Origin of the sequence: Bradyrhizobium sp. CCBAU 45384, from assembly GCF_028128665.1 — a bacterium.
In the GTDB taxonomy this organism is placed as follows: Bacteria; Pseudomonadota; Alphaproteobacteria; order Rhizobiales; family Xanthobacteraceae; genus Bradyrhizobium; species Bradyrhizobium manausense.
This window is the reverse complement of record NZ_LBIZ01000115.1, coordinates 56,685-168,424: the sequence shown is the minus strand read 5'-3', so window position 1 is coordinate 168,424 and position 111,740 is coordinate 56,685. Positions and strand designations below refer to the sequence as shown.

At 63.2% G+C, this 111,740-nt stretch carries 110 protein-coding genes and 1 pseudogene (2 of these 111 cut by a window edge); 52 read left to right on the top strand and 59 right to left on the bottom strand.

Annotated features, from left to right (window positions below; all coding sequences use genetic code 11):
- Both XH80_RS28650 and XH80_RS28645 read left to right on the top strand, forming a co-directional pair.
- Positions 1–501: the 3' portion of a hypothetical protein gene (locus tag XH80_RS28650; protein ID WP_333968857.1), read on the top strand. The gene continues 405 nt to the left of window position 1, outside the view; the window shows 501 of its 906 coding nt (coding positions 406–906); the start codon falls outside the window, past its left edge; its stop codon occupies positions 499–501.
- A 104-nt stretch (positions 502–605) separates the two neighbouring features.
- Complete coding sequence (locus tag XH80_RS28645; protein WP_220001069.1) at positions 606–815, top strand: hypothetical protein; 210 nt, start codon at positions 606–608, stop codon at positions 813–815.
- A gap of 10 nt (positions 816–825) precedes the next feature.
- Here XH80_RS28645 and XH80_RS28640 read toward each other — a convergent pair whose 3' ends face one another.
- The 4 genes from XH80_RS28640 to XH80_RS28625 are packed head-to-tail and all read right to left on the bottom strand — an operon-like array spanning position 826 to position 3,607.
- On the bottom strand, positions 826–1,179 hold the full coding sequence (locus XH80_RS28640; protein ID WP_271601460.1) for a hypothetical protein: 354 nt from the start codon (positions 1,177–1,179) through the stop codon (positions 826–828).
- Between the two features lie 47 nt (positions 1,180–1,226).
- Positions 1,227–1,937 (bottom strand): ABC transporter ATP-binding protein, encoded by a 711-nt coding sequence (locus XH80_RS28635; protein WP_271601459.1) that lies wholly within the window; start codon positions 1,935–1,937, stop codon positions 1,227–1,229.
- A complete protein-coding gene (locus tag XH80_RS28630; RefSeq protein ID WP_271601458.1) occupies positions 1,927–2,664 on the bottom strand; it encodes an ABC transporter permease in 738 nt (245 codons plus the stop codon). The genes XH80_RS28635 and XH80_RS28630 overlap by 11 nt, the downstream gene beginning before the upstream one ends.
- A gap of 1 nt (position 2,665) precedes the next feature.
- Positions 2,666–3,607 (bottom strand): ABC transporter substrate-binding protein, encoded by a 942-nt coding sequence (locus tag XH80_RS28625; protein ID WP_271601618.1) that lies wholly within the window; start codon positions 3,605–3,607, stop codon positions 2,666–2,668.
- Positions 3,608–3,728: 121 nt separating this feature from the next.
- On the opposite strand from XH80_RS28625, the gene XH80_RS28620 reads away from it, so the two are divergent.
- Positions 3,729–4,088, top strand: coding sequence for a hypothetical protein (locus XH80_RS28620; protein ID WP_271601457.1), 360 nt, complete (start codon positions 3,729–3,731; stop codon positions 4,086–4,088).
- A 144-nt stretch (positions 4,089–4,232) separates the two neighbouring features.
- Here the strand turns inward: XH80_RS28620 and XH80_RS28615 are convergent, their stop codons facing one another.
- Together XH80_RS28615 and XH80_RS28610 are read right to left on the bottom strand one after the other, a co-directional pair.
- The gene (locus XH80_RS28615) at positions 4,233–5,051 is read right to left on the bottom strand and encodes a quinoprotein dehydrogenase-associated SoxYZ-like carrier (RefSeq protein ID WP_271601456.1); all 819 of its coding nucleotides are present in this window, start codon (positions 5,049–5,051) and stop codon (positions 4,233–4,235) included.
- A 53-nt stretch (positions 5,052–5,104) separates the two neighbouring features.
- Entirely contained in the window at positions 5,105–6,031 is a 927-nt protein-coding gene (locus XH80_RS28610) for a quinoprotein relay system zinc metallohydrolase 2 (protein WP_271601455.1), read from the bottom strand.
- A gap of 108 nt (positions 6,032–6,139) precedes the next feature.
- Between XH80_RS28610 and XH80_RS28605 the strand changes: the two genes are divergently transcribed.
- Together XH80_RS28605 and XH80_RS28600 are read left to right on the top strand one after the other, a co-directional pair.
- Positions 6,140–7,018, top strand: coding sequence for a substrate-binding domain-containing protein (locus tag XH80_RS28605; RefSeq protein ID WP_442868530.1), 879 nt, complete (start codon positions 6,140–6,142; stop codon positions 7,016–7,018).
- Positions 7,015–7,602 (top strand): PQQ-dependent catabolism-associated CXXCW motif protein, encoded by a 588-nt coding sequence (locus XH80_RS28600; protein ID WP_271601454.1) that lies wholly within the window; start codon positions 7,015–7,017, stop codon positions 7,600–7,602. Before XH80_RS28605 ends, XH80_RS28600 begins: the two co-directional genes overlap by 4 nt.
- A gap of 113 nt (positions 7,603–7,715) precedes the next feature.
- On the opposite strand, the gene XH80_RS28595 is transcribed toward XH80_RS28600, so the two are convergent.
- The 6 genes from XH80_RS28595 to XH80_RS28570 form a co-directional block, all read right to left on the bottom strand.
- Positions 7,716–8,015 (bottom strand): copper-binding protein, encoded by a 300-nt coding sequence (locus XH80_RS28595; RefSeq protein WP_271601453.1) that lies wholly within the window; start codon positions 8,013–8,015, stop codon positions 7,716–7,718.
- A gap of 146 nt (positions 8,016–8,161) precedes the next feature.
- On the bottom strand, positions 8,162–8,770 hold the full coding sequence (locus tag XH80_RS28590; protein ID WP_271601452.1) for a hypothetical protein: 609 nt from the start codon (positions 8,768–8,770) through the stop codon (positions 8,162–8,164).
- A complete protein-coding gene (locus XH80_RS28585) occupies positions 8,767–9,615 on the bottom strand; it encodes an ABC transporter permease (RefSeq protein ID WP_271601451.1) in 849 nt (282 codons plus the stop codon). The genes XH80_RS28590 and XH80_RS28585 overlap by 4 nt, the downstream gene beginning before the upstream one ends.
- Complete coding sequence (locus tag XH80_RS28580) at positions 9,612–10,418, bottom strand: ABC transporter ATP-binding protein (protein ID WP_271601450.1); 807 nt, start codon at positions 10,416–10,418, stop codon at positions 9,612–9,614. The genes XH80_RS28585 and XH80_RS28580 overlap by 4 nt, the downstream gene beginning before the upstream one ends.
- Positions 10,415–11,416 (bottom strand): YVTN family beta-propeller repeat protein, encoded by a 1,002-nt coding sequence (locus XH80_RS28575; protein ID WP_442869182.1) that lies wholly within the window; start codon positions 11,414–11,416, stop codon positions 10,415–10,417. Before XH80_RS28575 ends, XH80_RS28580 begins: the two co-directional genes overlap by 4 nt.
- A gap of 173 nt (positions 11,417–11,589) precedes the next feature.
- Positions 11,590–12,771 carry an ABC transporter substrate-binding protein gene (locus tag XH80_RS28570; protein ID WP_271601449.1) on the bottom strand — a complete coding sequence of 394 codons (1,182 nt, stop codon included), beginning with the start codon at positions 12,769–12,771 and terminating at the stop codon, positions 11,590–11,592.
- Positions 12,772–12,899: 128 nt separating this feature from the next.
- Between XH80_RS28570 and XH80_RS28565 the strand changes: the two genes are divergently transcribed.
- A complete protein-coding gene (locus XH80_RS28565) occupies positions 12,900–13,400 on the top strand; it encodes a DUF3280 domain-containing protein (RefSeq protein ID WP_271601448.1) in 501 nt (166 codons plus the stop codon).
- A gap of 157 nt (positions 13,401–13,557) precedes the next feature.
- Here XH80_RS28565 and fghA read toward each other — a convergent pair whose 3' ends face one another.
- Together fghA and XH80_RS28555 are read right to left on the bottom strand one after the other, a co-directional pair.
- The gene (gene fghA, locus XH80_RS28560; RefSeq protein ID WP_271601447.1) at positions 13,558–14,403 is read right to left on the bottom strand and encodes an S-formylglutathione hydrolase; all 846 of its coding nucleotides are present in this window, start codon (positions 14,401–14,403) and stop codon (positions 13,558–13,560) included.
- Positions 14,404–14,475: 72 nt separating this feature from the next.
- Positions 14,476–15,096, bottom strand: a complete 621-nt coding sequence (locus tag XH80_RS28555; protein WP_271601446.1) for a response regulator — start codon at positions 15,094–15,096, stop codon at positions 14,476–14,478.
- 209 nt (positions 15,097–15,305) lie between these two features.
- On the opposite strand from XH80_RS28555, the gene XH80_RS28550 reads away from it, so the two are divergent.
- Both XH80_RS28550 and XH80_RS28545 read left to right on the top strand, forming a co-directional pair.
- Positions 15,306–16,664 (top strand): histidine kinase, encoded by a 1,359-nt coding sequence (locus XH80_RS28550; RefSeq protein ID WP_271601445.1) that lies wholly within the window; start codon positions 15,306–15,308, stop codon positions 16,662–16,664.
- Positions 16,665–16,844: 180 nt separating this feature from the next.
- Positions 16,845–19,313, top strand: coding sequence for a TonB-dependent receptor (locus XH80_RS28545; protein WP_442868528.1), 2,469 nt, complete (start codon positions 16,845–16,847; stop codon positions 19,311–19,313).
- Between the two features lie 937 nt (positions 19,314–20,250).
- Here the strand turns inward: XH80_RS28545 and XH80_RS28540 are convergent.
- The 3 genes from XH80_RS28540 to XH80_RS28530 are packed head-to-tail and all read right to left on the bottom strand — an operon-like array spanning position 20,251 to position 23,763.
- Positions 20,251–21,264, bottom strand: coding sequence for an ABC transporter permease (locus tag XH80_RS28540; RefSeq protein ID WP_271601443.1), 1,014 nt, complete (start codon positions 21,262–21,264; stop codon positions 20,251–20,253).
- Positions 21,265–21,276: 12 nt separating this feature from the next.
- Positions 21,277–22,779, bottom strand: a complete 1,503-nt coding sequence (locus XH80_RS28535; RefSeq protein ID WP_271601442.1) for a sugar ABC transporter ATP-binding protein — start codon at positions 22,777–22,779, stop codon at positions 21,277–21,279.
- A 30-nt stretch (positions 22,780–22,809) separates the two neighbouring features.
- Positions 22,810–23,763, bottom strand: a complete 954-nt coding sequence (locus XH80_RS28530; protein WP_057750794.1) for a sugar-binding protein — start codon at positions 23,761–23,763, stop codon at positions 22,810–22,812.
- A gap of 383 nt (positions 23,764–24,146) precedes the next feature.
- Here XH80_RS28530 and XH80_RS28525 point away from each other — a divergent pair, with 383 nt between their 5' ends.
- The 4 genes from XH80_RS28525 (at position 24,147) to XH80_RS28510 (ending at position 28,260) form a co-directional block, all read left to right on the top strand.
- The gene (locus tag XH80_RS28525; protein ID WP_271601441.1) at positions 24,147–24,551 is read left to right on the top strand and encodes a hypothetical protein; all 405 of its coding nucleotides are present in this window, start codon (positions 24,147–24,149) and stop codon (positions 24,549–24,551) included.
- A 140-nt stretch (positions 24,552–24,691) separates the two neighbouring features.
- Positions 24,692–26,155, top strand: a complete 1,464-nt coding sequence (locus tag XH80_RS28520) for a GH1 family beta-glucosidase (RefSeq protein WP_271601440.1) — start codon at positions 24,692–24,694, stop codon at positions 26,153–26,155.
- Positions 26,156–26,390: 235 nt separating this feature from the next.
- Positions 26,391–27,623: an acetyl-CoA C-acetyltransferase gene (locus tag XH80_RS28515; RefSeq protein WP_271601439.1), complete on the top strand. Its 1,233-nt coding sequence runs from the start codon at positions 26,391–26,393 to the stop codon at positions 27,621–27,623.
- Positions 27,624–27,957: 334 nt separating this feature from the next.
- Positions 27,958–28,260 carry an HU family DNA-binding protein gene (locus XH80_RS28510; protein WP_008139488.1) on the top strand — a complete coding sequence of 101 codons (303 nt, stop codon included), beginning with the start codon at positions 27,958–27,960 and terminating at the stop codon, positions 28,258–28,260.
- A 70-nt stretch (positions 28,261–28,330) separates the two neighbouring features.
- Here XH80_RS28510 and XH80_RS28505 read toward each other — a convergent pair whose 3' ends face one another.
- From XH80_RS28505 to XH80_RS28490, 4 genes are all read right to left on the bottom strand, one after another.
- Positions 28,331–28,486, bottom strand: a complete 156-nt coding sequence (locus XH80_RS28505; RefSeq protein ID WP_271601438.1) for a hypothetical protein — start codon at positions 28,484–28,486, stop codon at positions 28,331–28,333.
- A gap of 5 nt (positions 28,487–28,491) precedes the next feature.
- Positions 28,492–30,879 carry an endopeptidase La gene (gene lon, locus XH80_RS28500; protein ID WP_271601437.1) on the bottom strand — a complete coding sequence of 796 codons (2,388 nt, stop codon included), beginning with the start codon at positions 30,877–30,879 and terminating at the stop codon, positions 28,492–28,494.
- Between the two features lie 8 nt (positions 30,880–30,887).
- On the bottom strand, positions 30,888–31,271 hold the full coding sequence (locus XH80_RS28495) for an Hsp20/alpha crystallin family protein (protein ID WP_057751381.1): 384 nt from the start codon (positions 31,269–31,271) through the stop codon (positions 30,888–30,890).
- Positions 31,272–31,472: 201 nt separating this feature from the next.
- Positions 31,473–32,042, bottom strand: coding sequence for a YciE/YciF ferroxidase family protein (locus tag XH80_RS28490; protein ID WP_271601436.1), 570 nt, complete (start codon positions 32,040–32,042; stop codon positions 31,473–31,475).
- Positions 32,043–32,523: 481 nt separating this feature from the next.
- Between XH80_RS28490 and XH80_RS28485 the strand changes: the two genes are divergently transcribed.
- The 4 genes from XH80_RS28485 to XH80_RS28470 all read left to right on the top strand — a co-directional run bounded on the left by XH80_RS28485 (position 32,524) and on the right by XH80_RS28470 (position 36,925).
- Positions 32,524–33,171, top strand: a complete 648-nt coding sequence (locus XH80_RS28485) for an L-fuculose-phosphate aldolase (protein ID WP_057751379.1) — start codon at positions 32,524–32,526, stop codon at positions 33,169–33,171.
- A 12-nt stretch (positions 33,172–33,183) separates the two neighbouring features.
- Positions 33,184–34,971 (top strand): chloride channel protein, encoded by a 1,788-nt coding sequence (locus XH80_RS28480; protein ID WP_271601435.1) that lies wholly within the window; start codon positions 33,184–33,186, stop codon positions 34,969–34,971.
- Positions 34,972–35,092: 121 nt separating this feature from the next.
- Positions 35,093–36,412 (top strand): alpha/beta hydrolase, encoded by a 1,320-nt coding sequence (locus tag XH80_RS28475; protein ID WP_271601434.1) that lies wholly within the window; start codon positions 35,093–35,095, stop codon positions 36,410–36,412.
- Between the two features lie 117 nt (positions 36,413–36,529).
- Positions 36,530–36,925, top strand: coding sequence for a hypothetical protein (locus XH80_RS28470; RefSeq protein ID WP_271601433.1), 396 nt, complete (start codon positions 36,530–36,532; stop codon positions 36,923–36,925).
- A gap of 612 nt (positions 36,926–37,537) precedes the next feature.
- Here XH80_RS28470 and XH80_RS28465 read toward each other — a convergent pair.
- The 4 genes from XH80_RS28465 to XH80_RS28450 all read right to left on the bottom strand — a co-directional run bounded on the left by XH80_RS28465 (position 37,538) and on the right by XH80_RS28450 (position 42,037).
- Entirely contained in the window at positions 37,538–38,485 is a 948-nt protein-coding gene (locus tag XH80_RS28465; protein ID WP_271601432.1) for a glycosyltransferase family 2 protein, read from the bottom strand.
- Positions 38,486–39,670 (bottom strand): hypothetical protein, encoded by a 1,185-nt coding sequence (locus tag XH80_RS28460; protein WP_271601431.1) that lies wholly within the window; start codon positions 39,668–39,670, stop codon positions 38,486–38,488. It lies immediately after the preceding gene.
- A 257-nt stretch (positions 39,671–39,927) separates the two neighbouring features.
- A complete protein-coding gene (locus XH80_RS28455; protein WP_271601430.1) occupies positions 39,928–40,956 on the bottom strand; it encodes a metallophosphoesterase in 1,029 nt (342 codons plus the stop codon).
- Positions 40,957–41,818: 862 nt separating this feature from the next.
- Positions 41,819–42,037 (bottom strand): hypothetical protein, encoded by a 219-nt coding sequence (locus XH80_RS28450; protein ID WP_271601429.1) that lies wholly within the window; start codon positions 42,035–42,037, stop codon positions 41,819–41,821.
- Positions 42,038–42,261: 224 nt separating this feature from the next.
- Between XH80_RS28450 and XH80_RS28445 the strand changes: the two genes are divergently transcribed.
- The 4 genes from XH80_RS28445 (at position 42,262) to uraD (ending at position 44,890) form a co-directional block, all read left to right on the top strand.
- Positions 42,262–42,549: a hypothetical protein gene (locus tag XH80_RS28445; RefSeq protein ID WP_205668255.1), complete on the top strand. Its 288-nt coding sequence runs from the start codon at positions 42,262–42,264 to the stop codon at positions 42,547–42,549.
- Between the two features lie 96 nt (positions 42,550–42,645).
- On the top strand, positions 42,646–43,059 hold the full coding sequence (locus XH80_RS28440) for a DUF3830 family protein (RefSeq protein ID WP_057750758.1): 414 nt from the start codon (positions 42,646–42,648) through the stop codon (positions 43,057–43,059).
- Positions 43,060–43,995, top strand: coding sequence for an allantoinase PuuE (puuE, locus tag XH80_RS28435; RefSeq protein ID WP_271601428.1), 936 nt, complete (start codon positions 43,060–43,062; stop codon positions 43,993–43,995).
- A 7-nt stretch (positions 43,996–44,002) separates the two neighbouring features.
- The gene (gene uraD, locus XH80_RS28430; RefSeq protein ID WP_271601427.1) at positions 44,003–44,890 is read left to right on the top strand and encodes a 2-oxo-4-hydroxy-4-carboxy-5-ureidoimidazoline decarboxylase; all 888 of its coding nucleotides are present in this window, start codon (positions 44,003–44,005) and stop codon (positions 44,888–44,890) included.
- Here the strand turns inward: uraD and XH80_RS28425 are convergent.
- Both XH80_RS28425 and XH80_RS28420 read right to left on the bottom strand, forming a co-directional pair.
- Positions 44,887–47,613 (bottom strand): molybdopterin-dependent oxidoreductase, encoded by a 2,727-nt coding sequence (locus XH80_RS28425; protein WP_271601426.1) that lies wholly within the window; start codon positions 47,611–47,613, stop codon positions 44,887–44,889. The two genes, uraD and XH80_RS28425, sit on opposite strands and share 4 nt — an antisense overlap.
- Positions 47,610–48,437, bottom strand: a complete 828-nt coding sequence (locus tag XH80_RS28420; RefSeq protein ID WP_271601425.1) for an FAD binding domain-containing protein — start codon at positions 48,435–48,437, stop codon at positions 47,610–47,612. Before XH80_RS28420 ends, XH80_RS28425 begins: the two co-directional genes overlap by 4 nt.
- A 154-nt stretch (positions 48,438–48,591) precedes the next feature.
- Between XH80_RS28420 and XH80_RS28415 the strand changes: the two genes are divergently transcribed.
- Positions 48,592–49,941 (top strand): 8-oxoguanine deaminase, encoded by a 1,350-nt coding sequence (locus XH80_RS28415; RefSeq protein ID WP_271601424.1) that lies wholly within the window; start codon positions 48,592–48,594, stop codon positions 49,939–49,941.
- A 100-nt stretch (positions 49,942–50,041) separates the two neighbouring features.
- On the opposite strand, the gene XH80_RS28410 is transcribed toward XH80_RS28415, so the two are convergent.
- From XH80_RS28410 to XH80_RS28395, 4 genes are all read right to left on the bottom strand, one after another.
- Entirely contained in the window at positions 50,042–51,118 is a 1,077-nt protein-coding gene (locus XH80_RS28410; protein ID WP_271601423.1) for a BMP family ABC transporter substrate-binding protein, read from the bottom strand.
- 79 nt (positions 51,119–51,197) lie between these two features.
- Positions 51,198–52,115: an ABC transporter permease gene (locus XH80_RS28405; protein WP_271601422.1), complete on the bottom strand. Its 918-nt coding sequence runs from the start codon at positions 52,113–52,115 to the stop codon at positions 51,198–51,200.
- Positions 52,102–53,193, bottom strand: coding sequence for an ABC transporter permease (locus XH80_RS28400; RefSeq protein ID WP_271601421.1), 1,092 nt, complete (start codon positions 53,191–53,193; stop codon positions 52,102–52,104). Before XH80_RS28400 ends, XH80_RS28405 begins: the two co-directional genes overlap by 14 nt.
- Positions 53,177–54,748 (bottom strand): ABC transporter ATP-binding protein, encoded by a 1,572-nt coding sequence (locus XH80_RS28395; RefSeq protein WP_271601420.1) that lies wholly within the window; start codon positions 54,746–54,748, stop codon positions 53,177–53,179. Before XH80_RS28395 ends, XH80_RS28400 begins: the two co-directional genes overlap by 17 nt.
- Positions 54,749–55,304: 556 nt before the next feature.
- On the opposite strand from XH80_RS28395, the gene XH80_RS28390 reads away from it, so the two are divergent.
- Positions 55,305–56,411 (top strand): hypothetical protein, encoded by a 1,107-nt coding sequence (locus tag XH80_RS28390; protein WP_057750732.1) that lies wholly within the window; start codon positions 55,305–55,307, stop codon positions 56,409–56,411.
- A gap of 194 nt (positions 56,412–56,605) precedes the next feature.
- Here XH80_RS28390 and XH80_RS28385 read toward each other — a convergent pair whose 3' ends face one another.
- Genes XH80_RS28385 through XH80_RS28360 form a run of 6 tightly spaced genes read right to left on the bottom strand, consistent with a single transcriptional unit; the run spans position 56,606 to position 62,476 of the window.
- Positions 56,606–57,091, bottom strand: coding sequence for a nucleoside deaminase (locus tag XH80_RS28385; RefSeq protein WP_271601419.1), 486 nt, complete (start codon positions 57,089–57,091; stop codon positions 56,606–56,608).
- 13 nt (positions 57,092–57,104) lie between these two features.
- Positions 57,105–58,637, bottom strand: coding sequence for an ABC transporter ATP-binding protein (locus tag XH80_RS28380; protein WP_271601418.1), 1,533 nt, complete (start codon positions 58,635–58,637; stop codon positions 57,105–57,107).
- Positions 58,634–59,317, bottom strand: coding sequence for a biuret amidohydrolase (gene biuH / locus XH80_RS28375; protein ID WP_057749745.1), 684 nt, complete (start codon positions 59,315–59,317; stop codon positions 58,634–58,636). The genes XH80_RS28380 and biuH overlap by 4 nt, the downstream gene beginning before the upstream one ends.
- Positions 59,318–59,328: 11 nt before the next feature.
- Positions 59,329–60,255 (bottom strand): ABC transporter permease, encoded by a 927-nt coding sequence (locus tag XH80_RS28370; RefSeq protein ID WP_271601417.1) that lies wholly within the window; start codon positions 60,253–60,255, stop codon positions 59,329–59,331.
- On the bottom strand, positions 60,255–61,367 hold the full coding sequence (locus XH80_RS28365) for an ABC transporter permease (protein WP_271601416.1): 1,113 nt from the start codon (positions 61,365–61,367) through the stop codon (positions 60,255–60,257). The genes XH80_RS28370 and XH80_RS28365 overlap by 1 nt, the downstream gene beginning before the upstream one ends.
- Positions 61,364–62,476, bottom strand: a complete 1,113-nt coding sequence (locus tag XH80_RS28360) for a BMP family ABC transporter substrate-binding protein (protein ID WP_057749736.1) — start codon at positions 62,474–62,476, stop codon at positions 61,364–61,366. The genes XH80_RS28365 and XH80_RS28360 overlap by 4 nt, the downstream gene beginning before the upstream one ends.
- 403 nt (positions 62,477–62,879) lie before the next feature.
- Here XH80_RS28360 and XH80_RS28355 point away from each other — a divergent pair, with 403 nt between their 5' ends.
- Positions 62,880–64,139, top strand: coding sequence for an allantoate amidohydrolase (locus XH80_RS28355; protein WP_271601615.1), 1,260 nt, complete (start codon positions 62,880–62,882; stop codon positions 64,137–64,139).
- Positions 64,140–64,221: 82 nt separating this feature from the next.
- On the top strand, positions 64,222–65,595 hold the full coding sequence (locus XH80_RS28350; RefSeq protein ID WP_271601415.1) for a hypothetical protein: 1,374 nt from the start codon (positions 64,222–64,224) through the stop codon (positions 65,593–65,595).
- Between the two features lie 9 nt (positions 65,596–65,604).
- On the opposite strand, the gene XH80_RS28345 is transcribed toward XH80_RS28350, so the two are convergent.
- Together XH80_RS28345 and XH80_RS28340 are read right to left on the bottom strand one after the other, a co-directional pair.
- Positions 65,605–66,924, bottom strand: coding sequence for a dicarboxylate/amino acid:cation symporter (locus tag XH80_RS28345; protein WP_271601414.1), 1,320 nt, complete (start codon positions 66,922–66,924; stop codon positions 65,605–65,607).
- Between the two features lie 86 nt (positions 66,925–67,010).
- Positions 67,011–68,024 carry a formamidase gene (locus XH80_RS28340; protein WP_271601413.1) on the bottom strand — a complete coding sequence of 338 codons (1,014 nt, stop codon included), beginning with the start codon at positions 68,022–68,024 and terminating at the stop codon, positions 67,011–67,013.
- A gap of 209 nt (positions 68,025–68,233) precedes the next feature.
- Here XH80_RS28340 and XH80_RS28335 point away from each other — a divergent pair, with 209 nt between their 5' ends.
- The 3 genes from XH80_RS28335 to XH80_RS28325 are packed head-to-tail and all read left to right on the top strand — an operon-like array spanning position 68,234 to position 72,177.
- Positions 68,234–68,896 carry a TetR/AcrR family transcriptional regulator gene (locus XH80_RS28335; RefSeq protein ID WP_271601412.1) on the top strand — a complete coding sequence of 221 codons (663 nt, stop codon included), beginning with the start codon at positions 68,234–68,236 and terminating at the stop codon, positions 68,894–68,896.
- 13 nt (positions 68,897–68,909) lie between these two features.
- Complete coding sequence (locus XH80_RS28330; protein ID WP_271601411.1) at positions 68,910–70,775, top strand: adenine deaminase; 1,866 nt, start codon at positions 68,910–68,912, stop codon at positions 70,773–70,775.
- A gap of 10 nt (positions 70,776–70,785) precedes the next feature.
- The gene (locus XH80_RS28325; RefSeq protein ID WP_271601410.1) at positions 70,786–72,177 is read left to right on the top strand and encodes an NCS2 family permease; all 1,392 of its coding nucleotides are present in this window, start codon (positions 70,786–70,788) and stop codon (positions 72,175–72,177) included.
- An 8-nt stretch (positions 72,178–72,185) separates the two neighbouring features.
- On the opposite strand, the gene XH80_RS28320 is transcribed toward XH80_RS28325, so the two are convergent.
- Positions 72,186–72,407, bottom strand: a complete 222-nt coding sequence (locus XH80_RS28320; protein ID WP_057749720.1) for a hypothetical protein — start codon at positions 72,405–72,407, stop codon at positions 72,186–72,188.
- Positions 72,408–72,758: 351 nt separating this feature from the next.
- On the opposite strand from XH80_RS28320, the gene XH80_RS28315 reads away from it, so the two are divergent.
- Entirely contained in the window at positions 72,759–72,941 is a 183-nt protein-coding gene (locus XH80_RS28315) for a hypothetical protein (RefSeq protein ID WP_271601409.1), read from the top strand.
- Between the two features lie 48 nt (positions 72,942–72,989).
- On the opposite strand, the gene XH80_RS28310 is transcribed toward XH80_RS28315, so the two are convergent.
- From XH80_RS28310 to XH80_RS28300, 3 genes are all read right to left on the bottom strand, one after another.
- Positions 72,990–74,345: a vWA domain-containing protein gene (locus XH80_RS28310; protein ID WP_271601408.1), complete on the bottom strand. Its 1,356-nt coding sequence runs from the start codon at positions 74,343–74,345 to the stop codon at positions 72,990–72,992.
- Between the two features lie 5 nt (positions 74,346–74,350).
- Positions 74,351–75,298 carry an AAA family ATPase gene (locus XH80_RS28305; RefSeq protein WP_271601407.1) on the bottom strand — a complete coding sequence of 316 codons (948 nt, stop codon included), beginning with the start codon at positions 75,296–75,298 and terminating at the stop codon, positions 74,351–74,353.
- A gap of 145 nt (positions 75,299–75,443) precedes the next feature.
- A complete protein-coding gene (locus tag XH80_RS28300) occupies positions 75,444–75,644 on the bottom strand; it encodes a hypothetical protein (protein WP_271601406.1) in 201 nt (66 codons plus the stop codon).
- A 228-nt stretch (positions 75,645–75,872) separates the two neighbouring features.
- On the opposite strand from XH80_RS28300, the gene XH80_RS28295 reads away from it, so the two are divergent.
- Positions 75,873–76,847 (top strand): quinone oxidoreductase family protein, encoded by a 975-nt coding sequence (locus XH80_RS28295; RefSeq protein WP_057749707.1) that lies wholly within the window; start codon positions 75,873–75,875, stop codon positions 76,845–76,847.
- A 39-nt stretch (positions 76,848–76,886) separates the two neighbouring features.
- Here XH80_RS28295 and XH80_RS28290 read toward each other — a convergent pair.
- Positions 76,887–77,159 (bottom strand): annotated as a pseudogene (locus XH80_RS28290) (hypothetical protein).
- 102 nt (positions 77,160–77,261) lie between these two features.
- Positions 77,262–77,870: a S24 family peptidase gene (locus XH80_RS28285; protein ID WP_271601405.1), complete on the bottom strand. Its 609-nt coding sequence runs from the start codon at positions 77,868–77,870 to the stop codon at positions 77,262–77,264.
- 164 nt (positions 77,871–78,034) lie between these two features.
- On the opposite strand from XH80_RS28285, the gene XH80_RS28280 reads away from it, so the two are divergent.
- Both XH80_RS28280 and XH80_RS28275 read left to right on the top strand, forming a co-directional pair.
- Positions 78,035–78,568, top strand: coding sequence for a GcrA family cell cycle regulator (locus XH80_RS28280; protein ID WP_271601404.1), 534 nt, complete (start codon positions 78,035–78,037; stop codon positions 78,566–78,568).
- A 48-nt stretch (positions 78,569–78,616) separates the two neighbouring features.
- Positions 78,617–79,180: a hypothetical protein gene (locus tag XH80_RS28275; protein WP_271601403.1), complete on the top strand. Its 564-nt coding sequence runs from the start codon at positions 78,617–78,619 to the stop codon at positions 79,178–79,180.
- A gap of 43 nt (positions 79,181–79,223) precedes the next feature.
- Here the strand turns inward: XH80_RS28275 and XH80_RS28270 are convergent, their stop codons facing one another.
- Positions 79,224–79,580 carry a hypothetical protein gene (locus XH80_RS28270; protein WP_271601402.1) on the bottom strand — a complete coding sequence of 119 codons (357 nt, stop codon included), beginning with the start codon at positions 79,578–79,580 and terminating at the stop codon, positions 79,224–79,226.
- 296 nt (positions 79,581–79,876) lie between these two features.
- Between XH80_RS28270 and XH80_RS28265 the strand changes: the two genes are divergently transcribed.
- The 3 genes from XH80_RS28265 to XH80_RS28255 all read left to right on the top strand — a co-directional run bounded on the left by XH80_RS28265 (position 79,877) and on the right by XH80_RS28255 (position 81,276).
- A complete protein-coding gene (locus XH80_RS28265; protein ID WP_271601401.1) occupies positions 79,877–80,236 on the top strand; it encodes a hypothetical protein in 360 nt (119 codons plus the stop codon).
- Between the two features lie 367 nt (positions 80,237–80,603).
- A complete protein-coding gene (locus XH80_RS28260; RefSeq protein WP_057749689.1) occupies positions 80,604–80,789 on the top strand; it encodes a hypothetical protein in 186 nt (61 codons plus the stop codon).
- A 145-nt stretch (positions 80,790–80,934) separates the two neighbouring features.
- On the top strand, positions 80,935–81,276 hold the full coding sequence (locus XH80_RS28255; RefSeq protein ID WP_057749686.1) for a phasin: 342 nt from the start codon (positions 80,935–80,937) through the stop codon (positions 81,274–81,276).
- A 194-nt stretch (positions 81,277–81,470) separates the two neighbouring features.
- Here XH80_RS28255 and XH80_RS28250 read toward each other — a convergent pair whose 3' ends face one another.
- The 3 genes from XH80_RS28250 to XH80_RS28240 all read right to left on the bottom strand — a co-directional run bounded on the left by XH80_RS28250 (position 81,471) and on the right by XH80_RS28240 (position 84,850).
- Positions 81,471–81,791, bottom strand: coding sequence for a c-type cytochrome (locus tag XH80_RS28250; protein WP_271601400.1), 321 nt, complete (start codon positions 81,789–81,791; stop codon positions 81,471–81,473).
- 289 nt (positions 81,792–82,080) lie between these two features.
- On the bottom strand, positions 82,081–82,911 hold the full coding sequence (locus XH80_RS28245; protein ID WP_271601399.1) for an alpha/beta fold hydrolase: 831 nt from the start codon (positions 82,909–82,911) through the stop codon (positions 82,081–82,083).
- Between the two features lie 142 nt (positions 82,912–83,053).
- Positions 83,054–84,850, bottom strand: coding sequence for a ShlB/FhaC/HecB family hemolysin secretion/activation protein (locus XH80_RS28240; protein ID WP_271601398.1), 1,797 nt, complete (start codon positions 84,848–84,850; stop codon positions 83,054–83,056).
- Positions 84,851–84,980: 130 nt separating this feature from the next.
- Between XH80_RS28240 and XH80_RS28235 the strand changes: the two genes are divergently transcribed.
- Positions 84,981–86,225 (top strand): FecR family protein, encoded by a 1,245-nt coding sequence (locus XH80_RS28235; protein WP_271601397.1) that lies wholly within the window; start codon positions 84,981–84,983, stop codon positions 86,223–86,225.
- A 63-nt stretch (positions 86,226–86,288) separates the two neighbouring features.
- On the top strand, positions 86,289–89,033 hold the full coding sequence (locus XH80_RS28230; protein WP_271601396.1) for an EAL domain-containing protein: 2,745 nt from the start codon (positions 86,289–86,291) through the stop codon (positions 89,031–89,033).
- A gap of 8 nt (positions 89,034–89,041) precedes the next feature.
- Here the strand turns inward: XH80_RS28230 and XH80_RS28225 are convergent, their stop codons facing one another.
- On the bottom strand, positions 89,042–89,302 hold the full coding sequence (locus XH80_RS28225; protein WP_057749668.1) for a hypothetical protein: 261 nt from the start codon (positions 89,300–89,302) through the stop codon (positions 89,042–89,044).
- A 245-nt stretch (positions 89,303–89,547) separates the two neighbouring features.
- Here XH80_RS28225 and rocF point away from each other — a divergent pair, with 245 nt between their 5' ends.
- The 4 genes from rocF (at position 89,548) to XH80_RS28205 (ending at position 92,878) form a co-directional block, all read left to right on the top strand.
- On the top strand, positions 89,548–90,525 hold the full coding sequence (rocF, locus tag XH80_RS28220; RefSeq protein WP_271601395.1) for an arginase: 978 nt from the start codon (positions 89,548–89,550) through the stop codon (positions 90,523–90,525).
- Positions 90,526–90,685: 160 nt separating this feature from the next.
- Positions 90,686–91,957 carry a sulfite dehydrogenase gene (gene soxC / locus XH80_RS28215; protein ID WP_271601394.1) on the top strand — a complete coding sequence of 424 codons (1,272 nt, stop codon included), beginning with the start codon at positions 90,686–90,688 and terminating at the stop codon, positions 91,955–91,957.
- Entirely contained in the window at positions 91,944–92,480 is a 537-nt protein-coding gene (locus tag XH80_RS28210) for a c-type cytochrome (protein WP_271601393.1), read from the top strand. Before soxC ends, XH80_RS28210 begins: the two co-directional genes overlap by 14 nt.
- 113 nt (positions 92,481–92,593) lie before the next feature.
- Complete coding sequence (locus XH80_RS28205) at positions 92,594–92,878, top strand: hypothetical protein (protein ID WP_271601392.1); 285 nt, start codon at positions 92,594–92,596, stop codon at positions 92,876–92,878.
- Between the two features lie 104 nt (positions 92,879–92,982).
- On the opposite strand, the gene XH80_RS28200 is transcribed toward XH80_RS28205, so the two are convergent.
- The 3 genes from XH80_RS28200 to XH80_RS28190 all read right to left on the bottom strand — a co-directional run bounded on the left by XH80_RS28200 (position 92,983) and on the right by XH80_RS28190 (position 96,747).
- Complete coding sequence (locus XH80_RS28200) at positions 92,983–94,197, bottom strand: mandelate racemase/muconate lactonizing enzyme family protein (RefSeq protein ID WP_271601391.1); 1,215 nt, start codon at positions 94,195–94,197, stop codon at positions 92,983–92,985.
- Between the two features lie 348 nt (positions 94,198–94,545).
- Positions 94,546–95,793 (bottom strand): NRAMP family divalent metal transporter, encoded by a 1,248-nt coding sequence (locus XH80_RS28195; RefSeq protein WP_271601614.1) that lies wholly within the window; start codon positions 95,791–95,793, stop codon positions 94,546–94,548.
- Positions 95,794–96,015: 222 nt separating this feature from the next.
- Positions 96,016–96,747, bottom strand: a complete 732-nt coding sequence (locus XH80_RS28190) for a Crp/Fnr family transcriptional regulator (protein WP_271601390.1) — start codon at positions 96,745–96,747, stop codon at positions 96,016–96,018.
- Positions 96,748–97,093: 346 nt separating this feature from the next.
- Between XH80_RS28190 and XH80_RS28185 the strand changes: the two genes are divergently transcribed.
- The gene (locus tag XH80_RS28185; RefSeq protein WP_271601389.1) at positions 97,094–97,285 is read left to right on the top strand and encodes a DUF3606 domain-containing protein; all 192 of its coding nucleotides are present in this window, start codon (positions 97,094–97,096) and stop codon (positions 97,283–97,285) included.
- Here the strand turns inward: XH80_RS28185 and XH80_RS28180 are convergent.
- Positions 97,278–97,463, bottom strand: coding sequence for a hypothetical protein (locus tag XH80_RS28180; RefSeq protein WP_271601388.1), 186 nt, complete (start codon positions 97,461–97,463; stop codon positions 97,278–97,280). The genes XH80_RS28185 and XH80_RS28180 overlap by 8 nt on opposite strands.
- Positions 97,464–97,624: 161 nt before the next feature.
- Positions 97,625–97,876: a hypothetical protein gene (locus XH80_RS28175; RefSeq protein WP_271601387.1), complete on the bottom strand. Its 252-nt coding sequence runs from the start codon at positions 97,874–97,876 to the stop codon at positions 97,625–97,627.
- 173 nt (positions 97,877–98,049) lie between these two features.
- Here XH80_RS28175 and XH80_RS28170 point away from each other — a divergent pair, with 173 nt between their 5' ends.
- The 4 genes from XH80_RS28170 to XH80_RS28155 all read left to right on the top strand — a co-directional run bounded on the left by XH80_RS28170 (position 98,050) and on the right by XH80_RS28155 (position 100,218).
- Positions 98,050–98,265, top strand: coding sequence for a hypothetical protein (locus tag XH80_RS28170; protein WP_057749644.1), 216 nt, complete (start codon positions 98,050–98,052; stop codon positions 98,263–98,265).
- Between the two features lie 761 nt (positions 98,266–99,026).
- Positions 99,027–99,287: a hypothetical protein gene (locus tag XH80_RS28165; RefSeq protein WP_271601386.1), complete on the top strand. Its 261-nt coding sequence runs from the start codon at positions 99,027–99,029 to the stop codon at positions 99,285–99,287.
- A 319-nt stretch (positions 99,288–99,606) separates the two neighbouring features.
- Positions 99,607–99,855 (top strand): hypothetical protein, encoded by a 249-nt coding sequence (locus tag XH80_RS28160; RefSeq protein WP_271601385.1) that lies wholly within the window; start codon positions 99,607–99,609, stop codon positions 99,853–99,855.
- Positions 99,856–99,960: 105 nt separating this feature from the next.
- Positions 99,961–100,218, top strand: coding sequence for a hypothetical protein (locus XH80_RS28155; protein ID WP_271601384.1), 258 nt, complete (start codon positions 99,961–99,963; stop codon positions 100,216–100,218).
- 46 nt (positions 100,219–100,264) lie between these two features.
- On the opposite strand, the gene XH80_RS28150 is transcribed toward XH80_RS28155, so the two are convergent.
- From XH80_RS28150 to XH80_RS28140, 3 genes are all read right to left on the bottom strand, one after another.
- On the bottom strand, positions 100,265–100,465 hold the full coding sequence (locus XH80_RS28150; RefSeq protein WP_271601383.1) for a hypothetical protein: 201 nt from the start codon (positions 100,463–100,465) through the stop codon (positions 100,265–100,267).
- A gap of 277 nt (positions 100,466–100,742) precedes the next feature.
- On the bottom strand, positions 100,743–102,248 hold the full coding sequence (locus tag XH80_RS28145) for an FAD-dependent monooxygenase (protein ID WP_271601382.1): 1,506 nt from the start codon (positions 102,246–102,248) through the stop codon (positions 100,743–100,745).
- Between the two features lie 109 nt (positions 102,249–102,357).
- Positions 102,358–102,552 carry a hypothetical protein gene (locus tag XH80_RS28140; protein ID WP_271601381.1) on the bottom strand — a complete coding sequence of 65 codons (195 nt, stop codon included), beginning with the start codon at positions 102,550–102,552 and terminating at the stop codon, positions 102,358–102,360.
- A 206-nt stretch (positions 102,553–102,758) separates the two neighbouring features.
- Between XH80_RS28140 and XH80_RS28135 the strand changes: the two genes are divergently transcribed.
- The 6 genes from XH80_RS28135 (at position 102,759) to XH80_RS28110 (ending at position 110,038) form a co-directional block, all read left to right on the top strand.
- Positions 102,759–102,974, top strand: a complete 216-nt coding sequence (locus XH80_RS28135) for a hypothetical protein (protein WP_271601380.1) — start codon at positions 102,759–102,761, stop codon at positions 102,972–102,974.
- 576 nt (positions 102,975–103,550) lie between these two features.
- Complete coding sequence (locus XH80_RS28130) at positions 103,551–103,748, top strand: hypothetical protein (RefSeq protein ID WP_271601379.1); 198 nt, start codon at positions 103,551–103,553, stop codon at positions 103,746–103,748.
- A gap of 1,044 nt (positions 103,749–104,792) precedes the next feature.
- Positions 104,793–106,280 carry a hypothetical protein gene (locus XH80_RS28125; RefSeq protein WP_271601378.1) on the top strand — a complete coding sequence of 496 codons (1,488 nt, stop codon included), beginning with the start codon at positions 104,793–104,795 and terminating at the stop codon, positions 106,278–106,280.
- Positions 106,281–106,908: 628 nt separating this feature from the next.
- Positions 106,909–108,177, top strand: a complete 1,269-nt coding sequence (locus XH80_RS28120) for a CaiB/BaiF CoA transferase family protein (RefSeq protein WP_271601377.1) — start codon at positions 106,909–106,911, stop codon at positions 108,175–108,177.
- Between the two features lie 64 nt (positions 108,178–108,241).
- The gene (locus XH80_RS28115) at positions 108,242–109,471 is read left to right on the top strand and encodes an acyl-CoA dehydrogenase family protein (protein ID WP_271601376.1); all 1,230 of its coding nucleotides are present in this window, start codon (positions 108,242–108,244) and stop codon (positions 109,469–109,471) included.
- Between the two features lie 9 nt (positions 109,472–109,480).
- The gene (locus XH80_RS28110; RefSeq protein ID WP_057749612.1) at positions 109,481–110,038 is read left to right on the top strand and encodes a flavin reductase family protein; all 558 of its coding nucleotides are present in this window, start codon (positions 109,481–109,483) and stop codon (positions 110,036–110,038) included.
- A gap of 30 nt (positions 110,039–110,068) precedes the next feature.
- On the opposite strand, the gene XH80_RS28105 is transcribed toward XH80_RS28110, so the two are convergent.
- Positions 110,069–110,977 carry an NAD(P)-dependent oxidoreductase gene (locus XH80_RS28105; protein ID WP_271601375.1) on the bottom strand — a complete coding sequence of 303 codons (909 nt, stop codon included), beginning with the start codon at positions 110,975–110,977 and terminating at the stop codon, positions 110,069–110,071.
- A gap of 178 nt (positions 110,978–111,155) precedes the next feature.
- Between XH80_RS28105 and XH80_RS28100 the strand changes: the two genes are divergently transcribed.
- Positions 111,156–111,740: the 5' portion of an ABC transporter substrate-binding protein gene (locus tag XH80_RS28100; protein WP_271601374.1), read on the top strand. The gene runs 399 nt beyond the window's last position; 585 of the gene's 984 nt are visible here — the first part of the coding sequence; the start codon lies at positions 111,156–111,158; its stop codon lies off the right edge, out of view.

Genomic DNA, 111,740 nt, shown 5'->3' with positions numbered 1-111,740 from the left:
CGTGAGCGCGCCCCCTTCGGGATGACCATCGCCGCCGAGACCCACGGCGATCGCATCGACGAGGTCAGCGGCGCGAAGGGGCGGATGTACGGCACCAATTTCACGCTCGCCTTTGATCGCGAGCTGATTCCGAACTTCGTGATCGGCGCGCTCAATCTGATCTACCAGCCGGAATGGGCGCGCTTCGAGGTTTCAGGCCTGTCGGAGAGGAGCTCGACCATCGGCGCGGCATTCGCCGGCATGGTGCGTGTGCGGCCGGATGTCCTGCTCGGAGGAGAGCTGCGCTACTTCCGCCAATACGAAGGCATTGGCCTTGGCGAGTTCGCAGGCCAGGCCCTGTTCGTCGGACCGACGGCCTATGTCCAGCTCTCCGAGCAATCGCGGCTGACCCTGAGCTGGAGCACGCAGGCCTGGGGCCGTCCGACGGGATCCGGGGCCAATCTCGATCTCGTCAATTTCGAGCGCCACCAGGCGCGGATCGTGTTCGGGATCAACTTCTAGCAGGAGAGGTTCCCCGCTTGTCCTCACGCGCGTTTGAAACTTCCAGCTGCGGGAAACGTAGCCCTTTGTGCTAGTCTCAATCGCCCCCGCGCGAGGATCCCGGCATGAATCCGATCGACCTTGTAGTGACCGTTTGTGTGGTGCTCTCGCCTGCGACCTGCGAGGAGCAGCATCTGGTCTTCAATTTTGGCGGCTCGCCGGCGCAATGCTCTATGGCCGCGCCGCCCTATATCGCGCAATGGATCGGTGATCACCCGAAATGGCAGGCGGTGCGCTGGCGCTGCGAATTTCCGCATACGCATGACAAGGCGTGACGCGCGAACGTTACTTGGTGCAATCCTTCAAATCCTTGTCGGAGATCGAGAACACTGCGTCGGCTTTGATCTCGATGTCGCGCACGATGCATTGCCGCGAATTGGGATAGCTCACCTTGGCGTCGTAGCGGCCGGGCTCGATGCCGGTGATGCGCAGCCGTTCGTCGTGGTCGACCTCCTTGTCCTTGTCGTTCAGGCACTGGTTCGGGCCCCAGTCGGTCTTGCCTGATGGCGCGAGCTGGAAGCCGGAGATCGTCTCGCTGGTCAAATTCCAGAGCCGGATGCCCTTGCCCTTGGTCTGAGCGAGCGTCGCGCCCGTCATCGCAATCAACAGGATGCCTGTCGCAATCAGCTGGCGGCGCACGGTGACCTCCCACGACAATCTCGTTGAACTTAGTTGATCACGAGTTCTCATTTCGTTTCAAGCTCCAACGCCGCAAGCTCCGCCCTGATCCTGGCGAGCTCAACTTCGTTCCGTTTCGCGCGCGGAATCGCGATCGGCACCTCCTGCACGATGCGTGCGGGGCGGGGCGACAGGAAGAACAGGCGGTCGCCGAGACGGATGGCATCTTCGAGGCTGTGGGTGACGAGCAGCGTCATCACGGGACGGCTCGCCACCAGCGTCGCGATCTCGTCGCGCAGGCGTCCGGCGAGGGCGTCGTCGAGCGAGGCGAGCGGCTCGTCGAGCACCAGCAGATCGGGCTCGACCGCGAAGGCACGGGCGAGCGCGACGCGGCGGGCAAGGCCCAGCGACAATTCGCCTGGAAAGTGACTGCGATGCGCTTCCAGCTCGAGGATCCTGAACAGCTCCGACAGCTTGCCATCGGTGACGTCGGGCGCCGCCAGCCGCACATTCTGCTCGACCGAGCGCCACGGCAATAGCCGCGGCTCCTGGAACACCATGCCGATCCGCGCCTCCGGCGGGCGGGCGACATGGCCGTCGAAGTCGCGGTCGAGTCCGAGGATGATGCGCAGCATCGTGCTCTTGCCGCAGCCTGAGGGGCCGACGAGCACGCCGACTGCGCCGGACTGAATCGCGAATTTGATCGGCGCCAACACCTCGTGCGGTCCACCCGCAGCGCTCCGATAGGTCTTGCCTGTGATGTCGACCTCAAGCCGCACGGGGTCGCCACCGCGTTGCGCGGGCCTCGAACGGCTGCACCAGCGCCGTCTCGATCACGAGCACGACCGCGGCGAAGGTCAGGGAATAGGCGAGCAGGCGCGGCGTGTCGAACAGCTGGAAGGCGACGCCGATCTCGAAGCCGACGCCGTTCGGCCGTCCCAACAGCTCGGCGACCAGCACGATCTTCCAGACCAGCGACAGGCCGGAGCGGGCGGAGGCCGCGATATAGGGGGCAAGCTGAGGCAGTACGACATGACGGAAGGCGCGCCAGCGCGGCATCGCAAAGACGCTCGCCATCTCGTCGAGCGAACGGTCGAGTGCGCGCGTGCCTTCGCGCAAGGTGACCACCGCGGTCGGCAGCTTATTGATGGCAATCGCTGCGATGGCCGCGGCCTCTGTGAGCCCGGCCCAGATATAGGCCAGCACGATCACCACCAGCGCCGGCAGGTTGAGCAGCAGGATCAGCCAGGGATCGCCGAGGCGGTCCGCGAGCGTCACCCGTCCCATCAGATAGCCGATGGCACTGCCGACCGACATCGCGAGCACGAAGGCGAGCGCAACGCGCGCAAGCGTGGCGCCGAGATGCAGGAACAGCGCGCCGGACGCCGCTTCCGCGATGATGACGTGGAGCACGACAGGCGGGGAGGGCAGTTTTGCACCGCCGACGAACAGCGCGGCTGTCCACCAGATCGCAAGCAGCAGGGCAATCGACAGAAGGCGCAGCACCTCAGTCTCCGGGGACGGCGTGGTAGAACGTGCCGGGATCGAGCTCGGCCGCCGGCCCGACCAGGTCACGGCCGCCGGTCTCGGCCAGCACGCGATAAAGCACGCGCGCATCCGCCTCCTCGTCACTGATGCTCCGGCGCGGAATGCCGTCGCGATAGCGGTCGCGATACGTTTTCAGCATGGCCGGATCGCTCGCGCCGGTGAGCGGGGCGATCTTGTCCCAGGCCGCATCGGAGGTGACCAGAAGCTGCTTGGCCTTGCGGGTCATGGCGAGGAAGCGCGCCACGGCGTCGCGATGGCTGGCGGCCCAGCCCTCATCGAACACATAGCCGACCGCAGAGACCGCGCCCTTGGCGCCGAGGTTCGGCAAGATGTCCTCGATGCCGGCGAGGCGCCGGAAACCCTTTGCCTCGAGCTGGGCGCAGAAATTCCAGAAATTCACGCTCGCATCCATCTCGCCGTCGAGCGCCTTGGCGGCGATCAGGGGCGGCGCGCCATAGACGATGGCCGCATCCGACTTGAGGTCGATGCCGTCCTGCTTCATCCGCGCCTGCAGCAGCAGCCAGCTCTTGTCGATCGGGCCGCCGCCGACGCCGAGTTTGCGTCCCCTCAGATCGGCCAGCGTCTTGATCGGCGAGGATGCGGGCACCATCACCGCGCCGAGCGCACTGGAATAGGGATAGAAGGTCAGCTTGGCGCCGAGCGCACGCTCGCGCGACACCCAGAGCCAATCCGACAGCATGATGTCGGCATTGCCGGCGCGCATCGCAATCTTGCCGGCCTCGGGGCTCGCAAGCTCGGTGACCTCAAGCGACAGGTCGGCCTCCTTGTCGAGCCCGGCCGCGCGGATCGTCGCCAGTTCCCAGGAGAACGTTCCGGTCTTCTGCACCGCAAGGCGGACGACATCAGCGGCGTGGGCCGCCGTGCCCAGCGCCAGCATCATCGCCAGCACTATTGTTCGTGCCAGAACTCTCATCACCTTGTGGGCCATTTCCTCGGATAGAGTGCTTCTCAGGACAATAGGCATAGCATAGCTTCCATCGCAACCAGCCGGGAGGATGCTCATGAACTTTGCGGGACAGTTACGACCTGTTGTCGCCGCTGTAGCTATGCTCGCGGCGACCGGCTATGCGGTGCGAGCCGAGGAGGCCAATGATTATCCGACCTCAGCGCGCGCGGAATATGTCTATGGCTGCATGAAAGCCAATGGCGAGACGCGGCAGGCGATCGAGCAATGCTCCTGCTCGATCGACGTGGTCGCCTCGATCGTCCCCTATGAACGCTATGTCACTGCAGAGACCGCGCTCAGCATGTCCCAGGTTCGCGGCAATCTCGGTACCCAGTTCCGGACCTCCGAGCAGGCGAATGCCGCCGTGAATGATTTGCGCAGGGCGCAGGCCGAGGCCGAGGTGCGATGTTTCTAGTTCTTTGGGCTCAGCTCGCCGTTTCCGGCATGCCCGGGCAGGAGCGCGAAGCGCGTCTTCGCGCTAGATGTCCCGGGCATCCACGTTCTTGGGCTGGGTGCAAAGTTCGTGGATGGCCGGGACAAGCCCGGCCATCCGGGAGACTTACGTCCCGGACTTCTCCACGTCCCACTCATTCCGGAACACGTGTCCGTCCGTGTCCTTGGCCTCCGCGCGGAATCGCTTCGCGCCGTTGGAGACATAGGTGAAGCGCAGATTGGGATCTTCCGAGATCGAGATGCCGCCTTCCATCGACAGCACCGGGCTGCCATCCTGCGTCAGCTTCAGCTGGTTGATGAAGAAAGCGGGGATATAGAGCTGGGTGACCTGATCCATCTGCAGGCCGGAATTGTTGGGATGGCCGATCATGATCTGGGCCTCACGGATGCGGCTCGCAGGCAGGTCCTCGCGCGAGAATTGCCGGTAGCGCATCTGGCCGAGGTGGTTCTGGGCTTCCTCCGCGTTTTTCCCCGCCGGCGCCGAGCAGCCGCCTGAGGCCTTCACATAGGTCTTGGAGACGTAGAGCTGGCCGTCGCTGAGTTCGGCGACCGCATGCACATCGGTGTAGTTGTTGACGCGCACGCGCGTGGAGATTTCGCTGACATTCGCATCTGCGCCAAGCTCAAACTTCGCGGCCACCGGCGCCGGGTTGCGGTCGATCACCAGCGTGATCGAGCGGATGCGGCGGCTGTCAGCGGGCGACAGCTTGCTGCGCAAAGTCACCGGTACGATCGCCGCATCCTCGGCGCGATAGGGCATCTCGATGGCGATGATTTCGGCGCCGTCGTTGATCGGACGGTTGTTGAAGATATCCTGCACCAGGCCGGGCCAGGGATCATAAACCTCTTCGGCGCTCACAGGCAGCGCAAAGGCGATGCCGAGCAGCGCGGCGATCAGCGGCAGGCGGCGTATGCATCCCATCATGATCAAGGTCCTGTGCGGACGAGGCGAATATCAGGGCGAAGGTAGCGCGCCCACTACTCCCATTCAATTTCAGAAAATGCTGCGGTTGCGTTGCGGGCGTTGTAATCGTCGAACAGTTCCCAATGCGACCGCTCCGTCGCGGCGGCCTTCTCGGCCGCGGTCCGGATCGGCTCGCCCTTCTTGTTCGAGGTACGGACGTCCGACAGCAGCGTCGTGAGATAACGCCGCTCGTCTGACAGGGCGGCAGGCCAATCGCTCACAGGGCCGTGACCGGGAATGACGCGGACCGCCGAAATGGCCTCCAACTGCTTCAGCAAGGCAAGCCAGCCACGAAGGCTGCCGTCCATCACCGGGACGTGGCGGAGAAAGACGAGGTCGCCGGCGAACAACGTCTTCGTGGTTTCGTCGAACACGGTCAGATCGTTGTCGCTGTGCGCGGCTGGCCACGCCCGCAAGGTTATCATGCGCGATCCGAGATCGAGCGTCATGGTGTCCTTTACCAGCATGGTCGGCGGCACGATCTTCACGGGATCGATCAGTTCCCCACTCATGATGCGCCTGAAATTGTCGAGATAATAGGGGCCGCGCCTCGCCAGCGCCTGCGGCAGCTTGCTGTGGCCGACGAAGCTGGTCCCGTCGGCGAGAAAGGCGGCATTGCCGAACACATGGTCGGGATGGCCGTGGGTATTGATGACATAGCGGATCGGCTTCCTGGTGTGGGCCCGTACCGCCGCCAGCAGCGCCTCGCCTTCGCGCAGGCTGCCGCCGGTGTCGATCACGGCCACGGCGTCCTCGCCGACAATGAAGCCGACATTGGCGATATCGCCTTCGTTCTCACGGGTCATCAGGGCGATGGTCCCGGAGTGCACGAAGATTCCGGTCGCGACTTCGCTTACAGGCAATTCGGCTGCCCCAGTGCGTGCTAGCGTCGCGAGTCCAAGCAGAGACAGGGCTGCGATCTTTGAAACGAGCTGCGACACTTTTCCGCCTCAGTTCAGGATTGGCCTCATTGCACTGCAACACAACGAGCCAACACCAAGTTTGGCAAACAAAAGAGTAGCATTCGAGGGAAATGAGGAGGAAGCGCGATGGAGGCCGGACGACATCGTCGCTGGTTGGTTTCACTGTGCGTGATGGCGGCATCTTGTGCGATCGGCGGCGTTGCCCGCGCGCAGACGAGCGATGGTGGCGATCTCTCGTTCGAGCTGGTCGATCCCAAGGTGCTGCGGGTTTGTGCCGATCCGCGCAACATGCCGTTCTCCAACGAGAAGGGCGAGGGCATCGAGAACAAGCTCGCCGAGCTGTTCGCCGACAAGCTCAGCAAGAAGCTCGACTACGTCTTCTTCCCGCAAGCCACAGGCTTCGTGCGCATGACGCTGGGTGCGCATCGTTGCGACGTCATCATGGGCTTCCCGCAGGGCGACGACATCGTGCAGGGCACCAATCCCTATTACCGCACCACCTATGCGCTGGTTGCGAAAGAGGGCAGCGGGCTCGAGGATGTCGACACGCTCGAAGATCCCAGGCTGAAGGGCAAGCATGTCGGTATCATCGCCGGCACGCCGCCGGCGACCAACATGGCGATTGCCGGGCTGATGAGCGACGCCAAGCCCTATCCGTTGATGATCGATACACGCTACGACAATTCGGCGCAGGCCATGATCGACGATCTCACCTCGGGGAAGATCGATGCCGGTGTGCTGTGGGGGCCGATGGCGGGGTACTACGCCAAGAAGGCCGGCTCGCTGCACGTGACGCCGCTGGTGAAGGAAAGCTCGGGGCCAAAACTGGTCTATCGCATCGGCATGGGCGTGCGCGCCGCGGATCAGAACTGGAAGCGGCAGCTCAACAAGCTGATCCAGGAGAACCAGGGCGAGATCAACAAGATCCTGCTCGACTTCGGAGTGCCTCTGCTCGACGAGAATGACAGGCCGCTCGGCGTGGAGGCGGCCAAGAAGACGCCATGAGATGGCCCCTTGCCGCTGCGCTCGTCGCCGCCGCACTGGTGGCGCAAGTGTTGGTGCAGCAAGTGTCGGCGCAGCAAGGTCAGGCCCGGCAGCAGGAGCCGTTCGAGCCGGAGGGCTATCGCACCGACAATTACCGCGCGCCGGTGCCGGCGACGCTGGAAGGCGCGCGCGTGCTGACGACGGCCGACGCCGAGGCAATCTGGCGGGCGAAGAGCGGTGCTTTCGTCGATGTGCTGCCGCGTGCACCGAAGCCGAAGAACCTCCCCGCGGGCACGGTGTGGCGCGATACGCCGCGGAAAAATATCCCGGGCAGCATCTGGCTGCCCGACACCGGCTACGGCGCGCTGCCGCCTGCGATGGACGATTATTTCCAGCGTGGCCTTGCGCAGGCCTCGCACGATGACAAGGCCGCGCTGCTGGTGATCTATTGCCTCGCCGATTGCTGGATGTCCTGGAACGCCGCCAAGCGCGCGCTGGCTTATGGCTATGCCAACGTTGCCTGGTATCCCGACGGCACCGACGGCTGGGAGCACGCGAAGCTGCCGACGGAGGAGGCGCGGCCGGAGCCACGGCCGGAGCAATAGGCCTGGCTCTCTCCCCGTCATTGCGAGCGCAGGGAAGCAATCCAGAATCTTTCCGCGGAGGGACTCTGGATTGCTTCGCTGCGCTCGCAATACGGGGTGGGTAGAGCGTCGCCCTACTGCTTTTGCAACTTCGTCAGCGTGCTCGCCCCGTCGGTGTCGGTCGCGGTGAACGTCACCCTGTCGCCGGCATGGACGGCATCCAGCATCGCGGCATCCTTGGCCTTGTACTGTTGAAGCGCGCCGGCGCCGCCGGCACTACCGCCGACCGTGCCCTTCTGCATCTCCTGGATCGAGATCGTATTGTTGAGCCTGTTGATGCTGGTGACCATTCCGGTCTTGTCGTCAGCAAAGGCACTGGTTGCGAGCACGGTGATGGCCGCAGCGCCTGCGAAAATGAATTTTGCTGTTCCCATCGAGGCCTCCGGCGTTTGATTCACGGGACAAGCCATCCTAGATCGATTTGGTTCCGGCAGATAGCGCGGCAAACATTAAGGATCGCACTGATATCGCGGGAACTTTTATGAAAGCCGTCAGCAGGATTGACGTTATAAGGCTCGCGCTATTCCATTTCCTGCTGGATCACCCGGCCGAGCGCGAACAGACGCTGATCGATCGCGGTCGGAACCTCGCAGACGAAGCGCACCACCTTGCGGCGGTCCTCGAAAATGCGGGTCTCCCAGATCAGCTGGTTGCTCATGGCGTCGACCTTGGCGTCGTCGCGGGGCGTTGCGTCCTGGAGTGCCTGGAGCTGGATGGTCTCCTCGCGGATCTTGTCGGCGGCCTCGCGCTGCTTGCGGCTGACGCGTTCAAGCCCGCTCATGACCTGGGAGCGCTGGGCGTTGAGCGTGTCGAACAGGCCGGCGAACAGCAGCTTTGCGTTCGCGGTCTTGTCGGCGGAGCCGGCCAGGAACTCCTTCACCGACTTCTCGGCCTCGTCCAGCGGCGTCTTGCGCGCCGCGAGCTTGGCGACCAGCGCGCTGATCTTGCTGTCCTCCTTCCACTTGCTCTCGGCGTCACCTAGCTCCGGACCGGCCCAGACCGCGGCCAGCGAAATCTCCGGAACCTTGGCCTGCGCACAGGGCCAGTTGGGATAGCGCGGATCGGCGGCGCGCGCCGCCGTGGAGACCGCGAACGCAAGGGCCGCCAAGGCAAGGGCTCGAACCATCATCCTTCGCCTCCCGCAGGCCCGCGCCGCGCCAGTCCGCGCGAGGGATCATAGGCGAAAATCGCTGCCGTCATGAAGACGATTGTGCAAGCTCCGACCACGGCGAGCGAGATCCAGTTGATCTGCCCATACAGCGCAAAACGTATCAGCTCCACCGCATGGGTGAACGGGTTGGCCTGGCAGACATAGGAGAGATAGGGGCTGCCCTCCTGCACCCGCCAGAGCGGGTAGAGCGCGGACGACGCAAAGAACATCGGGAAGATGACGAAGTTCATCACGCCGGCAAAGTTCTCGAGCTGCTTGATGCCGGAGGAGATCAGCATTCCCAGCGAGCCCAGCATCAGCCCTGACAGGATCAGCGCCGGCAGCACGGTGAGGTAGCCGATCGGAGGCGGGGTGATGTCCCAGAACCAGGCGATGATCAGGAACGCATAGACCTGGAGCAGCGACACCGCCGTGCCCGCGAGCAGCTTGCAGAACAACAGGAAGCCGCGCGGCAACGGGCTCACCAGCAGCGTGCGCATATTGCCCATCTCGCGGTCATAGACCATCGAGAGCGAGGACTGCATGCCGTTGAACAGCTGGATCATCGCCATCAGCCCGGGCGCGATGAAGACCTCGTAGAGGATGTAGGTCTCGTAGGGCGGGATGATGGAGATGCCGAGCACCTGGCGGAAGCCGGCCGCAAAGATGAACAGCCATACCAGCGGCCGCACCAAGGCCGAGACGAAGCGCTCGCGCTGGTGCAGGAAGCGCAGGCCCTCGCGCCAGACAATGCCGGTGAGGCAGGTCATGTACTCCTGTAACGAGAAGCCGCGCGGTGTGTCGCGCGTGGTGATGCTGCTCATGCGCCGCCTCCCGGCATCACTTGCGCGCCCGTCATGCGCATGAAGGCGGTGTTGACGTCCTGCGCGCCGGCCTCGGTGAGGACGCGGCTCATCGGCCCCTGCGCCAGCACCTTGCCCTGGTGCAGCACGACGAGATCGTCACCGGGCATGATCTCGTCGAACAGATGCGTGGCCCAGAGCACGCCGATGCCTTGCTCGGTCACGAGCTGGCGGACATGGCTGATGATGTCGGCCCGCGCCTTGACATCTAACCCGACGGTCGGCTCGTCCAGCAGCAGCAGGCGCGGCCGGTGCAGCAGCGCGCGGGCGATCTCCAGCCGCCGCATCTGGCCGCCGGAGAGATCGCGCACCTTGCTGCCGGCACGCTCGCTGAGGCCAATGCGCGCGAGCAGCTCCGCGCTGCGCGCGGCCGCCTCGCGCCTGATGATGCCGTGAAGCGCCGCGTGATAGAGCAGATTCTGCGTCAGCGACAGGTCGAGATCGAGCGTGCGCGGCTGGAACACGACGCCGAGCAGGCGCAGCGCCTCGCCGGGGCTCTTGCTGATGTCATGGCCGAAGATGCCGATGCGGCCGGTCTGAATGCCGAACAGCCGCGTGATCAGCGAGAACAGCGTGCTCTTGCCGGCGCCGTTGAGCCCGAGCAGGGCGGTGAAGCTTGCGGGCTGTACGTTGAAGGAGACGTCCGTCAGCGCCCGGCGCTGGCCGTAGGAATGGCTGACACCGTCGATCGACAGCGCCGGTACCGCGGCGGGATCGGGCCGTGGCGTCTCGCGCGGTTCGGCAACAGGAGCGGGGCTGGTCATGGCGCGATCCCTGGCGCGATCGTGATGCCCCAGGGCAGTTCGCCCACCTGAATGGTCTTGATCACCTTTTGCGCGGCGACGTCGATGACGGAGACGTCGTTGGAGACGCCGTTGGTGGTGAGCAGGTATTTCTCGTCCGGCGTGAAGGCCATGTGCCAGACGCGCTGGCCGACCAGGAGATATTTCATCACCTTGCGCGTGGCGGTGTCGACCACCGCGATACGGTTGGCAGGGCCGAGCGCGACAAAGGCGGTCTTGTCGTCCTTGGTCATGCCGATACCAACAGGCTGGATCGCTTCCTTCCGCAGGCCCGGAATCTCGAATGTGACCTTGCCGATCACCTCGTGCTTCATGGGATCGACGATCGAGACGGTACCACCGATCTCGGAGGACACCCATAATTCGGAAGCGTCCTGCTTGTAACAGGCAAAGCGCGGCCTCGCATCCACCAGCACGTTGGCGACGATCTGGCGCGAGGCCGTATCGATGAAATGCGCCATGTTGGTCGTCTCGGATGTGTTGATCAGGGTCTTGCCATCAGGGCTGATGGTCATGCCCTCGGGCTCGACGCCGACCTGAATATCGCCGAGGCGGGCGCGCTTCTCGAGGTCGATCACGGTCACCGTGTTGTCGTTCTCGTTGGCGACATAGAGCGTCTTGCCGGCGGCATCCTGGGTGAACAATTCAGGGTCAGGGCCGGAGGGCAGGGTGTCCACCACGGCTTGCGTCTTGGCGTCGATCAGCTGGATGGTGTCGTCGTCGCCGACCGCGACCATCACGAACTTGCCGTCGCGCGTGAACTCGATGCCGCGCGGCCGCTGGCCGACCTTGATGGTCTTTGTGACGGTCCAGCTGTCGGTGTCGATGACAGACACCGTGTTGCTTTTCTCGTTCGAGACATAGGCGATGAAGGCGTGCGCGGGCGTGGCGGCGAGCGCGAGTGCCACGAGCGATGCTGCTCCCGGCACGCGCAACGTCCATCCGCGGGCGGTCTTCACCTCCCCCGCTTGCGGGGGAGGTCGCAGCGCATCGCAAGATGCGATGCGGGAGAGGGCTCGCTCCTCTTGGGGGGTCTTCGTTGTCGAGACACCCTCTCCCCAACCCTCCCTCGCAAGCGGGGGAGGGGGCGCAGCGCCGTTGCGGCCGCAGTTTGAGCCCATCTCACAAAAGTTCATTTCAGCTTGCATTTGCTCTCCGGGCGGTCGTAGCCGAGCGTGTCGAGCTCGGAGACCTGGTGCAGAAACCCTTCCTGCGGCGACACCGACACCACCATGCGGCCGTCGACCAGCAGGATCGGCTGCCGCAACTGCAGATTCCAGTCGCGCAGCGTCAGCCTTGTGCCCTTGAACGCGGCGACCTCGAAATTCGGCCCCTTGATGAAATCGGTGACCTTCTTGACCTCGCCGGAATTGGTCCGCGAGGTCGCTTCGCCAATCATGCGCACCGCGGTCCAGGCCTGCATGTCGAGCGCGGTCATGCGGCGCGCGTTCAGCCTCATGAAGCGGTTCTGCATCTGCGTCGCGCCCCATTGGTCCTGCGCCGCATCCCAGCTGCGCGGCACGAGGCCGGCCGAGCCGGCGACGGGGCGGGGGTCCCAGGTACGGTAGGGCAGATAGGCGGCGAACACCTCGCTTTCATCCGCGGCGACAAGCACGTCATAGGCAGGCGCCTGTTGCGTGAACACCGGCATCTGCCGCTGGATCAGCGTGACGCCGCTATCCGTGCGGCGCGCGCCGCCGGTGTCCTCGAAGGTGCGCTCCTGCACGATCTTGGCGCCGAAGCGTGCGGCCGCACGCCGCAGCGCATCGGCATAGAGCTTGTCCTCATCATGCGAGCCGACCACCAGCAGCCAGCGCGACCACTTCTTCCACACCAGATATTGGCCGAGCGCATCCGCCAGCATCGCGCGTGTCGGCGCGGTGTGGATCACATTGGCGCGGCAATCGGCCTCGCGCAGCCGCTCGTCGATGGCGCCGGCGTTGAACAGCAAGGTGCCGCGATCGTGCAAGGCGTCGGCGACTTTCAACAGCGCATCGGCCGGCAGGGCGGCGACAATAAAACCGTTGTGCTCGGCAAGCGCAGTCGCAGCCTGGACCGGATCTTCGCCCTCCCTGATGCGGTGCTCCTCCAGCGTGAAGCGCTGGCCGAGGAATTTTCCTGTGGTGTTGTTGTCCTCGATCGCGAGCCTGGCGCCGGCAACGCCGTCATTCTCGGCCGGCTGCTCGACCAGCGAGAGCGTCGATCTGGTGCCGGCTAAACCGAGATAGCCGACGCCGATCGTCACAGGGTCGGCCGCGAGCGCTTGCGCCGCTGCCAGACACAGGCCGATAGGGCCGAGCAACCATCGGATCATGCTTCCTCCGCAACCTCCTCCCCGGCTTGACCGCCGGTGGAGAATTGTTTCTGTTCAAGCATGACCGATTTGGCCGGGCTTGCAACCCCGCATTTGGTCGTCGCAACACGAGGATCGGAATCACGATCATGCGAGCGCCGATATGTTTCGCAGCTTTGCTGCTGATGGTTTCGCAGGCAGCCGCCGATCCGCCAAAACTTGCCGTGTTCGATTTCGAGCTGATCGACACCAGCCTGCCCGGCGAGTTCTATGGCTCGAAGCCGGAAGAGGCGCGGCTCGATCGCATCAGCGAGCAACTCCGCAAGGAGCTGGCGGAGTCAGGCAAGTTCCAGGTGCTCGATATCGCGCCGGTCAGGGATGCCGCCCGTCACAGCAATCTGCAGGCCTGCGGCGGCTGCGACCTCAAGCTTGCCGGACAATTGGGCGCGGACCTCGAGATCACAGGCATGGTGCAGAAGGTCTCGAACCTGATCATCAATCTCAACATTTACCTGCGTGACGTGAAGACCGGCAACATGATCACGGCCGCCAGCGCCGACATGCGCGGCAACACCGATGAATCCTGGACGCGCACGATGAGCTATCTGATCCGCAACCGCCTGTTGGCGCCGAACTACGGCAGGCCGTGAGATGGTTTCCCTCTCCCCCTTGTGGGAGAGGGTGGCTCGCCGCGTAGCGGCGAGACGGGTGAGGGGTATCTATCCTCGCGAACACCGATGCGAGCGGAGAGAACCCCTCATCCGGCGCTTCGCGCCACCTTCTCCCGCAAGGGGAGAAGAAAAGACCTCACCCCTTCAGCCGCTCCGCATGCCAATGCAGATGGTCGCTCATGAAGGTCGAGATGAAATAATAGCTGTGGTCATAGCCCGGCTGCCGCCGCAGCGTCAGCGGGATGTTGGCCTTGGTGCAAACGGCCTGCAGCAGCTCGGGCTTGAGCTGCTCTTTCAGGAAATTGTCGGCCTCGCCGACATCGACCAGGAAGCCGGAAAACTTTGCGCCGTCCTCGATCAGCGCCACGGTGTCATGGCTGCGCCAGGCCTCCTTGTTCGGACCGAGATAGCCGGTCAGCGCCTTGATACCCCACGGCACCTGTGATGGCGCCACGATCGGGGCGAAGGCGCTGGCGGCGCGGTAGCGGTGCGGATTGCGCAGCGCTACCGTCAGCGCGCCGTGGCCGCCCATGGAATGGCCCATGATCGATTGCCGCTTGGCATCGACGGGAAAATGTCCCGCCACGAGCTTCGGCAATTCGTCGGTGACATAGCTCCACATCCGATAATTGCGCGCGAACGGTGCCTCCGTCGCATCGACATAGAAGCCGGCGCCCAGGCCGAAATCATAGGCATTGTTCGGATCGCCAGGCACGTCCGGGCCGCGCGGCGAGGTGTCGGGGGCGACGAAGATCAGGCCGAGCTCGGCGCAGGCTTTGCGGAATTCGCCCTTCTCGGTGACGTTGGCATGGGTGCAGGTGAGGCCGGAGAGATACCAGACGACGGGCAGCTTGGCGCCTTCGGCATGCGGGGGAACATAGACCGAGAACACCATATCGGTTCCGGTCGCCATACTTGCATGGCGATATACGCCCTGCACGCCGCCATGGGACTTGTTGGTCGAGACAGTCTGGATCGTCATGCCTGATAGCTCCGTGGCATCTCGCCACATCGAGAATGCAATGCCTGTGTGACCAAAGTTTGTGGCGCGCGTTCAGGCGACGCCGCTGTCGATCGCCAGCCGCACCAGCTCGACCGAGGTCTTCACCCCCAGCTTTTGGCGCATGATCGAGGAGGTGTTGGCGACCGTCTTGTAGGACGATTGCACCAGCCAGGCGATTTCGGACAGGCTTTTTCCGGCGCTGAGCAGCCGCAAGATCTCCATCTCGCGCGCGTTCAGCTTCGACAGCGGGCTCTGCGCCAGTGCGGGCCCCGCGAAGGCGATGCTGCGCGCGATCGCACTCGGCAAGTAAGTTCCGCCACCGCCGACGGCGCGGATCGCCTCGACGAGATCATCGGGATCGCCGGTCTTGGAGACGTAGCCCCTGGCGCCGCATTCGATCGCGCGCGCGGCGAAGGCGGGGTCGTCGTTCATGCTGAACATGATGATGCGGGCATCCGGCGCGTGCCCGAGGATGCGGCGCGCCAGCTCGAAGCCGGAGACCGTCGGCAAGTTGATGTCGATGATGCAGAGGTCGGGGCGCTCGACGATGAAGACGCTCTCGCCATCCTCGGCGTCGGCGGCCTCCAGGATCTCGACCTCGCCTTCGTCGGCCAGCACGGCGCGGCAGCCGGAGGCGACAATGGGATGATCGTCGACGATCAGAATGCGCATAGGCGTTCCCCGCGACAGCACCGGACTCTTCAGTTTCGTTGTCGCGTGAGTCTCGCGATTTCGCGCCGCATGATGCCCACCGAGAAGCTTGTCGGCCCATGCAACCCGCCCGGGATTGCTGTACGCTTCCGATTAGATATCGGGCGCTTCGCCCCTGTCAACGCTATTGGGCAGGCGCGAGCGATCGGCAGCGGGTACGGGCGAAAGCAATGTGGCAAAATCTTTCCTTGCGCGGGCGCATCAACCTTCTGCTGGCGCTGCTGCTTGCCCTCGGGCTCGCGGTCAACATCGCCCGCCAGGTCGCGGAAGCGGGGCCGCGCGTGCAGGCCGAGGACCAGAGCGTGATCCGGCTGGCGCGCGAATTCATCGAGATGATCGTTGCCGATCTCAACGAGGCGCCGGACCCCGATGCGAGGCTGGACCGGATCGCGCACGATCTGAACCGTCTGCGTCATGTCAGCATCGCGCTTCGCGATGCCGGCGGTAACCCGCTGACACCGCCGCGGCCCGATGCGGACGACGATACGCCGGGGCCGCCGGCCTGGTTCGTCAGCCTGGTTCATCCCGAGCAGACCGCCGTCAGCGTGCCTGTTACGGTTCATGGCAAGCCCGGCTCGCTGGTGATCACCTCGCATCCCAATGACGAGATCGCCGAGATCTGGGACGCCATCGTCACCCAGCTCGAGGTCGGCTCCGTGATCGCGCTGGTGCTGTTCCTGGTGATGATGACAGTTGTCGGCCGGGCGCTTGCGCCGCTCCAGTCCCTGGCGCAGACCATGGGCGAGCTCGAGGGCGGCGACTACGGTGCACGCGTTGCGCCCGGTGGCGCGCCTGAGTTGGCTGCGATCTGCACCAGGCTCAATCATCTGGCGGCGACACTCGGCGAGGCGGTCGAGGACAAGCGGCGCCTTGCCGAGCGCGCGGTGTCGCTCCAGGACGTCGAGCGCAAGGAGATTGCGCGCGAGCTGCATGACGAGTTCGGGCCGTATCTGTTCTCGCTGCGCGCCCATGCCAGCGCGCTGGCAAAGCTGGCCGATGGGCGGGCCCCGAGCGCAGACGCCGTGCGAAAGCACGGCGTCGCACTGCTGGAGCAGATCAACGCGCTGCAGCAGTTCACGCGGCGTGTGCTGGAGCGGTTGCGGCCGGTCGGCCTTGCCGAGCTAGGCCTCGGCAAGGCGCTGGAATCGCTGTCGCGGCTGTGGCGGGAGTCGCATCCCGACGTCACCATCGAGACCACGATCTCGCCCGCGCTCGGCGTCACCGGCGAGACGGCCGACCTCACCATCTATCGCGTCGTGCAGGAGGCGCTCACCAACGCGTTCCGCCACGCCGGCGCGACTGCGATCGATGTGGTGATCGAGCCCGCGGAGCAGCCGGGCCGCGATGGTCGCTGCTGCGCGCGTGTGCGGGTCAGCGACAACGGCCGCGGCATGGAGCCTGGCCAGAAGCTCGGCTTCGGCCTTGTCGGTATGCGCGAGCGCATTCTGGCGCTCGGTGGCACGCTCAACGTGGCCTCAGGCGAGAGTGGCGTCACTGTGGAAGCATTGGTTCCAACCTCGGCGGCCTGATCGCGCCCGGTTCAAGCGGGAAAATTCCCGATCGGGAATAATTCCCGATTCTGTCGGGAAAACGGGTGCGGATGGCGTACGACCTTTTGTGGCTAGTGCATCAGGTGCCGCCGATTACACTCGTTTCAAACCATCAGGCGAACAAGAAAGCAGCCGGTGGTTACGGGTGGAACGATGGGAATGCGCTGGGCTGGACACACGCGACGTCTCTTGGTGGCCTCGGTCTCATCAGGGCTGATGTCGGGATTCGTTCTCGCGACCGACGGGCGCGCCGCGCAGGATGAGGAGACCAACGTCCAGAATCTGCCGGCGATCGAGGTGGTGGCGCCGCAGCTGGTCGCGCGTCGCGCACCGCCGCGCCGCATCGCGCGGACGGCTGCGAACGCAGGCAAGCCGAGGAGCAGTGGCCGGATCTACGTCTATCCGACCGAGCCCGGCACCGGCAGAGGCCTCGAGGTCGACAAGGTTCCGTCGGCGATCAACGCGGTCGATGCCAATCAGATCAAGCGCACCGGCTCGCTCAACGTCACCGATGCGCTGCGCGACAACATCGCCGGCGTCAGCATCAGCGAAGTCACCGGCAACCCGTTCCAGCCCAATGTCGAGTTTCGCGGCTTTATCGCCTCGCCCGTGACAGGCACGCCGCAAGGCCTCGCCGTGTACCAGAACGGCGTGCGCATCAACGAAGCGTTCTCGGACGCCGTCAACTGGGACCTGATCCCGACCGCGGCGATCAGGTCGGCGACGCTGGTGACCAACAATCCCGCCTTTGGCCTCAACGCCCTCGGCGGCGCGATCAATCTGCAAATGAAGGACGGCTTCACCTATCAGGGAGCGGAGCTCGATGTCATGGGCGGCTCGTTCGGCCGCATCCAGGGCTCGGCACAATGGGGCAAGCAGGTCGACCAGAACTACGGCGTCTACGCCGCGCTCGAAGGCCTGCACGACAACGGCTTCCGCAACTTCTCCCAATCGGATGTGCGGCGCTTCTACAGCGACGTCGGCTACATCGCGGGCGACAGCGAATTCCATGTCAATGTGGGAGCTGCCAAGAACGATTTCGGCGCCAGCGCCACCGTTCCGGCCGAGCTCCTAAGCAATTACTGGGGCGCGACCTACACGACGCCGCAAACCAGCTCCAACCGCGTCGGCTATCTCAACCTCACGGCCAAGGCCGACGCGACGCCGACCTGGACGCTCGAAGGTACCGCGCATGTGCGCCGCTACGAGCACAAGGTCGTCGACGGCAATCCAACCAACGTCGAGGAGTGCACGGCGGATGCGACGCTGCTGTGCTTCGGCGACGGTGCAACGCCTGCGAACGGCGCGAACGGCGTCCAGCTCGGCAATCCCTTTGCGCCGGGCACGATCCTCGGCGAGATCGACCGCAGCTCGATACGCTCAACCAGCTTTGGCGTCTCGGGGCAGGCCACCAACACCGATCAATTGTTCGGGCACGAGAACCGCTTCGTGATCGGCACGAGCTACGATGCCAGCACCACGCGCTACGATGCCATGGCGGAGATTGGCTCGATCGGACAGAACTACGTCGTGACTGGCAGCGGCGTCTTCCTCGGGCCATCAGGCACGATCGGGACCGGGCTTGCCGGTCCCGTCTCGCTGCGGACGGTCAATCAATATAACGGCCTGTATGCGACCGATACGTTCAACGTGACGGACGCCTTCGCGGTCACAGGCGGAGGCCGCTTCAACGTGGCGCGCATCTCGCTGGAGGACCAGCTCGGCACCGCGCTGAACGGCGACTACACCTACACAAGGTTCAATCCGGTGATCGGCGGCACCTACAAGATCACGTCGGAGCTGACCGCCTATGCCGGCTATTCCGAGGCCAACCGCGTGCCGACGCCGCTCGAGCTCGGCTGCGCCGATCCGCACAATCCCTGTCTTATCGCGGCGTTTCTGGTCTCCGATCCGCCGTTGAAGCAGGTCGTGTCCAAGACCGTCGAAGCGGGCCTGCGCGGCACCAGAGAGCTGAACATCGGCACGCTCGGCTGGAAGCTCGGTGGCTTCCGCGCCACCAACTATGATGACATCCTAGCCGTCCCCGTTCCTGATCGAACCGGCTTTGGCTATTTCAGCAATGTCGGCCGGACACGGCGGCAGGGGCTGGAGGCCGAGGTCGACATCAAGTCGCAGGCGCTTCAGTTCCAGACGAGCTACACCTTCATCGATGCCCGCTTCCTCGATCCATTGACGCTCGGCTCCAACAGCCCGTTCGCCGATGCGGACGGCCACATCCAGGTCTTGCCAGGCAACCAGATCCCCGCGATCCCGCGCCACCGTGTCAAGGTCGGTGTCGAATATGCCGTGACCGACGAGTGGAAGGTCGGCGGCAACGCGCTGTTCGTCTCCAGCCAATATTTGGTCGGCGACGAATCCAACCAATCTTCCAAGCTGCCATCCTACACGGTCTTCAACCTGCACACCTCCTACCAGGTCAGCAAGCAGGTCCAGCTCTACGGCAAGGTCGACAATGTCTTCGACAACAGGTACGCGACCTACGGCCAGTTCTTCGACACCGGCGCTCTGCCGAACTTCACGAGCGGCGGCAACCCCTTCACCGACCCGCGCTCGCTGAGCCCGGCAAGGCCGCGCGCGTTCTATGCGGGGATGCGGGTGACGTTCTAGGGCGAGTGCTCACCATCAAGCTGCTGATTTTATCGCATTGGTGAGGCGCGCTGCGGCTCGCTGGCTAGACACGACCGGCCCCGCCGTCGACGAAGGCCCGCTTGTAGTTCAGTAATGTCCGGCTTCCATCAACCGGGGTAGGAGTTACATTCCTGGAGCCCCTGAATCCACCTGTTCGCGCAAACATTCCTGTAACCACAGTTCGCCCACTCTGCTTGTACTCTCGTAAGACATTGGTCTTTTAGGCTTGCACCGGGTGGCACGTATCGGCCCTGTAAGCAGAACGCCAACCCCTGCGCCCGCCTATTTTCGCACTGGCCGAAATTTTGATAATACGAGCCTGCGCTGCAATTCGCGTAGTCTCGCTCAACAGCGTCAGAGCATTGCTCAATTGTGAATGCCTTGCTTCCGGAAGGGACAGCGCTAATGACCAGTACTGCGGTGAACGCGATCTTTTGTTTCAATCCGAGCATAATCCAATCTCCTCGTGCTAATTCCTTTCAGTTCCGCTTTCGAAGGTACGCCGGTTGTTTGGTCCTCAACCTCAAGTTTTATAGGCCCCGCTGTTGGCCGGGGACTATGAACCAAGTCACAACGCGATTTATCCATGGGATAGTTCAAGCGGCGCGGCGGCCCAGCTTCGGCATCATGCCGGCGCGATGTTGAGATGACGTCGGGCGCGCATGATCTGCTCGGCTCGCCATGTGGCCCGATGTGAAGCTTGAGGATAACGATAGCGACCAGCGGAGGGAGGGGCCCGACCCATCAGGCCCGTTGCCCGACGGGACAAGCGTTATTCTGTTTTTCGGAAATACTGTGCGCGAACGACGAGCTCATGCGCGATGATTGGTCATCCCGATCGCATTGCGCATTAGGCCATTGATTTCGTTATCGCCGGCTACTGTGCATGGGGTTGTTTTCGGCTTTCCTCCCGCCGTCACCCCTCGAGCGGGGCAGCCGTGAGGCTTGCCTGGGTCCGGCCCTTGGCCGCGCTCACGCGCTGCCGACGCTGGACGAGATACTGGTCGGCGAGCACGCCGATCAGGATCACTGCGCCCATCACGGCGAAATTCAGCGAGCTCGGGATGCCCAGGAGATTGACCAGGTTCTGCAGCACCTGCAGCAGCACGGTGCCGAGCACGACGCCGACGATCGAGCCTTCGCCGCCGCGCAAGGAGCAGCCGCCGAGCACGGCCGCGGCGATGGCATAGAGCTCGTAGAACGAGCCGTGCACGGCCGGCGAGATCGAGCGGGTGTACATCGCGAACAGGATCGCGGCAAACGCGGTCAACCCGCCGCAGATGACATAGGCCGAAACCATCACGCGCTCGGAGCGGATGCCCGAATAGCGCGCGGCCTCCTCGTTCTTGCCGACGGCGTAGAGATAGCGGCCGAACACCGAGCGGTGCAGCAGCACCCATGCAACGACAGCAACGACAATCAGCGCCACGATGCTGTGCGGGACCGGAAAGCCGAGCACATTGGTGCGGCCCGCGGTCAGCCATTCCAGCGTCGGGAAGCTGGCGCCGAAGCCGAAGCCGGCGGTCGCGTCCTCGGTGTAATAGCGCGCCGCGCCGCGATAGATCAGAAGCCCGCACAGCGTCACCACGAACGGCTGGATATGCATCCGCGTCACCAGCGCGCCGTGCACGAGACCGATCACGAGGCCGCTCGCGATGATCGCGGCAACGGCGAGCATCCAGTTGACGTCGTGATTGACGATGAGGTCGATGAAGAGAACGCCGAGCAGCGCGATCACCGATCCGACCGAGAGCTCGATCCCGCCGATGATGATGACGAAGGCCTCCGCGATCGAGAAGATGCCGAACATCCCGACCTGGTTCAGCGTGTTGGAGAGATTGCCGACGTAGAGGAAACGCGGATTGATGAAGGCCACCACCGCGCCGACGACGAGGATCAGGACCAGCAGGCTCAGATCTTTCTTGTTCAAGGCACCCTCATCTCAAACCGCGTGGCCGACGGCCAATTGAAGCACGTTGTGCTCGCTGAACTGGCTGCGATCAAGGAACCCCGAGATCGCGCCCTCGTGCATGACGGCGATCCGGTCGCTGACCCCGATCACCTCTTCCATGTCGCTCGAAATCATCAGGATCGCGACGCCGGCGTCGGTCAGCCGGCGCAGCATCTCGTAGATCTCCTGCTTGGCACCCACGTCGACGCCGCGCGTCGGCTCGTCGAAGATCAGCACCTTGGGCCGCATCGACAGCCATTTGGCCAGCACGACCTTCTGCTGATTGCCGCCGGACAGCGAGCCGACACTGGTTGCAACATCAGGCGCGCGGATCTTGAGCTGCTCGCGCTGGATCCGCGCGTTCTTGGTCTCCTGCGCGGTGTTCACCAGGAGGAAGCGCAGATAGGACGCCAGATCCGGCAGCGAAATGTTCTCGGCGATCGACACGTCGAGCAGCAGCCCGCAGCCCTTGCGGTCCTCCGGGATCAGGTAGATGCCATGGTCGATCGCCGCGCGCGGGTTGGTCACGCGGATGGCTTCGCCGTTCAGCTTGATCGCGCCGCCCCGGAGCGGATCGACGCCGAAAATAGCGCGCGCCAGCTCGGTCCGGCCGGAGCCGACGAGGCCGGCCAGCCCCAAAATCTCGCCGCGGCGAACCGAAAGGCTCACCGTGCGCTCCGGATAGGTGTCGGTCACGGCCTCGACGATGTCGAGCACGGCTTCGCCGGGCGGGGCGGCCGGCGGCACATAGAGCGATTTGAGGTCGCGCCCGATCATCAGGCGGATCATCGCGGCCGGCGAAAGCTCGGCGCGGGTCAGCGCGCCGACCATGCGTCCGTCGCGCAACACCACCGCGCGGTCGGCGCATTGCATCACCTCGTTGAGGCGATGGGTGATGAAGATGATGCTGACGCCGTGGGCCTTCAGGGCCGCGATGACCCGCATCAGGCGGTCGGTCTCGGAAAGGGTCAGGCTCGATGTCGGCTCGTCCATGATCACAAGGCGCGCATCGAGCGACAGCGCCTTCATGATCTCGACGAGCTGGCGCTGGGCCAGCGACAGCTCGGCGAGCGGCGCGTCCGGCGCGAAATCGGCCCCGAGGCGGTCGAGCAGCGGCTGCGTCCTGGCGTAGAGCGCCTTGCGGTCGATCAGCCGCAGCGGCCCGCCATGCACGGGCTCGCGGCCGATGAAGACGTTGCCGGCTACGTCGAGATTGTCGAACAGGTTGAGCTCCTGATGGACGAAGGCGATGCCCGCGGCGATCGCCTCGGCCACCGTCAGCGCGCTGCGCTCGACGCCGTCGACGCGGATGCGGCCGCCACTCGGCTCGACCACGCCGCCGAGCACCTTCATCAAGGTCGACTTGCCGGCGCCGTTCTCGCCGATCAGCGCGATCACCTCGCCCGGCGACACGGCAAGGCCGACGTGGTCGAGTGCGACCACGCCGGGATAGCTCTTGCTGATGTCGACGAGTTCGAGAAACGGCTCAGTCATTGAAGGCTGCGGGCAACGCCCGCGCGTCTCCTACTTCTTGAGCATCGCCTTCATCGAGGCCATGAAGTCGTCGACATTGCTCTTGTCGATGACCTTGCCGGGCACGATGATGATGCCGCCCGCGGGTACGCCGGACTTGTCGCCCTCGATGTACTTCGCCATCAGCTTCATGCCTTGGTAGCCCCACTCGAACGGCTGCTGCACGACGGTGCCGGCGATGGCGCCTTCCTTGACGCCGCCCAGCGTGATCGGATCCTCGTCGAAGCCGATGATCTGGATCTTGCCGAGCTTGCCGGCCTCCTTCAGCACTTCATAAATGCGCGGCGTGTTGTAGGAGTAGAAGCCGACCAGGCAGCTCACGTCGGGCATGGCGGCGAGGATGTCCTCGACGTTGCGCTTGGCGCGGGTCTGATCGATCTCGTCGCCGCGAACGTCGACCAGCTCGACCTTGGAGCCCTTGATGGTCTCCTTGACGCCCTCGATGCGCTCGCGGGCGTTGTCGGCGCCGGGCAGGCCGACGAAGCCGACGCACTTGCCGCCGTTCGGCAGCGCCTTCAGCATCAGCTTGCCGGCGTCCTTGCCGAGGTCGACGTTGGACGAGCCGATATAGGCGATGCGCTTCGAGTTCGGCGCGTCGCTGTCGGTGGTGAACAGCAGCGTCTGCGAAGCGATCTTGTTGAGATGCTCGACCTGGTTCTTCGGATCGACCGCGCTGACCATGATGCCGGCGGCACCGGCGGCGACGAGGTCGTCCATCATGCGCTGCTGGACGGCCGCGGCGGCCTGTTCCGGATATTTGAGCTGAAGATTGTAGTTGGGCAGCTCGCCCTGAGCCTTCTTCACGCCGGCTTCCGCGATCTTCCAGAAGTCGGACGCGCCGTTGACGACGAAGGCCAGAACCTTCTTGTCGGCCGCATCGACCGAGCCGAGGCCCAGAGACATCGCGAACGCGACAGATACACCTGCGAGCAAGAGACGCTTCATTACCATCCTCCCCTTTGGCGGTCGGCCCTTCATGAAGGCCAACTCTGCTTCAGCCCGAACCGGGCACATGCCTCATCCTCCTCACTGGACGCACAGGTCGGCCGCCGATCCGCTACTTTGCGGCAAGGGCGGGGTCACCGGTCGGCCCATGAGGTGAAATGAGGCGCGTACCTCAACCGTAGCAAAAGCACGTCGAGCGTGCAACAGCAGGTGTTGTTCGCGCGAAGTCCCCTCGAAGTTCGCCTCTCCGGCGTTCATCCTCCTGAACATGTACAGGGAACTTGAGGCCAGAGGGACCGGATTCGTACGGGCCGGCTCATTAACCGGGCTTTAGCGCTGATCGTGCGCATGAATTGGCGTAGCGAGACCAGGGGAGACGGCCCATGCTGAGGGACGGGACCTACGCGGCGTGGTACAAGACGCCATTCGACCAGGGCACCGGCATTGTCCATGTCGCCGATGGCCAGATCTGGGGCCGCGACAGCCTGATGACGTATCACGGCTCCCTGGAAATCGATGGCGACCGTTTCACCGCGACCGTGTCGACGAAGCGTCACACCGAAGGACGTGACACGGTGTTCGGCGTCTATGATGAACTTACGCTGGACATCGAGGGCACGTGCCCCGGCAAGATCGCGACCTACACGGCGACGGCCGCGCAGGCGAGGGGAGTCGTCCTCCTGGGAACGCTCATTCTGGCGGAACAGCCGGCCGAGCCCGAACGGACCGAGGAGGTCCCGGCGTTCAATCCCGCCAAGCTGCCAAAGCTGCCGAGGCGCTCGCGCTGAGCGCGGAAGCATCGCGCCTGCTTCGATATCGCGCGTCGGGACAGCGCAATTCCGCATCCACAAATCTCGGCGCCGGCACTTCTCAAACCGTCTGCGCCCCGTCATGGTGCCGCCGCATCAATCTTTTCGGGGCAGCATCAATGTCGGACAAGGTCTCGCGTCGCCAGTTCGCGAAAGTCGCGGGACTCTCCGCAGCAGGAATCGCAAGTCCCCTTGCAATGGTCGAGGCCAAGCCGGCAGCGGCGCCGCGCAGCGGGAGTAGTTTTCCGCCGGGCTTCCTCTGGGGTACGGCGACCTCGTCCTATCAGGTCGAGGGTGCGGTCGAGGAGGACGGGCGAGGGGGCTCGATCTGGGACAAGTTCGTCCGCATCCCCGGCAAGATCGAGGACGGCACCAATGGCGATCGCGCCGTTGAGCATTATCATCGCTACAAGGACGACATTGCACTGATCAAGGAGCTCGGCTGCAAGGCCTATCGCTTCTCGGTGGCCTGGCCGCGGGTGTTCCCCGATGGCGACGGCAAGCCGAACCCCAGGGGACTCGACTTCTACAATCGCCTGATCGACGAGCTCCTGAAGAACGGCATCGAGCCGTGGCTGACGCTTTATCACTGGGACCTGCCGCAATCATTGCAGGATCGCTTTGGCGGCTGGCGGTCGACCGAGACCTGCAAGATCTTCGGCGACTATTCGGCCTATGTCGCCGAGCATCTGACCGATCGCGTCAGGAATGTGTTCACGCTGAACGAGAGCGGCCGCTTCGTCTATTTCGGCTACGGCATCGGCATCGATGCGCCCGGCCTGACGCTGCCGCAGGCCGACGTGAACCAGATCAGGCACAACAGCGCACTCGCGCATGGTCTCGCCGTGCAGGCGGTGCGCGCCCATGGCCGCCGCGGCACGCGCGTCGGACCTGCCGAGAACATCGATGCCTGCATTCCCGCGATCGACACGCCCGAGAACGTCCGCGCCACCGAGATCGCGCTGCGCGAGCTGAACGCCGGCTATCTCAACGTCATCATGACGGGCCGTTACACCGACGCATTCCTGAAATATGCAGGCGCCGATGCGCCGAAATACACCGACGCGGAGTTGAAGGTCATCGGCTCACCGGTCGACTTCCTCGGCCTCAACATCTACGCGCCGCAGCACTATATCGTCGCCTCCGATCAGGGCGCGGGCTTCATGCCGCTGCCGATCCCGAAATCCTTTCCGCACATGAATTCGGATTGGCTGCGCGTCGGCCCCGAGACGATCTATTGGGTGCCGAAGCTCGCGGCAAAGATCTGGAAGACCGATGCGATCTATATCACCGAGAACGGTGCCTCCGGCGAGGATCAGGTCACGCCCGACGGCAAGATCTACGACACCGACCGCATCATGTACTTGCGCAACTATCTGGCCCAGCTTCAGCGTGCCACCGCGGAAGGCGTGCCGGTGCGTGGTTATTTCCTCTGGAGCCTGCTCGACAATTTCGAATGGGTGTTCGGCCTTAACAAGCGCTTCGGACTCTACCACGTCAATTTCGACACCCAGGTGCGAACGCCAAAACTCAGCGCGAGCTTCTACCGCAACGTGATCGCGAGGAACGCGGCGGGGGTGTGATCTCATCATTCATGCAGAAGGTCGTCATGCCCGGGCTTGTCCCGGGCATTCACGTTCTTTGTGCCGCGTTGCAGGGCGTGGATGGCCGGGACAAGCCCGGCCATGACGTGCGGAGACCTTTGTGCATTAACCGCGCTGCGGAATGCCGGCGAGGGGACATAGCCGCCTCTCATTGACTCCCCTCTCCCCCTGATTCAAAACCGTCCTCAACACGCATAACAAGAGGACAACGTCCATGACCGACGCGCTGATCATCGATGCCTGCCGGACCCCGCGCGGCGTCGGCAAGGCCGGCAAGGGAGCTCTCTCAGGCATTCATCCGCAGCAATTAGGTGCCACCGTGCTGCGCGCGCTGGCCGATCGCACCGGGATCAACACCGCCGATGTCGACGACATCGTCTGGGGCTGCAGCGCGCAGGTGGCAACGCAAAGCGGCGATCTCGGCCGCATGTCGGCGCTGGATGCCGGTTATGACGTGCGGGCCAGCGCCGTGACGCTAGATCGCTTCTGCGGTTCCGGCATCACCAGCGTCAACATGGCGGCGAACTCGATCATGGCGGGCGCGGAAGATCTCGTCATCGCCGGCGGCTGCGAGATGATGTCGATGGAGGGGCGCCGCGGCGGCGGTCCGATGATGATGGACTCCGGCAATCTGCGGCTTCGCGCCAGACATCCGCAGTCGCATCAGGGCGTCTGCGCCGATGCGATCGCGACGCTGGAAGGCATCACCCGGCAGGACGTCGACGCGCTTGGCCTCGAAAGCCAGAAGCGCGCCGCGCAGGCGATTGCCGGCGGCCATTTCAAGAAGAGCCTCGTGCCCGTGCATCGCGAGGACGGCAGCCTCGCGCTCGACCATGAAGAATATCCGCGGCCGCGGACGACGATGGAAGGGCTGGCTGCCCTGAAGCCGGCGTTCCCCGCGATCGCCGACTATGCGCTGGACGACAAGGGCACGACCTATCGCGGCCTGATCCTGCAAAAATATCCTGATCTCGACATCAACTTCGTGCACCATGCCGGCAACTCGTCTGGCGTCGTTGACGGCGCCGCCGCGATCCTGCTCGCATCGCCGTCTTACGCTAGAGCGCACGGCCTTAAAGTCCGCGCTCGCGTGGTGGCGATGGCCAATATGGGGGACTCCCCGACCTTGATGCTGAACGCGCCGGTGCCGGCGACGAAGAAGGTGCTGGCGAAGGCCGGGCTCACCATCGACGACATCGACCTGTTCGAGATCAACGAGGCCTTTGCGGTGGTGACCGAAAAATATATCAGGGATCTCAAGCTCGACCGCGCCAAGGTCAATGTCAATGGCGGCTCGATCGCGCTCGGTCATCCCATCGGCGCGACCGGATCGATTCTGATCGGCACCGTGCTCGACGAACTCGAACGGCGCGACCTCAAGCGCGGTCTCGTCACCATGTGCGCGGCCGGCGGCATGGCGCCGGCCATCATCATCGAGCGCGTCTAGCACGCCGCGGCCCCGTAAAAAGCAGGGAAAAACGTCGCAGGGCGACGATCAAGCCTTATTTTTCAGGGTGAATCGCGCTTCTCCTCTCACAAAGAGGCCGGTCGTCGCTTGTCGAAAGCATCGAATCAGCTTTAGCAAGGCAGCTTGCGGGCCTTTGAAACAAGGCAAAAACCGCTGCGCGAGGCGCCATCCGCTCTGGAAGCCGCTAAAATGCAGGGTTTTTTGTCTCAGGGGGCCAAAAAAGCCCGTAAAACCGCGACAAAACTGTGCAGAAGGCTATAGGCCTTCGCCGGTTGGTCTAATATGCAACCGGCAACGAATCAGAGGAGACACGATGCCAGCCCAAATGTCCAAATCGCAGTTGATCGAAAAGATTGCGACCGCCACTGAGCTTTCCAAGCGCGACGTCAAGAGCGTCATGGAGACGCTGACCGACGTCGGCCACAAGGAGCTCAAGAAGAACGGCCTGTTCCTGGTGCCGGGCTTCGCCAAGTTCGTGGTCATCAAGAAGCCCGCGACCAAGGCGCGCAAGGGCACCAACCCGTTCACGGGTGAAGAGATGATGTTCAAGGCCAAGCCGGCCCGGAAGATCGTCCGCGCCCGCCCGGTCAAGGCGGCCAAGGACGCCGTGGCCTGATAACGCAAAGGCCCCCTCGATAAGGGGGCCTTTTGACTTGGGGCAGCCGCGAGGGCCTGAGACGGAGGGCTCAACCCTTGCGGCGCTTCACCCGGACCGGGATCGGCTGAAGCCGCGGCTCCGGTCCGGAAAGCGCATCGCGCACCCGGTCGATGGCCCGACCCAGCAGCTGGCGCAGCTTCTGCGTTGTCCGCGATCGCTTCGCGTCTTCCAGCAGTTTCTTCATCGCATTCACTCCGCCGCTTCGACCTTCGCGCCCACTTCCGCCGGCTCGAGCGCGGCGGCGATGGCCTCGTCGACACGTTCCAGCCAGATGAATTCGAGATTGTCCCGCGCGCTCTTCGGGATGTCGTCGTAATCTCGCTTGTTGCGCGCCGGCAGCATCACCCGCTTCAAGCCGGCCGCGGCCGCAGCTACCACCTTCTCCTTGATGCCGCCGACCGGCAGCACCAGGCCGCGCAGCGAGATCTCGCCGGTCATGGCCGTGTCGCTCCGCACCGTGCGATTGGTGAGCAGCGACGTCAGGGCCGTGAACATCGCAACGCCCGCGCTCGGTCCGTCCTTCGGGGTTGCCCCCGCGGGCACGTGAACGTGGATGTCGCTCTTCTCGAACACCGAGGGATCGATGCCGAGCTGGCTGGCTCTGCTCTTCACCAGCGTCAGCGCAGCCTGCACGCTCTCGCGCATGACTTCGCCGAGCTGGCCGGTCAGGATCATCGCGCCCTTGCCGGGCACCCGCGTGGCCTCGATGAACAGGATGTCGCCGCCGACAGGCGTCCAGGCCAGGCCGGTGGCGACGCCCGGAACGCTGGTGCGCAGTGCGATCTCACCCTCGAAGCGCGGCTGGCCCAGTATGGCCGCGATGTCCTTTGCAGTGACCACGACCTTTGCAGTCGTGCCTTCGGCAATCTGCACCGCGGCATGGCGGAACACCTTGCCGATCTCGCGCTCGAGGTTACGCACGCCGGCCTCGCGCGTGTAACCCTTGACGATCAGCTTCAAGGCCTCCGGCTCGATCTCGGCCTGCTCGGGCGAGAGGCCATTGGCCTCGAGCTGGCGCCGCACCAGATAGCGCCGTGCGATCTCCAGCTTCTCTTCCTCGGTGTAACCGGCGAGGCTGATCAGCTCCATGCGGTCCAGCAGCGGACCCGGAATCTGGTCCAGCATGTTGGCGGTCGCGATGAAGACGACGCGCGACAGGTCGAAGGGCACGCCCAGATAATTGTCCCGGAACGTCCCGTTCTGCTCGGGGTCGAGCACCTCCAGCATGGCGGCGGAGGGGTCGCCCTGCACGCCGCGGCCCATCTTGTCGATCTCGTCCAGCATCATGACGCAGTTGCGGGCGCCCGCCTTCTTGATGCCCTGGATGATGTTGCCGGGCAACGCGCCGATATAGGTGCGCCGGTGGCCGCGGATCTCGGCCTCGTCATGCACGCCGCCCAGGCTGACGCGCACGAAGGGGCGATCCATCGCACGCGCGATGGACTGGCCGAGCGAGGTCTTGCCGACGCCGGGCGGGCCGACGAAGCAGAGGATCGGCGCCTTGCCCTGCGGCGCCAGCTTGCGCACCGCCAGATATTCGATGATCCGGCTCTTGATCTTCTCCAGGCCATAGTGATCCGCATCCAGGATGCGACGTGCTTCCTTGATGTCGATCGGCTTCTCCGCGGGCAGCGCCCAGGGCAGCTCGATCAGCCAGTCGAGGTAGGTGCGCACCATGCCGGCTTCACTGGCCGCCTCGGGCATGCGCTCGTAGCGGCGCAGCTCCTTCTTGGCATGCGCCTCCGCCTCCGGCGGCATGTGGGCCTTGGCAATCGCAGCCGTCAGCTCGGCGACTTCGGCGGCCTTGCCGTCGCCTTCGCCCAGTTGCCGCTGAATCGTCGCCATCTGCTCGCGCAGGATCGCCTCGCGCTGCCGCTCGTCGAACGAGGCGCGGGTCTTCTGGCCGATTTCGTTGGAGATGCGCAGCACCTCCAGCCGTTCGGCCAGGTGCTTCGACACCTTCTCGACGCGCAAGGAGAGGTCGATGGTCTCCAGCACCTCCTGCTTGTCCTGCGGCTTGATGTCCATGAACGACGTCGCCAGGTCCGCCAGCGCGCCGGGCGCACTGGTGCCCTGGAACATCGCGACCAGCTCCGGCGGGGACTGGGGCAGCAGCTCGATCGCCTCGATGGCCTGGCGCTGCAGGTTCAGCGCCCGTGCCTCGATCTCGGGTGAGGTCGTGGTCGGCTCGGGGATCTGCTGGAAACGCGCAGCCAGGAACGGCGTCCCCGGCAGGAAGTCGAGGATACGCGCGCGCTGCACGCCCTGGCAGACGATGTGATGCGTGCCGTCGGGTGCGGTGATGTAGCGCACGATGTTGGCGATGGTCGCGACCTTGTAGACATCATCGGGGCCGGGCTCGTCGATCTCGGGGCTGCGCTGCAGCACGATGCCGACCGGCCGCTGCTCGCGCAGCGCCTGCTGGGCGGCGGCGACGGATTTCGGCCGGGCGATCGCGATCGGCGCGATGGCGCCGGGGAACAGCACCATCTCGCGCACGGGGATGATGATCAGGGCGTCGTCCGGGATCTTCACGTCAGGATTGGTCTGTGCGGTATTCATCTGTTCGGTGGCCATGATCGACCTCAGGATTTGGCGAGGCGCAGCGCGACGCAGCCGTCCATCACGAAGCGGCTGATGGCGTAGCGGCCAAGGGGCAATGCAATGCGGCGCTCAAAGCGTCCCTGCGGCAGCTCGAGCCGGTGGATGCGGGCGTTGCGAAGTTCCGGCGGCAGCGTGCGCTGGCCCGAAATGACCAAGACCCCGTCATGGATGACCGTCTCGACATTGTCCGGATTGACGCCGGGGAGCGCGACCAGGATCAGAAGCTCATGCTCGGTCTCGAGCACGTCGATCGGCGGCTCCCAGCAGGCGTCCTGACGGCCGAACTGCTGCCGCATGCGTTCGCCGCGGGTCAGCTGGTCGAGGGCCTCGGACAGCATCCAGTCGAAGGGATTCTTGGGTTGCATGGCAAAACTCGGAAGAAGGCGCTGCGGTTGGAAAACGGGGATATGGTGATGGTTCCCGCAAATTCCAGCATCGCGCGTTGGCGGCATGCCTGCCTCTCGAACGGGAGCAGGCCCTTGCGCCAGGTCCTTGTGCTGAGGCGCATCGGCGCCGCGAAAGATGTTCCGCGGCGCCGGAGGCTACAATTGGGCGGGTGGTCGGGATCAGGCGGCTTCGCGGTATTCGGCCTCCGCTTCGAGGTTGATGACCGACGTGGCGAGCTCGGTCAGGGTGTGGTCGGTCGCCTCTTCCTCATCCAGCGTATCCTGCAGCAGCCTTGCCGCCTCGGGCATGCCGAGCTGCTCGGCCCAGGTGCGAAGTGTGCCGTATCGGGAGATCTCGTAGTGCTCGACGGCCTGCGCCGCGGCAAGCAGGCCGGCGTCGAGGGCAGGGGCGTTCTTGAAGTCTTTCATGATCTCGGCGCCCTCGTCGGTGATGCCGTTGATCGCCTCGCACGGCTTGCCGCGCGCGGGCTTGTCCAGCATCCCGAAGATCTGCTCCAGCCGTTTGACCTGGCCCTGCGTCTCCCGCAGGTGCTTGTTGAAGGCGGCCGCAAGGTCCTTCGAATGCGCGGCCTTGGCCATCTTCGGCAGCGTCTTGATGATCTTGTTCTCCGCGTAATAGATGTCTTTCAGCGTTTCCAGGAAAAGGTCGCTCAGCATCTTGGGCACCCGACGCGGGCGGCGCGATGCGGCCTTTTTCGCGGGTGCACGTTTCTTTGCTTTCTTCGCCATAGGTCCTCCTGATGAGGCGACACGGGAAGGCTCGTCCTTCCTCAATCCTCTCGCGATCAAGAGCCGGGACAGGCAAATGTTCCTCGCGAAGGCCTGCGCGAGCCGCTGTGGCTGGCCTTCCGTGACGCCAAGCCATGCTCGACTTCGCCCTGTCCGCCTTCATGACGCTGCTGCGCGCGCACGCTCGGCCGCACCGGAAATGCGGTACGCTCGCGGGTGATCGGCATGCCGCCGGGCCTATTCGGTGCAAGTCGCGATCAACGGCATTGCGGCTGTCCGGGCCAACCTGTGTTGAGACTTCTGGGTCCGCGACGAACTGTTAATCTGTTGATTTTACAATAAATTCATCGCCCATGCGGGCGCGTCGGCAATCTGGCGCCTGAACAGTTCCGCTTTCGCTTGCGCAGCCATATTGCTTTGACGTACTTCGGGTCTAACAAGACGCCCATCGTCAAGAAGGTCGGAGATGAAATCGAAGTCGATGACAGCGGACGAACTCGCAAAGAGACAGGCCATCATCGACGCCTGCCGCCGCATGAATGCGCTCGGCATCAACCAGGGCACCTCAGGCAATATCAGCGTGCGGCATGGCGAGGGGCTCCTGATCACGCCCACCAGCCTGCCCTATGACACCATGACGCCGGACCAGATCGTCTTCATGGCGATGGACGGCTCGCATGCACCTAGCCAGAAGCCGTCAAGCGAGTGGCGCTTCCATCTGGACATCCTGAAGGCGCGCACTGAGGTCAACGCCGTCGTGCACGCCCATCCGACCTATTGCACCATCCTGGCGATCATGGGCATGGAGATCCCGCCGGTGCACTACATGATCGCGGCGGCCGGCGGCGACAGCATCCGCTGCGCGCCCTATGCCACTTTCGGGACGGTGGAATTGTCCAAGCACGCCGTGCGCGCGCTGGAGGGGCGGCTCGCCTGCCTGCTGGACCATCACGGCATGATCGCGATCGGCCAGACGCTCGACAAGGCGATGTGGCTCGCCGTCGAGGTCGAGACGCTGGCGCGGCAATATCACGGCTGCCTCCAGATCGGTAAACCGCCGCTGCTCTCGAGCGCCGAGATCGAGCGGGTCCGTCAGCGCATGGCCGGCTACGGCCTGTCGGAAGGGTAGGGCTCGCAAGCGGTGTTCGCGCGGATCAGATATTTCGTCGACGGCAAGGGGACCAACCGCACGATGGTCCGGCTGCGCGCGCTGTTGCGCAGCAACGAGTTCTACCTGATCCCGCTCGCGCTCGTCATCGGCACGCTGGCCGGCGCGATCGTGACCCTGATGGCCGTGATCGCGCAGATCGCCCATGTCGTGATCTTCGGCATTCCGATCGACGTGCGCCTTTCCGCCAACGCCTATATCAATCCCTTCGCGGCGATGATCGCGCCGGCGCTCGGCGGCCTCATCCTCGGCATCATGGAATGGTGGCGGCGGCGGCTGAAGATCTCGAGCGCGGTCGACCCGATCGAGGCCAACGCGCTGCGCGGCGGCAATCTGTCGATGCGCGACAGCGTGGTGGTGTCGAGCCAGACGCTGATCTCGAACGGCTGCGGCGCCTCTGTCGGCCTCGAGGCCGGCTACACCCAGATCGGCTCGGGCATCGCCTCCCTGTTCGGCAAATTCTTCAATCTCCGCCGTAACGATCTTCGCCTGATCGTCGGCTGCGGCGCCGCCGCTGCGATCGCCGCGGCCTTCGGCGCGCCGATCACCGGCGCGTTCTACGCCTGCGAGTTGATCGTCGGCGTCTATTCGGTCGGCAGCGCCGCGCCGATCCTGGCGGCGTCGCTTGCCGGCGCGCTCACTGCGCAATGGCTCGGCGGCGCGCCGTACTCCATCGAAATACCGAAGGTCAGCGCCGTCGGCGTCGAGCAATATCTGGCGCTGATCGGGCTCGCGCTCGTCACCAGCGGCGTCGGCATTGCCGTGATGCGCTCCTCGCCGATGTTCGAGCGCCTGTTCAAATGGCTGCCGGTCTGGCTGCGCCCGGTGTTCGGCGGCCTCATCGTCGGCAGCTTCGCCCTCGTCACGCCGCAGGTGCTGGCGGCCGGCCACGGCGCCATGGTGCTCGACCTCTTCCACGACATGACGATCGGCCTGGTCGCGATCATCATCGGGCTGAAGGTGACGGCCTGCCTGATCTCGCTGGCCTCGGGCTTCCGCGGCGGTCTGTTCTTCGCCTCGCTGTTCGTCGGCAGCCTGATCGGAAAGTTCTTCTCTGCGGTGCTGCTCCTGATCAGCCCGAACTTCGTGATCGATCCGCTGGTGGCGATGCTGACCGGCATGGCGACGCTGGGCGTTGCCATCGTCGGCGGTCCCTTGACCATGTCGTTCCTCGTGCTCGAGATGACCCGCAATGTCGACGTCACCGCCGTGGTGCTGGCCGGCTGCATCGTCACCTCGATCTGCGTCCGCTTCATGTTCGGCCACTCCTTCTCGACCTGGCGCCTGCATCTGCGCGGCGAGACCATCCGCAGCGCCAATGACGTCGGCTGGCTGCGCAACCTCACCGTCGAGCGTCTGATGCGCTCCGACGTCGCCAAGGTGCCCTCGAGCACCACCATCGCCGCGACCCGCAGCGAATTTCCGCTGGGATCGCGCCCGGGCGTTGTCGTCGTCAACAACGCCGACGAATATGTCGGCCTGGTCCTGCTGCCCGATTTGTTCTCCAGCGACCTCGACACCATTGCCGACGACATCCAGGTGATCGAGCTCGCGCGGCTGACCGAGATCGTGCTGATCCCGGAAATGAACGTGAAGTCGGCCATGGCGGTGTTCGACGAGGCCGAGGCCGAAATGCTGGCGGTGGTCGATTCCACCGACAGCCGCAAGGTGGTCGGCTTCCTGACCGAGACCACCGCCCGCCGCCGCTATGTCGAGGAGATCGACAAGGCCACGCGCGGCGTGCTGGGTGCATTGTCCTGATCGCGCCCAGGCAAGTCGAGGCCGGCACGCCGGGCGGACTTGCCAGATCGTTCACAACCTCTAGGCTAGGGACCGACGGCGGGGCTGGCCCCCGGCCGCATCCAGCGACGAGGGACGTGCGATGTCGGACACGCTTCGCCTGTTGCTTGCCTTGCTCGAACTCGGGCCCCGGCTGAAGGATCTGCTGGGCGACAAATGGCCCCCTTACGCCGACGAATTGCAGGAATTGGCCGGTCGCGCCGGCAAGGGCGAGGATCCGGCCAGGCTTCGCCAGTCGCTCGACCTGCTGCTCGCGCGGCTGCTCGCAGAGGCGCCCGCTACGGAGCTTGTCGCGCATGTGATGGAAGACATGGCGGCGCCCGCGCCCGCCACCGAGACCGTGACCCGCCGCGGCCGGGTCTCGCCGCTGGTCGTCCCTGATATCGTCGAGCCGACCACGGATGAGGCGACCGGAATCGTCACCATCCCCGTGTTCTACGGCACCGACCGCGGCCGCGGCGACGACACGCCGGCGCGCTATTTTGGCGCTGCGCGCGGGACGCCGTCATTCGGGATCGCCGAGGTCAGCGTGCCCACGCATGGCCGCGACCTCGGCGAGCTCACCAGCCCGAGCTGGTGGCACCTCGAATTCTCGGCCAATCCGGAAAAGCACGTCATCCTCAAGTCGGTGGGCGCGCTGGGCAGGGACGCCTTCGTTGCCACCTTGAAGGATTCGCTTGCGGCGGCGGATTTGCACGACGTCCTGATCTTCGTACATGGTTACAACGTCACATTTGAAGACGCGGCGCGGCGCGCCGGGCAGCTTGCCGTGGATCTGAAATTCGCCGGCAGGACGCTGCTATACAGCTGGGCGTCGGCGGCGGACACCAGGAAGTACACCGTGGATGAGAGCACGATCGACTGGTCGCGCGATCATTTCGAGGCGTTTCTCCAGCTCGCGCTCGGCGAGATCGGTGCCGCCAAGGTTCACGTCATCGCTCACAGCATGGGCAACCGCGCCGTGATCAACACGCTCGAAGGCGTGACGTCCTGGCAGATGCCATCAGGTGCCGCAAAGCTCGGGCAGATCGTCCTTGCCGCGCCTGACATCGACCGCGACCGCTTTGTCCAGCTCGCGGCCAAGTTCAAAGGCTGTGCCTCGCGCGTGACCCTCTATGCCTCGTCGCGTGACGTGGCGCTGCTGGCCTCGAAATTCGTGCACGGTTATCCCCGGGCGGGCGAGGCTGGCGAGGCGCTGACGATCGTCGACGGCGTCGACACCATCGATGCCTCGCTGGTCGATACCAGCCTGGTCGGCCTGCGCCATTCCTATTTCGGCGAGAAGCGCTCGATCCTGAACGACATGTTCAGTTTGATCGTGCAGCAACTCGCGCCCGACCAGCGTTTTGACCTCCAGGCCGCGGGCGATGCGGTGCGGAGGTACTGGAGCTACAGGGCCTAGAGGCGGTCCTATCGGTCAAAGCGTGTCAGATTGCCGCGATCACGAAACCATTGCAGTGCCTTGCGCATTATACCGTGTTTCCATATCGCCTTTTTGGCGAGAGCAGAGGACGCGAAGATGAGTGACAGGTCGGTGAAATCGAGAAATGGCCGCAGCACTGTACTGGCCGCCTTCGCCGGTCTTGCTCTGGCCGTCGCGTCCGTCTCGCCGTCGGCTGCCGGATCGCCGGCAGCGGCCAAGGGTCCGGCCAAGGCTCCGCCCGCCGCCACGGCCGGGCAGGGCTCATCCGACGCGACCGATTTCAGCGCCGCGCGCCGTCGTCGCTATTACCGGCGCGGGCCGAGCGCTGCGGGCCTTGCATTCATGGGCGCCGCGGCCGGTTTGATCGGAGGCGCGATCGCCGAGAGCCGGCGCCAGGAATACTACGACAATTATTACTATGGCGGCCCGCGCTATTATGGTCCAGGCTATGGCTACTATGGTGGACCGCGCTACTACTACGATCCGTATTGATATGGCCACGGACTCTCCCCATCGTCATTCCGGGGCGATGCGCAGCATCGAGCCCGGAATCCATCGGGCCCAAGTCACGCTGTGAAATGGATTCCGGGCTCGCGCCAAGAGGCGCGCCCCGGAATGACACGGAGAGGCCGGCGTGTCGCCCTCTGTCAATCCTACGCCGCAAAAATATTCCACTTTACCGAAATTATGTATGGCCCATCCCGGCTCACCTTGAGGGGCGATCGTAGTCGTCACGTTTGCGAGCCGGGGATGCGGTGGACACGGCAGCGTCGGCACGAGAGGGTGCGGGCAGGGCGGGTAGTCCCTGTGAGCCCGAGACCGCGTGTGGATGAGCGGCGCTGTTCGTTCGTCGTGCCAACAGGCTTTCGGCGCGTGTGCACACTGCCGAAAGCCCCTGCGGCACCAGGCGAACGCGCATACGGCAAAACCGTGTGGTCCATGCTGCAAGCTCTTTTTCCCGATGCTCTACAAATGAAAAAGCCCCGCCGAAACAAGCGCTTCTGAAACTCTGGCGAAGAGGACGGCGATGGCCGCCGAAAGGGCTGGGTCCCAATAGGCCCTATTCCCGGCCTTTCGAGCGCGCCAGTTGGTGGGCGGCGAATTTCATGGTGGTGATCGATACGTCGAGAGGTACGGCTGCGAAAGATAGGCCAGCATCTTCATCTCTCGCCGTCCCCGCGTTACGGTGTCGAGCACCAGACCGGATGACACGGACAACATCGCCATGATCATTAATCCCATCGACAGCACAGCCGTTGGCAGGCGCGGCACCAATCCGGTCTCAATGAAGGTGATCAAAATTGGAATGGCCAGAATGACCGAAGCGAGCGCGAGAACGATCCCGATGGCCGTGAAAAAGCGCAACGGCCTCTCCGAGCGGTAGAGCCGCAACATGGTGCCGAGGATACGAAAGCCGTCACGCCACGTGTTGAGCTTGGAGAAGGAGCCTTCCGGGCGAGCGTAGTAGGGCGTCGGCACCTCGGCAACCGGTAGCGACAATTCCAGTGCGTAGACAACAAGCTCGGTCTCGATCTCGAATCCGTCGGATAGAACCGGAAAAGACTTCACGAACCGGCGCGAAAACACGCGATAACCCGAGAGGATATCCTTGAACGTGTGACCAAAAGTCGATGAGAGAACGCTTGTCAGCATCCTGTTGCCAGCGCGATGGCCTCGTCGATATGCAGCGTCGGACTGATCGACTCGGAAACCGGCGACCATGTCAAGATGGTCGTCGATCAGCTTTTCGATCATGCGTGGCGCGCTTGGCGCGTCGTAGGTGGCATCGCCGTCCACAAGCACATATACGTCGGCATCGATATCGGCGAACATGCGGCGCACCACGTTGCCTTTGCCCTGCCGATACTCACTGCGGACATTGGCTCCCGCGTCGCGGGCGGCGCTGGCCGTGTGGTCGCTTGAGTTGTTGTCATAGACGTAGACTTCTGCCGAAGGCAGAGCCTTGCGAAAGTCAGTAACGACCGTCGCGATCGTTGCTTCCTCGTTATAGCAGGGCACTAGAACGGCGATGCGGAAGGGCGGAGATGTCATTTACGGAAGTGCTTTGAGGCTTGCGGCTTCTAGCGAGACAGGCGTCGGCGCGGCAGCTTTTGCAGAGAGAATCAGTCCAGCAAAGCACACGCTCCAAAGCGAAAGCATCGCAATCGGCACAATGTAGTAGGGAGTAAAGATCGGGTGGCTTAGAAAAAACAAGAGATTGATGGCGAGATTGCCCGCCACGAGGAGTGCGACCCTTCGGACGCCGTTCTCATCCGTCCGCAATAGCCATGTGATCCAGCTCACAGCAAGCATGATCAGCACGGATTGAATATCTCTTGCATATTCGCCGAGGACGCCGAGGTCGAACGCTGGGGCGATCACGTCGGCGGTACCGTACGTCGTCGCAAAGGGGCTACCTGCGTTAATGGCGTTTGCAATCAATGTTGGGGCCATGCCGAGCACGAACGCAATCCCAAATCCCATGGTCTGTGCGAAGGCGCTGGGTTTGCGCGAGCGCAGCAACGAGATTCCAAGGACTAGGAAATAACCCGATCCAAGGAACAGGTTGGCCAATCTAAGATTGACCGACAATCCGAGCAGCAAGCCGATGACCATCGCCAACAGGCTATTATCGCGCTCCTCTGCCATCCATCGTGCGGTTAAGAACCCTGCGAGTGCACAAATCGCCATCGTCGGCGCGATCGAGTAGCTGGCCTTCGTAGGATTGATCATCAGCACCAGGGCCAGAGCCCCGAACGCTCCGGCTGCAAGCACCGCAGGAATCCATTGAGCTGAAAAAATGGCTAGGAGGGCAAAGCAACAAACGATCAGGGTGGCGGCAAGGTAGAGTGGCACCACCTGATGGCCGTCGGGGAACAGGGCCAGCAAGAACCCGGTTCCGGGTGGGTATTGAACGACCATCTTGTGGTCTGACATCGGGGTGTGGCAAGGCCACCGGGTCGGGTCTCGCCAATCGGAATACCCGATCTCTTTCAATTTGGCCTGGAAGAAGCCGTCGTCGTCACGCGAGCTGTTTGTGTCCAAGCCACTGACGCCAAAGCGCTGAAACAAGTGCGCCTGCCGAAGGTAGCACACGTCATCGTAGACGCCGCGCGCTTCGTTCCAACCCGACGTCGTGCGGATGTTGGTCACCAGTATGGTCAAGCAGAGCAGCGCAAAGACGAGCTTCAACAGCCGCAGCGTGCGCCCGCCGGTCGAAATCAGTTTCCCAGCCATAGGATCTCAATAACCACAACTAGCGCGAGCCCGCTAGTCCGGCCATCGTCCGGAGGCCGTATTGCGGATCACGGGGTCCCCACCTTTACCTTGCCCGGCATGCGCCAATCCCTTGGTGCTGCGGACATCGATGATTGCCCCCTGAAACAGACCGGATGGTCCGGCTCTATCAGGGCGGCAAATGTGAATGTATTTGGGACAGCCAGCCACAGGGTCCGGTTCAGTCCACGTTGACTGTTAAGAGTTCTCTACCAACCTCATCCTTGCCGTAGTGTATGCAAGGTGACTTCGGCTGGACAGTTGAGCCGGACCGGCAGGAGGCTGGTGCCAGCCCCTGTCGAAGTGTAGCCGGCCATATGACCATATCGCCACGCGCCGCTACCCAGCCGCCGCGGCAACTTTGCTTCGAGCTTGATCGGAACCCCGTAGGGCAGGCAGAGCTGACCTCCGTGCGTATGTCCGCTTAGCATCAAGTCGAAGCCTCTGTGTGCGGCCTCACGGTAGACCTCCGGCGTGTGCGAGAGGAGTATTGAGTAGGTGTTGACTGGAATTGCATGGGCCGCCTTGCCAATATCGCCAACGCGATAGAAATGCGCGTCATCAATTCCGGCAAGGTAGATTTGATCATTTCCCCGCGCAATTACCTCGGTTTCATTGAACAACACCTTTGCGCCCATCGCTTCGAGCGCAGGCGTCATCAAAATGCTATCGTGATTGCCGAGCACCGCGAAAATTGGTTGCTTTAGGCTTGCCATAACCGGAGCGATAGCTTCCAGGCTCTTCTCGAATGACCCATAGGTCTTTCCGCGATAGTCGCCCGTTAACACACAGATGTCGTACACAAGGTCCCGAGTGATATCAGCCAAATGACCCATCGCACCGAGACTAGTGTCGCCGTGTAGATCGCTCACGTGGAGCATTGTGAAACCATCAAAGCTTCGAGGCAAAGATGCGGAGCGGATCAAATTTCTCTTGATGAGAACACGCTCGGCATTTCGCCGCGCAACGCCATAAAGACCCGTGAGCTTGAGGCCAAACTCGATAACAAACGGCGCCAAATATAAGTTCTCGAGATTAAAGATTAGCGTCCCTTGGCCGAACAGCTGTGCCTCGTGCTCACGTTCAGTTTGCAACCGCAGCTCGACGTGCTCATGGCCGATCCGTTCTATCAACGTCTTAAGACACTCTTTTCCATGCATCAGGTCATTGCTCAAGCTTTGGGAACTATACTTTGCACCGGTGACCGCGGCCCGGACATTGAATGGTAAGGCGTCGTTATCCAGCACCTTCCAATAGGTCTCAGAAACTCTCCATATCGTCCAAGACCCTGATCAAATCGGGACACAACGGAGGACACACCGGCCCCATAATGTTGTTATTATTACATTTTTTGCTGCCTGAGAACCCCTGCGCAGGGAAGGCCGTGTGTTGGACTTCACCTGTATGCTGCTGTGCGATCTTCTTGCGCTACATTTTCGCGCAGCAGACCGCGGGTGCGAGGTCGGCACCCGGTCTTCCCTGCGCCTCTTGATTGAGAGGGTGGAGAGATCAAGCAAAGCTTGGGCGAAATGAGCCGCGAGGAGGCGAAGGCGTGTCTGCGATTGGAGCGCTGCTTGCCACAGACGACGCTATCGTAGGGTAGGCAAAGCGAAGCGTGCCCACCACAAGCACATGGTGGGCACGGCGCTTGGCGCCTTTCCCACCCTACGACACCTGCGAACGGAAGAGCGATGCCGTGCCCTCATACTGCGTCTACACACTCGCTGTCATCGCCCGGCCAGTGCGCAATTGCGCACTAGGACCGGGCGATCCAGGACTCAGAGACAGCAATGATTGAGCCGAGAAGGCGCGGCGTACTGGATTCCCCGCCTGCCGCCTACGCTAAAAGCTTCGGCTGCCCTGGACCTCAACCCCGGCGAAGCCTTGGCATAGCCGGGTCGCGGGGAATGACAGCTTCAATTGGAGAAGCGATGTGGGCGCCTCATACTCTCTCGTGCCCCAGACGCAGCGCAGCGTCTCTTCGACGGTGCGCTGCAGAGCCGGGGCCCACATCTCCGAGCAATCCGTGTCGCGTGGGTCCCGGCTCTGCGCAGCAACGCTACGCGCTGCAGCGCGTCCGGAACACGAGAGCGCTCTATACCTTCCGTCTCACCGTCCCGCCGGTGCCGACATTGCGCCATTGGCGTAGCGCGACCAGTCGGGTTCAGACGGCTGCGACGGCCACATGGCTGCATTGGAGTCGCGCACCGACTGGGTGATGGGGGCAGGTCGTGCCTTGCGAACGTGCTGACGGTCGTTCGCGGCGGCGGTCTGGATGGTGATGGCGGTGATCAGCGTGGCGCCGAGAATGGCAAGAGTCTTTCGCATGGATGTTTCTCCCGTGACGACGTCCCGGTCGTGAGAAATGTCATCGTCGTCTCGCATGACATGGCGATGCCTCCGGCCTGATATCACCCTGGCCGGGTTCACGATGGGGCGAGCGAATTTTTTGGTCCCGGCTAAATATTCGGCAGTCGCCTGGCGGGTGCGGATGGACTTGGCTGGTGCAATCCGGTTGAATGGGAGCAATGAAGGTTTCAGGCGCGACAATGATGTCGAAATATCTGCTGGTCCTGCTTTTGATCGCCTCGCCGGCGGTGGCGCAGGTCAAACCCGCTCCCAAAGCCGCGGCGGCGCATCCCGACCCCTGCACTCCGATCGGACGCACCGCCGACGGCAAGCTGGTCTATTCCATGAAATGCGAGAACCTGCCGGCGCCGTCTCCGCCACCGCCCCAGGCGGAACTGAAGGAGGCGCCGCCGGCCGCCGCCGCCGCTGCGGAGCCCGAGCCGGAGGTACGGCGGAGTGGCATTTTCGGCTGGTCCTACGACCGCAGGTAACGGACCTCACGCCCTTGCGCGAAGCCCGCTGGAATGCTCTTTGCGTGCAAGTTCCCCGTGGGGCGAACCTTTTGGCCCCCGACCCAGAGAGATGAGATGAGCAAACTCGTTATCCGCGCCGGCGATTTCACCTTCGATGCCCGCTTCGAAGAGCAGGCCGCACCCAAGACCGTCGCGGCGTTCCGCAAGGCGCTGCCGTTCGAAAGCCACATCATCCATGTGCGCTGGAGCGGCGAAGGCGTCTGGATGCCGCTCGGCGATCTCGACTTCGGTGTCGGCTACGAGAACCACACCAGCTATCCTGCCCCGGGCCAGATCATCCTCTATCCCGGCGGCATCAGCGAGACCGAGATCCTGCTCGCCTATGGCGGCGTGCATTTCGCCAGCAAGATGGGCCAGCTCGCCGGCAATCACTTCATCACCGTGACTTCGGGGCTGGAGAACCTGGCACCGCTGGGCAAGAGCGTGCTGTGGAAGGGTGCGCTGCCGATCCGCTTCGAGGAAGTCTGAGTGACTGACAACAGCTACCCGCGCGATCTCCGCGGTTACGGTCGCAACCCGCCGCATCCAGAGTGGCCCGGCAACGCCCGGGTCGCGGTGCAGTTCGTTGTCAATTTCGAGGAGGGCGGTGAGAACAACGTCTTGCACGGCGACCGCGCCTCGGAAGCGTTCCTGTCCGACGTGCTGGGCGCGCAGCCCTGGCCGGGCCAGCGCCACGCCAATATCGAATCCATGTTCGAATATGGCTCGCGCGCCGGCTTCTGGCGCTTGTGGCGCCTGTTTGGCGAGCGCAAATGGCCGACCACCGTGTTCGGGGTGTCCACTGCGCTGAAGCGCAATCCCGAGATCGTCGCGGCGATGAAGGAATCAGGCTGGGACATCGCAAGCCACAGCCTGAAATGGATCGAGCACAAGGACATGACCGAGGCGCAGGAGCGCGCCGAGATCGCCGAGTCCATCCGCGTTCACACCGAGGCGGTCGGATCGCGGCCGCTCGGCTGGTACACCGGGCGCTCCTCGATCAACACCAACCGTCTGCTGATGGAGGAGGGCGGCTTCCTCTATCTCTGCGACTCCTATGCCGACGATCTGCCCTATTGGGTCAAGGGCGCGAACGGCAAGCAGCTCATGATTCCCTATACGCTCGACGCCAACGACATGCGCTTCATCAACCCGCAAGGGTTTGCCGAAGGCGAGCAGTTCTTCACCTATCTGAAGGACGCCTTCGACGTGCTCTACGCCGAAGGCGAGACCGCGCCGAAGATGATGTCGGTGGGACTGCACTGCCGCCTCGCCGGCCGGCCGGGCCGTGCCGCAGGCCTGATCCGCTTCCTCGATTATGTCGGCAAGCACGATCGCGTCTGGGTGCCGACGCGGCTGCAGATCGCGCAGCATTGGCACAACAAGCATGCGCATCTCGCGGCCGACGCGTTCGAGATCCGGTAGAGATGTGATGGCGCAAATCCCGCTCGCCGATCTCAACGCCGCAAGCAAGGCCGACTTCGTCGCCGCGCTCGCCAATGTCGTCGAATATTCGCCGTGGATTGCCGAGCGGATCGCTGCGCAGCGGCCGTTCGCCGGCATCAATCAGTTGCACGCCGCGCTGATGGCGGCGATCCAGGCGGCCGAACCCGACGTGCAGCTGGCGTTGATCCGCGCGCATCCTGACTTGGCCAACAAGACCCAGCGCGCGGCGGGCCTGACGGCGGAATCGACCGACGAGCAGAACAGCGCCGGCCTCGACCGGCTGTCGGAGGCCGAATATTCGGCGTTCGAGCGCGTCAACAACGCTTACCGCGAAAAGTTCGGCTTCCCCTATATCGTCTGCGTGCGACGTCACACCAAGGATTCGGTGCTGCGCGACTTCGAGACGCGGCTGCGCAATATCGCCAAGACCGAGACGCGTCGCGCGATCGAGGAGATCGGCCGCATCTCGGCGCTGCGGCTCGATCAGCTGGTCATCGCCGACGACAGACTGAAGGTGCACGGCCGGCTCTCGACTCATGTGCTGGACAATCACGCCGGCAAGCCCGCGCCGGGGATTCCCGTGGAGCTGGTCGAGCTCGCTGCGCTCGGCGAGAACCGTATCATCGCGCGCACCGTCACCAACGCCGACGGCCGCACTGACCAGCCGCTGATCGGCGGTCGCCCGCTGCCGATCGGCCGCTACGAGCTCCGCTTCAACGTCGGAAAGTATTACGCCGAGCGCAACGTGCCGCTGTCGGATCCGCCGTTCCTCGACGAGATCCCGCTACGGTTTGCGATCAGCGAGCCGGAAAGCCATTACCACGTGCCGCTGCTGGTCACGCCGTGGAGCTATTCGACCTATCGCGGCAGCTAGTCGCCGAACTTGTCGTGCAGGGCTGGAAACAGCCGGTCCGGCTTGAACGGCGGCGCGGTGAAGCGGATGCCGGTGGCATCGGCGATGGCGTTGCCGAGGGCGGCGGCGACCGGATTGTACGGGCTCTCGCTCATCGACTTCGCGCCCAGCGGCCCCATCGTATCGGATGTCTCGGCGAACAACACCTCCGTGCGCGGCACGTCCGCGAAGGACGGCAGATGGTAGTCACGGAATTTGGGATTGGTGACGCGCCCCTCCGCGTCGATCACCATCTCCTCGTAGAGCGCAGCACCGAGGGCTTGCGCGACGCCGCCCTCGACCTGGCCGCGGCATTGCATGGGATTGGCGACGACGCCGGCATCGGCGGCCTGCACGCTCCGGAGAATCCTGATCTCGCCGGTGCCCTTGTTCACGGCGACGCGAAAGCCCTGGACGTTGAACCCGACCGAGCGTGGCGTTCCCTCGGAATTGCCTTGCGCTGCGAGCGGACGACCCGCCTCGCGCGCGTGCTTGGCGAGCTCGGCAAAGGACATCCGGCGCACGCCGCTGGCGACGAATTCGTCCTCGAGCGTGCAGCTCGCGACATCGCAAAGCCACGCGCCAGCGGCGGCCGCCTTCAATTCGGCGGCAAGCTGCGTTGCGGCGGCCTGCGTCGCCTTGCCGGCAACGAAGGTGCCGGTGCTGCCATAGGCGCCGGTGTCGTGGCCGCCATGGGCGGTATCGGACTGGCGCAGGCGGATCCTGTCGACGGTGGTCGCCAGGACAGTGGCGGCGATCTGCCGGTGCACCGTGCTGGTGCCGTTGCCGAACTCGGCGGTCCCGACGGTGAGATCGAAGCCGCCATCCTCGTTGAGCGCGATCATGGCGTCGGCGATGTGGCCGGCGGGCGGTGCGGTGTCGATCATGGTCAGCGCGATGCCGTCGCCGGTCAGCCAGTCCGGCGACAGCTCGGGCTGCGGCTGATCCGCCAGCATGGCGCGTTCGACGAGGTCGATGCATTGGTCGAGCCCGTAGGAGCCATACAACACGTCATGATATTCGGACTCAGGTGGCGACAGCATGGGATCGCCGGGCCTGACGATATTGCGGCGGCGCATGTCGTAAGGGCTGATGCCGAGCTGCCCGGCCAGTTCGTCGATCGCGGCTTCCACCGCGACCACCGACTGCGGCAGGCCATAGCCGCGAAACGCGCCGGCGGGCACCGTATTGGTGTAGACGACGAAGCCATCGACCCGCTTGTTGGGGCAGTTATAGACGGCGATCGATTCGTTCACCGCGTGGAACATCACCGAGGGGCCGTGATTGCCGTAAGCGCCGGTATTGGAGAGCACTTCGAGCTGGAGCGCGGTGAGCTTGCCGCTAGAGTCGGCGCCGGCCTTGATGTGGACCCGCATCGGATGCCGTGTCGAGGTCGCGATGAACTGTTCCTCGCGGGTGAGCTCGAGCTTGACGGGGCGTCCCGTCTTCAGCGCGGCCAGCGCCAGGATATCCTCGACGAACATCTCCTGCTTGCCGCCAAAGCCGCCGCCGACCCGCTCGCAGAACACGCGGACCTTGTCCATCGGAAGCCTAAAGATGTCCGACAGCGCGCGCCGGGTCAGGAACGGCACCTGCGTCGAACTGCGGACGTTGAGCACGCCTGCTTCGTCGAGCCAGGCGAGGCCGCCATGGGTCTCCAGCGCCGCATGCTGCACGCGATGGCTGTGGAACGTGGCCTCGTACGTCACGGCGGAGGTGACGAGTGCGGAGGCGACATCGCCGAACTCGCCATGAATCTCGGCGACCAGGTTGCGCTGCGCGTCGGCAACGCGGTTGGCGCTGGTCCTATCTGGGTGAACGAGCGGCGCGCCCGGCATCATCGCCTGCTCCGGATCGATCAACGCGGGCAGAATCTCGTACGTGACGTTCAGTCGCCGGCAGGCCTCCTCGGCCACGCCTTCACTCTCGGCCACCACCGCCGCGACCCTCTGGCCGATGAAGCGGACCACGTCGTCGAGGATGCGGGTATCCTCGGGATCCATCCAATCCTTCTCATGCCGCGCCGTCGATGTCAGCACCATTGGCGCATCCTCATGCGTCAGGATGGCGTGCACGCCCGGAACTGCCATCGCCGCCGACTTGTCAATCGACACGATCCGGGCATGGGCATGCGGCGAGCGCAGCAGCTTGATGTGCAGCAGGCCCTCGATCTCGGTGTCGAACGTGTAGCGCGCCTTGCCGCGGACGACGTCCGGCCCTGCAGGCGCCGGCAGGCTGCGGCCGAACGCGCCGCCGGCCTCGACGCGCGCCTCGACATTGCATTTGCCGTGGATCGCGTCCTCGATCGCGCGATAGCCCGTGCAGCGACAGATATTGCCCTTCAGCGCTGCGCCAAGGTCGGTACGTTGCGCCTGGTTCAACGAGGCGCAGGTCAGGATCATGCCGGCGGTGCAGAAGCCGCACTGGAACGCTTGCGCGTCGAGAAAAGCCTGCTGCATCGGATGCGTTCCGTCCTCGCTGCCGAGCCCTTCGATCGTGGTGATGGCGCGTCCCTCCGCGCGGAACGCGGGGATCAGGCAGCTGTGCACCGGCTCGCCGTCGAGCAGCACGGTGCAGGCCCCGCAATCGCCGGCGTCGCAGCCTTTTTTCACTCCGAACTGGCCAAGCTCGCGCAAAAACGTGCGCAGGCATTGGCCGGCGCGCGGCATTTGCGGAAATGTCGTGCCGTTGATCTCGAAGCTCATGACGGCGTTGCACCCAGCAGTTCGGCACGGATCTCCTCGGCGAGCCGCAGCGTCATGTGCTTGCGCCAAAGCGGCTTGCCATGAATGTCGGTGTGATAGAGATCGTCGGGGATCTCCTCGGAGATCGCGGTGCGAAGCGTGCTCGCATCGGTCGGCCCGGGAAACGATATCTGGATCGGGCGCACGGTCGATGCTGTTACGGTCAGCTTCAACGCGCCATTGCCATCGAGGCTTCCGATCAGCAGGGCCGCGGAGCGGCCGACCGGTGCGAGCGAGATCTGGCGAAACGCGGAGCGACGCTTCAGGGCAGGAAGCGGAATGTCGATCTGGCGCAGAAGGTCGCCCGGCGACAAGCGATTGCGCTGGTTGCCGATGACGAAGTCAGCGACGGGCATCCTCTGCTCGCCGCCGCCGGCTTTCCAGATGGTGCAGATGCCGTCGAGTGCGGATGTGAGCGAGATCATCGGTCCCGCCGGCAGCGACATGCAGAGATTGCCGCCGACCGTCGCCGTTTTCCAGATCTTGAACGAGGCGAGGAAGGCGCGACAGCATTGGCTGATCAGTGGGGCCGCGAGCCAGTCAGGCGGACAGGTGAACGCGTCGAGTTGCGAGATGGTGCAGGTGGCTGCGATGCTGAGATGGCTGTCGGTGATCGTCAGTGCCGGCCATTTCAGATCGGCGAGATCGATCAGCCGCGTGAGGTGGATCTGCGGCTCGGAGAACAGCCAGGTACCGCCCGCGAGCCAAGCATCACCTGGCGTCCAAACGGGCAGTTCGGAGCGCGTTTGCGGATGGGAAACCGCTGTGATGGTATTCAAGTCCATGACTTGCGAGAACGCCTGCGCCGGATGATTTGTGTCGAGGTAAATTCTTGCAAGACCAGCGCCAAGTAGCAACAACAAGTCGCAGCAATGACGCACTCGGAATGGCCTTTGCCTTGCAGGCGATTCGTTAACGAGGGCGAGGAGAAATGGAGACATGAGCGACGCAAAGCCGATCTGGATCAGGGATCCCCAGGCCATTCTCGCTGACGGCGCTGGCCGCGGGGTCGTCGTTAAGGATGGTCGTATCGTCGAACTCGTGCCTTCAGGCGGAACACCGGCGACTGCCGGTGTCACGGTGTTCGATGCGAGCGAGCATGTCGTGCTGCCGGGCCTCATCAACACCCATCATCATTTTTATCAGACGCTGACGCGGGCGCTGCCGGCGGCAATGGATCGCGAGCTGTTTCCCTGGCTGCAGGCGCTCTATCCGGTGTGGGCGAAGATGACGCCCGAGGCGCTCGAGCTCGGCGTCACCGTGGCGATGTCGGAACTGCTGCTCTCGGGCTGCACGACGACGACGGATCATCACTATGTCTTCCCGAAAGGGCTCGAGGAGTCCGTCGATATCGAGGTCGGCGTCGCAAGGCGGCTCGGCGTCCGTGTGCTGCTGACGCGTGGCTCGATGAACCTGTCGCAACGCGACGGCGGCCTGCCGCCTGACAGCGTCGTGCAGGACGAGGACACCATCCTGGCCGACAGCGCGCGCGTGGTGGCCAAGCATCACCAGCGCGGCGCGGATGCGATGGTGCAGATTGCGCTTGCGCCGTGCTCGCCGTTTTCGGTGACGACGTCCTTGATGCGCGCCACCGCCGATCTCGCCGACAAGCTCGACGTGCGCCTGCACACCCATCTCGCCGAGACCGAGGACGAGAACAAATTCTGCCAGCAGATGTATGGCTGCCGTCCGCTCGACTATCTCGAGCAATGCGGCTGGCTCAATCCGCGGACCTGGCTCGCGCACGGCATCTTTTTCAACGCCGACGAGATGAAGCGGCTCGGCAAGGCCAAGACGACCATCAGCCATTGCGCGTGCAGCAACCAGCTGCTGGCCTCCGGCTGCTGTCCGGTGTGCGAGATGGAGGAGGCCGGGGTCGGGATCGGCATTGGCGTCGACGGTTCGGCCTCCAATGATGGGTCGAACCTGATGCAGGAGGTGCGCGCGGCGTTCCTGCTGCAGCGGGCGCGCTATGGCGTGACCAAGGTCAGCCACAAGGATGCGCTGCGCTGGGCCACCCAAGGCTCGGCAGCCTGCGTCGGCCGCCCGGAACTCGGCGAGATCGCCGTCGGCAAGGCCGCCGACCTTGCGCTGTTCAAGCTCGACGAGCTGCGTTTCTCCGGCCACGGCGATGCCCTGGCCGCGCTGGTGCTGTGCGGCGCGCATCGGGCTGACAGGGTGATGGTGGCGGGGAACTGGGCCGTGATCGACGGCGCGATCCCGGGACTGGACGTTCCGGACCTGATCCGCCGGCACAGCGCCGCGGCGCGGGCGATGCAGGCGGGCTAGGATAGAAAGAGGGGGCGGCCACAAGTGCCGGGTGCTTCTGGCCACCCCCTCCGAACCTCCTCCGGGAGGAGCAGGTGATTTAGGCAATGCAAGAAGCGTGCTACTTGCCCGGCAGCTTGTCGTCGATGCCCTTGACGTAGAAATTCATGCCGAGGATCTGGCCGTCATCGAGATTGGCGCCGCCCTTGCACTCGATCTCCTTGCCGTCCTGCCCAATGACCGGGCATTTGAACGGGTGCAGTTTGCCGGCGGTGATCGCCGCCTGGGCATCCTCGGCGATCTTTTTCACGTCGTCGGGCATATTGGTATACGGCGCCATCGCGAACATGTGGCTGTCGAGACCGCCCCAGGTGTCTTCCGACTTCCAGGTGCCGTCGAGCTCGGCCTTGACGCGGGCGATGTAGTAGGGGGCCCAGGTGTCGAGGATCGAGGTCAGCTGGGTCTTGGGCCCGAACTTGATCATCTCGGAATCCTGGCCGAAGGCGAGCTTGCCGCGTTCGCTGGCGATCTGCATCGCGGCGGGCGAGTCCGTGTGCTGCATGATCACGTCGACGCCCTGGTCGATCAGCGCCTTGGCGGCGTCGGCTTCCTTGCCCGGGTCGAACCAGGTGTTGGCCCAGATGATCTTGACCTTGATGTTGGGGTTGATGCTCTGCGCCGCGATCATCGTCGCGTTGATGCCGGAGACGACCTCGGGGATCGGGAACGAACCGATATAACCGAGCACGCCCGACTTCGACATCTTGGCCGCGATCAGGCCTTGAATGTAGCGGCCCTGATACCACTTCGAGGAATACGTCGACATATTCTTGTCGCGCTTGTAGCCGGTCGCGTGCTCGAAATGCACGTTCGGATATTTCTTGGCGACCTTCAGCGTCGGATCCATGTAGCCGAACGACGTCGTGAAGATCAGCTTGTTGCCGGCGCGGACAAGCTGCTCGATAGCGCGTTCGGCGTCGGGACCTTCAGGGACATTTTCGAGATAAGTGGTCTCGATCTTGTCGCCAAGCTCCTTCTCGAGCGCCAGGCGCGCTTGATCGTGCTGGTAGGTCCAGCCGAGATCGCCGATCGGGCCGAGGTAAATGAAGCCGACTTTCAGCTTATCGGCGGCGGAAGCTGCACTGACGCTCCCGGCAAGCAGAAGGCCGGCAGCCAGCGCAAGAAGTGATTTCCTCATCATCAATCTCCAAACATCAGGGGATAGCCACGATCCGCAGCGTGCGCGCCCCATCGCGCACACTGCGGAAACCAAAACGCTAGCGGTCAGGCACGAACACGATGCCGAGCGCGGCCGGCGCGGTCGAGCCGCCGGTTCGCGCGCGGGAGAGCAGGACCAGCACGATGACCGTCGCCAGATACGGCAGTGCAGACATGAATTGCGAAGGAATGCCGACGCCCCAGCCTTGCGCATGCAGTTGCAGGATCGTCACTGCACCGAACAGGTAAGCGCCGACCACGAGCCGACCCGGCCGCCAGGATGCGAACACGACCAGCGCGAGTGCGATCCAGCCGCGGCCCGCAGTCATGCCGGGAATGAAGAACGGCGTATAGGCAAGCGGCAGATAGGCGCCGGCAAGACCTGCGCAGGCGCCGCCGAACATCACGGCGAGGGTGCGGATGCGCAGCACGGGATAGCCAAGCGCGTGTGCCGAGATATGATTGTCGCCGCAGGCGCGCAGGATCAATCCCGCGCGTGTGCGATACAGGAACCACCAGACGCCGACGATGAGAGCGATCGAGAAATAGACGAAGGCGTCCTCGCCGAACAGGACGCGGCCGACCAAAGGAATGTCGGTGAGTCCAGAAATGTATAAATGTGCGGCCGGCGTGAGCCGTTCGCCGACGAAGCCTGCACCGATGAGGCCGGAGAGGCCGATGCCGAGGATGGTCAACGCCAACCCTGTTGCGACCTGGTTGACAGCGAGCCCGAGTGCCATCAGCGCGAAGATCAGTGACATCAGCACTCCCGCGATGATGCCGAACAGCGCGCCGATCAGAATCGATCCGGTCAACCACGCGCCGCCAAAGCCGCAGGCCGCGCCGACAATCATCATGCCCTCGACGCCGAGATTAAGCACGCCGGACCGCTCGGTGACGAGCTCGCCGGTTGCTGCGATCAGGAGCGGTGTCGAGGCGGCGAGCACCGACAGGATGATGGCTTCAACCAGCTCCACGGGTCACCTGTCGGTTCGGGAAGAGCAGCTTGAAGCGGTAGAGAATGAGAGAATCGCAGGCGAGCACGTAGAAGAGCAGGATGCCCTGGAACACCTTGGTGACGTCCAACGGGATCTTCATTGCGATCTGCGCCTGCTCGCCGCCGATAAAGGTGAGCGCGAGAAACAGGCCTGCAATTAATATTCCAATCGGGTTCAGCCGGCCGAGGAACGCGACGATAATCGCGGTGAAACCGTAGCCGGGTGAGATGCCGGGTTGGAGGTGTCCGACGGGACCTGCGACTTCGATGATGCCGGCAAGGCCGGCCAGCGCGCCGGACACCGCGAAGGTCAGGATGATCAGCTGGTTGGCGTTGAAGCCGCCGAACCGCGCCGCGCGCGGCGCAGCACCGACCACGCGGATCTCGAATCCCTTGATGGTGCGTCCAAGCAGGATTGCTGCGGCTGCCACGACCAGCAGTGCAATGATCGAGCCGAAATGCAGCCGGCCGCCTTCGATCAGCAGCGGCACCGTCGCGACGGGATCGAACTCCGCCGTGGTCGGGAAATTGAAACCCTTCGGGTCGCGCCAGGGCCCGCGGACGAGATAGTCCATCAGGAGGTCGGCGACATAGACCAGCATCAGGCTGGTCAGGATTTCACTAGCACCGAACTTCACCTTGCAGATTGCCGGGATCAGCGCATAGAGCGCGCCGGCGGCAGCGGCCAGCACGAGCATGGCCGGCAGCACCCAGGCGCCGGCGTCGGTGCCTTGCGTCTTGACCGCAATCCAGCTTCCAGCAACCGCGCCGATCAGGAATTGCCCCTCAGCGCCGATGTTCCAGGCATTGGCGAGGTAGCAGAGCGACAGCCCGATCGCGATCATCACCAGCGGCGTCGCCTTCACGGCGATCTCCTGAAGCGAATAGCCGTCGGTCAGAGGCGCAATGAAATAAGCGTGCAGGGCGAGGACCGGATTCTTGCCAAGAATCGCGAACAGGATGGTCATGGTCACGATCGTCAGGCCGATCGCGATCAGCGGCGAGACCAGCGCGATCGTGTTGGAGCGCTCGGCGCGCTTCTCAAGCACCAACTGCATGCGCGGCCTCCTTCGGCTCCAGGGTGCTGCCGCCCATCAACAGGCCGAGCTTCTCGCGCGTCGCCTCGCTTGCTGCCAGCGGAGCAGACAAGCGGCCGTGGAACATCACGGCGATACGGTCGGCGATTTCGGCCAGCTCGTCGAGATCCTGGCTGGTCACCAGCACCGCGGCGCCTGCGGTCGCCAGGTCAAGCAACGCCTGGCGGATGACGGCGGCAGCTCCAGCGTCGACGCCCCAGGTCGGCTGGCTCACCACCAGCACTGCAGGGTTGCGCAGAATCTCGCGGCCGACAATGAATTTCTGCAGATTACCGCCGGAGAGGGATGCGGCTTCCGGGTCGCGCTTTGCCTTGCGGACGTCAAACGTCTCGGTCGCCTTGTCCACCGTCTTCAGCGTGGCCGCGGTGTCGATGAAGCCGTGATGGACCATTCCGCTGGCGGCATGGCCCGTCAGCAGCGCGTTCTCCGACAGTTTCATGCGCGGCGCAGTGCCGTGGCCGAGCCTCTCTTCGGGCACGAAGGCGGCGCCAAGCTTGCGACGCTTGGTGATCGAAAGGTGGCCGGCAGCGATGCCTTCGATCACGATCGTCCCCGGATCTTTCGACAATCGCTCGCCGGACAGGGCGGCAAACAATTCGTCCTGGCCGTTGCCGGCGACGCCGGCGATGCCGAGGATTTCGCCGCCCTTCAATTCGAACGAGATGTGTTCGAGCCGGACCCCGTGCGCCTCGTCGGGCGCGAGCGAGAGATCGTTGACGACGAGCCGTGGGATCGTCGTCCGCCGCCCGGCGGCGGCCTTCACTTCCTTGATCTCGCCGCCAACCATCATGCGCGCGAGCGAGGCGGCGGTCTCCTGCCTGGGATTGCAGGTCTGGATCTTCTTGCCGCCGCGCAGGATCGTGGCGGTGTCGCAGAGCCGCTTCACCTCCTCGAGCTTGTGGCTGATATAGAGGATGGCGCGGCCCTCGGCCTTGAGCCGTTCCAGCACGACAAAGAGCTGGTCCGCCTCCTGCGGCGTCAGCACGGCGGTCGGCTCATCCAGAATCAGGAATTTTGGATCCTGCATCAGCGCGCGAACGATCTCGATGCGCTGGCGCTCGCCGACGGACAATTGCCAGACCTCCCGTCTGGGATCGAGCGGCAGTCCGTAGGTTCTGGATACCTGCTCGAGCCGCGCCGACATGTCCTTGAACGATTCCTTGCCGTCGAGGCCAAGGGCGACGTTCTCAGCGACGGTGAGGTTGTCGAACAGCGAAAAGTGCTGGAACACCATGCCGATGCCGCGGCTGCGCGCCTCAGAGGGGCCGGACAGCACGATTGGTTCGCCCTGCCAGCGGATTTCGCCGGCAGAGGGCTGGATCAGCCCGTAGATCGCCTTCACCAGCGTCGATTTGCCGGCGCCGTTCTCGCCAAGCAGGGCGTGGATTTCCCTAGGCCAGACGTCGATGTCGATGGAATCGTTGGCGAGGAACTCGCCATAGCGCTTGGTCAGCCCGACCGTCTTGAGCAACGGGGACTCGCCGGAATGCAGGCCGTTAGGCGTCGGATCTAACATGCGTTGATGCGCTTGCATGGGATGCAGTGCCTCAATAGTGGGCTAGTTTGAACCGCCGCGTAAGGTGTGAAAAAGCGTCATCCCTTGCTTAACGCTTCGGCAGCGGGACGGTGTCGCGAGTCGCGCGGTTCGCGGGGCCAAGGTGAGAGCCCGGGGCCGTTGCGGCCCGGCTCTGCAGAAGGCCTGTTGCAAATTTGTGACGGTTTAAACCAAATCGGAACCCGCTGGGCAGGCTCGATGTGACGTTGATCAAAATCGCGCCAGCACGCGTATGCAATGCGGGATCGTCGTGACGGCCGTTGCGAGCAACAGCATTTGCATTGCGCGGTCGAGGTGAAACGCAAACGAAATCAATCGGGAATGTTCGGCATTGCGTTGTCGATTCCGCGCGGCAACGTCACGCGAGAACCCTCAGATTTCCCGCGGTGAATCGCCGTTTGCTGCCGAAACATGCGGCATGCCTTGAAAAAAGTTGAGGCTTCTCAGCTCGGGAGTTCGGAGCAAGTGTCGCCCTAGGGACGTTCATTTTACGTGTCCAAACTTGGGGGTATTCAGGATGTCGTTTCGCTTCAAGGCAGTTGCAGCATCGGCGCTGTCACTTGCTACGCTGGCCATCGGTGGCTGGGCTCACGCGGCAGATCTGCCGGTCAAGGCGGCCAAGAAGGCGCCTGACCTTCCGTTTTTCCTAGTGATCGATGACCGCGTGTCGTTCTCCTGGATGCCGAAGGGTACCGACCCCGGCATGTGGAGCACCCGGCCGGATGGCAGCATCAACGGCACCACCGCCAAACAAGTCTATTCGTTCACGCACTTCGACCTCTGGGCCTACGGCACCAACTTCTTCACGATCTCGATGTTCAAGTCGGGTCATAACGATCCCGCATCGCCCTGTGTCGCGCCGGGCGTGAACATCAACGGCACCGCCAGCAACTGCGCCGGCGCCACCGAGATCTATGGCCTGTTCCGTTCGACCTTCGGCTGGAACGAGTTGTTCAACACCAAGGCCTTCACCATGGGCCCGCTGCACAACATCTCGTTCGAAGTCGGAATGGACGCGAATACCGAAAACAACTTCCTGGCGCCCGCAAAGCGCGACGTTGTCGGTGGTCTGCAGTTCGCCTTCGACCTTCCCTACAAGGGATACGTCGACGTCGCGCCATTGGTGTATTGGGAGTTCTCGAACCATAACGCCTTCACGCAGTGCGGCCTGTTCGGCCCTGGTGTCGCGGGCGTGACCTGCAACTCGGACGGCAACGTCAGCTACCGTGCGACCTGGGCGGTCGAAATCAACTACTATATGGACCTCGGCTTCCTGCCGCCGAACATGCAGTTCTGGTCGATCAGCGGCCGCGCCGGCTGGTATGGCCCGAAGGGGGACTCGAACGGTCTTCCCGCGCTCTCAGGCATCGGCCGGTTCTCGACCGCTTCCAAGACCGAGCTGAACAGCGAACCGATCCGTCTGACCTTCGACGCGTCGAAGGCGGCCTTCGGTGACAAGTACTCGCACTTCGTCGACCTCTGGGTCGCCTATCGCTACTGGCAGAACAAGTTCGGCCTCGACCACAACGCCATGCCCGGCGTTTGCACGGTCGCCGCGACCGGCCAGAGCACCCACAGCTGCACCGAGTCCACGGTCTACGGCGGTGTTACTGTGAAGTTCTGATCGCCCGAGGTTTCAGGGTTAGGATGGCGTCGCGCAGGAATGTGCGGCGCCATTCTGCCTTTGAGACGCGGAGGCACAACTGCCGTAGGGTGGGCAAAGCGAAGCGTGCCCACGCATTTTTTGCGACCGAGAGAGATGGTGGGCACGGCGCGAACGCGCCTTTGCCCACCCTACGAAATCGAATGTTGTTGCGCCTACTTCGTCCAAATGCCGTCGTGCAGTGCTGCGGCCTCGTCTTCCAGGAGCGGGCCAATCACCTCGGTCGGTCGCTGGCCGCTCGCAAAGACGTCGCGGCAAGGCAGGTCGAGCGTCGGGTTCTCCGGGTGGTTGCCAGTGATGCCGCGCAAGCGGCGTTCGCTAAGGCCGTAGACCACGCGGCCGATGCCGGCCCAGTAGATCGCCCCCGAACACATCGCGCAGGGTTCGGCGGAGGAATATAGCGTCGCCGCTGCCAGCACCTCGCGAGGGAGCGTGCGGCAGGCTTGCGTGGCTGCAAGGCGCTCGGCATGCGCAGTGCCGTCATGGTCAGGCATGTAGCCGTTCTCGGTCTCGATCAGCACCTTGCCATCGGCGCCGACGACGATGCAGCCGAAGGGATGGTTGCCATGGGTGAGGGACCGGCTCGCCACCGCGAAGGACAGGCGCAGGAACTGCTCGTCGCGCTCGCTCGTGCCGTCCATCGCGCCTCCGCAGTCACTGCCCTGCCATGTGCCGGCCGACCTCGGTGAGATCGGCCTCGCTCGTCCGTGCTTCATACACGAATTCGCCGTGGAACATTACCACCAGCCGGTCCGAGAGTTCGAGCAATTCGTCGAGGTCTTCGCTCACCAGCAATACCGCCGCGCCACGGTTACGTGCGGCCATGATCTCGGCGTGGATCTGCGCCACGGCCGCGAAGTCGAGGCCGAAGCAGGGATTGGCCGCAATCAGCACCTCGACATCGCTCGCAAGCTCGCGGGCGAGCACGGCGCGCTGCACATTGCCGCCTGAGAGCGCCGAGATCGGCGTCTCCGGCGTGCGCGTCTTGATCTTGTACTGGCGGATCTTCTTCTTGGCATCGTCGCGGAAAGCGCCGCGGTTGAGCCACCAGCCGCCGCTGGCAAAAGGTGCACGGTCGAACTCGCGGAAGGCGATGTTGTCGGCAACGCTCATGCCGCCGACACAGGCGTTCTTGAGCGGCTCCTCGGGCAGGAGCGACATTTTGTGGCGCCGCATCTCCTCGCGGCTGGCGTGATAGGGATCGCCGGCGACGCGGATTTCGCCGCCCTCCGCCTCGCGCTGGCCGGCCAGAACCTCGACGAGCTGGCGCTGGCCGTTGCCGGAGACGCCGGCGATCCCGACGATCTCGCCGGCACGCACGGTGAGGGAGACGTCATGCACGGCCATGGCACCGGCATCGTCGAGCGCGCGAAGCTTTTCCAGCTCCAGGCGCGCCTTGCCGGCTTCTCCGGTGCGTGGCGGCTGAACGGTCAGCTCCTCGGCGCCGATCATGGTGCGGGCCATTGCATCCGGCGTCAGTTCGGACACTTTGCCGGCGCCGGCGAGTTTACCGCGGCGCAGGATCGTGACCTCGTCGGCGAAGGCCATGACCTCTCGGAACTTGTGCGTGATCATCAGGATCGTCAGCTCGCCCTTGACGACCATGTCGCGGAGCATGCCGAGCACCTCGTCGGCTTCCGCCGGCGTCAGCACCGAGGTCGGCTCGTCCAGGATCAGGAAACGGCGCTTCAGATACAGCTGCTTGAGGATCTCGCATTTCTGCCGTTCGCCGGCCGAGATGTCTGAGACCTTTGCGGCGAGAGGCACCTTGAAGGGCATGCGCGCCAGGAACGCCTCGAGCTCCTTCATCTCCTTCGGCCAGTTCACCACGGCCGGCACATCATCGCGGGCCAGCACGAGGTTTTCGGCAACCGTCATCGCCGGCACCAGCGTGAAGTGCTGGTAGACCATGCCGAGGCCGAGCGCGTGAGCATCCTTCGGATTGGCAATCGCCTGCTCGCGGCCGCCGACGAGGATGTCGCCCTCCGTCGCGTGATAGTAGCCCATAATGCATTTGACGAGCGTGGACTTGCCGGCGCCGTTCTCGCCCAGCAGCGCGTGGAATGAGCCGGGCCGTACCTTCAGCTCGACATTGTCCAGGGCCAGGAAGTCGCCGAAGCGCATGGTCATGGCGAGGGCATCGACGCCGAAGGCGCCTGACGGCGGAGGCGGCTCGCCAATGATCACGAAATCGCTCCGATGAAGGCGTCCGAGGTCGAGACCGCACCGAATACGCCGCCCTGCATCTTGATCATCTTCAGCGCGTGGTCGTGGTTGCTCTTGTCAGTCGCGCCGCAGCAATCGTGCAGCAGCACGCATTCGAAGCCGCGGTCGTTGGCCTCGCGCATGGTGGTGTGGACGCAGACGTCGGTGGTGATTCCGGTCAGCACGATATTTTCAATGCCGCGCACGCGCAGGATCAGCTCCAGATCGGTGGCGCAGAACGAGCCTTTGCCTGGCTTGTCGATGATGGGCTCGCCAGGCAGTGGCGCCAGCTCCTCGATGATGTCCCAGCCGGGCTCGCCGCGCACCAGGATGCGGCCGCACGGGCCGGGATCGCCGATGCCGGCGCCGATCTGGCGCGAACGCCAGCGCTTGTTGGCAGGCAGGTCGGAGAGGTCGGGGCGGTGGCCTTCGCGGGTATGGATGATGTGGAAGCCCTGCTCGCGCATGACGCTGAGCAGCTTCTTGATCGGCTCGATCGGCGCCCGCGTCAGCGAAAGGTCATAACCCATCTTGTCGACATAGCCGCCGACGCCGCAGAAATCGGTCTGCATGTCGATGATGATGAGGGCGGTGTTTTGCGGGCGCAGATCCCCGTTGTAGGGCCAGGCGTAGGGCTCGGACTTGATGGTGCGCTCGGGCATGATTTCGCTCTCTAGCGGGTGATCGACAATTCGGCCGGGGCTCCGGTCAGCGTGCGTTTCGGCGAGCAGGTGATGATCATGATCGCCAGCGTCAGAATGTAGGGCGCTGCGTTGAAGAGGTGATAGCCAGAGGTGACGCCGACCGATTGCAGCGCCGGCCCGAGCGCCGCCGCGCCGCCGAAGGCGAGCGAGGCCCAGAGGCAGAGCAGGGGATCCCAGCGCGCGAATATCACCAGTGCGACCGCGGTGATGCCCTGGCCTGAGGAGAGGCCCTCGTTCCAGCTCCCGGGATAGAACAATGACAGAAAGGAGCCGCCGATGCCGGCGAGGAAGCCGCCGACCATGGTGGCGCGCAGACGGATCAGCAGCACGGAATGGCCCATCGCGCGCGCGGCGTCCGAGCTTTCGCCGGCGGTGCGGATGAGCAGGCCCCAGCGCGTGATGCGGAAGGCCCAATAGAGGATCGGCGCCAGCACCACGCCGATCAGGAACAGCACGTTGATGCGCAGCGCGGCGCGGACTTGCGGGATGTCGCTCCACCAGCCGAAATCGATCGCAGGCAGGCGCGGCGCGGTGGGCTCGATCAGCGGCTTGCCGAGATAGAAGGCAAGACCGGTGCCGAACAGCATCAAGGCGATGCCGACCGCGACGTCGTTGACGCGCGGCAGTGAGCAGATGCCAGCATGCAGCGCGCCAAGCAAGGCGCCGGCGATGCCAGCGGCGAGCACGCCGAGCCAGGGCGATCCCGTCAGGTAAGAGATGCCGTAGGCGCTCATCGCGCCCATCACAAGTGTGCCTTCGAGGCCGAGATTGATGCGGCCCGAACGCTCGGTGATGCATTCCCCCAAGCTCACGAACAGGAAGGGCGTCGAGACGCGAATGGCGCCGCCGAGCACCGCGAGCGGGACGGTCCAGAGTCCGATCGATCCGTCAGCCATCAGGACTTGCCCTTCAGGAATCCAATGCGGCCGTAGAGCGCATCGCTGGCCAGCACGAAGACGAAGATGATCCCCTGAAGCACCAGCACCGATGCATCAGGCAGTCCCAGACGGCGCTGCAACAAGCCGCCGCTGGCGCTGATGCCGCCGAGCAGCATCGCGACGGGAATGATGGCGAGCGGATTTTGCCGCGCCAGGAAGGCGACCAGGATGCCGGTGAAACCGTAACCGGCGGCGAGATTGGCGTTGGTGCGGCCCTGCACGGCGGCCACCTCGACCATGCCGGCAAGACCCGCGGCGCCGCCGGCGAGGAAGCAGATAGTCAGGATCAGCTTGCTGACGCCAAGGCCGACGATTTTCGCGGCGCGGATGTTGCCGCCGGCAACGCGCGCGGCAAAGCCGAACACGGTGTGATAGATCAGGATATAGGCCGCTACCGCGGCGATCAGTCCGAAGACGAGACCCCAATGCACGTCGGTGCCCGGGATGGAGCCGATCATGTTGGCAGCGCCGATCTCGCGGGTCGACGGCTTGTTGAGGCTTGCGGGATCCCGCATCATGCCTTCGACCAGATGATTGAGGATCGCGAGGGCGATGTAGACGAGCAGCAAGCTCGAGATCGTCTCGTTGACGCCGCGATATTGCCTCAAGGCGCCGGCGAGCATGATCCACAAGCCGCCGCCGATCACGCCGGCGATCACCATTGCGATCTGCACGACGAGCGGCGGCATGCCCTGAAGCAGCAGTGCTGCGCTGGTCGCCGACAGCGCGCCGATCAACAGCGCGCCCTCGCCGCCGATGATGACCATCCCAAGCTGCGCCGGCAGCGCGGTGCAAAGCGCGGTGAGAATGAGGGGCGCAGCGCGCGTCAGCGTATTCTGCCAGGAGAACCAGGTGCCGAAGGCGCCCTGATACATATAGAAATAAAGATCCAGCGGATTCTTGCCGAACATCATGACGAAGATGCCGAAGACCACGAGCGCGCCGGCCAGCGCCGCGCCGGGGATCAGGACATACTCGATCGTGCCGCCGTGGCGTTGCAGAAAGCCGGCGTCGGCGGTCGGGGTAATTGTCCCGACCGCCTCGGCAGAATCCGCTGTTTCTGATGTCACGAAGTCGCTCCGATCACGCCTTCGACGAGATAGTCCATCTTCTCGAGCTCAGGGTCCTTCTGGCCGCGATCGGTGCCGGCCGGAATGACGGTCTTGCCCTTGTTGTCGACCAGGCCGCCCTTGAAGATGGCAAAGCCTTCCGCGGATAGGAATTTGGCTTTGGCCTCGTCTGCCGCCTTGCGCGCCTCGGCCGAGACGGCTTCACCATAGGGCGAGGTCTTGACGATTTCTTCCTTCAGGCCGCCGCGGTAGAAGTTCGGGATGCCCTCGCCGGCGGCGATCATCTTGACGAACTTCGGATAGAGCGCTTCCCAGTTCCACTCCGCGCCGGTGAGATAGGCCTTGGGCGCCAGCGCCGACTGGTTGGTGTGATATCCGCAGACGAAGGCGCCGCGCCGCGCCGCGTTCTCGACCATTGTTTTGGGGCCGTCGACGTGACAGGTCAGCACGTCCACACCCTGGTCGATCAGGCTGTTGGTGGCTTCAGCCTCCTTGACCGGCATCGACCAGTCACCGGTGAAGATCACTTGCGTGGTGGCCTTCGGATTGACGGACTTCGCACCGAGCGTGAAGGCATTGATGTTGCGCAGCACCTGCGGGATCGGCTTGGCCGCGACGAAGCCGAGCTTGCCGCTCTTCGACGTCAGGCCGGCGACGATGCCCGAGATGTACTGGGCTTCGTCGATATAGCCGAAATAGCTGCCGGCGTTCTTCGGGTCCTTGTCGGTCCAGAGGCCACCGCAGTGCTCGAAGCGCAGCTTCGGGTACTTGGTGGCCATCTTGATCATGTGCGGATTGTAGTAACCGAACGAGGTCGGGAAGAGCAGGGTGGCGCCGTCGAGGTTGATCATCGACTCGATCGTCTTCTCGACCGCGTCGGTCTCGGGCACTTTCTCTTCCTCGACGACCTTGAGGCCCGGAATCTTCTTCAGCGCCGCCGCGCCCTGCGCGTGGGCCTGGTTGTAGCCGTAGTCGTCGCGCGAGCCGACATAGATGAAGCCGATCGTGGTCTCGGCCGCGAAGGCCGGGCGGGCGCCTGCCGCTGCGCCGAGGGTGAGGGCGGCACCGCCCTGCAACAAATGACGTCGTGAAATCCTGCCAAAATCCATTGCTTGCTCCCCTTGGCGGATTGACCGCCTCAATCTCGCGGCTGCGCCGGTCTGGCGGAGCCCGGGAGGGATGTCGCAAGCTTCGTGCCAGAGGTTAAGGGGTATGCATAGCGACGTAACTACTTGTAAAATAGGCTATATATGAAATGTGCAAATTTTGATCAGGATGGTGTCAGATTAAATCATGGGCAGTATTTCCTGATTGTATGCAATGGAGTTAAGCAATCTTAAACCGTCTGCCGCGCGGATGGACGACTGGAGGCGGCCGGCTGATCGTCCACATTCATGCTAACCACGCGGCTGACTCGCGACGGCGCTGGTCTGAATTCGCTGGCACCGAACTTGTATCGATTGACGCTGCGACCGCCCCCTCGCGGTCTCCAGGATGGAAAGCTTGACCGAGATGGGTGCTGGTAACGCCGTTCAGAATGCATCGCTCGGCGAAGAGATCGTGCGTCGGGTCAACGAGCTCGCGGCGATCTCGGAAGACGGCGACAAGCTCACCCGCATCTTTCTCACGAAGGAGCAGCGCGCGGCCTCGGACGTCATTCTCGGCTGGATGCGCGAGGCCGGCATGAGCGCGCATCTCGACGCGATCGGCAATGTTTGCGGCCGCTATGACGGCGAGCAGCCGGGGGCGCCCTGCCTGATGCTCGGCTCGCATTACGACACGGTGCGCGATGCCGGCAAATGGGACGGGCCGCTCGGTGTGATCACGGCAATTGTCTGTGTCGCCGACCTCAATCGCCGGGGCAAGCGTTTGCCGTTCGCGATCGAGGTGGTCGGCTTTGCCGACGAGGAAGGCGTGCGCTTCGCCTCGACCCTGCTCGGCAGTCGTGCAATGGCCGGCACGTTCGACAAGAGCGTTTTGAACACGCGCGACCGGGACGGTGTGTCGATGCGCGATGCGCTCATCACATTTGGCCTCGACCCTGACCATATCGGCGCGGCGGCGCGCGCCCGGCGCGAGCTGCTGGCCTACCTGGAATTGCACATCGAGCAGGGGCCGGTGCTGGAAGCCCGGAATCTCCCTGTCGGCGTCGTCAGCGCGATTGCGGGCGCGACACGGCTGGCGGCACGGTTGACTGGCATGGCCGGTCACGCCGGCACCGTGCCCATGGCGCTGCGCCGTGACGCACTCACAGGCGCGGCCGAATGCATCGGCGCCATCGAGCAATTCTGCCGCACCGACGAGGACGGGCTGGTCGGCACTGTCGGCTACATCCAAGCGAGGCCCGGCGCGACCAATGTCATTCCGGGTGAGGTATCCTTCACCATCGACATGCGCGCGCCGACCGACATGCATCGCAAGCGCGCGGTCGCCGACGCGGTCCGCCAGATCGAGGCGATAGCCAAGCGCCGGCAACTGGCGCTTCAGCTCGATGTCACCCATGAGAACCGCACTGTGCCTTGCGCGCCCTGGCTGAAGGATCAGATCGCGCAGGCGATCGCAGCCGAAGGTTTTTCCATCTTCGAGCTGCCGAGCGGAGCGGGGCATGACGGCATGGCGATGATCGACATCGCCGATGTCGGCATGATCTTCGTTCGCTGCCACGGCGGCATCAGCCATCATCCCGACGAGCATGTCGAACTTGCAGACGCCGACGCCGGCGCGCGGGTGTTGCTCAGGGTGATCGAGAATTTCAAGCCGAGAGCGGCGTAGGCCCGGAAGTCACCGGGTAGAGACACGAATCAGAGAAGTGTAAAATGGCGTAACTTCAGCAGGCGTCAGCCGACTTAGACAAATGAACAGCGACATCTCCTTCTCAAGCCATCAAGAGAACCGGTTTTACCAGGGCGCGGCTGCGACCTTGGTCGCCAACGCGCTTCAGGCGGTGAATTTTCTTGGCGACCGCTTCATGAGAAAGTCGCAGCATTCGCTGTCGGCGATCGAGGACCTCTATCGCCACTCGATGGACAGCGCTTTTTCGGTGACCGAGGCTTTCCTCGTCACAGGTGCTCCGCACGCCTCCGCCTACTATCCGCGCGACTTTGCCTGGTTCTATCCTGACGTCCTCGACCCCGAGACCATCATGGACGCGCAGGATGCGGTGCGTCGGGCCCGCCTGCTCGAGAAGAGCGTGCGCCTGTTGCTGGAGGCGGTTCGCGCCGACGTCGTCACGACGACAATCGTTCCGGCGGGGCGCGGCCGATATCTCGGCGTGAACTATTTCTCGCGTCCCTCGGATACGTTGCTTGGTATTCTGGCTGGTCTGCAGCAGATGCTCTCGGCCGAGAGGCGGGCGTCGTCCTATCTGGCGATGTCGCAATGCGCGCATGCCGGTCGCCTGCTGCTGGTCGAATATGGCGGCGATCTCAAGCGTGCGACCCTGAAGCTCGCAAGCGAGCTCCAGCCGTTCGATGCCGACGGCGCCAGATATCTGCTCTGCGACGCCAGCGGCCCTCGTTCGGCGGCAACCGACACCCGCGCCGAGCGCCGGCGCTTTGTCACCAATGCCTGCGTCTACACGACGTTCGTGTGGGGCGTGCAACTCGGCATCGTCGATGAAAATGAGCTGAAGCGGCTGCTCGGGCGCGACCTCGCAGAGTACAAGAAAGGGCTGCTCCGCCTGTTCGGCAAGGACGGCTACATCAGGCATTCGCTGGACGGCCCGGCGGGCGCGCCGGCCTCCATGGTCGCGCTGGATTTCGTCAGCGTGCATCGCGGCTTCTGGGACCTGAACGATCCGAGCGAGCGTGCGCTGTTCGCGGCCACGACGGATCTGATCCTCGCCGAGCCTCGCTTCCGCATCCCCAGCACGTTCCACTTCTTGGTGTCGGCGGATAATCCGCGGAACAAGATGATCCACAAGATTGCGGCACCGGCCTATCAGGGTCGCTCGTCGTGGCCGACGTTCAACGTCGAGTTCGCCGATCGCATGCTGGACTTTGACGAGTTCTCGGGGAGCAATACCTATCGCGCCTGCGCGCAAGGGATATTGAAAGACATCCGCACCGCGACCGAGGTGCACGGCGGGTATCAGGAGCTGATCTCGGAGCAGGGACTGAAGTATCGCACCTGGGCCTATAAGGGCGCGGTGGCGCACTCCTGGTTCCCGCGCTTCCTGTCGGTGTGGAGGAGGGCGTACGGAACGCCGCTCTTCCAGTGGAACGACTGAACCGCCGCGCTATCCCGCCGTCACGTCCACCAACTCGCCACCCTCGAGCACCTTGGCCGCCTTGGCGCGGTCGAGGTCGCCTTCCCAGGCGGCGACGACCACGGTCGCCACGCAATTACCGATGAGGTTGCCGACTGCGCGGGCCATGCCGATGAACCAGTCGACCGACAGCACGAGCACGAGGCCGATCGCCGGAATGCTCGGCACCGCGTTCAGCGTCGCGGCCAGGATCACGATCGCCGAGCCCGGGACGCCGTGCGCGCCCTTCGACGTGATCAGGGAGACGCCCAGCACCAGCAGGAGATCGCCGAAGGACAGCGGTGTGTTGGTGGCCTGCGCGATAAAGACGACGGCGAGCGTGAGATAGATCGAGAAGGCGTCGAGGTTGAAGGAGTAGCCGGTCGGGATGACGAGGCCGACCACGGAATCCTTCACGCCCATGCGCTCCAGCTTCTTCATGATCTGCGGCAGCACCGCATCGGAAGAGGCGGTCGCGAGCACGATGGTCAATTCCTCGCGCAGGTAGGACAGGAACTTGAGGATATTGATGCCGGCGAGCGCCATCACGCAGCCGAGCACGCCGAGCACGAAGATGCCGACCGAGATGTAGAACAGCATCACCAGCGAAACCAGCTGCTTCAGCGAGCCGACGCCATATTTGCCGACGGTGTAGGCGACCGCGCCGAGCACACCGAGCGGGGCAACGCGAACGATCAGTCCCATGACGCGGAACAGCACCGTGGAGGCCGCGTCGATCACCGAAGTGACGAGCGCACCCTTCTCTCCGCCGACGAGCGCCAAGCCGACACCGAACAGCACGGCGAAGAACAGCACCTGGAGCACGTCGTTGCGCGACAGCGCGTCGAACGAGGTGGTCGGGATCACGTTCATCAGGAATGCACCGATGCCACCGCCCGCCAGCTTGTGGGCGTTATCGGCGTAGGTGTTGAGCGCCTTGGCATCGAGCGTCGAGGGATCGATGTTCATGCCGTGGCCGGGACCGAAGATGTAGGCGAGCAACAGGCCGACCACGAGCGCGACCGTTGTCATGACCTCGAAATAAAGCAGCGCCTTGACGCCGACCCGGCCGACCTTCTTGAGGTCACCGGCGCCGGCAATGCCATGCACAACCACGCAGAACACGATCGGCGCCACTATCATCGAGATCAGCTTCAGGAAGGCGTCGCTGAGGATCTTCAGACCGATGGCAAAGTCCGGAGCGGCCACGCCGAGGATGATGCCCAGGACCAGTGCGGCCAGGACCTGGACGAACAGGGACGTATAGAGCGGCTTGGGCTCAGCCGTGGGTGCCGCGGTAATGGTCGACATGGTGGATTCCCCCGGTTTGACGCAACTTGAGCGTCAAAAGGAGCAACAACCGTGCCAGAACGTCGCGGTTTCGGCCGGAAAACCGTTCATTCCGCGGCTTTGGCCGTCCTGCCGAACATCCGCGTCGGCGCCGGGAAGCCACAGGAGGTGCCGTCGGTGACCTTGACCTGATCTTCCCACGGCAGGCGATAGCTGCCTGCAACCATGTCTTGCATAAAGGTGTAGGGGCAGTCCATCGCGCCGCCCTTCACCGCGACATAGCCGCGGTGCCAGAGCTGGTAGATGTTGTTCTCGACGCCCCAATTGATGCGGGCCTCGCGCACGAGATCGGGTCGCACCTCGGCGGTGATGATCTCGTCGGCGCGGCCGGTGGTGCCGTGCGCCAGCACGCTGCCGTCGAAATTGACGATCATGCCTTCGCCCATGGAATCGAACGAGCCGTCCGAGCCGCACATGCAGACGTTTGCCGTGACCATCAGGTTCTGGAACGAATTGGCCTGATTGGTGAAGCGCCAGGCGTCGCGGATCGGCGCGGTATAGCCGGCGGTGCGGATCATGATCTCGGCACCCTTGTAGGCGCATTCCCGCGCCATCTCCGGGAACATGCCGTCATGGCAGATGATCAGCGCGATCTTGGCGCCTTTCGGCCCCTCGATCACGGGAATGCCAATGTCGCCGGGCTCCCACGGTTCGACCGGAATCCAGGGATGAAGCTTGCGGTAATAGAGCTTGATCTCGCCGTGGTCGTCGATGATCAGGCCGGAATTGTAGGGATTGCCGTGCGGGTTGAACTCCATGATGGAGAAGCAGCCCCAGATCCTGTTGTCGATGCAGGCCTGCTTGAAGGCCGCGACCTCCGGCCCGTCGAGCCGGCACATGATCTCGGGATTGGTGTCCATCGAGAGGCCGTGCAGCGAGTATTCGGGGAACACCACCAGATCCATGGTGGAGAGGTTGCGGCGGGCCTTGCCGACCATCCAGACGATGCGCTCGGTCTGCCTGGCAAGATCGGCACGGGTCACGACGTTCGGCAGCTGCAATTGCACGAGCCCGATGACCACGCCATTGGGAGATTTGTTCAGTCCGCCAAGCCCGTTCATGACCAACTCCCTTGCGTGTCCGGCGCGGCGTCGTTGCCCGCGCTGTTTGTCGGCGGAGCAAATCCGATTTTGGTGGCGGGCAAAAGTCCATTTTTCAGGCGGCAGGGGGTGGTTGTGCTCGCGCCGGCCGTTGGCCTCCCATTGTTGCGGCGAGGCGTGCCTCAAGTCTCGGCTTGACCCTGCAAATCGACAGGTGTCAGACTTATGACATGAGTACAGTCGAACGACATGGCGCAAGCCTTCGCGACGAGTATGCCGAGATGACGCGCCAGCGCATCGTTGCGGCGTTTGTCGAGACTTTGGAGGATGAAGAGGCCGACGACATTTCCATGGCCGCGGTGGCCAAGCGTGCGAAAGTCGCCGAGCGTACCATCTATCGGCACTTCAAGACCCGCGCGGAGCTGTTTGCCGCGGCCGGCGAGTGGATCGAGGACAACGTCTTCAGCTACATTCCCTTCACCTCGCCGGACGAACTGCCCGAGATCTTCCGCAAGCTTTGCAAGCGGTTCGACCGTCATCCGCATCTGGCGCGCGCCATCGCGATGACGAGGGCGGGCCGCCGGGTGCGCGCCGGCTTCCGGCGGCACCTGATCGACCAGCATCGCAAGGCGATGGCGCCGCTGGTCGCGCATCTCCCCGCGAAGGAGGTCCGCCAGGCCGAGGCGCTCGCGTCCTACCTCAACAACGTGCTGGCCTGGAATGCGATGCGCGAGGATTTCGGCATGACGAGCGCCGAGATCGCCGACGCGATCGAATGGGCGCTCACGACCCTTTTGAAGGACGTCCGTCAGCGCGATGCCGCCGCCGCGCGCGGTGGCAGGTCCGGCAAATCGCCGCGCAAGCGGACCGCAGCTGCGAAAGTGCCGGCATAAAGTGAGGCAGGCCATGAATGCGTTACCCGACGATCTCATGATCAACGCGCCCGACGAGGTTCGCATTCGTCAGGATCTGGTGCTGACGGCGCTCGGTCGCCGTCCCGCCGATCGCGCCTTGCGGGTTGGCAAGTTACTAGACGTGCACAGCCGCACCTGGTGCGAGGACCAGGAGATCGTCTTCAAGGCCCGGCGCATCGCCTGGGTCGGGCCGGCCGGAAGCTATCCCGGCGAGGTTGGCGAGCGTGTGCATCGGCCGGATCTCGCGGCCGTGCCCGGCTTTGGCGAGGTGCACAAGCACATTGAAAGCTCGCATCTGACGCCGGAATGGGAAGCGGCGCTGGTGCTGCCCCATGGCAATACCTGGACCTGCGAGGCGAGCCACGAATTCTCCAACGTCAACGGCGCGCGCAATCTCGAATTCTGGTTCGAGGCACGTCGCCGCGGCTCGCCGCTCAAGATCTTTCCGCAGCCCGGTTCGGCGGTGCCACCGACCGCATATGAATGGGGCGGCGGCTGGTACGGCCGCGATGAGCAGGCACGCTTCATGGCCGAAAGCCTGATGGTCACAGGGCTCGACGAAGTCATGGACTGGCCGGCTGTGTGGAATCCGGACAACCCGTCCTACAAGCGGCTCTGGGGCATGATCGAGGCGACGTTTGCGGCGCGCGGCGTCGTCGAAGGTCACGCGTCCGGCCTGCGGGATCTGCCCTCCATCAACGCCTTTGCCGCGGCCGGGCTTGCATCTGATCACGAGGTGCAGACTCCGGAGGAGACCTGGGACAAGCTCACGCGGGGCCTGTTTGTCGAGCTGCGCGTCTATGCCATGGACGAGATCGTCAAATGGCTGCTTGCGAAGGGTTTGCAGGATTGGTCGCAGGTCGCCTTCACCACTGACGACCGCAGTGCCAGTCACACGCTCGAACTCGGCGCCAGCGATCACAATGCGCGGGTCGCGATCGAGGCCGGCCTTGCGCCTGAGGTCGCAATCCAGTGCCTCACCATCAACCCGGCGCGGCACATGCGCCTTACGCCGTTCGTCGGCAGTCTGGCGCCGGGGCGCTTCGGCGACGTCGTGCTGCTGTCGGATGTCGCCAAGCTGACGATCGCCGAAGTGTGGGCCGACGGCGCGCAGGTGTCCGAAGGCAAGCGCTATCTCGGCGAGGTGCCTAGGATCGAATGGCCGGAGTGGGCGACCAAGACGGTCAACATCAAGCGCACGATCAAGCCCGAGGATTTTGAGCTGCGGGCCGAGCCTGGCCGGAGCACGATGAAGGCGGCGGTGATCCGCCCCTTCCATTGGCATCCGGAGTTCTACACGCTCGACCTGCCGGTGCGAGGCGGGGCCGTGCAGCGCGACGAGAGCGAAGCCATTACCAAATTCGCCATCATCGACCGCTTTTCCGGCGACGGTCGTGTCGCCAAGATGTTTTGGCGCGGCTGCGGACCGCGCACGCCGGAAACGGCGCTCGCCTGCTCGGTGGCGCACGACAAGCACAATATCTGGGTGGTCGGCTCGTCCGACGCGGCGATGGCAAAGGCGGTGAACGCGCTGGTCGAGCTTCAGGGCGGATGGGCGCTGGTGCGCGAGGGGAAGCTCGTCGCCACCGTACGCTTCGAGGTCGGCGGGCTGATGAGCTGCCGCTCGGCGCAGGCGCTCGATGCCGAGATGCAGGCGCTTTATGCGGAAGGCCGCAAGGTCGACTGGATGTACGAGCCGACATTCCGGCCGCGCTGGTATCCGGGATTTCCTGAAAGGCTCATGTTTGCAACGCTGACTTGTGCGCCATGGAGCTGGGTCCTGGTGGCGCCGTGCGAGCAGGCGCCGCTCGGTTTCATCAATGTGCAGACGGGCGAAGCGCACCCGGTGGTCTGGTAGGAGGACTGGGATGGACGAGATGACGAAGCCGCAAGCTGCTTCTGCAGAGCCGGCGCCAGGGGGAGCTGCCGGGCTGCTCGATCGGGCCTTCCGCCTCACCGAGCGTGGCACGAGTGTCGGGCGCGAGACGATGGCCGGAGCGACCACCTTCGCGGCCATGGCTTATATCATCGCCGTGAATCCCGCGATCATGTCCAACGCCGGTATGGATCGCGCCGATCTCGTCAGCGCCACGGCGCTGGCCGCGATCTTCGGTTCGGTGATGATGGGACTGTGGGCCAACCTGCCGCTCGCGGTCGCGCCCGCGATGGGATCGAATGTCATCTTCACCTATGTCATCGTCAAGCAGATGGGCATGCCCTGGCAGGGCGCGCTCGCCATGGTCGCTTTCACCGGCGTGCTGTTCCTGATCCTCAGCCTGTCGAAGCTGCGCGAGAAGGTCGCAAAGGACGTGCCGGAAGCGCTGAAGATCGGCATCCAGGCGGCGGTCGGCACTCTCATCGTGTTTATTGCGCTGCGAGGCGCCGGATTCGTCGTCCAGAATCCGTCGACCTACATCGCCATGGGATCGCTGCGCAGCCCGCCCGTGCTGCTGACGCTGTTCGGCCTCCTGCTCACGCCGGTGCTGGTGGTCCGCCGGGTCCCGGCGGCGCTGATCCTGTCGATCGTGTTGCTCACCGTGATCGGCTTCTTCGTTCCGGGCGCCAATGGCAAGATGGTGACGTCGATGCCATCAGCGATCATGTCATGGCCGCGCTGGCCGACCAGCACCTTCATGGCGCTCGATGTCGGCTATCTCTTCAGCCATTTCGTCGTGGCACTGCCGCTGCTGTTTTATTTCCTGTGTGCCGAATTCTTTTCGACGCTGGGCACGCTGATCGGCGTGACGGGCGCTGCCAATCTGCGCAAGCCGGACGGCTCGATCCCGAATGCTACCGCGGCCTTTGCGACCGATGCGACGGCGTCCATCGTCGGCCCGCTGCTCGGCACGTCGGTGGTGACGGCGTATATCGAATCGATCACCGGCGTGCAGGCCGGCGGCCGCACCGGCCTGACGTCGCTGACCGTGGCCGGGTTCTTCTTCCTGGCGCTGTTCTTCTGGCCGATCTTTGTCATCATCCCATCGCAAGCAACCGCACCTGCGCTGGTGCTGGTTGGGGTGCTGATGATGCAGGGCCTTGCCCGCATCGACATGACCGATCTCGGCAATGCGGTTCCGATCGTTCTGACGTTGCTCGTCACCGTGCTGACCAACAACCTCATCAACGGAATGGCCTTGGGGACACTGAGCTACATCGCACTGGAAGTAACGGTCGGCCGGCGGTCACAGATTCCGGCCATGGTGTGGGGACTGGGCGTTGTGTTCATCGCCTACGCGATCGTGACAGCCCAGATTTTTTGATATGCGCGTTACGCCGCCAGATCCAGCAACCGGCATGATCCGCGCACCAGCACCTTGCGTCCGGCTGGCGTCATCGCAGGCACTCCGTCATTGACGTCGACGAGGCCAAGCTTGGCGAGACCTTCGAGCAGATAAGCCTTCGCGAGGCGACCGCTCGGCTCCGGGTTGCGGAGCGCTCTCAGCGCCTCCCACTGGTCCGGTGAAAGATCAAAGTCGACGTCGTTGCTCATGTTGCCTCAAGCGATAGTCACGTTCGCGCGCCCCTGTTAGCGGCGCGGCATGAAGATGATGCGACGACAATGAGTCCGGAATTCGGTGAGCTGTTTAGAACTCTTCTTCACGAATTGCCGCAGTCTGTTGCGCCATAATAATTAAGATCGGCCAGATGCGACGATCGTCCCGATCGCCGATCACTAATTGATGATCTTGATTTGATGCTGCGTTGCGACGGGCGCAGTGCACGGGAAGCCTTGCTGTCTCATTCTGCGTCGCGATAGGCCCAGAAAGGGTGAGACGCTGGGTTCGTGACTCTGTTAGGCTGATTCGCTGGGAATGGCTTCACGCAGAGGGAGTGTGAGTGCATGAACAGGCTGGTCGAAATTCGCGGTCAGGAATCCCTGTGCCGGGAGCGCGCGGCGCTCGATTTTGAGCGTCGGGTTTTCTGGCTGGCGCAAGCCCAGGAATGGGAACGGCGTGCGCTCGACGAAATTGCCTCTCACTTTCGCGAGTGTAATGTCGCTCACGCAGAGCTTGCACGAAACTGACGTTCGCCGCGAGCCCAAGCCTTACTGACAAGACTTAACTGACGAGACTTACTGATAAGTGGCAACGATATCGGAGACTGCGCGCTCGAGCTGCTGCGCGGTGGCGCATTGCCGCACCACGCTGCAAAAGGTCGCATAACGCGGCATCTCGGAATCGCCAAAGCCCCAGGCGAGTCTTCCTTCGGGGTTGAGCCAGACCAACCGCTTCGAGCGTTCGGAGATGCGGCGCAGGATGTCCGCGCGCGGATCGAGATTGTTGCTGCGGGCATCGCCGAGCACGATCACGGTGGTCTGGGGCGTCAGCGCGCTCATGAAGTCTTTTTCGAAATCGACCAGCGACGAACCGTAGTCGGACGAGCCGAATCCGACCTTGGACATGATCTCGGCCATCGCCTCTTCCGGCGACTTCTTCTCCAGGATCTCGCTGACCTCGATCAGATGCGACGAGAATGCAAAGGAGCGGACGTCGTCCACAACTTCGTGCAGTGAGTGGATCAGGAGCAGGAAGAAATCGGAGACCTGTGCGACGGAGCCGGAGACGTCACACAGTGCTACGATCTTCGGCCGGTCGCGGTGCTTGCGCTTCCATGCGGTGAGGAACGGCACGCCACCCCAGGCGGCGTTGCGGCGGAGCGTGCGGCGCACGTCGAGATGACCGCGACGCTGACGCTTGCGCGGCTTCGAATAGCGCTCGCGCAGGCGACGCGCGATCTGGCGGATGAGGGCACGCATCTCCGCCACCTGGCGCCGCTCGATGCGGGCAAGAGGCGCATTGCGCAGGATTTCGTTGCGGAGGTTTTCAGCCTCTTCGCGGGCATAGAGCGCAAGACCCTGCGAGACGGTGTCGCGCACCGCCTCGCGCAAGGCCTCGAGCGCGGCGCGCAGGCGCTCGGCCACTGCGGGATTGGTCCCGGTCAGCTCGTCAAGATCGTCGCGCAGGCGCTGAAGGCCCATGGCGTCGAGGATGCGGCTTGAGAAGATGCCGCGCTGGGTGGAATAGCGGATGTCGGAGAGCGAGGCCGCACCGGAGGCGCTGGCGATCGCAGCTGATATCGCGTTGCGATCCTGCGAGAGCAGCATCTCGGCGAGCGGGCCCAATCCTTGCTGCGGCTGACCACCGCCCGCTTCGCTGTTCGAGCCGGGCGACGCCTCGTCATTGTCGTTGGCCTCGGGTTGATCCTGCCGCGGCTCGGGCTGGCTGAAGAACAGATCAAAGCAGTCGCCGAGTGCGAGCTTCTCGTCCTGAGATTTGGCCAGCGTCAGCAGCAGGGCGTCGCGCAGGATGGTGCGGTCGGTGATGCCGACCTGCGCGACCGCACGCATTGCATCGATGCTTTCGGCGGGCGAAACGTGGACGCCGGCGCCCCGCGCCGCCCGAAAGAAACGATGGAGGTTCTCGCGCATCGGCGTCAACCGAAGACGTTGGACCGGGCTGCCTTGGCGATGAAGGTCGTCACTTGCGGCGATGCCGCCTCGATATCGGCCTCATATTTCAGCAGGACGTTGAGCGTGTCCTTGACGATCTCGGTGTCGAGCTCGGAAGCCTGGAGCAGCACCAGGACCCGGGCCCAGTCGATGGTCTCGCTGACCGAAGGCAGTTTCTTCAGATCGAGCGAGCGGATCTCGTGGATGAAGCCGACCATTTGCCGGCGCAGCGTCTGCGAGATGCCGGGCACACGGCTCTCGACGATGCGCTCTTCCAGCCGCTGCTCGGGGAAGCCGATATGCAGATGCAGGCAGCGCCGCTTCAGGGCATCGCCGAGATCGCGCTCGCTGTTGGAGGTGAGGATCACGGTCGGCGGTGTGATCGCCGAGACGGTGCCGAGCTCGGGGATCGTGACCTGGAAGTCGGAGAGGATCTCCAGCAGCAGCGATTCGAATTCGGCGTCCGATTTGTCGATCTCGTCGATCAGCAGCACGCAGCCGCCCGGCTGTTCCAGCGCCTGGAGCAGGGGGCGCGGCTCGACGAATTCCTTGGAGAAGAACACGTCGCCGAAATCATGAAGCTGATCGAGCGCGGCATGCAGCGTTTGCGCGCCGCCGAGGACCTCGCCGAGCTTGTCCTTGAGGATCTGGGTGTAGAGCAGCTGCTTGGCGTATTTCCACTCGTAGAGCGCCTTGGCCTCGTCGAGGCCTTCGTAGCATTGCAGGCGGATCATCTTCTTGCCGCGCCAGGCGGCGATTGCCTTGGCGAGCTCAGTCTTGCCGACGCCCGCGGGGCCTTCGACCAGGATCGGTTTCTCGATCTGCTGCGACAGGTAGACGGCGGTCGCGATCTGCCGGCTCGCGATATAGCCTTGCGCGGAGAGGCCGCTCTCCACTGCCTCGATCGAGGTCGAGGCGTTCTGATCAGCCACGAAATGGCGCTCCCAAATGTCTTGCTTGAAGCTTGTTCTGCCTGCGTTCCCGGCAAAGAACAAGCCTCGTTTGGGACGGCCTGACCCGCGCTGAGCGGCACTTTTTCCGTTCAGCGCAAATACTTACGGGCAGCTGATCGTGCGATCAGTGCCGCAGCAGCTCCGGCTTGCGGATGGTATGCCTGACTTCGGCGCCGCAATCGGCGCATTCATAGACGAAGTCAATCTTGGCAAGGCTCCAGTGCGGCTCGACCTCGCGCACATACATCGGCAGGAACCCCATGCATGTCGGGCAAATCACAGGCGCGATTTCGATGTCCTGATGATGCTGTACATAAGCTGGCATCTCGGCTCTCCTTCGCAGGCGACCACCAAACCCCGCGCAGAAGCTACTGCCGGTGGCTCCCAGACCCTCATCAACTTTCTCGAACAGAGGCGGAACGGCGAGGGTTTGTCGTTCACTGTGACATTCTTGTTACGTCTTCTATACTGTAACGGGCGGACCAAATGGCTATTTCTCCGGCCGATCCGCTTTTTGTCGGACCATCAACGCAACGATAAGGGAGCAACGCCCATGACTCACGCCATTCGTTTTCACAAGACCGGTGGTCCGGAAGTCCTGGTTTGGGAGAAGGTCAGTGTCGGCAAGCCTGGCCCGGGAGAGGCGCGCATCCGCCACACTGCCGTGGGCCTCAACTTCGTCGACATCTATAACCGCTCGGGTGTGTATCCGGTGCAATTGCCGAGCGGGCTCGGCAGCGAGGCAGCTGGCGTCGTGGAGGAGGTCGGCCCCGGCGTTACTGATCTGAAACCGGGCGATCGCGTGGCCTACGGCGCCTCGCCGCTCGGCGCCTATTCCGAGGAGCGGCTGATCCCGGCCGACCGGCTGTTGAAGCTGCCAGACGGCGTCGACGACAAGACCGCGGCGGCGATGATGCTGAAGGGGCTGACCACGCAATATCTGATCCGGCAGACCTACCGGGTGAAGGCCGGCGATACCATTCTGCTGCATGCCGCCGCCGGCGGCGTTGGTCTGATCCTGAGCCAATGGGCGAAGCATCTCGGCGCAACCGTGATCGGCACCGTCAGCAGCGACGAGAAGGCGAAACTCGCCAAGGCGCATGGCTGCGACCACGTCATCATCTATACGCGCGAGGATTTCGTGAAGCGCGTCGACGAGATCACCGGCGGCAAGAAGGTGCCGGTGGTCTACGATTCCGTCGGCAAGGACACGTTCCTGAAGTCGCTGGACTGCCTCGCGCCGCTTGGCGTCGCCGCGCTGTTCGGTGCGTCCTCAGGCGCGGTCGAACCGCTCAATCTTGGTCTGCTGGCGCAGAAGGGCTCGCTCTACGTTACCCGGCCGACATTGTTCACCTACGCTGCCAAGCGCGAGAACCTGGTCGCCATGGCGAACGAGCTGTTCGACGTCGTCAAGTCTGGGGCGGTCAAGATTGAGGTGCACCAGACCTATGCGCTGAAGGATGCCGCCAAGGCGCATGCCGACCTTGCCGCGCGCAAGACCACGGGATCGACCGTTCTGACGGTGTGAGCTTGGGTTGAGCCGTGACGCAGGTTGTTTCAGCCTGCATCACGCTTTTTCGTGCTTGCGCAGGTCGCAAGCGTGGTCATGGCGGCTGGCCTGGAGGTCAACGTCTTCAGGCGGGATTTCGGGGGGCGGCCTCGGCCAAAATGGCTTCGGTCACGTTGTCGACGGAATTGTCCGCGACTTCGTGATGAACAAAATGTTCTGATATTCGCCGGGGCTGACGCGGGAGATGACCTCGCGCCTGGTGATTTCAGGATCGACCACCGCCTCGCGACCGCGGCGCCCGTAATCGGTCATCACGACGAAATACTGCATCAAACGATCCTGCCGCGCCTCGATGATCGGGGCGCGGCAGAGAGAATTTCTGAAAATAACAAGGAAGTGAAGATTTACTTCCGAGAATCGGAAAATCTTCGCTTACCGACCCTTCTTGCGCGAGCGGGCCGATTTGGCGCGCAACCGCTCGAGCTGGCCTTTCGGCATCGAGAGGCAGATCTCTCCGACCCAATCCAGCTTGACGCCGACGATCGGCTTGGCGTTGAAGCTGGTGAGGTTGACGACGGACGGTGATTTGCCCCGCTCGATGGTCTTCAGATAGCGCTCGCCGGTCTTGAGTCGGACCACGGCCTCTTCGCCGTAAAAGCTCGATAACGGGTGACGCTGGTCCTTGTAGACAACGATCACGTCGCCGCTTTGATATTTGGGCAGCATCGAATCGCCGACGATCTCGAACGCGACGGTCTCCTCCATGATCGGGAAGGGCAGCGCGATGTCGCCGAGCCCTTCCGGCGGAACCTGCTCGACGTCGGGCTCGATCACGGCGCCGGCCCCGACGCGACCCATGATCGGCGCGAGGTTCAGCTCAAGATATTCCATGATCGGAATGATTTCCGAGGCCTTCACCAGGCGTTCACCGCCGAGGATTTCCGACACGGCACCCGGGCGTACGCCCATCGCCGCAGCCAGCCCGCCTTTGCTCTTGCCCGTCTTTTCCAGGCCCCGCTCGATCATCGCAACGTCCAACATGGTGATTCCCTCGATTGCCCACCGCTCAGCCCCTTGTAATCCGAAATTCGGAATTAATGCAATTATGAATATCAGAAAATATTGGCTTGACTTCAACTTCGGAATAACGGAAGGTGCGTTTCGCCTCAGGATCGTGGGATCGGGGCGCATCACAGGACAGCAGCATGGAACCGGGCCGTTGGTCGTCGGAGCATTCCGACGCGCTTTGCGACTATTTCTTCAAGGGACTGTCATATGGGGAGATCGGAAGACGGATTAACGCAAGGTTTGGAACGGCTTACACGCGCAACGCCGTGATCGGTCGCGCCAAGCGGCTCGGGCTTGGGCTCGCAACGCCCGAACGAATGATAAGTCCGTCGATCGTGCCGTCCCTGCCGGGCGAGCCCGCTCCGCGCACACCGCCTCGTGCCGTGCCACCTGGCCTGAACCTGCCGCCGCCATCGGCCCTGAAACCTGCCCAACCCGTCAAACTGCGTTGCGTCGGCATCCATCCGCGCCTGGTCACGCTGGACGAACTCGAACGAGGCGATTGCCGCTACCCCTATGGCGGCGACAAGGAGGGGGAGGAGATCAGCTTCTGCGGTCACCCACGTCAACCCGGCTCGAGCTATTGCGCGCCGCATGCGCGTCTGACGCGCGGTCCCGGCGCTGCCCGTACGGCTGCTGCCGTCGTGCTGAGGCTCGTCTCCGCCGGCTGACCCGCGCGCGACCGTCCCTTTTCACGTCAATTCGCAAGGAGTGTCCAAGTGGCTCGTGCCAGACGCAACAAGTCTTACAGATTGACCGAACTTCACGACCGGCGCTCGCGTGACCTGCCGTTCAATGCCGAGGTCATGGAGGCAGAGGTCGACAACCCGCTCGCGCTTGATTCCGGCGAGAAGATCGTGGCGATGCGGTCGATTCGCAATGATCCGCTCGGCCGACTGCACTCGCATCACCAGATCGATGAGGCGCAATATCGCGGTGGTCGCGCTTACCAGAACGACTGGGAGAGGGCAGAGGGGGGCCCGCAGGCCATGGATCCGACCCGCGAATTTGTCGACGGCACGCGCTCTCGCGAGCCCCTGACCGAGCGTCAGCGCCAGGCCGTACTACGGCTGAACCGGGTCGAACGCGAGCTTGGCACCGACGGCGCCGCGCTGGTGCATGATGTGCTCGTGCTCGGCCTGACCATGGATCAGATCGGGCAGCGGCGCGCTGTCCGCACCCAGCGCTGGAACGACTATTTCGCCCGGCGTTTTCGCGAATGCCTCGACCGGCTGGCCCTGGTCTACGGTTTTGCGACGGATGCCTCAGCGCGGCGCCGCTGAAGGATGGGCCGGCGGCTTTACCGCCGGCCGTCCCGATCTCGCGTCACGGATGCGGCAAGATCTGGTAGGGCGTGGTGTAGGGCTCGACGCGGAGCGAAGCGTTGGCTAAAAGCCCGATTTTGGCCGTGGGGGCCTGCTGCATTTCACCGTTCTGCCCGCGATGCACGTTGTACTGCCAGACGGTGAGGTCGCCCTTCTGCGCCAGAGCGTGCGCAACCGCGCTTGCGTCACTGCCGCCAAGCGCCTGGAGCTCGTCGGGCGACAGCCCGATGATGATCTCGTCCTTGACGGTGACGATCTTGAACAGGTTCATTTTGGTCTCCTGCGCCCACGCGCCCTGAGTCGAGAGAGTAAGAAGCGCAACCGCGGCGCCCTTGATGAGATCGCAGCGAGAAAGCATGCCGTCGTCCTTTGGTGCTGAGTGCGCCCGAATCAAAATCATTCATCAGCCATGGCGCCCGTGATCTGCGTGGCCGTTTCGCAACCGCTTGGTCGCACGTTCTTGAACGACGGTTCACGGAGCGAGAAATATCGGATTGTGATGAACCCTGATGCGGGGCGAGGAGTCCAAGACGTGAAGGGGACTTGCCGCATGAAACCCACCCATATTGCCTGTTTGTTCGCATCGCTTGGCATGGCTGGCTCCGCCGTGGCCGCCGATCCGTTTTTGTCGGAAACTGGGTCTTCACGACGGCCGTGCTTGCGCCTTGGGCCGATCCGCATCGCAAGCCTGACGATGCCGAGCGCGCGGGGCTGATGGGCAAGACAGTGGCTCTCAAGACCAGGGAAATCTCCGGTCCGCGTCCATTTTCCTGCGCCAAGCCGCACTACAAGGTGACGGATTATGGTCCAGACATGCTCTTCCAGGGCGCATTCGACGAGATGTACAGCGCGGACAAGACGGTCGATCCCGAGGCGCTTGCCGCTTCGCTCGGCTTCATGGGCGCCCATATCAGGACACCGGAGACGGGCTGCGAGATCGACCTTCATTTCGTCGACGATACAACCGCCGAAATCGGGTTCAACGATTACGAGTATACGCTGAAAAAGCGCTAGCCCGTGTTTTGCCAGTTTCCGAGCATGTCAGAAACGATGCGAAACGTTGGTCGAATTGACAGCGGTCGGAGCCTTGTGGTGATGATGCTGTTTCTTGACGCAGGTGGGTGACTGCGGCGAGTATTCCTGTTATCCGGAATTGCCGTGGCACGCTGTCGACGAAGCATCGCTAAATCTCATGGTTTGGCTTGCCCGACGGGTTGTTCCTTGACATAATTGCAACCTTGTTGAGATCTGCTCTGCGCGCCAGCCTGCCGGGTGCTCCGACCTAGAGTTTGTCGTCGCCGTGGCGTTCGGTGACGACATCAGGTCCTCGATCCGGCTTACGACGCCCGACCCGAAGGACCGATCCTGTGATAGGTGCGAGATGAAGAACCTCAATTTCGCGGCTGAACTGCATCTCAAGCTCGGTGCACCCGCGACGGGCACTGTCGAGAGCCTGCGCCTGCTGCGCGCCTTTCTCAAGCTTGCCCCCCGCCAGCGCTTTGAGGTCATCAAGCTCATCGAGGATCTTGTCACCGACGAAACGCTCCCCGACCATCCCTTGTCCTGAGCTTTGGCCGGGCGCCGGCAATACGCTCTGTCCGTCCTCTCGGCCGGCGATGGACCGTCAGTGACGGCCCCTGCTGAATCATGGCCGCTGGAAGGCGGTGCGGCAAATGTGATAGTCAGACAGGAAAAGAGGGAGGAGTACGACCATGATCGAACCGAAGCTCGAAGTTCCGGCTGAACTGCGCGACCTGGCGGAGAAGACGATCGACCAGGCGGAGAAGGCATTCGGCATGTTTTTCGATGCCGCCACCAAATCAATGTCGTCGGTTCCCGGCGCGGGTGCTGATGTCTCCAAGCAGGCGCTCGCCTTCACCGAGCAGAATATGAAGGCGGCATTCGAGCATGCTCGCAAGCTGGTTCACGCGACCGATCTTCAGGAGGCGATGCGGATCCAGTCCGAGTTCCTGCGCAGCCAGTTCACTAACGCCGGCGATCACATGCGCCAGATGACCGGCAACTTCATGCAGCCGGGCAAGGGCAAATCCTGATCTGGCAAATCCTGATCTTGGAAAGTCTGCTCACAAATTGATCTTGCTCATCGGATTGATGCGCATTTCAATTCCCATGCAGGTCCACGATGGGCCACCTGATGAAGCTCATCCGCCGTCCATCGTCCTTTCTGCTGATCCCTGTCGGCTCCTCCGGCAGGGATTTGCATTTTTGAGGGTTTGGAGCGAGCCAGCTACTGGCGCAGCGATCCGATATAGGCCGCGATGTCGGCGGCTTCGGTCCGGCTCAAGGGAAAGTTCGGCATCTTCGGATGGGGGTCAAGCAGGAAGAACGCGAGCCTCTCCGGGCTGAAATCAGGCTTGCGCGCAACCGATGCGAAGGAGGGCACGTCGACGCTGGCCTGAGCCTGGCTGTTGGTCACGAGGTGGCAGCTTGCGCACCAGCGCCGGGCAAGATCGGCGCCGTGATTGGCGTCGGCCGCCAGAACGGGCGATATAGCCAAACTCGCGGCTGTCGCTAGCAGGAGCCAAATTCGTCTTGCTGCTGCGCGCATCTCGTCACCTGCCTACATTCGCTTGCGGACCGTCTACTCAGCCGCAGCATGATCCCGGAAATTGTGAGAGGTCGATACGTGCGATGATCGAGCGGAACAGCCTGCGGGCCAAGCGATAGAAATGGCGCATGGGTGCAGGCGCCCTCGCCGGAGGGAGGCCAAGGCTCTCCATGTCGAGCCTCGTCGCATCAAGCCTTTCGGTATGGTGTAACACGTGCCTCTCCGAGCCTGTATGGCCATTTATCCCGGCCAGCATGGAGCTGCGTTGATCTGCCGCAAAGCGTTCCGACTAATAGTCGCCGGGGTTCATGATCATCGGGGCCGTGGTATCGGCAGGCGCGAGCGCGCTGCTGGCACTGTCTCGCAGGAAGCGGTCAAGTGTCGTCTGGATCTTCTCCTTGACCGAGTCGGGTCCACGATCGCTCATCTCGGTGTGTTGCGCCCCGGTATGGACAATGTCGATGCCCCGCGCCTTGGCCTCTTCCGGGGTCGGCAGCACGCCGGGGTCGGTCAGGAAATGCGGATCCTTGGAGCGGAATGACAGAATCTTCATGCGGTCGTTGAGGACGAACGGCACCCTGAGATTGTCGAGCGTAATCACCTTCGACACCAGTTCGGGATGCTGCTGCGCGACATACATGGAGACGTCGCCGCCGTTGGAATGACCGACGAGCGTGATGTGGTCGTAGTCGGCATTCTCCTGCCGCCCCTTCAATGTGTTCAGCACGAAGAGGATGTTGGCCTCGCAGCGGATATAGACCTCGCGCCGACCGACATATTTCTGGCCGACATGGGTCATCAGGGGCGGATCGCTCGGCAGATCCTGCTGGATGCTGGCGACCAGATAGCCACGCGCCGCAAGGACGTTGGCAAGGAAGGAATATTCGGTGGCCTTGACCGTGTTGCCGTTGCTGATGATGGCGACCGGAAGCTTCCAAAGACCGAGATTGGCCTTGGTCTCGTAGTCGCGCCGCACCGCGATCTCGACCGAGATCGGCCGCTGACGCGCGGCGTCAAACAAGGACAGCATCTCATGGCGGATCGCGAATTTGCTGACGATAACGTACTGGCCCGCCGCGAGGACACAGAGAAAAGCCAGAATTGCAAACACCCTTTTCATGAGTTCCGTCTCAATCACTTTTGACTGAACATGGCTATTGAAAACGGCGGCATCGAGCGATCGTGACCAGATTGCGGGATTAAATTTAGGCAAGTCTGTGAGGACGACCGCAAAAGGGCCGCATCAAGACAAGGGCACGCGGCTAAAGACAGCCATTTCTGCCGCGTTCGGGGCAGAGCCGGAACGCACTCGACAGGGTGAACAGGAAGCGCGGGCTGCGGCGTTCATTGTCCGGCGCGCGGTAGCTCAAGGGCACCGCCACGCCGAAATCCGCCTGGAGGTCCTGCGCCAGGAAGAAACGTACGCCTGCACCGGCCGATGTCAGCGACAGGCCGTCGCTCAGCCGGTAGCCGTCGTTCCAGACGGCGCCGGCGTCGCCAAAAGCGTAGAGCTGGTAGCCGCTAAAGTAGCGAAAATTGAGCTTCTGGTCGAAACGCACTTCGAGCGAGCCGGCAAGACCGTTATCGCCGCTGATCTCGGCCGCGCCATAGCCGCGGCCGAAGGCTGCACCGCCGAGATAGAATTGCTGCGAAGTGAACAGGGGGCGTGACGCGGTCTGGCTCGCCGCAGACAGCTTGAGCGACCATGCGTCGTTGAGCGTCTGGTAGCGTGTAAACCAGAAGTTCAGCACCGAGAAGTTCGAGGTGGCACCATCGCGCGACAACAGATCGTCGTCGACATGCGATGCGCCGAAGACATCGAGGCCCTGGCGAAAGGTCATCGTCGCGTAGTTTGTGCCGCCGAAGCCATCTTGCAGCCGGTAGTCGGCAGTGAGGCTCGCGGTTCTGATGTGGTCGCTGTACCAGGGACCGTACAGATCGTGCTCCGACACATTGCTGAAGGTCGTCGCTGCAGTCAGGGTCAGCGTGGACGATTGGGATTGGAGCGGGATAATGCTGGCATGCAACTCGAACGCCTCGGTCGTGGTGATGTCGCTGGCGAGGCGCCGCGCATCCCCAGGCCTGACTGCGCTGTACAGGACCGATCCACCGAGCCGAACACCGTCGACGCCGACCGGGGCGTCATAGGACAGCCGAGAGAAGCCGAGTTCGCGCGGGTCGTTGGCAATGGTCGACAGGTTGACGGCGAGCGTGTCACCGGGCGCGAGGTAGGAGTTGAACGCGCCCGTCGCGTAGGTCTGCCACGGACCGACCGACGACGAGCCAAAATTGTCCAGGCCGAACGAGGTGAAGACATGCCACGTCTTCAGATAAACGGTGAGGCGGAAGCGGCCGGTCGTGCCGCCGATCTCCTCCAGCGAGGTGTCGGCGATGCGCACGCCCGGCCGGCCGTTGACGAGGTAGAGCTGGCGTTCGAGCGTTGCCAGGCGCGACGGTTGTTCGGCTAGAATCGGCCCGAGCATTGGCCTCACGCCGAACTGCTCGGCACCGTCGCCTTTCAGCTCGGCCTCGACGATCGAGCCTTCGATGACTTGGATCCGGACGCGGCCGTCGGCAATGTCCTGCGCCGGCACGATCGCCCGGCTCAGATGGAAGCCTTGGACCCGGTAGAGATCGCTGATCGCGCCGGCGATCGTCGCGAGGTCAGCTTGCGAAATCTGCTTGCCGAGATAGGTCTGGTAGACTGCGGCGATGCGATCATGGGGGATGGCCCGGGCGCCGGTCACATCGATGTCGCGCAGCACGAACTGCGGCTTGGTGTCCCCACCGGTATTGGGCCCGCCGACCGAGGGCAGCTTCACCGGCGGACGGCCGAGGGATTCCTGCTTGGTTTGGTTTTCAAAGTATTTCTCCGGCTGAAGAGGATTAAATCCCGGCTGGTTCGCCTGCTGCGCGAGTGATTGGGGGATTCCCGCAAATGTCGACCATAGGAGGACCAAGGCGGCAGCGAGGTACCGTCCCACGGCGCTATGCGTGGATCGTCCTGCGTAGTTTGACGGAGACGTCGCCTGGCTCCGGTAAGGATTCAGTAGCTGCATGATTTTTCTTAGTTTTTTATGGTCAATGATCCGTTAATGCGGCCGCCGGACTCCCGGATTACCGCTAAGCTAATCTTGAGTGATCTCGGATACGCAGAAGGCTCGGCAGTAACTCCGGCTGAGGGTCATTATGCTTGTCCGAATTGGAATGCGGTGCGCCGTGATGGTAGCGCTGGTCCTGGGAGCCACATCCGTCGCATCCGCCGCGGATGACGGCGTCTGGTCGGTCAGCAAGTCATCGGGCGAGGTCTGGCTCGCGACCAGTGGCGCGCAGCAGGTCTCGCTGAACCAGGAAGAGACACTGAAGCCGGGGGATACCATCCGCACCGGCCGGAACGGGCGCGTCCTGCTCGTTCGCGGTGAGGAGACGATCCTGATCTCTCCCAACTCGGTGGTCGGCGTGCCGGCCGAGAAGAAGGAGGGTCTTTCGACCACAATCATCCAGCAGGCGGGCTCGATCCTGCTCGAGGTCGAGAAGCGCAACGTCAAGCATTTCGAGGTCGAGACGCCCTACCTCGCCGCCGTGGTCAAGGGAACGCATTTCAGTGTCACGGTGGGCGCAGGCAGCACCAAGGTCGGTGTGCTCCGCGGGCAGGTTGAGGTGTCTGATTTCAAGACCGGTCAGATCGCCCAGGTGATGCCCGGCCAAGTGGCGACCGCCTTCGCGCATGGCAAGTCCGGGCTCAGCCTGAGTGGCTCCGGCACACTCAATCCGATCGAGCAAGGCAAGCCGCGTGCTTCGACGATCGATCGGGTCCCCGTGCCGAAGTCGGGCCTGTCAACGCCCCGCGATGCTGCCAATGGCCATGCCATACATGCTCTTGGCAAGATCGAGAAAGGGATCAAGGTCGCGGGCGTGCCGATGCATTCGCATCAGGCAAGCGGAACTCACGCGCCCAAGCCTGGCGTCGTGCGGATCTCGAGCTCGCTCGGCGAGGTCAAGTTGAACTTCCACAAGGTCACGCACGGGCTCGCCCATAGTGCCGTCGCACCAGGACGGGCGCGCAATGCGAACGCCAGCACGGACACGGTGTGGAGCGATGGCAAGTCGAGCACGACGACCACGACCTCCAACAGCTCGAGCGTCACGGCGGTCACCGTCAGCGGCAGTGGATCCGCAGCCGGCGGCTCGTCTACGTCGTCAAGTGCGACAACCAATGTTGCGACCAATGCCGGGTCGACCAGCGATGTGCCCGGCAACAGTGGAACGCCCAAGAGTAAATCCGACAAAGGGAATGACAACAGTGCTGCCAACAACAGTGCCGCCACCGGCAACGGTAAGGGCAACAACGGTAACGGAAACGGTGGCGGTAACGGCAGCAATGGCAACGGCAACGGCAACAGCAACGGCAACGGGAATGGTCACCATCACTAAGGCGATTTCCTAGGGGCGATGGGGGGCGCGCCCGCCGCGAGAGCGGGTGCGCGGGAGGATCGGGTGAAACGCTATCGGCCGCATATTCTTGTCGTGATCGCGTTGGCGGTCGTGCTGTCCACGGGATGGCACGGCGCGCTGCGCAACGCGCTCACCGATTTGCGCTTCGCATGGCAGTCGCGTTCCGCCACCGGTAGCGTCGTCGTGGTGGCCATCGATGCCCCCTCGATCGATCAGATCGGCGTATGGCCCTGGCCGCGCAGCCTGCACGCCGACCTCCTGCACAGGCTCGAGGCTGCCGGCGCGCAGGACATAGCTTTCGACATCGATTTCAGTACGCCCTCGGATCCAGCCTCCGACGATTCTTTCCTCACCGCGCTTCGGAAGGTCGGCGGCTCGACGATCCTGCCGTCCTTCAAGCAGCCCACGCCAAATGGCGGTGCGGTTCACATCAATCGTCCCCTCAAGCCGTTCAGCAGACAGTCATGGCCGGCCGTCGTCAATGTCGCGGTTGAATCTGATGGGCTGGTTCGCCGCTACCCGGTCGGAGAGAAACTCGGCGATGCGCAGATGCCGTCGATGGCGGTCGTCTTGGCCGGGCAGAACGTCGACCGGCGTCCGCCTTTCCTGATCGACTTCAGCATTCGGGCAGGATCTATTCCAGTTGTTTCTTATGTCGACGTGCTGCGGGGTGACGCCGCGGCGCTCGATAAGCTCAGGGACAAGAAGGTCATCGTCGGTGCTACCGCATTCGAATTGGGGGACCGGTTCAGCGTTCCCAACGGCCGCATCATCGCGGGACCTGTGCTCCAGGCATTGGCGGCAGAATCGGTCCTTCAGAACCGTATGCTGCGCTGGACGTCCGATGTCGGCATGATTGTCGGCCTTGCCGTGATCTGTCTGCTGATGATGTATTCCTGGCGCCGTGTTGCGCCCGGCGCCCGCGTCGCCATCCTGGTTGCAGCCGGCGCCAGTATCGAACTGACTGCGGTCCTGGTGCAGCAGCGTTGGCCGCTCATCATCGACACCTCGCTCTTCCACATCGCGATCATCGCCTATCTGGCAGCCATCGCGCTGGACGAGATCGACTTCCGCAGCCTCTTGGGACGTATCGCCGAAAGTCGGTTCCACCGTATCGCAATGTCGCTCGGCGATGGTCTGGTCTGCACCGATGAACATCATCGGATCACGGTCTGGAATCCCGGTGCAAGCGCGATCTTTGGCTATATGCCGACCGAAATCATCGGTCACCCGTTTGAAACGCTTTGCGCGATTCCGGCGGAAGCCGGTGCGAAGGCCTTCGCGATCCGAGACGCGGCGCGGCAGGCGTTGCTGGTCCCCGGCGGCGCCGTGGTCGTCGAGTTCGAAGGACGACGCAAGAACGGCGAAACCTTTCCGGTCGAGGCGAGCTTTTCGGGCTGGCAGGGAACGGACGGCTTCCAGTATGGCGCGATCTTGCGCGACATCTCGGTGCGCAAGCGCGAGGCCGAACGTGTCAGATATCTCGCCGAATACGATGCGCTGACCGGACTTGCCAACCGCAACACGCTGCACGCCGGCCTCGTCGGTCTAATCGCTGCTGCGGAGCGGCGGTCCTCCGAGTTCGCATTGCTCGTGCTGGGACTCGATGGCTTCCAGCAGATCAACGACATGCTCGGACACGCAGCCGGCGACCTCGTGCTGCGGGCGGTGGCCGAGCGCTTGCGGACCGAAGTCGACGGCAAGGCGCTCGTCGCAAGGCTCAGCGGTGACGAGTTCGCGATTGCGCTGGATTGCGCCATTGTTGGCGAGCCTCTGGCCGCGTTCGCCGAGCGGATTGTGCGCGCGTTCGATGCGCCCCTCGCAACGGGTGCGCGCCAGCACCGCGTCAGGATCAGCATGGGTGTTGCCGTCTACCCCGACGGTGGACAGAACGCGGACGATCTCCTTAGCAACGCCCATCTTGCGCTCACCAAGGCGAAGCTGACGCGGCGCGGCGGTCATGTGATCTTCGAAAGCGCGATCAGGCAGGAGCTGGAAAGCCGGCTGACACTGGAGAGCGAACTGGCGCTTGCGGCGGATCGCGGCGAGTTCGAGCTGTTCTACCAGCCCCAGGTCCGCCTGATCGACGGCAGCCTGGTCGGAGCTGAAGCGTTGATCCGCTGGCGTCACCCGGTGCGCGGCTACGTCTCGCCGGGCGAGTTCATGCCGGTGGTCAACACCTCGGCGCTGTCCGAGCGGATCGCGGGCTGGGTGATGGAGACCGCCGCCCGGCAGGCGCGCGCGTGGGAATTGTCGGGAAATGCGGTCCGCGTCGCAATCAACCTCTCGCCATCGCAGCTCCACTCCGGCGATCTCGCGCATTCCGTTGCGGAGCTGCTGAGAACGACGGGACTTACTCCTTCGCTGCTCGAGATCGAAGTTACCGAGGATGTCCTGCTGCACGACGAGGTCCGGGTGCTCGACATGTTCAAGCGCATCCAGCAACTCGGCGTACGCATTCTGTTCGACGATTTCGGAACAGGCTATGCAAGCCTGAGCTACCTGAAGAAATTTCCCCTCGACGGGCTCAAGATTGACCGCTCTTTTGTGATCGATCTGCTCGCCGATTCCGACGATGCCGCCATTGTCGGCTCGACCATCGGCCTCAGCAAGCAGCTCGGCTTGACGGTTGTTGCCGAAGGAATCGAGAACCGCGCTACGGCCGACTTCCTGGTCGGTATGGGATGCGAAGAAGGTCAAGGCTATTTCTTCGGTCGCCCGATGCCTGCCGACGCGTTCGAAAAGACCTTCTTGGCGGCCGAGCTCGAAGCCGTCAGCGCCGCCTGAACCGATCGTCAGCGCCGGCGCGCGATTGCGACGCCAAAGAGGAATGCGACGAACAGGCTGGCCAGGGGGGCCTCGCGCGTGATCGCCGCCACCGTTGAAAGCGGCCGGCCCGGCTTTCGCGCTTCGTCGATCGCGTAAGTGAGGCGATCGACGGCGGCATGCAGGCCTCCTGCGACCTCGCCGATGGTGTGCGACACGTCGGTCGCTGCATCGATGGCGCGCTCGGCCATGCCGGGCTGGGGATTGGGCTGCGGTATGTCCGTGCTCAAGCTCGCGACCTCCAGAACCTGACGGAAGGACGGAGACCGGTACCTTTGGCTATCCGCGCGTGCGCTCGTTTTGAACAGCGGGCCCGAGGGCCTTTGGCTATCCGCGACAGGCGCCGTCTTGAACGGCGGGTACCGGCCTTGGTGGGAAAATGCCGCGCGCGGGAATTTGTTCCGGCTCCCCCGTGAAACGCCGGATGCGAATCTCTGTTACGCTAGTGCAGCGTTGCTGACCTCAGGAGATTGCCGTGACCGATCGAACCATCACGGATCGAGCCCGGCGCATCGCGTTGCTGGGCGCGCCCATCGACATGGGCGCCTCGCAGCGCGGCACCTTGATGGGCCCCGCCGCGCTGCGGACCGCCGGCCTTGCAACCCTGCTCGAAAGCCTGGATTTCGAAGTCGTCGATTATGGCGATCTTTCGGTGGCCGAGATCAGGGATCTCGCCGACAGGCCGCCGGCAAAGGCCAATCATTACCGCGAAATCCAGCGCTGGACGCGTGTGCTCAGCCGTCGCGGCTATGAAATCGCGCAAACTGGCGCATTGCCAATCTTCCTGGGAGGCGATCACACCTTGTCGATGGGATCGGTCAACGCCATGGCGCGCCATTGGCGGGAGCACGGACGCGATCTGTTCGTGCTTTGGCTCGACGCGCATGCCGACTACAACACGCCCGAGACGACGATTACAGCCAACATGCACGGCATGTCGGCCGCGTTCCTGTGCGGCGAGGCCGGCCTCGATGGCCTGCTGGGCGATGATGCACGCGCCTCGATTGATCCTGGCAGGCTCGATCTGTTCGGCGCGCGTTCAATCGACAAGCTCGAAAAGGAGCTGATGCGCGCCCGCCGGATCAGGGTCGTCGACATGCGTCAGATCGACGAGTTCGGCGTTGCAGTGCTGATCCGGCGCGTGATCGAGCGCGTCAAGGCAAATAACGGCGTGCTGCATGTCAGCTTCGATGTCGATTTTCTCGATCCCTGCGTCGCGCCCGGCGTCGGCACCACGGTGCCGGGAGGCGCGACCTATCGCGAGGCGCATCTGATCATGGAGTTGCTGCATGATTCCGGGGTGGTGGGATCGGTCGACATCGTCGAGCTCAACCCGTTCCTGGACGAGCGCGGGCGCACCGCGCGCACCGCGGTCGAACTGATTGGCAGCCTGTTCGGCCAGCAGATCACCGATCGGCCGACGCCCAGCAACGCAATCGCGCCGGGCGAGTGACGCACGCACCGTTTGTGCGCTGCACGGAATGGAACTGCTGTCACGGCCGGTGAAACTAGACCAGTCTTGATCGAAATCGCCTGCTTTTGAAATGCGCGCGAATTGCAAACGCGCTTCGCGGCAGGTTTCATGCGGGCCGAGCTTCAGCCGAGGACCAGCCATGAGCAACAAGATCCACACAAGCGACAAACCCATCGGGACCACACGCCGACGCTTCCTGCAAAGTGGCGGCGCCGCGGCGAGCGGCGTTGTCCTTGGAGCTGGTGGGTCAACGGCGGCGGAGACGGACAACCTTCCGCCCAACGTGCCCGATTGGATGAAGGCGCCCGGCGATCCCATGGGGAGCCAGCCCTATGGTGCGCCGTCGCCGTTCGAGAAGGGCGTCGTCAAGAACATCTCGAAGAACCTCAAACAGTACATCTCCGCGTCCGGCCGCACGCCGTTGCAGGATCTCGATGGCATCATTACGCCGAACGGGCTGTTCTACGAGCGCCACCACGGCGGTGTGCCGACCATCGATCCGGCGCAGCACCGCTTGATGCTTCACGGTCTCGTCGAGCGCCCTCTGATCTTCACGATGGACGATCTCAGGCGTTTCCCGTCGGAATCGCGCATTCATTTTCTCGAATGTTCCGGCAATCCCGGTTACACCAAACCCTATGGCAGGACCGCGTCGGACCTCGTGGGTCTGCTAAGCTGTGCGGAATGGACGGGCGTGAGCCTGAAACCGGTGCTTCAGGAAGCTGGGCTGAAGCCTGAGGCCAAATGGATCATCGCCGAAGGCGCCGACGCCGCCGCGCTGACCCGCAGCATCCCCATCGAGAAATGCCTCGAGGATGCCTTGCTCGTCTATAGCCAGAACGGCGAGCGGCTGCGACCGCAGCAGGGTTATCCGTTGCGGCTGCTCCTGCCTGGCTTCGAAGGCAACATGAATGTGAAATGGCTGCGGCGCCTGCACGTGACGGCGGAGCCCGCTTACTCGCGCGAAGAGACCTCGAAATATACCGATCTTCTGCCTGATGGCACGGCGCGTGAGTTCTCTTTCTACATGGAGGCGAAGTCGATCATCACCCGTCCCTCGGGTGGTCAGCGCCTCAACGCAACAGGTTTCCACGAAATCACCGGAATCGCCTGGAGCGGCCACGGCAAGATCCAGCGAGTCGAGGTATCGGTCGATGACGGCAAGAGTTGGTACGATGCGCGATTGCAGGAGCCGGTGCTGACGCGCGCGCTCACGCGCTTCCGCTTGCCCTGGCGATGGGACGGCAAGCCGGCGGTGATCCAGAGCCGCGCGGTCGACGAGACCGGCTATGTGCAGCCGACGCTCGCCGAGCTGCTCGCGGTACGCGGCGAGAACTATTTCTACCACAACAATGCAATCTGGCCCTGGCGCATCAGTGCCGACGGGGAGGTGACCAATGCTCTGGCGTGAGATCTGCGGCGTCGTTCTCGTATTCTTGATCTGGGCGAGCAGCGCGCAGGCGCAAAGCACCTATGGCATTGGGCGGCCGGCCACCGCAGCGGAGATTGCGGGCTGGAATATTGATGTCGGACGTGACGGCAGCAATCTGCCGGCAGGCCGCGGTTCGGTCAGCCAGGGACGTGATGTATTCGCTCAACAATGCGCCTCGTGCCATGGCGAGAAGGGCGAGGGCGCTATTGGCGACCGGCTCGTTGGCGGACAAGGCACAATCGGGACACCAAGGCCGATCCGGACGGTCGGGAGTTACTGGCCTTATGCGCCAACATTGTTTGACTATATTCGCCGCGCGATGCCGCAGAACGCGCCGCAATCGCTCAGCAATGAAGACGTATACGCAGTGTCGGCCTACATCCTGAACTTGAACGGATTGGTGCGAGATGATGCCACGCTCGACGCCAAGTCGCTCGCCGCGATCAAAATGCCAAACCGCGACAAATTTGTTGGCGACGCGCGGCCCGACGTCAAGCGTTGAGCAGAGTTGCCTGTGAGTTCTCCTCGCATTGGCTCGGAACTTGCTGATCCGAAAGCGGAACTCGTCAGGCCCCCTTTGCGTTGATCCACGAGACAAAAGGTGCAGTTTTTCCGATGGCAACAGCTCGCTTCGCAAATTCCATCTCAATAGCACTTCGGCACCCCGGCGTGATCGCGATGATCGTGGCCGCTATGACGATCGCCGCGATGCTGATCGTTGACCACGGGCCGTGGAGCCGCGCCAAGACCCAGCCGGCTTATGTTGCGATGTACGCAACCACAGGCGAAGCCGCCCGCGCGGCGGGCGCCAAGGTGCTTCCGACTGAACCGAAATCGCCGGTCGAACCGGAGCGGCCGGGGCCGAAGACATCCCCGACCGTCAATCCGGTGACACCTTAGAGCGAGATGCGATTAGGACGAATCATCATCGCGCTTTAAGTTATTGTTTGAGCATGATCTTTTCGGAAAACCGCTTCACACTTTTCTGAATTATGCTCTAGGCGTCAGCTCTTGCGACCGTAACTGAGGAGCCCGCCTGTCGTCTTTGGCGGATGCGCGCGAAGCGCCTCCTCGTTGGGCTCGGTGCCCCAGCCGGGCCTATCCGGAATGATCAGATGGCCGTTTTGGATGTCCGGCTCGTGCGTGAACAGTTCGCGATCCCAGGCGAGGCGGTCGATGTCGATCTCCATGATGCGCAGGTTCGGCACAGCCGCGCAGAAATGCGCGTTCATCATCGAGCAGAGGTGACCGTAGAAATTATGCGGCGCGACGTTGACCTCGAAGGCTTCCGCGGCTGAGGCGATCTTCATCGACTGCCACACACCATTCCAGGGCGTGTCGATGATGGCGACGTCCATTGCCTGCTCGCGGAAATAGGGCAGGAATTCGCGCAAGCCAAGCAGCGTTTCGCAGGATGAGATCGGATGCTGGCTCTGCCGGCGGATGTAGCCGAGGGCCTCCGGATTAAAGCTGTCGATCTCGATCCAGAACATGTCGAGATCGGCGATCTCGCGCAGGATCTTCAAATAGCCTTCGGTCTTGGCGTTGAAATTGCAGTCGAGCAAGATGTCGACATCAGGGCCCGCGCCGTCGCGGATTGCCTCGAGATGCATGCGCAGGTCGCGCAGGATCTTGCGGTCGACATTGATCTCGGGCGCAAAGGGCGAGCCGAAGCCGGGCCGCCAGCCCGTGGGTTTGCCGTCATCATAGCAAAAGATGTTGGTCTTTAGCGCGGTGAATTTCTTCTCGCGCACCTCATGCCCCATGGCCTTGACGCCGTCGAGACTTTCGATCGGCGGCTTGTACCAGGAGGGATGATTGATCCGCCAAGTGGCGCAGTGGGACCAATAGACTCTGACGCGGTCGCGGATCTTGCCGCCGAGAAGCTCATAGCAGGGCACGCCCAGGCACTTGGCCTTGGCATCAAGCAACGCATTCTCGATCGCGCCCAGCGCCTGGGCCACAACGCCGCCGGCGGCAGGGCGGGTGGCGGCAAACAGCTCGGCATGGATACGCTCATGCTGGAAGACATCCTGGCCGATCACGCGCGCCGACAGGCGCTGGATCGCTGCACCAACGCCCGGCGAGCCAAAACCCTCGTCGAACTCGCTCCAGCCGACGACGCCGTCTTCCGTCGTCACCTTGACGAAGTGATAGTTTCTCCAGCCTGCATCACAGGCAAGGATCTCGAGACTTGTTGCTTTTGATGATTTTGCCATGTCGCTCCCTGTCGCCCGGCAAGGGCGTTATTGGTTTTGTGTCCCGGTCGCAAGCTCGGGGCCAGCCACAATTGTTAGGCTAACGACTGAGTGCGGTGAAGCCCGCAAATGCTTGCCCAGCCATCGAATTTTGGGCCCCTGGCACAAGGCCCGTAGAGTCCGGGGGATCGTGATGTTTCTTGGAATCGTCTCGAAAATGCCAAGCCCCGACTTTTTTGGCTAGGGGCGCTTTGTCTTTGGGGAGACAACAATGCTTTCAGTCGACCAGTTCTTGCGGTTCATCAGTGTGCCGGCCGTGATTGCGGCCTTCATCATCGCCTCACAGATATCGGCGGCGCTCTCGCCGGTCTAGCCTATCAGCGACGAGGCGAGCAAAGCGAGGACGGCCAGCGCCATCAGGGCGGTGCCGAGCCAGCCCAGCACGACCAGCCAGCGTCTCGCCTTGAAGCGGCCCATGATCGCCCTGCTCGAGACGATCACCATCATCATCGCCATGATGGGGACCGCGACGATGCCGTTGAGCACGGCGCTCCACACCAGCATGTGGATCGAGTCGATCCCGGTAAAGCCGAGCCCGAAGCCGATGATGGTCGCGGCCGCGATGATGGTATAGAAGCCGACCGCCTTCTCCGGCCTTGCCTCCAGCGTCGCGCGCCAGCCGAAGATTTCCGCCACGCCATAAGCCGCCGAGCCAGCCAGCACCGGAATTGCCAGCAGACCGGTGCCGATGATGCCGAGCGCGAACAGCGCGAAGGTGAAATCGCCGGCGAGCGGCCGCAGCGCTTCGGCCGCTTGCGTCGCCGAGTTGATGTTGGTGACGCCGTTGGCGTTCAGCACCGAGGCCGTGGTCAGGATGATGAAGAAGGCGATGCCGTTCGATAGCAGCATGCCGAGGGTCGTATCGACCCTGATGCGCGTGAGCTCGGGATCGCCGGCACGTCGTGTCTCCTCGCGGAGCGGTCGGTCGCGCATGCCAAGGTTCATTTCCTCGACCTCCTGGGAGGCCTGCCAGAAAAACAGATAGGGGCTGATGGTGGTGCCGAGCACTGCGACCACCATCATGAAATAATCGGCGCTGACATTCGCCTTCGGCCATACCGCCGACAGCAGCGCGGTGCTCCACGGAATCTCCACCGTGAAGGCGGTCGCGACATAGGCGAACAGCGTCAATGTCAGGAATTTCAGCACCGGCGAGTAGCGGCGATAGGGCAGGAAGACCTGGAGCAGGGTCGAGCCCGCCGCGAAGATCAGCGCATGCTCGTGATTGAGCCCGCCGATGACCAGCGAGAGCGCCTCCGCCATCGCGGCGATGTCGGCGGCGATGTTGAAGGTGTTCGCGGCAACGAGCAGCCCCACAAGCGCCATCACGATCCAGCGCGGAGCGAGCTCTTTGACATTCGCCGCGAGTCCCTTGCCAGTGACCCGGCCGATTTGCGCGCTGACCAGCTGAATGGCGATCATAAACGGCGTGGTCAGGAACACCGTCCAGAGCAGCCCGTAGCCGAATTGCGCGCCGGCCTGGGAATAGGTGGCGATGCCGGACGGATCGTCGTCGGCCGCTCCCGTGATCAGGCCCGGCCCGAGCCGTTGCAGCAGCGTCGGCGCCGCCTTTGCCGGAGCGACGGCGCTATCGCGCGCGGAGGCTTGAAGTTTGGATCGGTTCGACAGGGCTCACCTTCCGGAAATTGCGAATTCAAGGTTTAAGCGCGATCATGGCCGGAAAGTTCCAGGGCCCGGTTCTGGCGGGTCTGCCTCCACGTCAAGAACAGGGCATGACGCTCGCTTGCGACGGTCCGCGACGTGTCTGCGGAGCATGCTCTAGGACGACGGCGACATCTGCAGATAGCGGCCGTCGAACTGGGCGAGCTCCTGCAGCTTGTGCTCGTTGAGGATCCGCACCGTGCCGCGCTGGAGCTCCAGCACGCCGTCGATTCGTAGTTCGCGCAGGATGCGGTTGGTGTGCACGCTCGTCACGCCCATGGCTTCGCCGAACTGCTCCTGCGTCAACGGGATTTCGAAGGTATTGTCGATCACGCGGCCGATCAGGCGCAGCCGTTCGCGCAACTCGACGATCAGATGGGCAAGCCGGTTGTAGGTCGAGCGCTGGCCGACATTGACGATCCATTCCCGCGACACCGCGGCATCCACCAGCGTGTCGCGCCAGAACATGTCGCCGACACCGGATCGCTGGCTGATGAGGTCGTTCAGCGCCTTGTGGGCGATGAAGGCCAGCGTGCAATCGGACAGCGCGATCAGGTCGTGGTCGACGGTGGGGAAGTGGAGGTTCTGCAGGTTCGGCAGGTCGCCGGGAATGTGGATCGAGAGGATCTGGCGCCTGCCGTCCACGATCGTCTTGGAGCGGACGCAGAAGCCGTCGGCGATCAGGCAGCATTCGCTCGGCTGTTCGCCGTCGCGCAGCACGGTCTGGTTTTCACGAAAGGTGCGGAGCGTGAACGGCAGCGCCGCGAGTGCTTCCAAATCCCTGTCGTCCGCGCCGGTCGTCGTTTTCAGGCGCTGAAACAGCGGCGCCCAGATTATGTCGCTTGTCACGGCACTCGATTCCCCCACGCGACTGAGCGCGTGGCGGCCAAAAAGCATAAACTCCGGCGTGCTGTTGACAACAAAGGTTAAATCATGCCGCTCCTGCCTCTCAACATTGTGGACGATGCGTTACCGAAAGAAGCAAATCCAACAAATGTTAAGTGCCGCCAGGCCGGCCGCGCCCGCGACTTAACATTTATCAAGTCGGCCGCTGGCTGCGTTGGCGGCGGGCCTGCAGGGGCCCGACGTCTAAGATGATTTTCCGAATCGAATTGGCTGTACGAATTTTCACCTAGCTCTGCTTCGGAACGGGGCGGGCGTGGCGACGTTCTTCTTTTCTGAGGAGGATAGCGCAATGGACCGCCTGACGAAGCGCGAGCAGCCGGATCGCAGCAAGATCAACATGCACGAGGCCTGGGAGGTCAAGTACTGGAGCCATGCGCTCGGCGTCTCCAGGGAGGAGCTGCAACAGGCCGTCGACAAGGTGGGGAATTCAGCGGCCGCCGTCCGCAAGGAGCTCGCGGTGCGACCCGAGATCCCTACTTGATGCTGACGAACATGCCCCAGGCGGCGGAGAGCGCCGCGCCGGTGAAGACGACTGCCGGGCTGTCGCAGAACAGGCCGCCATAGCGGCACACATCGGCCCCGAACGAGCCGAGCTCGTGATGGCCCGCCGAATAGAATAGTCCCGACAGCCCAAGCAGTAGGCCTGCGATGTAGTACATGGCTCCCTCACGCGAGAACGGACATGTGCCAACATGGCGCGAAGAGATTTCATCTCGCCGAATCCGCAGGGGGGCATTCGATTAAAGATTGACTCGTTTCAGTGAGACCAGATCGCCGTCAGAAGAGGCGGCGCTACGAGACTCCCACTTGCGGCTTTCAGCTAATAAGGGTTGAGCACGCTCTCGAGAAATTGCTGCTTTTCGCCGGGCGCGTAACCCTGGCAAGCGCCGTAATATGGTTCTGGCCTGTCACAGGGGTTAGAATATTGCCGCGGCGCATAGGCAAAACCTGACCGGTACATGTGATGATGGGGACGAGCCGCCGCGTGCCGGTGGTGCCCGAGATGCACGCTTGCCGCGTTCGCGACGCCGCACAGGCTCAGCAGGACGCTCAAGGCCAAAATCGAACGCATCGCTGTCTTCCTCCGAAGAGTTCGCTCTTTGCTCAATCATTACCATGACGCGGCGTTCCAAAGACTCGTTTTTCGTCTTCCGACCTCGCGGCAAAGCATCGGGGAAATTTGGCAATAAGAAAGGGAACGGTGAAATCCGGATCGGGGTTGATCTTGCACTGAGGAGCACTTCGATGGACAGAACCTCGATCTATGATGAGTTGAGCCGTGTTGAGCGCGACGTGGTGGCAGGAGAGCGACAGCTTGCAGAACAGGAGCGGCTGGTGCTCGACCTGAAAAAGGAAGGCGAGAATACTTCGGCTGCTGAAAGGGAGCTGGAACGGCTGCGTGAAGCTCAGCGCCTGCGCGATCAAGACCGCCAAAGGCTCCTCTCACTGCTGCAGCCCTGAGGCATTCCCATACGCTCGCCCCAAAGCTGCTTGCGGCTGAGCACATCACCAGGCAATCGGCTAGACGTGGGAGAAGAGGTCGAACACAAGTTCGCGCGCTTTCAAACTCTGCGGGGTGCCAAAAAAGGCCCCAGCTCACGTAGTGGGGGCGATGGAGCTGGGGCCGACTTGGGGTCACCCTTTGGGGAAGGGCACCAGGAAAACTTGGTAGTGGCGATATCGTTCCTAAACAGCTTTCCAAATGAAGAAGCCCCGGCTTTTGCAAAAGCCGGGGCCAACCACCCTCCCGGGGGCCGCGTTGTATGTTCCTCATCCATTCCCGGGAAAACGCGGCATCTCAAACTCAGTTCCGATGTCGAAGCTAAATTGCCAATATCCGAATGAGTACCGGCACCGGTCCGATCTTGAGCTCTTCCATGAGGCTTGGTATCGTTCGCGGTGGAGGCCGGCGAAAATATTGCTGTCGTCCTCCGTTGGTAAACTTAAGCCCTTTGCGGCCCCGCCTTCGGGTGCCTCTAGTAGCGTTGGGTGCGGCAACGTTCCCTCCGTTCTTCCCTTAGACTCCGAAGGCGGGAGCTTTTTTCCTGCCGACCCATGGCTGCCGCAGCTACGGGCAAGCTACCCGCCTTCCACCGAGCGGGCGGAATGATCTCATCCTTGGATCGGGGGCAGCCGCCCGATTGAACCCGCATCGCCTCCGGCGACACCAAGACAGGCAGAGATGTTGCCTTGGTGGCTGTTATCTTTGGCCGGATGTTGGCATGAACCCCGCTCTTGATGTGCTCTATCGTCTTGCTGCGTTCGGGCTCGGCATCTACTGCGTCCGCAAGGCCTGGTACGGCTATGTCGAGCGAAAGATCCTGTTCGTCAGCGACGATTGGTGGGATTGGTCGAGATGGTCGCGGCAGGAGTTTTACCGCGACACCATGCCGATCCGCTATTGGATGCAGATGGTCGGCACGGCCGGCGGCGCGCTGCTGTGCCTGGTCGGTGCGATCGTCGGCTGGCAGCCAGGCAGCTGAAGACAGGACATCGCCGCGACGTTCTTTTTGTTTGAGCATGATCTCAGCGCAAACGCGTTCCGCGTTTGTCGCGAGGGAAAACCGCTTCACACTTTTCCGGATCATGCTCTAACGACGAAACCGTCCTGAAACAATCCTGAAACCAGATCGTCCTGAACTCCATCGCTGATAGGCCCGACCAACGGAGCGATAAGGAGACAACTCATGATCCAGATCGGTTCGAAGGAAGAAGTCGCGTTGCTGCTGGCCCTGTTCGGGACTCATACCCAGCCCGTCAGCAAGCCCAAGCCGAAATCGCGGCAAGGCTGAAGGCGAACCCATGCCGGGTCTGGCCGATTGCCTGAGCTTTCTGCGTTTGCTGATCGCGCGGGGAGATCCGAAAGGCATCCCGCTGGCGACCGATGCCATCGACGATTACCTCGCCATGGCCCCGGTCTGCGCACGTCGGCGCGGCCTGCGCGTGCTCCAGCAGGACGCGCTCGAGCTTCATGTCACTTCGGTTGGCGTGCAGCGCTCGTTCGCCGAGACGGTTGACGCCTATATCGAGCGGAAGCTGGCCGAGGAATGAGGCAAGCTTGACCTTTCGGGTCTCTTCCAAGGGCTGGCATCCCTCTTGCTATGGACGTCTTAATCCGGCCCGGCCCTTCGGGCCGTTTCAGATTGAGGCGATCACATGCAGTCAACGTCCCGTTTTGAAGCGACCGCGTCCCTGCAGCTCCATGCCCTGATCTCCGACCTGCACTGGCGGATCCAGATGCTGGACGGCGATATTGCCGAGGAGGAGCGCAATGCCGGCAATGCCGATCCTCGCAGCCCCACTTATTCGATGCTGGCGTTGAATATGCGGGAGCGCCGCGACAATTTACGGACCTCGATCGCCTTGCTGGAAGCGCGGATCGAGCAGACGGCGCAGCTGTCGCGCGCGGCATAGACAGAAGCCGCCGTCTTCGCCGGCCAGATAGGCGCGATATGCTCGCTCATGTCGGCGCCCTCAGGCCGGGCGAATGCAGCCAGGCCTCGATCTGCATCGCCGTCTCGTCCTGCCGCGCGCGGCGCAGCAGCATCTCGCGGCGACGTCCCGGCGCGAGCGCGCGCGCCTGCTCGCGCAATTGCGCGGCTTCCTCTTGAAGCCTCTGGTGAAGTGTCTTGGTCTGCTTGAAACGACGCCGCTTCAACATGGCGATGCTCCCATGTTCGAGAAGGCGGGAGCGCGATCGGGCGTTCTCATCACCGATATCTGCCGGGGGGCCTTGCGGTGATGGTTAACCGTACGACCCGTCTTGCAAGGAGTCCTCATCATTTGATAGGTCGGCCGAGAAATCTTCGTGCTGTTTTCAAGCGCTATTTGCAGCCTTTGAGCCACTTACTCATTTTACGCGACGGCTGAATCCAAAGTGCACTTTTGAACAAAACAGCAAGCCCGCCGGGCTTGCTGTTTTGGCTGCTGCAATGATCCTACGCTGCGCCGAACCAGGTCGTGAGCGCCTCCGCGAGTCCGCCTCCGCTCTCCTCGCCCACCCACGCCACATCCCCGTCGGGCCGCACCAGCACCGCTGTCGGTGCGGCAATCGCTCCGATGCAAGGGAGCTCCCATGCGCCGTCGTAAATGGCATCGATACGTGGGACACGATCGGCCCAGGGCGAGATGTCCAGCCTGACAGGACTGCCGAAATCGAGTAGGAAGCCGCGCCCATCGTGCAGCAGCGTGAACAGCCGCATCGGCCGCCCCGCGACGGTCAACGCCAGATCGGGCATGCGGCGGCCGAGCAAGGGATGCGCGCCGCCGAGATCATAGCTGATATCGAGCCCGCTCATCATTGCGCCATAGCGCTTGCGGGGCTCCTCCATTGCGAGCAGCTCTGAGACGATTTCGAGCGCGGCCTTGCGGCCGTCGTCGTTGCGGCGGAGCAGGGCGATCTGGGCCCTGGTGTTGCGCAAGACGCGCGCAGCCACGGGATGGCGTTCGGCGTGATAGCTGTCCAGCAGGCGGTCGGGCGAAATGCCCTTCACCACCTGCGCCAGCTTCCAGCCGAGATTGACGGCATCCTGCAAGCCGGTGTTGAGGCCCTGTCCGCCGATGGAATGATGGATGTGCGCGGCATCGCCGGCGAGCAGCACGCGTTCTTTGCGATATCTGACGGCCTGGCGTGCCGCATCGGTGAAGCGCGAGATCCAGGACGGATTGTGGACGCCGAAGTCCGTGCCGTACACGGCGATCAGCCCCTCGCTCAGATCGCGCAAAGAAGGCTCGCCGCTACGATCGAGTGTTGCTTCCGTTATGACGACCAGCACGCGTCCGTTCTCCGTCTTGCTGAGACCGTGAAAGCCGAGGCCATCGTGACGCAGGCCCCATTGCGGCACCTCATGTATCTCGACCTCGGCCATGAGATTGCTGAGCGTCGGATCCGTGCCGGCAAAAGTGAGGCCCGCCGCCTTTCGGACCAGGCTGCGCCCGCCGTCGCAGCCGACCAGATAATCCGCGCGCAGGCTCTCGCCGCTGGCGAGCGTCACGTCGACGCCGGTTAAGTCCTGCACCAGGCTTGTTACCTCGCGGCCCCGATAGATGGAAACTCCGAGCTGCTCGACCCAATCAGCGAGGATGCGCTCGATGTGGCTCTGCCGCAGCGCAAGCCCGTAAGGGTGAGGCGTGGGCAGATCGCTGATGTCGAACCGCGTCCAGGCAAAGCCCGCGAGCTGCGTGATCGTCCCTTCGCGCAGGAAGCGATCGGCAACGCCGCGCTGATCGAGGATCTCGATGCTGCGCGCGTGCAGGCCGCCCGCGCGCGTGCCGGTGAGGTTCTGGCTGGCGCGGCGCTCGAGAATCGCGACATCGCATCCGGCGAGCGCCAGCTCCGCCGCCAACATCAATCCGGTCGGCCCGCCGCCGGCGATCACGACGGCATGGTCTGATGTTGGCGACGTGCGGGCGCGCGGGCGAGGCGTCGGTAGCAGGACAGGCATGTGGTGACCCCTCTCTCTCGGCGGTTTGAGGCGCGGGGGTACACCGGGGACGGGAGCTTGAAGCAAGCCCGTTGTGCACCACATATCAAGTTGGGAGGAGAAGCTGCGCCTAATCGTCCTGCGACAGATCGCCGGGCCTGGTGGGCAGATCGATGGTTCCACCCTCGCCGTGCGCGAGATCGCGGTTCGTGTCAGTCTCGCCCGCGTGTTCGATGTGGGCCTCCTGCGTTTCGCGTTCCTTGTCGATGCACGGCTTCTGCCCCGGCCGATCTCGCGACGTCCTGGGTGCAGCAGTGGATGTCATGGCCGGTCCTCCTGCGCGACCAACGCGCTTGGTTACCGGATCGTTCGCTTGACCCGTCGGGCAAAACACTGGCACCATGGCATAGGAGTTCGGCTCAGCCCGCGCGGAGCAATTCGCCGCGGGTCATTTATTGTCAAACGATGTCCACCTGCGCGCTCAGGAGGAACGGACTGCGGCGGCGGCATTTGTATGGTCCGGAGGAGTGCATGTTGACAGACGCTGACATCGCCATGCTCTGCGACATCGACCAGTCCATCGCCTTCAGCTACGCGCACAAGAATGGCGACACCTACGAGCGCACCCCCAAGGGCGAAGCGGCCGTGATCGATCGCGGCGCTGAACAAGGCGTGATGTCGATTAGTCGCGGCGCGATCCGATCGCGCTTGCCGTCGGCTGATCCGGCCGGCCCGCGGGCGTCGTGAAGTGCGACAGCTGGCAACGCGGCGCGCGCAAGTTTGGACCCGCAAGGGCGGTTTAGGAACCTTCAGTTCCAGGCCGGATTTGATGTCTTGCCGGCATACCGCCGATTGGCCGGCTGGAATGGCGGCTCCGGCGCACCAAGCCCCCGTCCTGCACCGGAGCCGTTTTCGGTTTAGCCAAAATGGTGGCTTGACCCGTCGGGCAAAACACTGGCATGATGGCGTCATCGAAAGAGGTCGGTTCAGCGCGTGGAAAACATCCGGCACGAGCTTTTTTGATGCCGCCGTCCTGATCGGAGTGTCCGCATGAGCCCGTCCGGTGTCGACGTCGAGAACTTCGTCGTCGACGACGACGATTCATGGATGATTGACCTCCTGCGATAAAATGCGCGCCGCGCCTTGCGGGTTCCAGACCGAGACGCGCCGCAAGACGTGTGCGACAAATCGTTCGCGGTTTAAGTTCGCAACGTCATCGCGCTTCGCTGCGCCGGCATGAAGACTGGAGCGCGACCAGCACACAGGCCTCGCCTCTCTCAGGAACCGGGCGCGACTTCGGAATTTGTATGATCCGGAGGAGCTGTGCTGACAGATTCTGATATTGCCCTGCTCTGCGACATCGGTCAGTCCATCGCCTTCGGCGATAGCGATGACCGGCACGAGCGGCTGTTTCGGCTCATTGCCGACGGCTACGTGCAGAAGGACGGCGACACCTACGAGCTCACCGCCAAGGGCGAAGCGGCCGTAATCGATCGCGGCGCCGGATTGAACAAGGCGTAATGCCGCTTTTTCGCGCTGCGATCGGGAATCGTCCTTGACCTCGGGCAAGCGCGCAAGTTCGGGCCGCGGGGATGTTAGGAACCTTCAGTTCGAGCCCGGATTTGGTCTCGTGCCGGCGTACCGCCGATTGGCCGGCTGCGAATGGCGGCTCCAGGCGCACCAAGCCCCCCGTCTCGCGCCGGAGCCGCCTTCGGTTTAGCCTAAACGACCTTTGACCCGTCTGCCAAAACACTGGCAGATGGCATCATGGAAATAGTTTAGTTCAGCCCGCGCGGGATTTATCGCTATAAACCTCACGACCCGACGTTCGAAATGCTGTTGATCGGGCTACGCTCCGCTCTACTTTCTGGCCTTACGCTGGGGCGAGTGCGTCGAGATCCGAGCGAATCCGCGGAGACCCAACCTCGCGACCAGGAAGCTCGACTACGGCCTGGGTTCACACGTGGCCGCGCTCGGCCTCGCGTTCAGCAAAGGCGAGACGTCGTGTTCCAAATTCGATAACGGCCCTTGTCGGTGAGCACACAGCAGTCGGTCCCAGCCCGGCCGTAGCTGTCGGGTTATTTACGTGCCGCTGGTGAATGGGCGGCCGGAAGGCAAATCTGGGTTGAGCAACTCTCGCCGCGTGGGAACCTAGGAACAAACGAGCCACCTTGAGGAATGCAATGCGATTTGCGGGTCCAACGGAGAAGAGCTCAACGGGAGCAATTCGCGCCCGCTCTACCGTCTTAGGGTGATGCGGGCGTCCGTCTGGCTAGGGCTGCGGATGAACGCCACGTCTACGAAGACCGGCATCTTGAAAGGCCTTCGTAATCCAAGATGCGGATAAGCAATCCAATGCTAGCCATTGTACCTTGCTCCGGGTCAGGGGGTGGGACAAGCCCTCGACCGCGATACCCCCACCTTAAGGATATCCGGTCCTCCACGTTGAGGTGCGAGGTGCTGTTGCTCGGCGTCGGGTCATCGGGTCGAATTACTGGCCCCGTTAGGAAAGCCTTATTGTCTTCTGGCAATGATTTCCTATCCACTAGAAGAAGGTAGCTCGATTTGGAGCTGATCCTAAAGGGCCGATGGACCATTGCAGCCTTCGTGTTCGCGACGGCTGCGGTTTTCGCTGTGGTCTATTTGGTTGTCGGAGGAGCTGTCTTCCCTACGGATGACGCCTTCATCAACTTACACAATGCGCAGGTTATTCACGACGGTCACGATGAGAATTACCTCGGAGTTCCCGCTCTCGTAGGAGCCACGAGCGGTGTACACCTCGTTCTGCTGCTGGCTATTGAGAAAGTAGTGTTCTCCGATACTGTCGCATTGTACGTGCTCGGCGCATCGTGCGGCGTCCTATATGTGCTCGGTCTATTTTTCGCCAGCATCAACGTTGGGTGCCACCGGTCGGAGGCAATGCTAATCTCTGTTGGCGGCTTGATCTTTGCGGGTACGCTGTTTCAGCTCTTGAATGGAATGGACACGGGGCTCGCGATGGCTGTAGTGGCTTGGAACATCAAGCTACTTACAGACAAGAGACGAACGATCTGGATCTCCCTTCTTTGCGGGATCATGCCATTTATTCGGCCGGAGCTTACACTTCTGTCTGTCGGATCGATGTCCATTTTGCTTCTTGAGAGCGGTACCTGCCGTTTCAAGATCGCGGCATGCACGACTTTGCTTTTAGGCGCTGTTCCGTTCCTGGTGTGGTACTGGTTCGACACGGGCTCGTTGGTTCCTAGCACTGTCGGCGCCAAGACGTACTACTTCGCAGACAGTTACGCAGATTGGCCGAACAAATTGCTCTTCGTGGCGTTAGCGATGGCTCGAGCGGCGGTGGCCTGCTTCCCACTCTTTCTCTGCGTTCGTTACATACGGCCGCGCTCCGCCGGTATCATGCTGGCAATGTTTGCGGCCATTTTCATCGGCTCGTATTTCTGGAAGTTCCCGAGTGGGCTCGCCCATAACGGAAGTCGATATCTCTACATATTTGTACCCATTATACTCTTTGGCGTTGCGTGCGGACTTAGTTCGGCGGCTCGCACAAAAACGCTCCGACTTATCTGGATTTCAATTTTCTTTCTGCCGTTAGGCTTTGGATGGCAACTTTCTGACTATTGGACACACATAACAGGACATCAGAAAAGCCTTTCCGACGCCGTGCGATGGATCAATGAAAATTTGCCTGGTCGACCGAAAATATTGGTACATGACGCTGGCTATGTCGCGTACGCGGGGCATGCTCAGCTAGTCGACCTTGTGGGACTCAAGACGCCGGCCGCGATAGAATTTCACAAGCAGCTAACATACCCAAGTGCCGGGAAGCTAAGGTCAAAGGCGATCGCCGACATCGCCCGATCATTCAACCCGGAATATCTGTTGGCGCTACAAGAGTGGGACGAGAAATTCGGTCTCGTAGATGGTCTGCGCCAAGAGGGCTGGGCGGTGCAGGAGGTATACGCGGGAAGAGCCTCCGCGAACACGCCCGCTTCGGACATCTACCACATCTACAAGCTGAGGAAACCAGTCTCAGCTGTCAGCCAGAGCTAGCAAACATCCTCATTGCAAGGAGATTGTTCTAGTCGCTGAATGGAATCGACAAGTCATTGGATTGCTGTCTCTCATTGCATCTTTAGCGCGATGGCACTCGCTCACCGAGTTGGCAAGGTTGATTCGAAAGGGTCGGAGATAAGGGCGAACTTCCAGCACCTTCGGCGGTGGCGAAAAAGCGTGGAGCAGGCCCACAGCTATACTGTGAAGGCCGTGATTACGGTGATTGCCACTGGTCTGATGGGAGCTGTCTGGCTCGGAGTGGAGGTCATGCTTAGCAAGTGAGCTCCTCGTGGGCGGCGCCCCGCCGCACGGCCGAATCGACTCGATGAATCATGCTATGTACAAAAATACTATCGTCGACACCTGACGATAGGCTAGCTGAATTGCATCGGCGAAGTTCTTCGACACTGCGGTGACGCCGGATTCTGACCGGGGAGTGTGGCGGCTTGTCTATCGGGGCGACGATGCGGCCGACGCGGCACGTCGATTTCAGACGTCACACCTGCTGGATCCCATTTGTGTATCGAAGCCTTGCGACTGAAGCACTTGCGGAGATTGCTCTCCCGGGCTTTAAATTCGCGTACAGAAAATCGGCGAACATAAGTCGATGTAAGGGAGCCCAGGGATGTCCACCAAGCCTCAATTGCCGGAACGCCCGCCGCGGGGGGCGGGAGGACCAACCGCGCTTGATGGCCTGCTGGTTGTCGATTTCACGCGCGTGGTTGCCGGCCCCGCCTGCACACAGACACTGGCCGATTTCGGGGCGCGCGTCATCAAGATCGAGAACCCCGATGGCGGCGACGACACGCGCGCCTATGAGCATGCCGAGGTCGGCGGCGAAAGCGCAGCCTATCTCAGCCTGAACCGCAACAAGGCCGGTATCGTGCTCGATCTCGCCGTGGCGGAGGCGCGCGAGATAGCGCTGGATCTGATCCGCAAGGCGGACGTAGTCGTGGAGAATTTTTCGAGCGGCGTCATGAAGAAGTTCGGCCTGGATTACGAGGCCGTCGCGCCGCTTAACCCGCGGCTGGTCTATTGCTCGATCTCCGCTTACGGGCGCACCGGACCATTTGCCTCACGCCCGGGTTTTGACCCTATCACGCAAGCCGAGAGCGGCTTCATGTCGCTCAACGGGTTCGCGGATGGCCCGGCGGTTCGTACTGGGCCGCCGATTGTCGACATAGCGACGGGGATGGCAGCCTGCAATGCCATTCTGCTGGCGCTGTTGGCGCGGGACCGGCTCGGCCGTGGGCAGCATGTCGAGGTCGCGCTGTTCGACGTCGCCATGGGGATGACGGGCTTCTATGGGATGGCCTATCTGATCAACGGCGAGAATCCTGGGCGGTTCGGCAATTCGCCGGCCGGGTCTCCCACTGTTGGTGTCTACGAGGCATCCGATGGTCCGCTCTACATGGCGTGCGCCAATGATCGGCTGTATCGACGGCTGGTGGTCGAGGTGCTGAACCGCCCGGATCTCATTAACGCGCCGCAGTTTGCCACCCGCAAAGCAAGGTCTGAGAACAAGGAGCTCCTGCGTGCCGCCATCGCCGAGGTCTTCGCAAGCGACACGCTCGAGAACTGGATGGCGAAGATGAAGCTGGCCAATATTCCGGTCGGCTATCTCCGAACGGTCGAGGAAGGGTTCAATGCGCCCGAAGCGCGCGAACGCGCGCGCGTGAGCCGGATCCCTCATCGTACCGCGCAGTGGGTGCCGAATATCGAGCCGCCAATCAGCATGAGCTTGACGGCGGCAGTTGATCCTGTGGCGGCGCCGCTGTTGGGCGAGCACACCGAGGGCGTCATGCGCGAGACGCTTGGTTACGACGCGAAGCGGATTGCGGCATTGGCCGAAAAAGGCGCATTCGGGCTGCGTAAGACCGCGACATCGGACTGAGCGCAGCAACAGCTTGATTTGGCAGGGTTCCAGCCTCATAAATGCATGAGAGCGAGGGACGCGAATGGTGCCTGGTCAGGAGCCGAACATGGGTCAGTCGGTGGCGACAGACTCCGGCGAACGAGCCTATGCGGCGATGATTGCCAAGGCCCGAGCGCTCGTGCCGCAATTGCGGGAACGTGCGGTTCGAACCGAGGAGCTGCGGCACCTGCCGCCGGAGACCGAGCGCGACCTGCATGAAGCCGGCCTGTTCCGGATGCTTCAGCCGAAGCGTATCGGCGGCGCCGAGCTCGATTATGTTGCCCTGATCGATTGTGCCGAGTTGCTTGGGCAGGCCGACGCATCGGTCGCCTGGAATCTGGCTAATCTGGCGAGTCACCACTGGATGCTCGGCATGTTCGAGCAGCGTGCGCAGGATCTGGTCTGGGGCCGAGATCCGGACGTGCTGATCGCGTCATCGTTCATCTTCCCTGCCGGCCGTGCCAGGAAGGTCGAAGGCGGATACCAGCTGCGCGGAAGCTGGCCGTTCTCGTCGGGCGTCGGCTCCTGCGCATGGAACATGCTTGCGAGCGTTGTTTCGTCCGACGACGAGGCTGATGGGATCGAATACCGCATCTTTCTATTACCCAGGGCTGACTACAAGATCCTCGATACCTGGAATGTAGCCGGACTGCGCGGCACAGGGTCGTCGGATGTCGAGGTCAGGGATGCCTTTGTGCCCGATCATATGACGGTCGCGGTGGGTGATCTCGCGGGCGGCGCGACGCCCGGCAGCAAGGTGAACCCCAATCCGCTATACGCGCTTCCGGTCTTCTCGCTGTTTCCCTATGTTCTCTCGGGCGTCGCGCTCGGCAATGCACAGGCGTGCCTGGACGATTATGCGGAGGTCGCGCGTCACCGCATATCGACGTACAACCGCGCCAAGCTGAGCGACTTCCAGAGCACGCAAATCAAGATCGCGGAAGCTTCGGCTAAGATCGATGCCGCGCGCCTCATCATGCGCTCGGCCTGCATCGAGGCGATGGAGGACGCACGGCGCAACCGCACGCCCGATATGGTCACCAAAACCAGATATCGACGCGACGGTGCGTTCTCGGTCAATCTATGTACTGATGCAGTCTCGATGTTGTTCGCGGCGAGCGGGGCGCGCGGCCTGTTCACGACGGGCGTGCTACAGCGGCAATTCCGCGATGCTCACGCGATCAATTCGCACCTCGCATTCAATTTCGATGCGGCCGGAACCAATTATGGACGCGTGGCGCTCGGCCTGCCGTCCGAGAATCTCACCTTGTGAGGCCGGCCGATGAATGACCAGCCAAAGCATCCGGCCGCCGCCGATCCCGCCAACGAGTTCGCAAGCGACAACTCGCCGATCGACCCGCGTGATTTCCGCAACGCGCTCGGCACCTACGGGACGGGCGTCACGATCATCACAGCAACGGCTGCCGATGGAAAGCCGTATGGCATCACCTGTAATTCGTTCGCGTCGGTTTCCTTGAATCCCCCCTTGGTCCTCTGGAGCCTCGGCGTTTATTCATCGAGCCTGACCGTGTTTCAGAATGCCAGCCATTTCACGGTGCATGTGCTGGGCATCTCGCAGCAAGCGCTCGCAAACAAGTTTGCCAAGTCGTCCGAAGACAAGTTCGCGGGCGTGAACTGGACACCGGGTCTCGGCAATGCGCCCGTGCTGGCCGAGAGTGTGGCGAGTTTTCAGTGCCGATCCGTCAACCGCTATTATGGCGGCGATCACGTGATCTTTCTCGGTGCCGTCGAGGCCTATGCTTACAACGCACGAGAGCCTCTGCTGTTCGTGCGAGGGACTTACGGCCGATTCTTGGCCGATGACGCGCACAAGAAGTAGCCGTAGTGCGATTCAGGGACGCGGATTAGTTCAACGTTCCGTGGCCGAAAGCTTGTAAATTTCGAGTGCGTCCGCGTCTGCACCGCATGCCGCTTTGGCCAGCCTGAAGATCTGCCCGGCAAGCGTCGCCATCGGCACCGGCGTCGACGTCGCCTGCGCGACATCGGCGACCGTATCGAGGTCCTTGAGCATCGTCGCGATGTGCCCGAGCGGTGGCGAGTGAATGCCCCGGACCATGCGCGGCACAAAGAGTTGAAGCGGGATCGAATCCGCAAAGCCGCCCGCGAGTGCTTCGGGAAGCCTGCTCGCGTCAATCCCGGCGTTCGAGGCAAGGCGCGTTGCCTCCGCAAGCACGACCATCGCGCATCCGACGATCACCTGGTTGCAGAGTTTCGTGGTCTGGCCGGCGCCGGTCGGACCCATGTGGGTAAATCTGCGCGCCATGGTCAGCACATAGGGCCGTGCCCGCTCGATGTCTTCAGCCTCTCCTCCCGCCATGATGGCAAGCGTGCCCTCTTCGGCGCCCTTGGTGCCGCCGGACACAGGCGCATCGATCCAGCTTGCGCCGTTCGCAGCTTTCAACCGCGCCGCAAGATCGCGAGCGGCGTCAGGATGGATCGACGAGAAATCGACCACGAGCTTGCCTGCGCCGGGAGCCCCGGCAAGGCCCTCCGGCCCGAAGATTATCTCTTCGACAGCAGCGGCATCCGTCACGCACATGAAGAGGATGTCGGAGTTCGCCAATAGTTCACACGGCGTGCTCGCGCGATTGGCGCCAGCCTCGACAAGCGGTGCTACCTTGCCCTCCGAACGGTTCCAGACGCTGACGTGAAAGCCGGCTTTGAGCAGCCGACGGGTCATTGGCGTTCCCATCAGTCCCAGGCCCAGATAGCCGAGCCTTTCGACGCGTTGCGGGTTTGTCTTGCTCGCATCAGCCATAGGTTGCTTCCTCTTGCCGCAGCGCAGCGGCGCACGACCCTGGCCGAACCATACATGACGCATCCCGCAGCGAAACCGGGGCGGCTTGCATGGCTTGCCTGATTGTTTGAACCATGAAACATTTGAATCGGTCGGGTTGGGTGGCGCTCATCGGCGCCGGAGCAACGGAGTGGGCACGATGCGGGCAGTTTCGAGGTGGATGCTGGCGGCAGGAACTGTGGCGGCCATGATCGCGGGCGCGAGCCCCTCATGGGCACAGCAGACGATCCGCGTGGGCTGGACCATCCCGGCCGAGGAATCCAAATACTGGATGATGCGAAGGCCGGCCGAATTCCCGGATATCGGCAAGACCTACAACATCGAGTGGACCCAGTTTCAGGGCACCGCACCGATGACGCAGGCTTTGGCGGCCGGCGCTCTCGATTGTGCGACGCAGGCGCCACTGTCGCTGGCCAACGGCGTGGTCGGCGGCAACCTCAAGGCCTACATCGTGGCCCAGCACGTCTTCGAGAAGCCCGGTGGCTTCTCGGTCTACTGGGCGGTGATGGATGACTCGCCGATCAAGACGATTGCGGACCTTAAGGGCAAGACCGTCGGCATTTCCGTGATCGGCGGCGGCACGCAAGGCCCGTTCAACCTGCTTTTGAAGCAGAACGGGGTTGATCCTGCCAAGGACATCAAGCTGGTCGAGGTCGGTTTTGCCGTCTCCGAGGATGCGCTGCGCCAGGGCCGGGTCGATGCGGTCAACATGAACCAGCCGTTT

Excerpts from the sequence above, each read along its gene's own strand:
- XH80_RS28295 (WP_057749707.1), top strand. The coding sequence starts at position 75,873 with ATGACTCACGCCATTCGTTTTCACAAGACCGGTGGTCCGGAAGTCCTG.
- XH80_RS28355 (WP_271601615.1), top strand. The coding sequence starts at position 62,880 with ATGGGTGCTGGTAACGCCGTTCAGAATGCATCGCTCGGCGAAGAGATC.
- XH80_RS28545 (WP_442868528.1), top strand. The coding sequence starts at position 16,845 with ATGCGCTGGGCTGGACACACGCGACGTCTCTTGGTGGCCTCGGTCTCA.
- XH80_RS28450 (WP_271601429.1), bottom strand. The coding sequence starts at position 42,037 with ATGCGAAAGACTCTTGCCATTCTCGGCGCCACGCTGATCACCGCCATC.
- XH80_RS28615 (WP_271601456.1), bottom strand. The coding sequence starts at position 5,051 with ATGATGGGATGCATACGCCGCCTGCCGCTGATCGCCGCGCTGCTCGGC.
- XH80_RS28245 (WP_271601399.1), bottom strand. The coding sequence starts at position 82,911 with ATGAAAAGGGTGTTTGCAATTCTGGCTTTTCTCTGTGTCCTCGCGGCG.
- lon (WP_271601437.1), bottom strand. The coding sequence starts at position 30,879 with ATGGCCACCGAACAGATGAATACCGCACAGACCAATCCTGACGTGAAG.
- XH80_RS28625 (WP_271601618.1), bottom strand. The coding sequence starts at position 3,607 with ATGATGCTGGCGCTGGGCACGGCGGCCCACGCCGCTGATGTCGTCCGC.
- XH80_RS28600 (WP_271601454.1), top strand. The coding sequence starts at position 7,015 with ATGAGATGGCCCCTTGCCGCTGCGCTCGTCGCCGCCGCACTGGTGGCG.
- XH80_RS28400 (WP_271601421.1), bottom strand. The coding sequence starts at position 53,193 with ATGCAGTTGGTGCTTGAGAAGCGCGCCGAGCGCTCCAACACGATCGCG.
- fghA (WP_271601447.1), bottom strand. The coding sequence starts at position 14,403 with ATGACGATCCAGACTGTCTCGACCAACAAGTCCCATGGCGGCGTGCAG.
- XH80_RS28120 (WP_271601377.1), top strand. The coding sequence starts at position 106,909 with ATGTCCACCAAGCCTCAATTGCCGGAACGCCCGCCGCGGGGGGCGGGA.
- XH80_RS28300 (WP_271601406.1), bottom strand. The coding sequence starts at position 75,644 with ATGCCAGCTTATGTACAGCATCATCAGGACATCGAAATCGCGCCTGTG.
- XH80_RS28550 (WP_271601445.1), top strand. The coding sequence starts at position 15,306 with ATGTGGCAAAATCTTTCCTTGCGCGGGCGCATCAACCTTCTGCTGGCG.
- XH80_RS28555 (WP_271601446.1), bottom strand. The coding sequence starts at position 15,096 with ATGCGCATTCTGATCGTCGACGATCATCCCATTGTCGCCTCCGGCTGC.
- XH80_RS28605 (WP_442868530.1), top strand. The coding sequence starts at position 6,140 with ATGGAGGCCGGACGACATCGTCGCTGGTTGGTTTCACTGTGCGTGATG.
- XH80_RS28445 (WP_205668255.1), top strand. The coding sequence starts at position 42,262 with ATGTCGAAATATCTGCTGGTCCTGCTTTTGATCGCCTCGCCGGCGGTG.
- soxC (WP_271601394.1), top strand. The coding sequence starts at position 90,686 with ATGAGCAACAAGATCCACACAAGCGACAAACCCATCGGGACCACACGC.
- XH80_RS28280 (WP_271601404.1), top strand. The coding sequence starts at position 78,035 with ATGGAACCGGGCCGTTGGTCGTCGGAGCATTCCGACGCGCTTTGCGAC.
- XH80_RS28370 (WP_271601417.1), bottom strand. The coding sequence starts at position 60,255 with ATGGCTGACGGATCGATCGGACTCTGGACCGTCCCGCTCGCGGTGCTC.
- biuH (WP_057749745.1), bottom strand. The coding sequence starts at position 59,317 with ATGCCCGAGCGCACCATCAAGTCCGAGCCCTACGCCTGGCCCTACAAC.
- XH80_RS28210 (WP_271601393.1), top strand. The coding sequence starts at position 91,944 with ATGCTCTGGCGTGAGATCTGCGGCGTCGTTCTCGTATTCTTGATCTGG.
- XH80_RS28395 (WP_271601420.1), bottom strand. The coding sequence starts at position 54,748 with ATGTTAGATCCGACGCCTAACGGCCTGCATTCCGGCGAGTCCCCGTTG.
- XH80_RS28565 (WP_271601448.1), top strand. The coding sequence starts at position 12,900 with ATGCGAGCGCCGATATGTTTCGCAGCTTTGCTGCTGATGGTTTCGCAG.
- XH80_RS28205 (WP_271601392.1), top strand. The coding sequence starts at position 92,594 with ATGGCAACAGCTCGCTTCGCAAATTCCATCTCAATAGCACTTCGGCAC.
- XH80_RS28475 (WP_271601434.1), top strand. The coding sequence starts at position 35,093 with ATGTCGGACACGCTTCGCCTGTTGCTTGCCTTGCTCGAACTCGGGCCC.
- uraD (WP_271601427.1), top strand. The coding sequence starts at position 44,003 with ATGGCGCAAATCCCGCTCGCCGATCTCAACGCCGCAAGCAAGGCCGAC.
- XH80_RS28505 (WP_271601438.1), bottom strand. The coding sequence starts at position 28,486 with ATGAAGAAACTGCTGGAAGACGCGAAGCGATCGCGGACAACGCAGAAG.
- XH80_RS28520 (WP_271601440.1), top strand. The coding sequence starts at position 24,692 with ATGTCGGACAAGGTCTCGCGTCGCCAGTTCGCGAAAGTCGCGGGACTC.
- XH80_RS28390 (WP_057750732.1), top strand. The coding sequence starts at position 55,305 with ATGTCGTTTCGCTTCAAGGCAGTTGCAGCATCGGCGCTGTCACTTGCT.
- XH80_RS28515 (WP_271601439.1), top strand. The coding sequence starts at position 26,391 with ATGACCGACGCGCTGATCATCGATGCCTGCCGGACCCCGCGCGGCGTC.
- XH80_RS28185 (WP_271601389.1), top strand. The coding sequence starts at position 97,094 with ATGGACCGCCTGACGAAGCGCGAGCAGCCGGATCGCAGCAAGATCAAC.
- XH80_RS28330 (WP_271601411.1), top strand. The coding sequence starts at position 68,910 with ATGAATGCGTTACCCGACGATCTCATGATCAACGCGCCCGACGAGGTT.
- XH80_RS28175 (WP_271601387.1), bottom strand. The coding sequence starts at position 97,876 with ATGCGTTCGATTTTGGCCTTGAGCGTCCTGCTGAGCCTGTGCGGCGTC.
- XH80_RS28145 (WP_271601382.1), bottom strand. The coding sequence starts at position 102,248 with ATGCCTGTCCTGCTACCGACGCCTCGCCCGCGCGCCCGCACGTCGCCA.
- XH80_RS28165 (WP_271601386.1), top strand. The coding sequence starts at position 99,027 with ATGAACCCCGCTCTTGATGTGCTCTATCGTCTTGCTGCGTTCGGGCTC.
- XH80_RS28465 (WP_271601432.1), bottom strand. The coding sequence starts at position 38,485 with ATGACATCTCCGCCCTTCCGCATCGCCGTTCTAGTGCCCTGCTATAAC.
- XH80_RS28235 (WP_271601397.1), top strand. The coding sequence starts at position 84,981 with ATGCTTGTCCGAATTGGAATGCGGTGCGCCGTGATGGTAGCGCTGGTC.
- XH80_RS28170 (WP_057749644.1), top strand. The coding sequence starts at position 98,050 with ATGGACAGAACCTCGATCTATGATGAGTTGAGCCGTGTTGAGCGCGAC.
- XH80_RS28410 (WP_271601423.1), bottom strand. The coding sequence starts at position 51,118 with ATGAGGAAATCACTTCTTGCGCTGGCTGCCGGCCTTCTGCTTGCCGGG.
- XH80_RS28495 (WP_057751381.1), bottom strand. The coding sequence starts at position 31,271 with ATGCAACCCAAGAATCCCTTCGACTGGATGCTGTCCGAGGCCCTCGAC.
- XH80_RS28325 (WP_271601410.1), top strand. The coding sequence starts at position 70,786 with ATGGACGAGATGACGAAGCCGCAAGCTGCTTCTGCAGAGCCGGCGCCA.
- XH80_RS28255 (WP_057749686.1), top strand. The coding sequence starts at position 80,935 with ATGATCGAACCGAAGCTCGAAGTTCCGGCTGAACTGCGCGACCTGGCG.
- XH80_RS28135 (WP_271601380.1), top strand. The coding sequence starts at position 102,759 with ATGTTGACAGACGCTGACATCGCCATGCTCTGCGACATCGACCAGTCC.
- XH80_RS28485 (WP_057751379.1), top strand. The coding sequence starts at position 32,524 with ATGACAGCGGACGAACTCGCAAAGAGACAGGCCATCATCGACGCCTGC.
- XH80_RS28105 (WP_271601375.1), bottom strand. The coding sequence starts at position 110,977 with ATGGCTGATGCGAGCAAGACAAACCCGCAACGCGTCGAAAGGCTCGGC.
- XH80_RS28645 (WP_220001069.1), top strand. The coding sequence starts at position 606 with ATGAATCCGATCGACCTTGTAGTGACCGTTTGTGTGGTGCTCTCGCCT.
- XH80_RS28530 (WP_057750794.1), bottom strand. The coding sequence starts at position 23,763 with ATGAAGCGTCTCTTGCTCGCAGGTGTATCTGTCGCGTTCGCGATGTCT.
- XH80_RS28620 (WP_271601457.1), top strand. The coding sequence starts at position 3,729 with ATGAACTTTGCGGGACAGTTACGACCTGTTGTCGCCGCTGTAGCTATG.
- XH80_RS28110 (WP_057749612.1), top strand. The coding sequence starts at position 109,481 with ATGAATGACCAGCCAAAGCATCCGGCCGCCGCCGATCCCGCCAACGAG.
- XH80_RS28510 (WP_008139488.1), top strand. The coding sequence starts at position 27,958 with ATGCCAGCCCAAATGTCCAAATCGCAGTTGATCGAAAAGATTGCGACC.
- XH80_RS28595 (WP_271601453.1), bottom strand. The coding sequence starts at position 8,015 with ATGGGAACAGCAAAATTCATTTTCGCAGGCGCTGCGGCCATCACCGTG.
- XH80_RS28415 (WP_271601424.1), top strand. The coding sequence starts at position 48,592 with ATGAGCGACGCAAAGCCGATCTGGATCAGGGATCCCCAGGCCATTCTC.
- XH80_RS28285 (WP_271601405.1), bottom strand. The coding sequence starts at position 77,870 with ATGTTGGACGTTGCGATGATCGAGCGGGGCCTGGAAAAGACGGGCAAG.
- XH80_RS28200 (WP_271601391.1), bottom strand. The coding sequence starts at position 94,197 with ATGGCAAAATCATCAAAAGCAACAAGTCTCGAGATCCTTGCCTGTGAT.
- XH80_RS28525 (WP_271601441.1), top strand. The coding sequence starts at position 24,147 with ATGCTGAGGGACGGGACCTACGCGGCGTGGTACAAGACGCCATTCGAC.
- XH80_RS28535 (WP_271601442.1), bottom strand. The coding sequence starts at position 22,779 with ATGACTGAGCCGTTTCTCGAACTCGTCGACATCAGCAAGAGCTATCCC.
- XH80_RS28360 (WP_057749736.1), bottom strand. The coding sequence starts at position 62,476 with ATGGATTTTGGCAGGATTTCACGACGTCATTTGTTGCAGGGCGGTGCC.
- XH80_RS28345 (WP_271601414.1), bottom strand. The coding sequence starts at position 66,924 with ATGTCGACCATTACCGCGGCACCCACGGCTGAGCCCAAGCCGCTCTAT.
- XH80_RS28350 (WP_271601415.1), top strand. The coding sequence starts at position 64,222 with ATGAACAGCGACATCTCCTTCTCAAGCCATCAAGAGAACCGGTTTTAC.
- XH80_RS28585 (WP_271601451.1), bottom strand. The coding sequence starts at position 9,615 with ATGAGCAGCATCACCACGCGCGACACACCGCGCGGCTTCTCGTTACAG.
- XH80_RS28460 (WP_271601431.1), bottom strand. The coding sequence starts at position 39,670 with ATGGCTGGGAAACTGATTTCGACCGGCGGGCGCACGCTGCGGCTGTTG.
- XH80_RS28335 (WP_271601412.1), top strand. The coding sequence starts at position 68,234 with ATGAGTACAGTCGAACGACATGGCGCAAGCCTTCGCGACGAGTATGCC.
- XH80_RS28425 (WP_271601426.1), bottom strand. The coding sequence starts at position 47,613 with ATGAGCTTCGAGATCAACGGCACGACATTTCCGCAAATGCCGCGCGCC.
- XH80_RS28320 (WP_057749720.1), bottom strand. The coding sequence starts at position 72,407 with ATGAGCAACGACGTCGACTTTGATCTTTCACCGGACCAGTGGGAGGCG.
- XH80_RS28180 (WP_271601388.1), bottom strand. The coding sequence starts at position 97,463 with ATGTACTACATCGCAGGCCTACTGCTTGGGCTGTCGGGACTATTCTAT.
- XH80_RS28150 (WP_271601383.1), bottom strand. The coding sequence starts at position 100,465 with ATGTTGAAGCGGCGTCGTTTCAAGCAGACCAAGACACTTCACCAGAGG.
- XH80_RS28250 (WP_271601400.1), bottom strand. The coding sequence starts at position 81,791 with ATGCGCGCAGCAGCAAGACGAATTTGGCTCCTGCTAGCGACAGCCGCG.
- XH80_RS28260 (WP_057749689.1), top strand. The coding sequence starts at position 80,604 with ATGAAGAACCTCAATTTCGCGGCTGAACTGCATCTCAAGCTCGGTGCA.
- XH80_RS28340 (WP_271601413.1), bottom strand. The coding sequence starts at position 68,024 with ATGAACGGGCTTGGCGGACTGAACAAATCTCCCAATGGCGTGGTCATC.
- XH80_RS28240 (WP_271601398.1), bottom strand. The coding sequence starts at position 84,850 with ATGCAGCTACTGAATCCTTACCGGAGCCAGGCGACGTCTCCGTCAAAC.
- XH80_RS28115 (WP_271601376.1), top strand. The coding sequence starts at position 108,242 with ATGGTGCCTGGTCAGGAGCCGAACATGGGTCAGTCGGTGGCGACAGAC.
- XH80_RS28490 (WP_271601436.1), bottom strand. The coding sequence starts at position 32,042 with ATGGCGAAGAAAGCAAAGAAACGTGCACCCGCGAAAAAGGCCGCATCG.
- XH80_RS28580 (WP_271601450.1), bottom strand. The coding sequence starts at position 10,418 with ATGACCAGCCCCGCTCCTGTTGCCGAACCGCGCGAGACGCCACGGCCC.
- XH80_RS28310 (WP_271601408.1), bottom strand. The coding sequence starts at position 74,345 with ATGCGCGAGAACCTCCATCGTTTCTTTCGGGCGGCGCGGGGCGCCGGC.
- XH80_RS28590 (WP_271601452.1), bottom strand. The coding sequence starts at position 8,770 with ATGATGGTTCGAGCCCTTGCCTTGGCGGCCCTTGCGTTCGCGGTCTCC.
- XH80_RS28315 (WP_271601409.1), top strand. The coding sequence starts at position 72,759 with ATGAACAGGCTGGTCGAAATTCGCGGTCAGGAATCCCTGTGCCGGGAG.
- XH80_RS28160 (WP_271601385.1), top strand. The coding sequence starts at position 99,607 with ATGCCGGGTCTGGCCGATTGCCTGAGCTTTCTGCGTTTGCTGATCGCG.
- XH80_RS28440 (WP_057750758.1), top strand. The coding sequence starts at position 42,646 with ATGAGCAAACTCGTTATCCGCGCCGGCGATTTCACCTTCGATGCCCGC.
- XH80_RS28420 (WP_271601425.1), bottom strand. The coding sequence starts at position 48,437 with ATGGACTTGAATACCATCACAGCGGTTTCCCATCCGCAAACGCGCTCC.
- XH80_RS28570 (WP_271601449.1), bottom strand. The coding sequence starts at position 12,771 with ATGATCCGATGGTTGCTCGGCCCTATCGGCCTGTGTCTGGCAGCGGCG.
- XH80_RS28385 (WP_271601419.1), bottom strand. The coding sequence starts at position 57,091 with ATGGACGGCACGAGCGAGCGCGACGAGCAGTTCCTGCGCCTGTCCTTC.
- XH80_RS28470 (WP_271601433.1), top strand. The coding sequence starts at position 36,530 with ATGAGTGACAGGTCGGTGAAATCGAGAAATGGCCGCAGCACTGTACTG.
- XH80_RS28270 (WP_271601402.1), bottom strand. The coding sequence starts at position 79,580 with ATGCTTTCTCGCTGCGATCTCATCAAGGGCGCCGCGGTTGCGCTTCTT.
- XH80_RS28140 (WP_271601381.1), bottom strand. The coding sequence starts at position 102,552 with ATGACATCCACTGCTGCACCCAGGACGTCGCGAGATCGGCCGGGGCAG.
- XH80_RS28155 (WP_271601384.1), top strand. The coding sequence starts at position 99,961 with ATGCAGTCAACGTCCCGTTTTGAAGCGACCGCGTCCCTGCAGCTCCAT.